The sequence below is a fragment of the Candidimonas humi genome (genome assembly GCF_019166065.1).
Classification (GTDB): Bacteria; Pseudomonadota; Gammaproteobacteria; order Burkholderiales; family Burkholderiaceae_B; genus Candidimonas; species Candidimonas humi.
The window spans coordinates 169,007-280,754 of sequence record NZ_JAHTBN010000002.1 but is presented as its reverse complement, the minus strand read 5'-3'; the positions used below and the strand labels follow the sequence as shown (position 1 = coordinate 280,754).

Genomic DNA, 111,748 nt, shown 5'->3' with positions numbered 1-111,748 from the left:
CCAAGCTGGGCGCGCAGGTGGCGCTGGAGCTGGCACAGCGCGGCGTGCCCTGGATGGCTACACTGACCCTGGCCGGCGTGCTGATTTCCCCGGGCGGCGCGCTGGGCAAATGGGTCGACGACTGGCTGGGCCTGGTGGATCGCTCGGGCGTGGAGGGCTGGGCGCGGGCGACCATGCCCGGCCGCATGGGCGCGGCGCTGTCCGCCGAGGCCATGCTGTGGTGGGCGCGCTACATGGGCTGGGCCCCCGCGGATACGGTCAAGGCGTGCCTGCGCATGCTGCCGCGACTGGCCGAACCTGCGCGCCTGGAAGCCGTGCGCTGTCCGACGCAGGTCATTGTCGCCGTCCAGCCCGAACGGCCCGGCGCGTATGATCAACGGCAGTCGGTGGCGGAAGTGCGCCGGTGGCAAAGCCGCATCCCGGGGTCGGTGCTGGTCGAGCTGCAAGCGGATGCCTATCACATCGCCGCTACGCATCCGGATGATTGTGCGGCCATTACCTTGAACTTCATCGAAAGGATTTCATCATGATGGGTTGGCGCGGCCGTATCGGCTTCCTGGTTCCTCCCGGCAATCCGACTGTCGAGCCCGAGATGGCGCAGTTGGTCCCCAAGGGCGTGTCCCTGCATTTCACGCGCATGGTCGCCCACGGCGAGACCGGCACGCACGCGGGACAGGAAGACCGCAACCGGACCCAGATCGAGCACCTGCCCGAGAACGTGGCGCTGCTCGCCATGGTGAAGCCGGATGTGATCGTCATGGCGCACACAGCCACCAGCTATACCTTGGGCAAAGCGGGCGAGGCCGAGCTGGTCGCGCGCATGGAACAAATGCACGGCATTCCTTTCATCACCGCTTTCGGCAGCGTGCTGGCCGCATTGGCGCATTTGCGCGTCGAGCGCGTGGCCTATGCCACGCCCTACAATGAGCAGACGACGCTGCGGGGCAAGGCCCACCTGGAAGCATATGGCCTGAACGTCGTTTCCCACGGCATCTTGCCCAACGTGACGAACATCTACGACGAAACCCCGGAGCGCGCCTACACGCTGGGCCGGCAGGTGGACCATCCGGATGCCCAGGCCTTGTTCCTGAGCGGCGTGGGCATGCCGACGGTGGGGGCGATCAAGCCTCTGGAATCCGACCTGGGCAAGCCGGTGCTGTCCAGCGCCACCGCCATGATGTGGAACGCATTGCGCATCATAGGCGTGAACAACAGCGCCGAAGATGGCGGCCTATTGCTATCCGGCGCCGCCCCGGGGGCGCCGGGGCGCACTTGATGCCGGCCCGTGCGCGGGCTGCCGATGCATTCGTTTTTCTATCGTGTGGCTGGCCGCGAGCGCGGCCAGCCCGTTTTTTCCCGCGGCGCGAGCCGCTACGAACAGGATACTGGCATGGTGCTCTACATGAATGAATCGGACGTGCGGCAGCTATTGCGCATGCCCGAGGTTATCGAAGAAGTCGAACGCGCGTTTTCGGCCCACGGCCGCGGCAAGGCCTTCGATGTTCCGCGCCGCCGCACGCGGCAGCCGGGCGGGCATCTGCATATTCTCCAGGCGGCCGCCCCCGAGATCAATGCGATAGGCTACAAGGCCTATTACAGCAGGCCCGGCAAACCGCTCAACAGCCACCTGCACATCATGAACTACGAGCAAGGCCACACCGAGGCCATCATCGAATCGGATTGGCTGGGGCGGATACGCACGGGTGCGGCAACCGCGGTGGCGGCGCGTTATCTGGCGCGCAAAGAGTCCCATATCCTGGGCTTGTTCGGCCACGGCCGTCATGCGCGGACGCAGCTCGAGGCGGTCTGCGCGGTACGCGACATCACTGAAGTAAAAGTTTTTGGCCGCAACGCCGAAGGCGTGCGGGCCTTCTGCGACGAAATGTCGCAGCGCGTTTCGGCCGAGCTGCGGCCGGCGCGATCCAGCGAAGAGGCAGTACGTGACTCGGACATCATCGTAACCATGACGCGCGCCTCCGAACCCCTGTTCGACGGCCGTTGGCTGGAACCCGGGCAATTCATCGCGGCGACAGGCTCCAATGCCTTGAACCGGCGCGAGATCGATACCGAAACCGTGAGACGCGCCGATCTCGTCGTGGTGGATTCGCGCGAAGTCGCGCAGGGCGAATCCGGCGACCTGCTGCCCGCTTATGAAAGCGGCCTGATTTATTGGGAGAACCTGGCGGACATGGGCGGGGTCGTCGCCGGCCGCTGGCCCGGCCGCACATCGAACGACCAGATTACCTTGTTCGAGTCGCATGGCATGGCGGTCCAGGATCTTTACGTCGGCGCCGCGCTGTTGAAGCTGGCGCGCGAGCGCGGGGCCGGCCTGTCGCTGCCGATCGGCCCCGCGCAGGATTGATGGCTACAGCCGCGTGCAATCGAGGCCGGCACGGCCGGCCGTAAGGCAAGCACCCGGCGGCATGGCCCAGGTATATGATATATAGCCGTATCGACCCGACTGCCGAGCGGCTCTTTCGCGCTCCCGTGCCGATATTGGATAATTCTGTTTCAATAGATCGCAAGAACCCGATATCACTGGACCCATGCCCGAACAATCTCCCGAACCCCAGGCCGTCGTCGCGCCGGTCACGCGCAGCACGATTTTCATAGTCGCGACGCTCGCGGCAGACGACGATGGCCTCGATACCGTGCGCGCCTGGTGCGCGGACGTTGCCGCGCTCGTGCGTTCCGTCGGCAAGCGCGTGCCCGACGGCAATCTGTCCTGCGTCTGCGGCTTCGGCTCCGGGGCCTGGGATCGCTTGTTCGGCGCGCCGCGTCCCGCGGAGCTGCATCCGTTCCGTGAATTCGGCGCCGGCGACCGCCGCGCCATCGCGACGCCCGGCGACTTGCTGCTGCACATACGCGCCGACCGTATGGATCTTTGCTTCGAGCTCGCCACTTTGCTGGTGGGGCGCCTGGGCGACGCGGTCTCGGTGGTCGACGAAGTGCATGGTTTCCGCTACTTCGACCTGCGCAGCATGGTGGGCTTTGTCGATGGCACCGAGAACCCCGCAGGCCGCGAGGCGCTCGAGTTCACGCTGGTCGACGACGATCCCGAATTCATCAACGGCAGCTACGTCCTCGTGCAGAAGTACCTACACGATATGGCCGGCTGGAATGCGCTGCCGGTCGAAACCCAGGAACGCATCATAGGCCGCACCAAGCTGGCGGACATCGAGCTCGACGAGGCCGTCAAGCCCACGTCCTCGCACAGTTCGCTGACGACGCTCGAAGAAGACGGGCGGGAAATCAAGATCCTGCGCGACAACATGCCTTTCGGCCGCCCCGGGTCGGGCGAATTCGGCACGTATTTCATCGGCTACGCCCGCTCCCCCGCGCCCATCGAGCAGATGCTCGAAAACATGTTCGTGGGCAGGCCTCCGGGCAACTACGACCGGCTGCTCGACTTCAGCCACGCGGTCACGGGCGGGCTGTTCTTCGTGCCCTCGGCCGACCTGCTCGAAGCGCTCGCGGACCGCAGTCCACAGGCTGCCGACGCGGACACCGAAGAGGCGGCCGCGCCGGCCCTCGCGCCTGTCGCTGTCCCCGCTCCGGCCCCGGCGTCACAGGATGGCTCACTGAGTATCGGCTCTCTAAAAGGAACTCCCCAATATGAATAATCTGCATCGAGAACTTGCCCCCGTCTCCAGCGCGGCCTGGCAGCAAATCGAAGAAGAGGTGGCGCGTACCTTCAAGCGTTCCGTTGCCGGCCGGCGCGTGGTCGATGTCGAGGGGCCTGCCGGCGCGGAACTGGCCGCAGTGGGAACTGGGCACAGGCGCGTCGTGGCGGCTCCGCAAAAGGGCATTGATGCCAGGCTGCGCGAGGTGCGGGTGGTGGTCGATCTGACCGTGCCCTTCGAGCTGCAGCGCGAGGCCATCGACGGCGTCGAGCGCGGCGCCAATGATTCGGACTGGCAACCGGCCAAAGACGCCGCCAAAAAGCTTGCCTATGCCGAAGACCAGGCGATCTTCGACGGCTACAAGGCCGCCGGCATCGTCGGGATACGCGAGGGCTCATCGAACAAGGCGCTGGCGCTGCCGGCGAATGTCGGCGACTATCCCGAGGCTATCGGCAATGCGCTCGAGCAACTGCGGCTGGCAGGCGTGGACGGCCCCTATTCGGTCCTGCTGGGCGCCGATGCCTACACCGCGCTGGGCGGCGGAAGCGACGAAGGCTATCCCGTCATCGGACACATCAAGCGCATACTCAACGGCGAGATCATCTGGGCGCCGGCGATCAACGGCGGCTGCGTAGTGTCCACCCGTGGCGGCGACTTCGAACTGCATCTCGGCCAGGACTTGTCGATCGGCTACCAGAGCCATGACGACAAAGTCGTGCGGCTCTATCTCTACGAGAGCCTGACGTTCCTGATGCTGACCGCCGAAGCCTCGGTATCGGTGGTGCCGGGGCGCTGAGCGCCCGCGGCGTTTCGTCCCTGCGCTTTTACGCTTCCTGCCGCGGCGCCGCCGCATGCTGCGCGGCGGCCTTCGGCAGGCGCACGGTGAAGGTGCTGCCCAGGCCGGGCTGGCTGTCGGCTTCGATGGTGCCGCGGTGGCGGGTGATGACGGCCTTGACGAAGGCCAGGCCCAGGCCGGCTCCGGGCGGATTGTCCGGATGGTCCTCGTCCAGGCGCACGAACGGCGTGAACAGCGTCGCCAACTGAGTCCGATCCATGCCTCGGCCGTGGTCCTGCACGGTCAATACCCAATATCCGCTGTGCGTGCCCAGGCGGCACAGCACGCGGCTGTCGGCGGGGCTGTATTTGATGGCGTTGTCCACCAGATTGCCCAGCGCGCGCCCGAGCATTTCGCGGTCGCCTTCCATAGGCGCTTCGGGCTCGTCGTGAACGAACTCGACGCGGCTGCCGCGCTTATGGGCTAGCGCCCAGTATTCGTCGCAGATTTCGCTCAAGAGGTCGACCAGGTCCAGCGGCCTGCGCGCAAGCACCATGGACTCCGCGCGCGCGAGCTGCACGAAACCGTCGACCAGCCGCAGTGTCTTGCGCGAGTATTGGTCGATGCGCGCCAGCAGTTCCGGCTCGGGCAAGGCCGTGCGCGGATTGCGCTGCAGTTCGAGCAGGGCGAGGATCGAGTTCTGCGGCGAGCGCATGTCATGCGACACGAAACGCAAGGTTTCCTCGCGCCGTCTTTGGGCTGCGCGTATCGGTGAAATGTCCACGAGCGTCAGGATCGTGCCGGCGCTCGTGCCGTCGGCGCGGCGTATAGGCAGGCCCTTGAGGAGCATGTCGTGGCTGCCGCCATCCTTGACTTCTATGCCCTGGTGCCACAGGCCCAGGATAGGTGCTCCGTCCGGCGGCCCTTTGGCGCCGGCCTGCCCCAGCAGCAGCGCGATGCGATGCCGCTGGCCCGCCGCCGTGACGATATTGCGCAAGTATTCGTCGGCGCTCGCGCCGTCGGCGGGGCGCGGGTCGCCCAGCCGTTCGGCATAGGCGAGAGCGGCGGCGCTGGCGAAACGCAGCACGCCGTCGGTGTCGAAGATGACGGTGGGGTCCGGCGTCGCGTCCAGGCTGTCGGCGAAGAACTGCCGCAGGTGGCGGACCTGGTCGATGGCGCCGTGCAGTTTGATGACGCGCCCCGGCAGCGACTGGTCGCCGCCGTCTGCGTCGCGTATGAGCGCGTGCTCCCGGAAGGGGCTGCGCTCGCGCTGCAGCTTGGACAGCTCGCGATCGATTTGGCGCAGCGCGGCTTCCTGGCTGCGCCAGCTCCATATGGGGTAGCTGAGCGCAGTTCCTATCAGGCCCGCCGACGGCGCCACCCAGCCATGGGCGAGATACATGTACAGCCAGTCGCCGGCGAAAATTGCCGCCAGTATCGACACCGTGGCAAAGAACGAGCGCCGCGGTGACAGATAGCGCATCAGCAGGCACGCGATCAATACCGGCAGCATCGCCAGCAGCGCAGTCTGCAGCCGCGTGGGAGTGTGTATCCAGGTGTCTTGTATGGTGGCTTGCAGCGCGTTGGCCAATATCTCGACGCCGGACATGCCCTTGCCGCCCGTGCCCAGCGGCGTCGGGAACGCGTCGCCCAGGCCGGTGCTCCAGGCGCCGATCAGCACGTACTTGCCCGCGAACGCCGTCTCGGGCACCGTTCCGTCCAGCACGGCCCGGTAGGAATACATGGTGAAGTGGCCCGGGCCGCCCGCATAAGGTATGAGCCGGGGCGCCAGGGTAGCCGGCGGCGGCAGCCGCGCAAGAACCCGATGTGCGCCTCCCGCCTCGAGCAACGCAAGGACGAAGTGGGGAATGTACTGGCCCGTTCCCAGCTTCTGGCCCAGGGTGATCGAGCGCACCGTTCCGTCGGAATCGGGACGTATATTGATGTAGCCCAGGGCCCGCGCCGCCTGGGCCAGGGCCGGCAGGGGCCTGCGCGCGGACAGCCCGTCCAGCACCAGGGGCATGACGACCCGGCCCTGCGCGCTGATGGCCCGGGCCAGCCGGGCGTCGTCTTCGGGAAAATAGGAATCGGGCGCGTCGAACACGATGTCCATGCCCACCGCGCGCGCGGCGTGCAGCCGATCGAGCAGCCTGGCGTGCACCTGGCGGCGCCAGGGCCAATGCCCGATTTCATCGAGGCTGCCGTCGTCGATGGCGATAATGACGATGTCCGACAGCGCCGGCCGATGGCTGGACGTGGACAGGGCCACGTCGTAGAACACTTGGTTCAGCCGGAACAGGCCGGTGCTGGTCGCGAAATAGCTGAGCAGGAAGGTCAGCATCGCCAGCGCCGCCAGCACCATCTGCCATTCGAAGAATATGCGGCGGTCCAGGCGGTCCCAGAAGCCCGGGCGCGGATGGCGTTGGCGTCCCGCCATGTCAGGCCAGCCTCGCTGGGCCCGAGGTATCAGCGCGGCACGCAGGCCGCGGAACATCCGGCGAGGGCACGGCGCGTGGAAGTCGTTTCACTTCAATAGTCTGTCAGACGGACGTAGCCTCCGAAACCGGTCCTGATGGGCGAGCCGTCGCTGCTGCGCAGCACGCTGGCGCCCTTGAAGCTCTCGCGCGCGTCCAGGCCGCCGATGCCGAGAGCGTCGATGGCGCGTACCACTACATAGTAGGTGCCCGGTCCCGGCGAAGAGAAGCTGATTTCGGGTTTCGTGAATTCCTGGCTGGACACCAGGTCGGCGCCGGCAGCATCGGACGATACCCGCACCAGATATTTGACGGCGCCGGGGACGGCGGGGAACGACAGCGAGCGGCCGCCGAACTGCTTGGGGTCGAGCGGCGGCAGGGCGGGCGCCGGAAGCAGGGGCCGCACGCCGAGCAGCTTGCCTTGCGGGCCGATAGCGGCGCCCTGGCTCTGGTGCAGCGTGGCGTTTTGCGACTGTTGCGAACTGAGGTGGGCGACACCCTTGACCACTTCACTCTGTGCGCCCTGCGGCGAGGCATGCACGCGCAGCACGGTGCCGCGCACGCCGGTGATGCTCAAGGGTGTGCGAACCTCGAAGCGCCCGACGCCCGATCCCTTGGGCGCTACGGAAGATTCCACCGAGCCTTGCTTGACGTGGATGATGGAATCGGTGAGGCCGACGTTCTTGAAGGCCCGCAGACGATTCAGAGTAAGAGAGGAAGACGAGGGCACCGACAGCAGGCTGCCGTCGGTCAACTGCAGCGTGACGAAGCCGCCCGGCCCGGTTACGACGGTCTGGCCTTCGGGCACTCGGGACTGGGCGCTTATCTGCCGCCCGTTCGCGCTGGCTTGCCCGGTGACGTGCACCACGATGGCGTCGGCGGGCACTTCGGGGATGATGGCGAACGGGATGCGCAGTTCTTTGCCTATGGGCAGCGCGGTGGTGTCCTGCACATTGTTCAGGCTCTGCAGGCGCGGCCAGTTGCTGGTCCCGGTGGTGTAGCGCTGCGCCAGGCCGATCAGGGTGTCTCCCGCCATTACCTTGTACAGGAAATCGTCGCCGCTGGCGCCCGCGGCCTGGGCGCGAGCCGCGTTGGGGGCCGAGGCCAGAGCCGCCGCCAGCAGCAGTAACGCGGAAAATCGGGTGAGGCTGAGAAACATGGTTCTGATCGCTTTACTTTATTGTTCGTTGCTTGTTTGCTGCCAGGCCCGGGCGGCCCCTGCCGTCATGGTGATTCGTTGGGATTGGCCACCAGCTCCAGGCGGTAGCCTAGTGCATAAGAGGAAATCAGGCGTACGCCGTTTTCCGGGCGTAGCTGCAATTTCTGGCGGATATTGGACAGGTGCGTGTCCAGGGTGCGGGAGGTGGCCGGAATTTCCCGATTCCAGACCGTGGCACTGAGCACGTCGCGGGAGAACAGCCGTCCCGGATTGCGCAGGAACAGGCGAGCCAGTTCGTATTCTTTGGGGGCCAGTGTGACGACCTGGCCATGCAGGCTGATGCTTGCGGTCGAGGGTTCGACGCTGTAGTCGCCCAGGCTGAACGGCTGGTTGTCGGCCGCTCCGGCATTGTGGCGGCGCAGCAACGCCGCGACGCGCGCCTGCAGTTCGGCACGGCGTATGGGCTTGGTCATGTAGTCGTCGGCGCCGGCCTGCAGGCCGACGACCAAGTCTTCTTCCAGCGTGTGGCTGGTGACGAACAGCACTGGAATCGTATAGCCCAGGTTGCTGCGTACCCAGCGCAGCACGTCCAGCCCCGAGACATCGGGGATTTCCCAGTCGATCAGCAGCAGGTCGAAGGCTGATGATTTTTGCAGCGCGGCAAGCAGGTCGCCGCCGAGGGGGAAAATCGTGCAGGCATGGCCGGCCTCTTCCATGGTCTGGCGTATCAGTTGCGCCTGCGTCGGATCGTCTTCGAGAGATGCTATGTTCATACGGTGATTGCGTGAGCGCCTGGAATCGTTCGGGTCTGGTGCCGGGAAAAAGAGGTTCGCCGAAAGGTTCGCCCGGCGAGAGACTGCAGATGTGGCATATTATCGCCGTGGTGTTGGGGGCTTGGGCCGCGTCTTGCTGCTTGCCTGGGTCCGGTCTTGCGGTCTGCGTGCTGTTCGATACGACTCCAATTTCAAGGTGCAGGCCGATACTTCCATCGCGGTGGGCTCGGGACGTGGCCGCCGCGAAACTCCAGTTAGTTACAAATTATGGGGAGAAGTATCCAGATTGCCCGTGAATTCGAGCATCTTATGTTAAAGAGCGTCGATCTGTCGAGTACTGCGGCTGCCGGCCGGGGGTATTCACTGCCCGGGTTTCCACTCATCGCGGCTTTCGAATGTGATATCTACCGTCCGATTCTGAGGGATCGAGGATCGCCAGAGACCTCTGGCGCCGCCGTCGCGTCGCTAGTGCGATGCTTATTGACCCATATTTGGGCTGCATGGTAGAATAGCCAGCTCACTGAAGGTTTCATGTCTGGAATCTTCAGCCTTTACGCTGCGGCAGAACCCGTAGCGCAAAGAAAACCGCCAAAGAATCGAGAAGCCGTCCGTCAGGGACCAAGCCCGTCAATAAAAAAACGGGCTTGCCGTGTAGGTTGGCTTTTGTGGTTTTCTGGCAAAAGCAAGACCCGCTCTTTTACGTTATTCGTGCTAGGCGGTTTTGCGTAAACCGCCTAAGTCGGCTCAGCCCGGATATTGCCACCCGGGCGCAGGCTGGGCGACTCATTCAATACGTAGGCCGGTACGCGAGTACAGGATGCGTACAGGTCATAGGATGCGTAAAGGTCATGCCAACCATTAGTCAACTCGTGCGCAAGCCGCGCGAAGTCAGCCGCGCCAGCAGCAAGAGCCCCGCGCTCGAAAACTGCCCCCAGCGCCGTGGTGTCTGCACACGCGTATACACCACTACCCCCAAGAAGCCCAACTCGGCCCTGCGTAAGGTCGCCAAGGTGCGTTTGACCAACGGTTTCGAGGTCATTTCGTACATCGGCGGCGAAGGCCACAACCTGCAGGAACACTCGGTCGTGCTGGTGCGCGGCGGTCGTGTCAAGGATCTGCCGGGTGTGCGCTATCACATCGTGCGTGGTTCGCTCGATCTGCAAGGCGTGAAAGACCGCAAGCAGTCGCGTTCCAAGTACGGCGCCAAGCGCCCCAAGAAGGCCTGATTTTCATCGGCTGTTCGCAGCCGCAAAGAGTGCAGCGGCGGGCTGGCGCCCGCTGCGTGTAAGTGGCCATTCCCATGGGTGGCCGTGGCCGTGCAAGCACGGCTCAACTGAACCGTCACAAGGAAGCAAGAAATGCCCCGTCGTCGCGAAGTTCCCAAGCGTGAGATTCTCCCCGATCCCAAGTTCGGCAGTGTCGAACTGGCCAAGTTCATGAACGTCGTCATGTTGTCCGGCAAGAAGGCAGTTGCCGAGCGCATCGTGTATGGCGCGCTGGACCAGGTACAGGCTAAAACCGGCAAAGAGCCTATCGAGGTGTTCAATCTCGCGGTCAACAACATCAAGCCCATCGTCGAAGTGAAGAGCCGCCGCGTCGGCGGCGCCAACTATCAGGTGCCGGTCGAAGTGCGCCCCGTGCGCCGCCTGGCCCTGGCCATGCGCTGGCTGCGCGAAGCCGCCAAGAAGCGTGGCGAGAAGTCGATGGACCTGCGCCTGGCCGGCGAACTCATCGACGCCTCGGAAGGCCGCGGCGCAGCGATGAAGAAACGCGAAGACACGCACAAAATGGCCGAGGCCAACAAGGCCTTCAGTCATTTCCGCTGGTAATCCAAGGATACAAACATGGCTCGCAAGACCCCCATTGAGCGCTATCGCAACATCGGTATTTCTGCGCACATTGATGCAGGGAAGACCACTACCACCGAACGCATTCTGTTCTACACCGGTGTCAACCACAAGATCGGCGAAGTCCACGACGGCGCCGCCACGATGGACTGGATGGAACAAGAGCAGGAACGTGGCATCACCATCACCTCTGCCGCCACCACGGCTTTCTGGCGCGGCATGGGGGGCAATTACCCCGAGCATCGCATCAACATCATCGACACCCCGGGACACGTGGACTTCACCATCGAGGTGGAACGCTCCATGCGTGTGCTCGACGGCGCGTGCATGGTGTATTGCGCCGTGGGCGGCGTGCAGCCGCAGTCCGAGACCGTGTGGCGCCAGGCCAACAAGTACAACGTGCCGCGCCTGGCGTTCGTCAACAAGATGGACCGCACCGGCGCCAACTTCTTCAAGGTCTATGACCAGCTCAAGACCCGCCTGAAGGCCAATCCCGTGCCCATCGTCATTCCTATCGGCGCGGAAGAAACCTTCAAGGGCGTGGTCGACCTCGTCAAAATGAAGGCCATCCTGTGGGACGACGCCAGCCAGGGCACCAAGTTCGAGTACGTCGACATCCCCGCCGACCTGGTCGATTCGGCCAACGAATGGCACGAGAAGCTGGTTGAAACCGCCGCGGAATCGTCCGAAGAACTCATGGACAAGTACCTGGAAACGGGCTCCCTGAGCGAAGACGAACTGAACCAGGCGATACGCGCCCGCACCATCGCCGGCGAAATCCAGCCGATGCTGTGCGGCACTGCGTTCAAGAACAAGGGCGTGCAGCGCATGCTGGACGCGGTCATCGACTACCTGCCCTCGCCCGTGGACATCCCCCCGGTCGAAGGCCAGGACGACGAAGGCAATCCGGTCACCCGCGAAGCCAGCGACGACGCCAAGTTCTCCGCACTGGCGTTCAAGCTGATGAGCGACCCGTTCGTCGGTCAGTTGACCTTCGTGCGCGTGTATTCGGGCGTGCTGCATTCCGGCGACACCGTCTACAACCCGATCAAGAGCAAGAAAGAGCGCATCGGCCGTATCCTGCAGATGCACGCGAACAACCGCGAGGAAATCAAGGAAGTTCTGGCGGGCGACATCGCCGCCGTGGTCGGCCTGAAAGACGTCACCACCGGCGAGACTTTGTGCGATGTCGATTCGCACGTGCTGCTCGAGCGCATGGAATTCCCCGAGCCCGTGATTTCGCAGGCCGTCGAACCCAAGTCCAAGGCCGACCAGGAAAAAATGGGCATCGCCCTGCAGCGCCTGGCCCAGGAAGATCCTTCCTTCCGCGTGCGCAGCGACGAAGAGTCCGGCCAGACCATTATTTCCGGCATGGGCGAATTGCACCTGGAAATCCTGGTCGACCGCATGAAGCGCGAATTCGGCGTGGAAGCCAACGTGGGCAAGCCCCAGGTGGCCTACCGCGAAACCATCCGCAAGACCTGCGACGAAGTCGAAGGCAAGTTCGTCAAGCAGTCGGGCGGCCGCGGCCAGTACGGTCACGTGGTGCTCAAGCTCGAACCCCTGCCCCCGGGCGGCGGCTACGAGTTCGTGGACGCGATCAAGGGCGGCGTGGTGCCGCGCGAGTACATCCCGGCGGTGGACAAGGGCGTGCAGGAAACCCTGTCGGCCGGCGTGGTGGCGGGCTATCCCGTGGTCGACGTCAAGGTGACGCTGTTCTTCGGTTCGTACCACGACGTGGACTCGAACGAAAATGCGTTCCGCATGGCCGCCTCCATGGCGTTCAAGGACGGTATGCGCAAGGCTTCGCCGGTGCTGCTCGAACCCATGATGGCCGTGGAAGTCGAAACGCCCGAAGACTATGCCGGTACCGTGATGGGCGACCTGTCCTCGCGTCGCGGCATGGTGCAAGGCATGGACGACATGGTCGGCGGCGGCAAGATCATCAAGGCCGAAGTTCCTCTGGCCGAGATGTTCGGGTACGCTACCAACCTGCGTTCGCTGACGCAGGGGCGTGCGACCTACACCATGGAATTCAAGCATTACTCCGAAGCACCCAAGAACGTCGCTGATGAAGTCATCAGCGCACGTACCAAGTAAACGAGGTTTCGCCCGCCGCACAGCGCGGGCGGATGAATTTTTTATTTTCCTTGAAAATATTTGACGGGATAAATCATGGCAAAAGGCAAGTTTGAACGGACCAAACCGCACGTGAACGTGGGAACGATAGGTCACGTGGACCACGGCAAAACGACGTTGACGGCGGCGATCACGACGGTGCTGTCGGCGGCCTTCGGAGGCGAAGCCAAGGGCTACGACCAGATAGACGCGGCGCCCGAAGAGCGCGCACGCGGGATCACGATCAACACGGCGCACGTGGAATACGAGACGAAGAACCGTCACTACGCGCACGTGGACTGCCCGGGACACGCGGACTATGTGAAGAACATGATCACGGGTGCGGCGCAGATGGACGGTGCGATCCTGGTGGTGTCGGCGGCCGACGGCCCGATGCCGCAGACGCGCGAACACATACTGCTGAGCCGTCAGGTGGGCGTGCCGTACATCATCGTGTTCCTGAACAAGGCGGACATGGTCGATGACGAAGAGCTGCTGGAGCTGGTGGAAATGGAAGTGCGCGAGCTGCTCTCGAAGTACGACTTCCCGGGCGACGACACGCCGATCGTGAAGGGCTCGGCCAAGCTGGCGCTGGAAGGCGACAAGGGCCCGCTGGGCGAGCAGGCGATCCTGGCGCTGGCCGAGGCGCTGGACACGTACATCCCGACGCCGGAGCGCGCGGTGGATGGCGCGTTCCTGATGCCTGTGGAAGACGTGTTCTCGATCTCGGGCCGCGGCACGGTGGTGACGGGCCGTATCGAGCGCGGCGTGATCAAGGTCGGCGAAGAAATCGAAATCGTCGGGATCAAGGCGACGCAGAAGACGACGTGCACGGGCGTGGAAATGTTCCGCAAGCTGCTGGACCAGGGCCAGGCGGGCGACAACGTCGGGATTCTGCTGCGCGGCACGAAGCGCGAAGACGTGGAGCGCGGCCAGGTGCTGGCCAAGCCGGGTTCGATCAACCCGCACACGGGCTTCACGGCCGAGGTGTACATCCTGTCCAAGGAAGAGGGCGGCCGTCACACGCCGTTCTTCAACGGGTATCGTCCGCAGTTCTACTTCCGCACGACGGACGTGACGGGGACGATCGACCTGCCCAAGGACAAGGAAATGGTGCTGCCCGGGGATAATGTGTCGATGACGGTGAAGCTGATCGCGCCGATCGCCATGGAAGAAGGGCTGCGCTTTGCGATCCGCGAAGGCGGCCGTACCGTCGGCGCCGGCGTCGTTGCAAAAATCCTCGAGTAAGCCACTCGCCCGCCTTCGGCGGGGGCGCTTCGCTCCCGCCGCATTCGTTCTTTAGGAAACACCCATGAAAAACCAGAAAATCCGCATTCGCCTCAAGGCGTTCGATTACAAGCTGATCGACCAGTCGGCCGCCGAGATCGTCGAAACGGCCAAGCGCACGGGCGCCGTCGTCCGTGGCCCGGTGCCGCTGCCGACGCGGATCCGCCGCTACGACGTGCTGCGTTCGCCGCACGTGAACAAGACGTCGCGCGACCAGTTCGAAATGCGCACGCATCAGCGCCTGATGGACATCGTCGATCCTACCGACAAGACCGTGGACGCCCTGATGCGCCTGGATCTGCCGGCCGGTGTGGACGTGGAAATCGCGTTGCAGTAAGCTGTACCTGCAGTCAGCTTTGAAAACGCCATGCTTTCGAGCATGGCGTTTTTGCTTATAGAAGCAGAGAAAAACATCCGCGGGAGGCGGCATGACGCGTATCCTCGCATGCGTGGGTTTGTGGCTGGCGTGCCTGCTGCCGGCCTGCTGCGTCCATGCGCAGGCCGCCGAATGCAATGGCGGGCAGCCCGTGCGCTTTGCGCAGCAGGGCTGGGAAAGCGCCGATTTCACCATGAGCCTGCTGCAGGCAATCCTGCGCAAGGCATACGGCTGCAAGACCGAAACCGTGCCGGGCACGCCGGCGGCCACCGAGACCGCGCTCACGCAGGGCGATCTGCAGGTCATAGCCGAACAATGGTCGGGCCGCTCGGCCATCATCGAAGGCGGCGTCAAGGCCGGCACCGTGCGCATGGTCGGCAATACGCTCGAAGGCGGCGCGCAGCAAGGCTGGTACGTGCCCGACTACGTGGTGCATGGCGATCCGGCGCGCGGCATCCGGGCCCAGGCCCCCGGCCTGGACGACTGGCGCTCGCTCGCGCGCTACGCGGGGCTGTTCACCGACCCCGAAGACCCGGGCAAGGGCCGCTTTCTCAATTGCCCCATAGGCTGGACCTGCGAGCAATTCAATACGCGCTACCTGCACCTGTTCGGGCTCGACCGCTACTACACCAATTTCCGGGCGGGCACCGGCGCGGCGCTGGACTCGGCCATCAGCTCGGCCTACGACCGCGGCAAGCCGATACTGTTCTATTACTGGCAGCCGACGGCGCTGATGGCGAAGTACAAGTTCCACAAGATCGGCATGCCGCCTTTCGACCAGGCATGCTGGGACGCCATGATCAGCGGCAAAGGCAAGCCCTGCCCAACCGATTTCCTGACCGCACGCCTGGCCATCGCCGTCGCGACGCCGTTCGCGCGGCGCAATCCGCAATTGATGGACTTGTTCGCCCATGTGCAGTTCGAGCCGGCCTTGCTGGACATGATGATCTACACCATGAGCAGCAGCCACGAGCCGGGCGAGCAGGCAGCCGACGGTTTCCTGCGCACGCACCGCGACGTATGGCAGTCGTGGATGCCCGCCGAGCGGGCGCGGCGGCTGGATCAGGCGCTGGGCCTGGCGCATGCGGCGCAAGCCCGGCCTGTCGCGGCCGGGGGGCACAAGTCCATTTTTCCGACGTGGTCCTTTGGCGATTACGTGAACCGCCGCTTGACCGCCGCGGTCAAGGATTACGGTGCGGGCTTGCATGCCGCCAGCAACGCCGTCCTGGCGTGGGTGTTGCTGCCCGTGGAGCGATTACTGCTGGGCCTGCCTCCATGGGTGCTGCTGGTGCTTGCCGCCTTGCTGGCCTGGCGGGCCTCCCGCGGCTGGATCTTGCCCCTATGCTGCGCGGCGGGCCTGTATGCCATCGGCGCGCTCGGCCTCTGGACAGAACTGGTGCAGACCTTTTCCCTGGTGCTGGTGGCTACCGTATGCGCCGTCGTGCTGGGCATCCCCGCCGGTATCCTGGCGGCGCGCTACCGTTGGCTGGAGCGGCTGCTGGCTCCGGTGCTGGACATCATGCAGACTCTGCCGAGTTTCGTGTACCTGGTTCCCGTGCTGATGTTGTTCGGGCTGGGCATGGTGCCGGCGCTGTTGGCCACCGTGGTCTATGCGCTGCCGCCCCTGATACGCCTGACTGCCTTGGGTTTGCGCCAGGTGGATGCCGAGATCGTCGAAGCGGCGCAGTCCTTCGGCCTCACGCGCCGGCAGATGCTGCTGCGGGTTATGCTGCCGCTGGCCCGGCCCAGCATCATGGCCGGCATCAATCAGGCGACGATGATGGCGCTGGCCATGGTGGTGGTGGCGTCCATGATCGGCGCGCGCGGCCTGGGCGAGGATGTGCTGGCGGGCATCCAGACGCTGGACGTGGGCAGGGGGCTGCAGGCCGGCCTGGCGATCGTCGTGCTGGCGATAGTGATAGACCGCATTACCCAAGCCTATGGCCGCCCGCGCCGCGGCCGGCGCTCCCCGGGAAAGGAGGGGCGGCATGGCTGAGGCCGCGATCGAGGTGCGCGAGGTATACAAGGTGTTCGGCGGCGGCGCCCGGCAGCCGCGTGCGCTGGCCATGCTGCGGGCCGGCGCCGCCAAGCAGGAAGTGCAGGCCCGGATGGGCTGCCACGTAGGCCTGGCGGGGGTCGATATGGCGCTGCCCGCGGGGCGCATATCCTGCATCATGGGCTTGTCGGGTTCGGGCAAGTCGACGCTGGTGCGCCACCTGAACCGGCTGATCGAGCCGAGCGCCGGGAAAATCCTGATCGGCGGCCGCGACATACTGCGGCTGGATGCGGCGGGCCTGCGGCAATTGCGCCGCCATATCGTCAGCATGGTGTTCCAGGGTTTCGGCCTGATGCCTCATCTCGACGTGCTGGAAAATGTGGCTTTCGGCCTGCGGGCGCGCGGCGACGGCGCCGGCCGGGCGCAGCATGCCGCTCAGGACTGGCTCGAGCGCGTCGGCCTGCAAGGCTACGCGCGCAGCTATCCCGACGAATTGTCGGGCGGCATGCGCCAGCGGGTCGGGCTGGCGCGCGCGCTGGCCATGGATAGCGAGATCGTGCTGATGGACGAACCCTTCTCGGCGCTGGACCCTTTGATCCGCCGCGATCTCCAGGAGCAACTGCAGGGGCTGCAGCGCAGCCTGCGCAAGACCATCGTCTTCGTGACGCACGACATCGACGAGGCCCTGGGCCTGGGCCAGCATATCGTCATCTTGCGCGACGGCCGCGTCGAGCAGGCTGGCACGCCGGACGACATCCGGGACCGGCCGGCCAGCCCTTTCGTGGCGGAATTCATGCGGGCCCGCGGCCCCGGCTGGAGCCCGCCGGCGCCGGGCGCGGACGCGGAGAGATAGTTGTAATATGACAGCTTGTTCAACAAGAATCATGACGGAATGATCGAAAATCTCCATACGGCCCTCAGGAAGCAATCGCGCCTGCCTTTGTCGCTCAAGCTTAAATACGTGTTGAGGGCTCGTCTGGAACGGGGGGAATGGGCGGTTGGCACCCGCATCCCCACCTTGCTCGAGCTGGTGGCCGAATACGGCGTGTCGCGCGCCACCGTGCGCGCCGCGCTCGACGAACTGGAACAAGAAGGCCTGATCCAGCGCACCCGCGGCAAGGGCACCTTCGTCATCGGCGACGCCGCCAAAGAGCACTGGCTGATGCTGCCCACGGACTGGCAGTCGCTGGTGCGGCACATCGAGCAATTGAAAGTGCGCTTCGTGACGCTGGACAGCGGCGTGGGCCCGCTGCCCCTCGAAGTGCCGGAACAGTCGGCGGGGTCCTACTGGTGGACCTTGCGGGTCAACTGGACGGATCACATTCCCTACAGCATCAATACCGTTTACGTGGCAAAGCGCCTGGCCGATCTCAAGAAGGCGGAATTCGAGGCCGAGCCCGTGCTGCCCGTCATGAACCGCTACTTCCGCGAAGAGCTCCATTCCGCCACCCAGGTCCTGACCATACGGGCCGCCGACGCCCTGGCGGCTCGCACCCTGCATCTGGAGATCGGCACGGCGGTGGCCCAGGCATTGCGTGTGGCGCGCAATGCGGACCAGGAGGTCGTCTACGTGGCGCGGGTGCTGTATCCGGCCAAATATCTGTCCGTCGAGACGCGCTTCCATCCGGGCATAGAGCCGGGAACCCTGGCCAATACCCATTGACAAAATTTTTTTGAAGCATAAAGTATCAAAAACCGTACTTTATTATTTTTTTGGCTTTTCCTACGCATGGAGGCGCCGCCCGGAAGGCGGGCCTGCCGTGGATCTGTGGCGAGTCCGGCTCGTCGTAACGGTTTTCCGTCAGAGCTTCTTGATCTGGTTTTGATCCCTTGATTCCGCCGGGCGGCCCGGCATTGCATTGCATGCGGGTCCGGCCCGCAGACTTTTGGAGACGCACTTGAAGATCACCATGCTGGGTACGGGCGCCGCCCTGCCCGACCCCGACCGGGCTCAGTCCTCGATACTTGTCACGCTGGACAATGGCAAGAACTACCTGTTCGATTGCGGCGAAGGCTCCACGCGCCAGATGGTGCGCGCCAACATCAATCCGGCCGACGTGGGCTGGGTGTTCATCAGCCATTTGCACTACGATCACGTATGCGGCCTGCCATTCTTCGTGCTGTCGAGCTGGGTCTTCAATCGCGAAGGCCGCCTGCAGGTATACGGGCCGCGCGGCACGCAAGACTTCGTCGACCATTCGTTCGAGAATGGCGCCTTTCGCGTCGATATCCAGGCGCGTGCCGCCTACGGCGTGCGACAGAAAAACATCGAGGCGGTGCGGCCGGCAGTCACCGAAGTCGCGCCCGGCCTCATCTACCAGGACGAAGACGTGAAGATTTTTGTCGACTTGGTCGAGCACATTCCCAGCGACATCACGGATTGTTTCGGCATACGCCTGGAAGCGGAAGGCAAGGTAGTGGCCTTTAGCGGCGACACCGCGCCCTGCGAAGCCATGGTGCGCCTGGCCAAGGACGCCGATCTGCTGATACACGAGTGCACCTTTCCCGAGTCGTTTCTCGCGCACCGCGCCAAATCGGGGGTGGGCACGTATTCGCACACCAGTCCCCTGGAGCTGGGCAAGATCGCCACGCGCGCCAATGTCCGCGGCCTGGTGGCCACGCATTTCGGCCATTTCGACTCGACCAGCCCGGTGATCAAGCGTGCAGCGGGCAATCACTTGCCCATAGATCTGATGGGCCCCGACCTGATGGACGAGGTCGTGCGCGACCTGCGCAAAAACTACGCGGGTCCGCTACGCCTGGCGCACGATCTGATGCGCATCGACCTGTAGACGCCTGCCGGGCTGGCAGGCCGCGCGGACCGGCCGGAGAGCCGCAGGCTTGGTCGAGCCGGCCCGCCAGGACAGAACTTGAAGGAGAGACAAGATGGGCGTGACGAAATATTTGAGCGTGTGGCTGGCGGTCCTGGGCCTGGGTTCGAGCGCGGCGGCGCAGGCCGCCTACCCGGATCATCCGATCCGCGTCGTGCTGCCGTATTCCGCGGGGGCGGCGGGCGACCTCATATTCAGGCAATTGCAGCCGGGGCTGAACAAGGCGCTGGGCCAGCCTGTGATCCTCGACTACAAGTCCGGCGCGGGCGGCAATATCGGCACCCAGGAGGTGGTGCGCGCGGCGCCCGACGGCTATACGCTGCTGTTCGGCGCGACCAATAATTTCGTCATCAACCAATATCTGTACAAGTTGAGGTTCGATCCGCTAAAGGCGCTGGAGCCGATCGCCAAGGTGGCGGACGTGCCGGCCTTCATCTACTTGAACGCGCAGGTGCCGGCGCACGATTTCGCCGGCTTCAAGGCCTACGCCGAGAAGCATCCGGGGCTCCTGAACTACGGCACGCCCGGGGCCGGAACCACCCCGGCCCTGTCCGGCTGGATGCTGTCCGAAGCCGTGCACGGCAAGATGACGGCAATCACCTATCGCGGCTCCGCGCCCGGCGTGCAGGCCCTGCTGGCCAACCAGATCCAGGTCTACATAGGCGGCTACGGCATCGCCTCGGCCTACCTGCCGCAGGGCAAGCTGCGCGCGCTGGCGGTTGCGCTGCCCAAGCGCTTCGCGGCCTTGCCCGACGTCCCCACCACTGCCGAAGTGGGCATAGGCAATGCGGTCGTCAGCAACTGGTGGGGGCTGGCGGCGCCCAAGGGCACGCCCTCGGCGGTGGTGGACCGCATCCAGCAGGCGCTGCATCAGGTGCTGTCCGACCCGGCCATACAGAAAAAACTCGAATCCCAGGGCTTTCTCGTGAATCTGGGCACGCCGGCGCAGTTCAGGGCCGACCTGCAGAAAGAGGCGCCCTACTGGCAGGATGTGGTGCGCCGCTCCGGCGCGAAGATCAATTGAATTCCGGCAGTCGCCAGCCAAGAGCGGCCGAGAGGGCGCCCGCCATGTTCCATCGCCGCAAGGGGAGCGGGCCGGCGGTAGTCCTGCTGCACGGCTTTGCTTCTTCCTCGTTGTTCTGGTCGGGACTCATGGACAGTCTGCAGGCCGATTTCGACCTGATCGCCCCCGACTGGCCCGGCTTCGGCGCCGCGGGCCGACAGCCGCCCTACCGCCGCCTGCAGGATTTCGCTTCCGGCCTGTTCGGCCTGGCCGATGAGTTGGGGCTTGAGCGCATGCATGTCGTCGGCCATTCCATGAGCGGCTTCGTGGTGCAGGAGCTGCTGTGCCGCCACCCCGACAGGCTGGACCGTGTGGTACTGTACGGCGCGGGCCTGAGCGTGAACCGCGGCCGGCGCTTCGAGACCGTGGCGCAAACCCTGCAAGGGTTGCGGGCCGAGGGCGTCGAAGCCGCCGCCCGCAAGGTGGTGGATTCCTGGTTCGCGGATGCCGAGCGCAGCACCGCCGCCCGGGCCGCCTGCCTGGAAGCCGCGGCGGGAATGAGCGCGGAGGGGGCCGCGGCCGCCATCGAAGCCACGCAGGACGCCGACTACACCGACAAGCTGCGGAGCTGCGCCACGCCGGCCCTGGTGTTGAGCGGCGAGGCCGAGCGCAGCCACCCGCCGGCCAGCGCCCTGGAGCTCTACCGCGCACTGGGCAATGCGCATCTTTGCATATTGCCGCTATGCGGGCATGCGGCCCACCTCGAACGGCCGCTATGGTTCGAGGCGGTGTTGCGGGAATTCCTGGCTGGATAAGGGCTGCCTTCGCGGACCCTGCCGCGGGAGCCGGCGATAGCAGCTGGCGGGGCCTTGCCAACGCTTGGCCATTTATGGTACAGTTGCGAGCTTGGCCATGGTTTTTGGCCGCTATTGGCGCGCGTGGATGCATTGCGCGGCAAGCCTTTAAGGCGCTATGGGCGGGGTTTGTCCATTGCCCGGAGCTGCTCCCGAAGGCTTGCAGCACAGTTTCCACGCACACATCAAAATCGCATGATGGGTTTACCAGGCCTGCTGCCCGAGGCAGGAAGCCTGCAAACCGTGGTTCGCGCAGTTTGGCGCATCATGCTCAATCAGCCCCGACCAATCGCAGTCGGGAATGGAGAAAACGATGTCGAATTCGACACCTACGCCTGCCGCCTTCCGGCTGGGGCTCGTGGGGCGCAAAGTCGGCATGACCCGCATTTTTACCGAGGAAGGTGAATCCATCCCGGTAACCGTGCTGGACGTGTCCAACAATCGCGTTACTCAAGTCAAGTCGCCCGAAGTCGATGGCTATGCCGCCGTGCAGGTGGCCTACGGCAGCCGCCGCGCCACGCGCGTGACCAAGGCGCTGGCAGGGCACTATGCCAAGGCTGGCTCTGAAGCCGGCAGCATCCTCAAGGAATTCCGTCTCGATCCCGCCCGCGCCGCCGAATTCACGGCCGGTTCCGTGGTGGCCGTCGAGAGCGTGTTCGAAGCGGGCCAGAAAGTGGACGTGACGGGCACCACCATCGGCAAGGGCTTTGCCGGCACCATCAAGCGCCACCATTTCGGTTCGCAACGCGCCTCGCACGGCAACTCGCGTTCGCACCGCGTGCCGGGCTCGATCGGCCAGGCGCAAGATCCGGGCCGCATTTTCCCCGGCAAGCGCATGTCCGGCCACCTGGGCGACGCGACCCGCACCGTCCAGAACCTGGACGTCGTGCGTGTCGACGCCGAGCGCGGCCTGCTGCTGGTCAGGGGCGCCGTCCCGGGCCACAAGAACTCCGACGTCGTCGTGCGTCCCGCCGTCAAGGCGCCTGCCAAGAAAGGAGCCTAATCCATGGAACTCAAGCTCCTGAATGACCAGGGCCAGTCCGCAGCGACCGTGGCCGCCGCCGACACCGTTTTCGGCCGCGACTTCAACGAAGCGCTGGTACACCAGATCGTGGTGGCTTTCCAGGCCAATGCCCGCAGCGGCAATCGCGCCCAGAAAGACCGCGCCGAAGTCAAGCACAGCACCAAGAAGCCGTGGCGCCAGAAGGGCACCGGCCGCGCCCGTTCGGGCATGACCTCTTCGCCGATCTGGCGTGGAGGCGGTCGCACGTTCCCCAATTCGCCCGAAGAAAACTTCAGCCAGAAGGTCAACAAGAAGATGTATCGCGCCGGCATACGCGCGATCCTCTCCCAGCTGGTGCGGGAAGACCGCCTGGCCGTGGTCGACACCTTCGCGCTGGATGCCCCCAAGACCAAGCTGGCAGCCGCCAAGCTCAAGGGCATGGGCCTGGAGTCGGTGCTCATCATCACCGACGCTGTCGACGAGAACGTCTATCTCGCCACCCGCAACCTGCCGCATGTCGCCGTAGTCGAACCGCGCTACGCCGATCCGCTGTCGCTGATCCACTACAAGAATGTGCTGATCACCAAGCCGGCCGTCGCTCAACTCGAGGAGATGCTGGGATGAACGCCGAACGACTGATGCAAGTTATCCTGGCTCCGATCGTGACCGAAAAGGCCACGTTCGTCGCTGAAAAAAATCACCAGGTCGCTTTCCGCGTCGCTGCCGACGCCACCAAGCCGGAAATCAAGGCCGCCGTCGAACTGCTGTTCAAGGTGGAAGTGGAATCCGTGCAGGTGCTCAACCGCAAGGGCAAGGAAAAGCGCTTCGGCCGCTATATGGGTCGCCGCCGCAACGAACGCAAGGCCTATGTCTCGCTCAAGGACGGCCAGGAACTCGACTTTACGGAGGTGAACTAAATGGCTCTCGTGAAAGTCAAGCCGACTTCCGCCGGCCGACGCGGCATGGTGAAGGTGGTCAGCCCCAATCTGCACAAGGGCGCACCTCTGGCCTCGCTGGTCGAGAAGCAATCGCGCGGCTCGGGCCGCAACAACAACGGGCACGTCACCGTGCGCCATCGCGGCGGCGGTCACAAGCAGCACTACCGCCTGGTGGACTTCCGTCGCAACAAGGACGGCATCGTGGCCAAGGTCGAGCGTCTCGAATACGACCCGAACCGCAGCGCCCACATTGCACTGCTGTGCTATGCGGACGGCGAACGCCGCTACATCATTGCGCCGCGCGGCCTGGCCGTGGGCGCGACGCTGGTCTCCGGAGTCGAGGCTCCGATCCGCGCCGGCAACACCCTGCCCATCCGCAACATCCCGGTGGGTACCACCCTCCACTGCATCGAGATGCTGCCCGGCAAGGGCGCCCAGCTGGCCCGTTCGGCCGGCGCCTCGGCAGTGCTGCTGGCCCGCGAAGGCACGTATGCCCAGGTGCGGCTGCGCTCGGGTGAAGTGCGCCGCGTGCACATCGACTGCCGCGCCACCATCGGCGAAGTCGGCAACGAAGAGCACAGCTTGCGCCAGATCGGCAAGGCCGGCGCAATGCGCTGGCGCGGCGTGCGTCCCACGGTTCGTGGCGTGGCCATGAACCCGGTCGATCACCCGCATGGCGGCGGCGAAGGCCGCACTGGCGAAGGTCGGGAACCGGTCAGCCCATGGGGTACGCCGGCCAAGGGCTTCAGAACCCGTAGTAACAAGCGCACGGACAATATGATTGTCTCGCGTCGCAAGCGCAAGTAAGGGGCGAACAACATGTCACGTTCGATCAAGAAAGGTCCGTTCGTCGATGCGCATCTGATCAAAAAGGTCGATGCCGCCGTCGAAGGCAAGGACAAGAAGCCGATCAAAACCTGGTCGCGCCGTTCCACCATCCTGCCCGAGTTCATTGGGCTGACGATTGCCGTGCACAACGGCCGCCAGCATGTTCCCGTCTACATCAACGAGAACATGGTCGGCCACAAGCTCGGCGAGTTCGCGCTGACCCGTACGTTCAAGGGCCACGCCGCGGACAAGAAGGCCAAGAGGTAAGCGATGGAAACTACAGCTATCATTCGTGGAGTCCATATTTCGGCGCAGAAGACTCGCCTGGTTGCGGACCTGATCCGCGGCAAGTCGGTGTCGCAGGCCCTGAATATCCTGACTTTCACCCCCAAGAAGGCCGCCGGCATACTCAAGAAGGCGCTCGAGTCGGCAATCGCCAACGCCGAGCACAACGATGCCGCCGATATCGACGAGCTGAAGGTCACCACCATCTACGTGGACAAGGCCCAGTCGATGAAGCGCTTCTCCGCGCGTGCGAAAGGCCGCGGCAACCGTATCGAGAAGCAGACCTGCCACATCGTGGTCAAGGTCGGGGCTTAAGGAGTCGCAATGGGACAGAAAATACACCCGATTGGGTTCCGCCTCGCGGTCAACCGCAACTGGAGCTCGCGCTGGTACGCCAATGACAAGGCCTTCGGCGGCATGCTTGCCGAAGACATCCGCGTACGCGAGTACCTCAAGAAGAAGCTCAAGAGCGCCTCGGTCGGCCGCGTGGTCATCGAGCGCCCCGCCAAGAATGCGCGCATCACCATCTACTCGGCTCGTCCGGGCGTGGTGATCGGCAAGCGCGGCGAGGACATCGAAAGCCTCAAGTCCGATCTGCAGCGCCTGATGGGCGTGCCCGTGCACGTCAACATCGAGGAAATCCGCAAGCCGGAAACCGACGCTCAGCTGATCGCCGACTCGATCGCCCAGCAGCTCGAAAAGCGCATCATGTTCCGCCGCGCCATGAAGCGCGCCATGCAGAACGCGATGCGCCTGGGCGCCCAGGGCATCAAGATCATGAGCTCGGGCCGCTTGAACGGCATCGAAATCGCCCGCACCGAATGGTATCGCGAAGGCCGTGTGCCCCTGCATACCCTGCGTGCCAACATCGATTACGGTACGTCCGAAGCGCAAACCACGTACGGCATCATCGGCATCAAGGTCTGGGTCTACAAGGGCGACATGCTGCCCAACGGCGAAATGCCGCCCGAGACCGCCGCCCCGCGCGATGACGAGCGTCGTCCGCGCCGTGCGCCCCGTGGCGAGCGTCCCGATGGCCGCCGTCCCGGCGGACGCGGCCGCGGTCCTCGCAAGCCGGACGCTGCGCCGGCGCCCGAAGGAGAATAAACATGCTGCAACCGTCACGCAGAAAATATCGCAAAGAGCAAAAGGGCCGCAATACCGGCCTGGCCACGCGCGGCGCCCAGGTGTCGTTCGGCGAATTCGGCCTGAAGGCCACCGGCCGTGGCCGCCTGACCGCGCGCCAGATCGAATCCGCGCGTCGTGCCATCAACCGCCACATCAAACGCGGCGGCCGTATCTGGATCCGCATCTTCCCCGACAAGCCGATTTCGCAGAAGCCTGCCGAAGTCCGTATGGGTAACGGTAAGGGCAATCCGGAATACTGGGTCGCGGAAATCCAACCCGGCAAGGTGCTTTATGAAATGGAAGGCGTGAGCGAAGAGCTCGCGCGCGAGGCGTTCCGCCTGGCCGCCGCCAAGCTGCCGATCTCGACGACCTTCGTGTCGCGTCACATCGGTGCTTAAGGAGATCTCATGAAAGCCAGCGAACTCCGTTCCAAAGACGCCGCCGAGCTCGGCCAAGAGCTCGAAAGCCTGTTGAAGGCGCAATTCAACCTGCGCATGCAGCGTGCCACTCAACAGCTTTCCAACACCAGCCAGCTCGGCAAAGTGCGTCGCGACATCGCGCGCGTGCGCACCCTGATGACTGAGAAGGCAGGGAAGTAACATGAGCGAAACTCAAAACACCCAGCAGGCCAAGCGCCAGCGTACGCTGATCGGCAAGGTCGTCAGCAACAAGATGGACAAGACGGTGGTGGTGCAGGTCGAACGCCGCGTCAAGCATCCGGTGTACGGCAAGATCGTCATGCGCTCCAACAAGTACAAGGCGCACGATGAAACCAACCAGTACAACGAGGGCGATACCGTCGAGATTTCCGAAGGCCGCCCCATCAGCCGCGACAAGTCCTGGACTGTCGTGCGCCTGATCGAGGCTGCCCGGATCATCTGATCCTTGTCGTCTTGCAGTAAGCGAACCCCGGGCTTGTCCCGGGGTTTTTACTTGATGCCTGGCGCGTAAGCGTAAATGGCCGGAACGATAGTGCCTGGGAGCGAGGCTAATCGCTAGCCATCGCCGTTTCCAGTTGCGTGCGAAACGCCTGCATGGCGGGCTGCATTTCTTGGCAGGTTTCATGCAGCAGGCGCCGCAGCAGAGTCACTGCCACGGACTCGCCGCGATCCGTCATCCAGCTCAGCCCTACGTGTAGCGTAAGCTGGGAAATATTCAAGGGCAGCACCTTGAGGGCGCCCTGCGCGACATAGTGCCGCGCCATCTCCGCCGACAGGAATGCCACGCTGTCGCTGTACTGCAAGACGCCGATGTTGGTCAACGTGGAAACCGACTCTACATGCTGGCGCGGCAGCTCGAGGCCGTACTCGGAGAGATAGGCGTCGATGGGGGTACGCAATATTGAGCCTTGCGGCGGCAGCAGCAGCGGATAGCCGGCAATGTCCTGCCTTGCGAAGGCATCGCATTGTGCGAGCGGATGTTCCGGGCGCACCACTGCTACGATGCGGTCGTCATACAGAATCTCGGACGAAAGTTCGATCGGCAGGCCTGCGGGCAGCAGCCCTACCGCCATATCCAGCTCCCCGGCTCGCATGGCTGGCAGCAAGCTCCCCATGGTCCCCTCACGTACCGAGATGGCAACAGCAGGTGTGGTCGATGCCAATCTGCTGATCAGACGCGGGATGAGCTGGATCGAGGCGGCCGGAAGAATGCCGACATGCAAGCGCGTCATGCGTCCTTCGCTCAGATCCAGCAATTCTTCTTTGGCCTGATTGAGGCGGCCAAGGATTTCTCGCGCGTGGCGCAGCAGCACCTGTCCGTGCTCGGTGGGCTCCATCCCGCGTCCGCCGCGATAGAAGAGCGTCGCATTCAAGCCTTGCTCCAGCCCCGTGAGCGTCTTGGAGACGGCGGGCTGCGACACATTCAGGTAAGCCGCCACGCGGCCGACGCTGCGCAAATCGTCCAGCGCCACCAGGAGCTGCAGGTGTCGAAGTTTCAAATGGCCGCGCATGTAGCGATCGGTCAGATTCATCGGGAATTCGCCATCAGGTTTCGTACGTCAGCATGTATTAACCAAGAGGTTATATCGAATCCATTCAAATGTCATTAGGAGTTATGGGACGAAAGGGCCAATAATTTGCTTACCGACGTTATCGGCCTCAGCAGAGCATCCGCTTCCAAGCCTTCCGGGCTTGGCGCCAGAGAGGCCGATTCCAAACAACAGGCCTTTCCAAGGAGAATCCCATGGCCCAGAAAAAGCAACGCTTCATCTCTCCGCACGTCGCGGAGTATCCCCCCGGACACTGGTCCAACTGCCTGCGCGTCGGCGACATGATCTGGCTTTCGGGCTTCACGGCACGAGCCAACGATCTCAAGGAAATCCAGTATCCCGATGACGCCTACAACCAAGCCAAGGTCATCTTCGGCAAGATCAAGCATTGCCTCGAAGCCGCGAGTGCCTCCATGGCTGACGTGGTGAACATGACGATCTTCGTCACGCACATGGCGGACAACCAGGCCATCTGGCGCGCCCGGAAAGAGTTCTTCACTGGCGACTTTCCCTGCTCGACGCTTGTGCAGGTGGCCGGCCTTGCCAATCCGGAAATTCGTCTGGAAATTCAAGTACAGGCATATGCAGGAAGTGGCCAAGCCTGATTCCGATCTCGTTTTTTTCGGAGCAATCCTGGCGCCGGACCGCTCGGAATCCATGCGCCGATCCGAACCAGGGAGAAATTACGATGAAGTTGTTGTCGTTCGTCGCGGCCGGCCGGGTGAGCTATGGGGCGCTGCGCGAGGATGGAGTGGTGGACCTGGGGGCGCGTCTGCCTGGCTTCCCAGACCTGCTCGGCGTGCTACGCGCGCAGGCCCTGGCGCAGGCCGAGGCGGCAGCGCAGACCGCGAGCGTCGATCATGATCTGGCCGACTTGACACTGCTGCCGGTGATCCCCAACCCAGGAAAAATCGTGTGTGCGGGACTGAATTATCTTGCGCACCGGCTGGAGGGCAAGCACAAGCCCGAATCGGCCGTACCTACGCTGTTCTTGCGCCTGCCGCAATCGCAGGTGGGGCACGGCCAGCCCATGGTTTGCCCTGCAGAGTCCGAACAGTTCGACTTTGAAGCCGAGCTAGCGGTAGTCATAGGCCGCGCCGGACGACGCATTCCGGTAGAGCAGGCGTTGTCGCACGTCGCGGGCATGTCTTGCTACAACGACGGGTCCGTGCGTGACTGGCAACTGGCGACGCCGCAATGGACACCCGGCAAGAATTTCCCTGCTACCGGGGCGTTCGGGCCGTGGCTGGTCACCGCCGACGAGCTGCCCCCGGAGAGCGCGTTGAGCCTGGCCTGTCGCCTCAACGGCCGGGAAATGCAGCGCACCACCACCGATTTGATGATGTTTTCGACCGCTGAACTCATTAGTTTCATTTCTACCTTTACCGCGCTCGAGCCTGGCGATGTCATTGTGACGGGTACACCCGGTGGAGTCGGCCTGCGCCGGGATCCTCCGGTATGGATGCGCCATGGCGACGTCGTGGAAGTGGAAATCGAGGGGATCGGCACGTTGCGCAATACAGTCGTCAAGGAAGGACAAGCTCGCTAGGGCCAGTGGCTTCCTGGATCTACCGCCGCTTTGAGCGGCCTGGGCTCGGGCTGGAATGTCCGGCCTGGCAATTCCTACAACGAAGGGGACTTTCATGCATTCCATATCTCGCCGTATCTGGATGGTCCGTGCCGCAGCGTGCGCGGTGTTTTCCGTGGCCTGCGTCTCGGCACCGGCGGCTGCCGCCTACCCCGACCGCCCCGTGAAACTGACGGTTCCCTATCCTGCCGGCGGTACGGCTGATCTCTTGGGGCGCATCCTTGCGCAGCGCCTGTCCCAAGCCTGGGGGCAGCCGGTGATCGTCGAAAACAAGAGCGGGGCAGGTGGGGCGATCGGCGTCGAGACGGTCGCCAAGTCTCGCCCCGATGGCTACAACCTGGTACTGGGTGTAACCGGCGCGCTGACCATTGCGCCGCATTTGCGCAAACTGCCTTACGATCCAGTCAAAGACCTCGCTCCAATCAGCCTGGTAGGCTCTGCTCCCAACTTGTTGGCGGTAACGCCTTCGCTGCCCGTGAAATCGGTGCCCGAGTTGATCGCCTACGCCAAGGCGCATCCAGGGAAAGTCAGCTTCAGCTCCGCGGGGGTGGGCACGTCGGTTCATATCGCCTCGGAACTATTCGCCCATATGGCTGGAATCAAGATACTGCATGTTCCATACAAAGGGGATGCCCCTTCCGTGCAGGCCCTGCTCACCGGAGACGTGTCGATGACGATCGGGAATCTTCCCGTGCTTAAACCGTACGTGAAATCCGGTCAAATAAGGGCCTTGGCGGTGAGCAGCGCCGCGCGCACCGCGGCGGCGCCCGGTGTACCGGCCATTGCCGAGACGCTGCCCGGCTACCAGGTGACCACATGGTTTGGTCTTTTCGCGCCTGCTGGTACGTCCGAGGCCGTATTGCAGAAAATCCAGGCGGGTGTCGCAACCGCGCTGCAATCGCCGGACGTCAAGGCTCAACTGGAGCGCTTGGGCATCGATGCGGTGGGTAGCACGCCAGCGGAGCTGGCCAATTACGTGGCGGCTGAGTCCAAGCGCTTCGGCGAAGTCATCCGCAGCGCGGGGATTCACGTGAACTGAGCCAAGTCCAGGATTTGGTTTTATCCCGAGTCGCGGCGCGGGAAGCCTTTTACCCGGTTGCACGGCGCGCATGGCGTAGAATGGCCTGGCCATTCAATCTCACCATACGCCGGACCGCCATGGAAAAAGCCCAGCGCATCCAGGCCCTGTCGAAGCTGTTGTCCGAGCAGGGCGCCACGCACCTGAACGAGGTGGCGCGGCGCCTGGGCGTGTCGCCGATGACCGTGCGCCGCGATCTCGCGCGGCACGCGGATACTTTCGCCTGCCTGGGGGGTTATGTGGCCTGGGCGCGGCAGGCGGCCTCGGGCTATTTGTTCGAGTCCGAGAAAGACCACTACGCGGCGGCGAAAAAGGCGGCATGCCGCAGCGCCCTGCGCCATGTGCGCGAGCGCGACACGATATTCGTCGATTGCGGCACCACCATGCTGGCGCTGGCGCAACTGATCCCCGACGAGCTGCGCCTGACGGTGATCTGCTATTCCCTGGCCGCGGCGGAGATCCTCAAGCGCAAGCCTAATGTGCGCTTGCTGCTGCTGGGCGGCTGGTACATGTCGTCCTCGGATTCGTTCGGCGGCGAAGAGGCGCTGGCCGCCCTGGCCGACAAGGGGGTGAACACCGCCTTCATCTCGGCCGGCGGCGTCGATCGCGAGTATGGCGTGAGCTGCTGGAACCCGCACGAAAAAGCCGTCAAGCAGCAGGCCATGAAGATGGCGGACCGCAGCTACCTGGTGGCCGACTCGAGCAAGTTCGGCCAGCGCCGGCCGATACGCTTCGCCCGCATCGAATCGTTCGACGCGGTCATCACCGAACACGACAAATAGCGCCTGTCTCCGGGTTTCGGGGGCGCCTTTGTTTGCAGGCAGCATTTCGGGTCGATTGCGCCGGACCGGCCGCGTGCCTTGCCGGCTACGCGTGCTACGCCGTGTCGTGTCTATCAGCCGCGTTTCGCATACGCGTGTGCGGCCGATGCGGAGACGGAGTCAGTCGCGGATGATGGCGTTGCCCTCGGCAGGCAGCACTACCTGCACGGCCTGGCCTTCGGCGAGCCGGGCGGACGCCCCCGCGCCATAGGCGACCGCATGCAGCGTGGCCGTGCCGGCCTGCACCTGATATTCGGTCTTTTCGCCCAGGAAGGTGCGCGAGATCACGCTGGCCGAACCCGGGCCGCCGCCCGGTGCGAGCGATATCTGCTCGGGGCGCACCACGACCCGGACGGCGTCGCCCGCGCGCACTTCGGGCGCGGCCTGCAGGCATTGCAGCGTCTGGTCCAGCACGCGCACTTGCGCGCCGCGCGCGTCGGCCTGCAGTACCTGCCCAGGCAGCAGGTTGGACTTGCCGATGAAATTGGCCATGAAGGCATTGCAGGGGCGCGCGTACAGGGCCTCGGCGGTGTCGATCTGCACCACCGAGCCGTGGTTCATGACCGCGATGCGGTCCGAGATGGCCATGGCCTCTTCCTGGTCGTGCGTGACATACACGGTGGTGATGCCCAGGCGCTTCTGCAGTTCGCGGATTTCGCCGCGCATCTGGCCGCGCAGCTTGGCGTCCAGGTTCGACAGCGGTTCGTCGAACATCAGGATGCGCGGCTGGAACACGATGGCGCGCGCCAGTGCGATGCGCTGCTGCTCGCCGCCCGAAAGCTGGTGCGGCTGCTGGGTGCCGTAGCCGCCCAGGCCCACCAGGTCGAGCACTTGTTCCACTGCGGAACGGATCTCGGCTTCGGGCCGGCCCTGCACCCGCAGGCCGTAGGCCACGTTCTCGAACACCGACAGGTGCGGGAATATCGCGTAGTTCTGGAACACGAAGCCGATATTGCGTTCATTGGCGCGCAGCCGCGTGACGTCGTGGTCGCCGATGAAGATGGACCCTTCGGTGGGGTGCTCGAAGCCGGCGATCATGCGCAGCGTCGTGGTCTTGCCGCAGCCCGAGGGGCCCAGCAGCGTGAGCAGTTCGCCGGGCGCCACGGAGATATCGACGTTGTCGACCGCGGCGATGCGCCCCTTGACGTTGTGGTCGAAGCGCTTGACGATGCCTTCCAGGCGGATGGGCACGGGTTGAGGGGTGGGGATGCTTGCCATCTTTCGGGTATATCCTCGTTGCGTGGGGAGCGGCGGCCCGCGGCGCGGGCGCCGGGCGTGCCGGGCCGGCTCAGCCTCCCAGGATGTTCTCGATGCGCCCGCCCTGTTGCGTGCGCAGGCTGGCCAGCGCTCGCGCAACCAGCATCAGCACTACATATACCACGACGACCACCAGCACCGAAAAGGCCGCGGCCGGCCCCAGCGCGAGTTCCGTCATGTTTTCCAGGATGCGCACGGTGATCAGGTTCCAGCTGATGGATATCAGGAAGATGGTGGCGCTGATCGCGGTCATGGAACGGATGAACATCACGCCCAGCCCGGTGAAGAACGCCGGCATGACCAGCGGCAAGGTGATGCGCCGGAAGGTGCGGCTGCTGCTTGCGCCCAGGCTTTCCGAGGCTTCTTCGAGGCTGGGGTCTATCTGGTGCAGCAGCGCCACGGTGGCGCGTATGCCGGTGGGACTGTAGCGGAAAATATAGCAGGCGATCAGGATGAACGCGGTGCCGGTGAGTTCGACCGGCGGGTCGTTGAAGGCCAGCAGGTAGGCGATCCCGATGATGGTGCCGGGCAGGGCGTAGTTGAGCATGGTCGTGACTTCCAGCACGTGCCTGCCGACGAACTTGCGGCGCGCGACCAGGTAGCCGACCAGCATGCCGTACAGCCCGCCCAGCGGAGTGGCGATGGCGGCGATGATCAGCGTGTCGACGATGACCTCGCGGCCGTCGGTGAATATGGTGTGGTAGTTGGCCAGCGTGAACGTGGAGTTGGCGCCGAAGGCCATCACCAGCGAGGCATACAGCAGCAGCAGGTAGAAATAGAGAATCATCGCCGTGAGGCAGGTGCACAGCGTTATCAACAGCCGCCTGACGGCGGGCGCCACGATTTCGACGTCGCTGCGCTGCGTGGCCTTGCCGCCGACCGTGACGTAGCTGCGGCCGGCCAGCCAATGGCGCTGCACGAAATACACAACCGCCGCCGGCAGCAGCAAGAGCACCGCGAGCAGCGCCCCGCCCTGCAGGTCGAACTGGCCGGTGATCTGCAGGTACGCCTCGGTGGGCAGCACCGGGAACTGGTTGCCGGCCAGGATCAGCGGCGTGGCGAAATCGGCCAGCGACGCGGCGAACAGCAGCAGGAAGGCGTTGAGCAGGCCCGGCATGGCCAGCGGCAGCGTCATGCTGCGGAACACCCGCCAGCGCGAGGCGCCCATGCTGAACGCGGCGTTTTCCATGCTGGGGTCTATGGCCGCCAGGATGGGGCGCAGCGTCAGGTAGGACACCGGGAAGTAGGTGATGATCTCGGCCGCTGCGGTGCTGGTGAAGCCATAGGCGCTATAGCGGCTGATGCCCAGCAGGTCGTAGGTGATGAGGCCGCGCGAGCCGAAGGAAAACAGTATGGCGATGGAGATCGTGAACGGCGGCGAGATCAGCGGCAGCAGGTTGATGGTGTCGATGACGCGCGTCCAGCGCGGCGACAGCCCGCAGCGGCCGGCCACCAGCGCGTAGACGAAGCCCAGCAAGGTGCCGCCCACGCCCACCACCGCGGCCAGCAGCAGGCTGTTGCCGAACGCATGCACGTTGTCGGGGTTGCCCAGCACCTTGAGCAGCGGCTGCAGCGAGAACGTGCCGCTGTCGGTGGTGAAGGCGCGCAGGAACAGGCGCAGCAGCGGATACAGCACGAAGAAGGCGAGCAGTATCCAGAGCACCGCCAGGATGGAAGAGAAGAACGGGTCGCGGGCGGCGGATTTCGCGGAATGGGAGGGCATGGTCTTCCCGGGAAGCGTGGCGTGGCATGTGAGCCGGGCCGGGCGTATGCCGCCGCGGCCCGGCGGGCGCGCCGTTCAGGCGGCGTCCGTTACTTGGCGTTGAGCACCTCGTCGACCCATTTCTGTACGATGCGCTTGCGGTTCGCGCCGGCATATTTGTCGTCGATCTGGATGATGTGCGCCGTGGACAGGATCTTGGCCAGGCCGGGCTCGGTCTTGACCTGCGGGTTGGCCGGCACGAAATTGATCTTGTTCGGCGCCAGCAGCGACTGCATCTTGGCGCTGGTCGCCCAGTCCACCAGCTTCTTGGCGGCATCCAGGTGCTTGGCGCCCTTGACGATGGCGATGCCCTCGGCCGCCGCCCCGATGCCTTCCTTGGGGAAGCTGATGGTCACGTCATAGCCCTTGTCGCGGGTTTCCAGCGCGTCCACGATGAAGAAGATGCCGCCGCCGGCCTGGCCCAGGCCTATCGGTATAGTGCCGCCGCCGCCGCTCTTGGTGTAGGTCTGCACGTTCTGGCGCAGTTTCTTCAGGTATGCGAAGGTCTTGTTTTCGTCGCGATGGTTGACTTCCAGCACCGAGAAGATGCGCGTGACAGCCGTGCCGGATGTGCGCGCGTCGGCCATCTGCAGCATGTTCTTGTAGGCCGGATTGAGCAGGTCGTCCCACGAAGCAGGGGGCTGCAAGTGATTGTCCTTGAGGAACTTGGTGTTGGTCATGAAGACCAGCGGATCGTCGGCGATCGCGGTCCAGTAGCCGCCGGGGCTCTTGAAGCGGTCCGGCAGGACCTTGGTCGAAGGCGGACGATAGACCTGGAACACGCCGTTCTCGACGCCCGCGGCAAAGGTTTCTATCGGGCCGCCGAACAACACGTCGATCTTGGGATTGTTCTTCTCGGCGATGATGCGCGCCAGGGCCTCGCCCGAGGAAAAGCGCAGGAAGTTGACCTTGATGCCGGTTTCTTGCGTGAAGGCCTTGAACATCGGCTTGGCGTAGGGCTCGGGCCAGATGCTGTAGACGTTCAGGGTTTCGGCGGCGCGTGCCGTGGCCGGCCCGGTCAGGCCGGCCGCCAGGGCCACGGCCGTGGCGCCCAGGCCGAGCGCGAATCTGTGCAGCAGTTTCATCGATGTCTCCTTGGTTTTTTTCCAGCTTCGGTTCCGGGCCGCGGACACTGCGGCCGTCGCGCCGGCCTGTGCGGCACGGCCTCGAAGGCTCGCGCCGGGCCAGCGTACTATACGCCAGCCGTTTGCCGCGTGTGTTAGAAGATTAACATCATTTGTTAGAATAATTACATGCAGGCAGGCGGATTTTCATTGCCGTTTTCGGCCCCGCCTTCCTGGCTTCCCGGTTTCGAAATTCAATCCTCCCGGCGCGTGGCTTGCCGCCACGCCGAAGGGCCGCACAGCAGCGAGGCTCGTCTCATGGAATCCACCGCGGCCAGCGTGGCCGACCCGGCCCCGGCGCCGGGCCGCAATCCCGGAATGCCGCTGGACCTGTCCTGGGTCGAAAGCCTGCAGGTCAATCGCAGCGCGGCCGAGCGCCGTGTGGCCAGCCTGTCGGGGCGCCGTTCCGTAAAAAAGGATGCGCAGGCGGCCTGGCTGCTGAAGGCGCTGACCTGTATCGACCTGACCGCCCTGAGCGGCGACGACACCCCCGGACGAGTCGAGCGGCTGTGCCACAAGGCGCGCGCGCCGGTGCGCGCCGAGCTGCTGGAAGCGCTGGGCATGGCCGATGCCGGCATACGGGTCGCCGCGGTTTGCGTCTATCACCGGTATGTGCATACCGCCTTGCGCGCGCTGGGCGGAGGCTCGGCGCGCGGGCCGGCCGGCCCCGCCCCGGACGGCTCCGTTGGCCGCGGCGCGGCTTCGGGCGGCGGCGCCTCTCATGGCGCCGTCATTCCCGTGGCGGCGGTGTCGACGGGCTTTCCGGCGGGGCTGTCGGCCTGGGAAACCCATCTCGACGAAATCGCGGCTTCCGTGGCCGCGGGGGCGAGCGAGATCGATATCGTCATCACGCGCGAGCATGTGCTCACGGGAAACTGGCCGGCCCTCTACGAAGAAATGCAGGCTTATCGCCGCGCCTGCGGGCCGGCGCACGTCAAGGCCATTCTCGCCACCGGCGACATCCGCACCTTGCGCAAGGTGGCCATGGCCTCGCTGGTATGCATGATGGCCGGCGCCGACTTCATCAAGACTTCGACCGGCAAGGAAAGCGTCAATGCCACCCCCGAGGCCATGCTGGTCATGCTGCGCATGATCCGGGAATATTTCGACCGCAGCGGCGTGCGGGTGGGAATCAAGCCGGCGGGCGGGATTTCCACCGCGCGGCATGCGCTGGACTACCTGGTGCTGGTCAAGGAAGAGCTGGGCCGGCGCTGGCTGGAGCCGGACCTGCTGCGCCTGGGCGCATCGAGCCTGCTGGCCGATATCGAGCGCCAGCTCGAGCATCACGTGACCGGCAGGTATTCCGCCTTCCATCGCCATCCCTTGGGCTGAGACTATGAGCGTCGCCGATTATTTTTCTTCCATGGATTATGGTCCCGCCACGGAAAGCGATGCCCCCGCGCGCGCCTGGCTGGCCGCGCACGCCGCCAGGCTGGGGCATTTCATAGACGGCCGCCATGCGGCGCCGGTCCAGGGGCAGTGGTTCGAAACCCGCGAGCCCGCCAGCGGCGCGCTGCTGGCCAGCGTGGCGCAAGGTTCGGCCGACGATGTCGACGCGGCGGTGCAGGCGGCGCGGCGCGCCCAGCCGCACTGGCTGGCCCTGGGCGGACACGGCCGCGCGCGCCACCTGTACGCGCTGGCGCGCATGCTGCAGAAGCACAGCCGCCTCTACGCGGTGCTCGAGGCGCTGGACAACGGCAAGCCGCTGCGCGAGACGCGCGACCTGGACATCCCCTTGGCCGCGCGTCATTTCCTGTATCACGCGGGCTGGGCGCAATTGCAGGACAGCGAGTTCCGTGACTACGAGCCGCAGGGCGTGGTGGGGCAGATCATTCCCTGGAATTTTCCGCTCTTGATGCTGGCCTGGAAGATCGCGCCGGCGCTGGCCATGGGCAATTGCGTGGTGCTCAAGCCTGCCGAATTCACGCCGTTGACTGCCTTGCTGTTCGCCGAGCTGGCGGCGCGGGCCGGCTTGCCGCCGGGCGTGCTGAACGTGGTGGCCGGCGACGGCGCCACGGGCGCGGCGCTGGTCGAGCACGCGGGCGTGGACAAGATCGCCTTTACTGGATCCACCGAAGTGGGGCGCGCGATCCGCAGCCGCACGGCGGGCAGCGGCAAGGCGCTGACGCTGGAGCTGGGCGGCAAGTCGCCGTTCATCGTGTTCGAGAATGCCGACCTGGACGCCGCGGTCGAGGGCGTGGTCGATGCGATCTGGTTCAACCAGGGCGAGGTGTGCTGCGCGGGCTCGCGCCTGCTGGTGCAGGAAGGCGTCGCCGACGATTTCATACGCCGGCTGAAGCGGCGCATGGAATCGCTGCGCCTGGGAGATCCCCTGGACAAGACCATAGACATGGGCGCCATCGTCGACCCGTCGCAGTTGGCGCGCATCGCCGGGCTGGTCGAGGCCGGCCGGGCCGAGGGCGCACAGATATGGCAGGCCCCGGGCGTGCCCGCCGGCGGCTGCTTCTACCCGCCCACGCTGGTCACCGGCGTGTCTACAGCTTCGGTCCTGATGCGGGAGGAAATCTTCGGACCGGTGCTGGCGGCGATGAGCTTTCGCAACAAGGACGAAGCCGTGGAGCTGGCCAACAATACCCGCTATGGCCTGGCCGCCAGCGTCTGGACGGAGAACATCAGCCTGGCCCTGGAGGTGGCGCCGGCGCTGGCCGCCGGAGTGGTCTGGATCAACGCGACCAATCTGTTCGATGCCGCGGCCGGTTTCGGCGGCTATCGCGAATCGGGCTACGGCCGCGAAGGAGGGCGCGAAGGGCTGTACGAATATTTGAAGCTGCGGGCCTGGTCGAGGCTGCGGGTGCGCGCGCCGCAGGATGGCCCATCCGCTGCGGGTGCGCCGGCTGTTGCGCCCTTGCCCGGGGCCGGTGGGACACCCGGCGCCGACCGGGCAGACAGCGACGCGGCCGATACCGGCCCCGGCCATGCCTGGGCCGTGCCGCCCATAGACCGCACGCCCAAGCTCTATATCGGCGGCAAGCAGGTGCGTCCCGACGCTGGCGGCACGCTGTCCGTGCCGGACGCGCGCGGCGGGCTGGCGGGCGAGGTGGCGGCGGGCAATCGCAAGGATATCCGCAATGCCGTGGCGGCCGCGCGCCGGGCGGCGGCATGGAGCCGCGCCACGGGGCATGCGCGGTCGCAGGTGCTGTATTTCGTGGCCGAGAACCTGGCTCAGCGCCGCGACGAGTTCGCCGATCGCCTGGCCGCGGTGGCCGGTACGCCCTTGGCCGCGGCCCTGGACGAGGTCGAGCGCAGCCTCGCGCGCCTGTTTTTCCACGCGGCCTGGGCCGATAAATTCGATGGCGCGGTGCATGCGCCGCCCATGCGCGCCGCCGTGCTGGCGATGCACGAGCCCCTGGGGGTGGTGGGCATAGTCTGCCCCGACGAGCAGCCGCTGCTGTCGATGGTGTCGCTGCTGGCGCCGGTGATCGCGATGGGCAATCGTGCCGTGGTGGTGCCGGGGCGCGTCAATCCGCTGGCGGCTACGGACCTCTACCAGGTGTTCGAGACTTCCGATGTGCCCGGCGGTGTGGTCAATATCGTCACCGGCGAACGCGCCGGGCTGGCGGCCTGCCTGGCCGCGCACGACGATGTGGACGCGGTCTGGAGCTTCGGCTGTGCCGCCACAGCCCGCGAGGTCGAGGCGCTGTCGGTCGGCAATCTGAAGCGTACGTTCGTGGACCATGGCCGCTGCGTGGACTGGAGCGACGACGCGGTGGCGCAGGATCCGCTGTTCCTGCGCCAGGCCGTGCAGGTGAAGAACGTCTGGATTCCCTACGGGGACTGATAGCGGCGGGGCCGGTGCAAGCCCTGCGGCGTCCCGAGCGGGGGACGAGATAAACCTGGCGGCCGCCGGAACCCTGCTCCGGCCTGCCGGTCCGCCGCGGCCTCGGGCGCTGAGGATTAACCCCTATTCCATCCCCGCCTGAGCGGGCGCCGCGTGCCGTGTCGCGGGCAGCATGGCGCCGCCATGCGCCAGGTATATTTTTTAGCGTATATATAATAAGAATATTTCATTTTTAAACATATATCTTCGGCAACACAATAAGAGACGCGGATTTTCTTGCCTCGCCCTGCCGGGCGAGCATGCTTGCAATTCAGACGCCGCCGGCGCGATGCGCCAGGCCGCGCGGGAGAGACTTCATGGCCAAAGTGGCGAGCAACCAAGCCGAGCGCGATGCCTATTACCGGCGCATCGACACCAAGAACATGACTCCTCTGTGGGAGTCGCTGCACAACCTGGTGCCCAAAGAGCCCCGCACGCCCTGTGTGCCGGCCATATGGAAGTACGCCGAGCTGCGCGCCGATCTCATGGAATCCGGCGGCCTGATCAGCGCCGAAGAAGCGGTGCGGCGCGTGCTGGTGCTGGAAAACCCGGCGCTGCGCGGCAGTTCCAGCATCACCCAGAGCCTGTACGCGGGCCTGCAGCTCATCCTGCCGGGCGAGATCGCCCCCAGCCACCGCCATGTGCAATCGGCCTTGCGCTTCATCGTCGAAGGCCAGGGCGCCTATACCGCGGTGAACGGCGAACGCACCACGATGCGGCCGGGCGACTTCATCATTACACCGTCCTGGACCTGGCACGACCACGGCAACGCCGGCGCCGCCGAGGGCGGCGAACCGGTGGTGTGGCTGGACGGCCTGGACATCCCGTTCATCCGCTTCATGGACGCGGGCTTTGCCGAAACCTATCCCGAGGCGGTGCAGCCCGTAGAGCGCCCCGAAGGCGACAGCTTCGCGCGCTTCGGCTACAACATGGTGCCGGTGCGCCATGAGGTGGGCAGCAAGACTTCGCCGATCTTCAACTATCCCTACGACCGCACGCGCGAGGCGCTCGACCGCCTGTACCGCCACGGCGAGCTCGATGCCTGGGACGGCGTCAAGCTGCGCTATGTCAATCCGGCCACCGGCGGCTACGCCATGCCGACCATGGCGACCTTCATGCAGTTCCTGCCCGCGGGCTTCGGCGGCAAGGCCTATCGCAGCACCGATGCCACCGTCTATGCGGTGGTCGAAGGCGGCGGCTCGGCCGAGATCGGCGCGGAACGTTTCGATTTCGCGCCGCACGATGTGTTCGTGGCGCCGTCGTGGCTGCCCGTGCGCCTGAACGCCGCGCAGGACACCGTGCTGTTCAGTTATTCCGATCGCCCCGTCCAGGCCGCGCTCGGCCTGCTGCGCGAAGAGCGCATGGCCTGAGGGCCAGGCAGCTCGACCCGGGCGGCCGGGGGCATGCCGCGAAGCCGGCGGGCGCTTACGCCGCCGTCGATGGCCCTGTAGTTCGCTGTGTTCGTTCAATTCAATAAAAACCAGGAGACATGATGTTCATAGTGCTACGTATCCTCGCGGCCATGCTGCTGGCCGCCGCCAGCTCCGTGAGTTTCGGCGCGAGCTGGCCCGACAGGCCCATCACGCTGATCGTGCCGTTCACGCCCGCCACGGGAATCGATCTGATAGCCCGGCAGTTGTCCGCATCCTTGCCCAAGAGACTGGGGCAGTCGGTGGTGGTAGAGAACATCCCGGGGGCGAGCGGCAACATCGGCACCGAGAAAGTGGCGCGGGCCAAGCCCGACGGCTATACGTTTCTCGTCACGGTAAGCACGCTGGTGATGAATCGCAGCCTGTACAAGCTGCCTTACGATCCGGTCCAGGCCTTCGAGCCGGTCGGCCAGACTTCCTGGGGCACGCTGGTGCTGGTGACCGGCCCCAAGAATCCCGTGCATGATGTCGCGGGCCTGGTGGCGGCTGCCAAGGCCCAGCCCGGCAAGCTGACCTACGGCTCTCCCGGCGTGGGCACGCCGCATCACCTGGCCATGGCGCTGCTGGACGGCCTGACCGGAATCAAGATGCTGCACGTGCCCTACAAAGGCACCGCCGGCGCCGTGCAGGACATGCTGGGGGGCAGGCTCGACTATATGTTCCTGCCCATCCATGTGGCCCTGCCGCAGATCAAGGCGGGCAAGCTCAAGGCGGTAGCGGTGGGCAGCCCGAAGCGCGCAGCGCAATTGCCCGACATCCCGACGCTGGGAGAGGCGGGCCTGAAGGGCGCCAATGTCGATATGTGGTATGGCGTGCTTGCCCCCAAGGGCACGCCCAAGCCCATCATTGCCAGCTTGAACAAGGCAGTCAACGAGGTGCTGGCGGCCCCGTCCACCGCCGTTGCCTTCGAATCCCAGGGTATGGTGCCCGCGCCTTCCACCCCCGAGCAGTTCGGCGAACTGATCGCCAAGGACGACAAGCGCTGGGCCGAAGTCATCAAGAAGGCCGGGATCACCGCCAACTGATCGACGATCGATTCATTCATTCATCCGGAAACCGAACATGCAGCTTTACAGCTTCTTCAACAGTTCCACTTCCTATCGCGTGCGCATCGCGCTGGCGCTCAAGCAGCTGCCCTACGACTACCTGCCGGTGAACATCCGCGAGCAACAGCATCGCGAGGCCGGCTATGTGGCCAAGAATCCGAGCGCGGGTGTGCCGCTGCTGGTGGACGACGATGGCTTCAACCTGAGCCAGTCGCTGGCCATCATCGACTATCTCGACGCCAGGCATCCGCAGCCGCGCCTGATTCCGCAAGAGCCGCGGCTGCGCGCGCGTGCGCTCGAGATCGCCAACCTGATCGGCTGCGACATGCATCCGGTGAACAACCTCAAGGTCTTGCGCTACCTGGTCGGCAAGCTGGGTGTCAGCGAAGAACAGAAAAACGCCTGGTACGCGCATTGGATAGACGAAGGCTTGCGCTCGCTCGAGGCGCTGCTGGCGCAGGCCGGCTCGGGGCCTTTCTGCCTGGGGGGCGAACCGACGGTGGCCGACTGCTGCCTGGTGCCGCAAGTGGCCAATGCCTTGCGCATGGGCTGCGATATCGGCGCCTACGAGCGTGTGCGGGCCGTGCACGAGCATTGCAATACCTTGCCGGCATTCCAGCAGGCGGCGCCCGCGCGGCAACCCGATTTCAAGGCCTGAGACCATGAGTTCCGACACCAGGAATGCCGCCGGAATGCCGCTGGAGCCCGCCACCGAGGGCGCCGCGCTGCGCGAATTCACCGACCCCGCGTATGTCCCGCTGTGCGCCTCGCTGGGCGAGGTCCGGCGCAATATCGACAGGCTCGACCGCGAGATCGTGCGCCTGATCGCCGAGCGCGCGATGTATGTGAAGGACGCCGCGCGCTTCAAGCGCGACGCCTTCCAGGTCAGCGCGCCGGCACGCCAGGCCGAGGTCTATGCCAAGGCGGCGGCGCTGGCGCGCGAGCATAATCGAGGTTTCGAAAACCTCGACCAGGTGGTCGGGCACACGTACCGGGCCATGGTTGCCGCGTTCATCCAGAACGAGCAACTCTATTTCGACAACATGATTCCCGCAGGAGACAAACATGATCAAGACCATGGATAAATGGAAGGCCGCCGTGCGCGGCGCGCTGCTGGTGTCGGCGCTGGCGCTGCTGCCGGCGGCCGGCCAGGCTGCCGCCTGGCCCGAGCACTCGCTGACGCTTGTCGTGCCTTTCGGCGCGGGCTCGAGCCCCGACCTGATGGCGCGCATCGTCGCCGAGAAGACCGGCAAGATTCTCGGGCAGGCCATCGTGGTGCAGAACAAGCCGGGCGCGGGCGGCGACCTGGGCACGGCCACCATCGCACACGCCAAGCCCGACGGCTATACCTTCGGCGCATCCATCACGGGGCCCATGGTGAACAACACGGTGCTGTATTCGCACCTGCCTTACGATCCGCGCAAAGACCTGGTGCCGCTTACCCAGGCGGTGGACCAGCCCGACGTGCTGGTGGTGCCGGCCAAGTCCGGCATCAAGACTATCCAGGACCTGATGAAGGACATCAAGGACCATCCCGGCAAGCTGAATTTCTCGTCGACCGGCACCGGCTCGGTGTCGCAACTGGCGGTCGAGCTGCTGCTGCAGAAAATCGGCGGCAAGGCCACGCACGTGCCCTATACCTCTTCGCCCAAGGCCTTGAACGCGCTGCTGTCCGGCGATGCGCAATTCGCCGCGCTGCCGCCGATTGCGGTGATGGGCATGGTCAAGGACGGCAGGCTGCGCGCGCTGGCGGTGACGTCCGAGAAGCGTTCCGGCGCCCTGCCGGATATTCCGACGATGGCCGAGGTCGGCGTGCAGGGCATCGTGGGTTCGGCCTGGGTGGGCTTCGTGGCGCCCGCAGGGGTGCCGGCCGAGGTGCAGAAGAAATTGTCGGATGCGCTGATCCAGGCCCTGCACGATCCGCAAGTCGACAAGAGGCTCAGGGCGCTGTACATGGACCCCGTGGGCAGCACGCCGGCCGAATTCGGCAAGTACATGGATGACGAGCTGGCACGCTGGAAGCCGCTGATCCAGCAATTGCACATCAAGATGGATTGAGGCCGCGGCCGGCACGCGCCGGCCATTGCGGCATGAGCAGGTTCTGGCGGTCGCCGCGCGGGCGTTTGCGCCGCGCCAGGCGCGCCGGGCCCGGTTTCCGGCCGCGGCGGATGGCCGGCCTGCAAGGGTTGCGATGCACGGGCGGCCACGGCAAACGAGGAGTTCTGAATGGAATATGTACAAGAGCCGGCCAGGCGCGTGCCCGTTTACGGCGAGTACGACGTCGCGGTACTGGGTGGAGGCCCCGCCGGCATCCTGGCGGCGGCGACCGCTGCCAGGCAGGGCGCGCGCGTACTCTTGATAGAGCGCTACGGTTTCCTGGGCGGCATGGGCAGCGCGGCCGGCGTGTCCAATTTCTGCGGGCTGCATGCCAACGTCCATGGCGAGATCCGGCAGGTGGTGCACGGCACCACCGACGAATTGCTGGATCGCATGCGCCGGCTCGACGGCCTGAATGATCCGCACCTGATCTTCGGCAAGATCCACGCGCAAGCTTACGACATCGCCGCCTTCAAGTGCGCGGCCGACGAACTGGTGCGCGACAGCGGCGCCCATGTCCTGTTCCACGCCCTGGCCGCGGGAGCGGCCATGGACGGCCAGGGTGCGGTGCAGGCCTTGTTCCTGGAGACCAAGTCGGGGCGTGTCGCCGTGCGTGCCAGCCGCTACATCGATTGCTCGGGCGACGCCGATCTTGCCAACTGGGCCGGCATTCCCTACGAAAAGGGCACGGGACACGGGCAGATGCTTTATCCCACGCTGATGTTCAAGGTGGGCAATGTCGATGCCGAGCGGGCGGGCGAGGCCTGGAAGCGCATCCCCGAACTGATGGACGCGGCCGAGGCCGCCGGCGAATTCCATTTTCCGCGGCGCGGCGCCATTGTGCGCCCGCAAAAGCACGCCTACGAATGGCGCGTCAACGTGACGCAGCTCACCCAGGCGGACGGCAGCGCCGCCGACGGCACCGATGCCGGCTCGCTGGCCGCGGCCGAGCTCGAGGGGCGCAAGCAGGTGGTCGACTACCTGCGCTTTCTGCGCGCCAAGGTGCCGGGCTTCGAGAACGCCTATGTGCTGGACATCGCCCCGCAGCTCGGCATCCGCGAGACGCGCCGTATCCGCGGCGAATATTGCCTGACCAAGGACGACGTCCTGAACTGCGCCGATTTCGACGACAGCATCGGCGTCAACGGCTGGCCGCTGGAACTGCACGTGGCCGGCGATGTGCACTGGATGTGGCCGCCCATACCCGAGTCGCGCGGCTACAACCAGTTGCCGCTGCGCATGATCGTGCCGTGCCGCGAATCCGGCGTGGACAATGTGCTGGTGGCCGGGCGCTGCGCGTCCATGAGCCACGAAGGGCAGTCGGCCGCGCGCGTCAGCGGCAGCTGCTTCGTCATGGGCGAGGCGGCCGGTGTGCTGGCCGCCATGAGCGTCGAGCGCGGCGCGGGCATGCGCTCGATTCCGGCCGCGGAACTGCAGGCCGTGCTGCGCGGCAATGGCGTGTTTCTCGGCCAGGATCCGGCCGCCGCCGGCGGCCGGACTGATTGAATACAGGTATTGAAGACATCATGAAAAAAACCGTACAGAAAGCCGTCATCGTAGGCGGCGGCATAGGCGGCCTGGCGGCCGCGCTGGCGCTGACGCGCCAAGGCATCGAAGTCCAGTTGCTGGAGCAGGCCGCGCATATCGGCGAGATCGGCGCGGGCATCCAGCTCGGCCCCAACGCCTTCGCGGCGCTGGACGCCCTGGGCGTGGGCGAGGTGGCGCGCGGCCGCGCGGTCTTCACCGACCACATCATCATGATGGATGCCATCGATGCCCAGGAAGTCGTGCGCATCGAGACCGGCGAGGCGTTTCGCCGCTGCTTCGGCGGCCCCTACGCGGTGATACATCGCGCCGACATCCATTTGTCCATACTCGAGGCGGTGCAAGAGAATCCGCTGATCCAGTTCCGCACTTCCACTCACGTGCAGGACGTGCATATCGGCGACAAAGGCGTCGATGTGGTGGACACCGCCGGCAATGTCTACAAGGCCGACGCGGTGATCGGCTGCGATGGCGTCAAGTCTGTGGTGCGCGAGCAAACCATAGGCGGCACGCACCGCGTGACCGGCCATGTGGTCTATCGCGCGGTCGTGGAGCGCGCCAATATGCCCGAGGACCTGCGCGTCAATGCGCCCATGCTGTGGGCCGGCCCGCGCTGCCACCTGGTGCATTACCCGCTGCGCGGCGGCCAGCAATACAACCTGGTGGTCACCTTCCACAGCCGCGAGCAGGAAGAATGGGGCGTGCGCGACGGCAGCAAGGAAGAAGTGCTGTCGTATTTCGCCGGCATCCATCCGCGCCCGCGCCAGATGCTGGATCGCCCCACTTCCTGGAGGCGCTGGGCCACCGCCGACCGCGAGCCCGTCGAATCCTGGGGCGAAGGCCGTGCCACGCTGCTGGGCGATGCGGCCCATCCCATGACCCAGTACATGGCGCAAGGCGCCTGCATGGCGCTGGAAGACGCGGTGACGCTGGGCGAGGCCGTGGCGCGCTGCGGCGGCGATTTCGCCGCGGCGTTCCGCCTGTACGAATCGGTACGCATACCGCGCACGGCGCGCGTAGTCTGGTCGACCCGGGAAATGGGGCGCATCTATCACGCCCAGGGCGTCGAGCGCCTGGTCCGCAACCAGCTCTGGAAGGGCAAGCCGCAGCAGCATTTCTACACCGCACTGGAATGGCTGTACGGCTGGCGCCGCGAGAACTGCCTGGCCGATGCCTGAGGCGGCCCCGGCAGGGGGCCTGCAGGGCGGCGGCGTGTAAGGCCCAGGATGGCATTATTTTATAAAATTTGTATATTATCGAAAATTCAATAGAATAGAGGCTCGCATACGCGCATGCGCACATACCCCGCGGCTGGCGCGGCGTCGCGCAAGCGCTCGGGAAGTCGCCCGGGCCGCAGGGCCGTATCGCGCACATAACATATACATCCAAGCAGGACGACCACGGAGATCCACAAATGAAACACATCAGGCAACTCGGGCTGGGCCTGGCCCTTACGGCCGTCACCGCTTTCGGCCACGCACAGGAACCGGTCAAGATCGGATTCATCGGCACGCTCTCCACTCCTGCCGGCTACATCGGCGAAGATCAGCGCGATGCCTTCAATCTGGCCATCAAGGAAGAGGGCGGCAAGCTGGGCGGCGTGCCGGTCCAGCTCGATGTGGAGGACGACGGCCTGAAGCCCGGCACCGGCAAGCAGATTGCCGAGAAAATGCTGCACGGCGGCGTGCAGTTGTTCACCGGCATCAATTTCTCGAACGTGCTGGAGGCGGTGGTGCCCACGGTGCTGCGCGCCAATGCCTTTTATGTCAGCCTGAATGCCGGCCCGTCCAATTTCGCGGGCAAGGCTTGCAACAAGAACTTCTTCAGCGTGGCCATGCAGAACGACTCGTTCAGCGACACCGCGGGCATGGCCGCCAACGAACTGGGCGTCAAGAAGGTCGTCATCATGGCGCCGAACTACCAGGCGGGACGCGACGCACTCACGGGCTTCAAGCGCGCCTACAAGGGCAAGATCGCGGCCGAGATCTACACCAAGCTCGACCAGACCGACTTCTCAGTGGAACTGGCGCGCATCCGTTCCCTGGCACCGGACGGCATCTTCGAATTCATGCCCGGCGGCGCCGGCATCAATTTCGCCAAGCAGTTCGCCAATTCGGGCCTGAACAAATCCATCAAGATGGTCACCCCGATCTATTCCATGGACGACCGCATGCTGGCGGCGGCCGGCAAGGCCGGCGAAGGCTATTACCTGAGCTCGCCCTGGAGCGCCGACTTCGACAATGCGGCCAACAAGAAATTCATGGCCGACTTCCAGAAGGAATACAAGCGCGTGCCCACGGTCTACGCGGCCCAGGCCTACGATACCGCCGTGCTGATAGGCACCGCCCTCAAGGCGGTGGGTGGCGACGTCAAGGGCAAGCCGGATGCCTTCCGCGCGGCGCTGCGCAAGGCGGATTTCGCCAGCGTGCGCGGCTCGTTCAAGTTCGGCTCTAACCAGTATCCGATCCTGAACTGGTACCTGTTGCGCGTCGAGGCCGACAGCAGCGGCAAGCTGATCTACAAAGACATCGGCACCATCGTCAAGGACCACGGCGACAGCTATGCTGCGCTGTGCAAGATGTAGGCGGCCGCGCAGGCCCGGGCCCCGCAATCAGGATCCTATCCCATGTACATGCTGATCGAGCAGATCATGAACGGCCTGCAATACGGGGCGCTGCTGTTCTTGCTGTCGGCTGGGCTGACGCTGATTTTCGGCATCATGAACGTCGTCAACCTGGCGCACGGCTCTTTCTACATGGTGGGTGCCTTCTGCGCCGCCTCGGCGCTGGCCACCACGGGCTCGTTCTTCCTGGCCGTGCTGGCGGCGATCGTCGGCGCGGGCCTGTATGGGCTGGTAGTCGAAAGACTGGTCATCAGCCGCCTGTACCAGCGCGATCACCTCGACCAGGTGCTGGCGACGCTGGGCCTAATCTTCTTCACCAATGCGCTGGTGACGCTGCTGTTCGGCCGCAGCCCGCCGACGGTCACCACGCCGGCCTTCCTGGCGGGCTCGGTGCCCATACTGCCGGGCCTGCAATACCCGGTCATGCGGCTGGCCTTCATCGCCGTGGGCGCCCTGGTGGCCGTGGGCCTGTGGCTGCTGATTTCCCGCACCCGGGTCGGCATGCTGGTGCGCGCCGGGGCCGATGACAGCGACATGGTCGATGCGCTGGGGGTGAACATCCGACGCCTGTTCATGCTGGTGTTCGGCCTGGGGGCGCTGCTGTGCGGCTTTGCCGGCGTGATGGCGGCGCCGCTGCTGGCCGTGGAGATCGGCATGGGCGAAAAGGTGCTGATCACCACCTTCGTGGTGATCGTCGTCGGCGGCATAGGCTCGGTGCGCGGCGCGCTGGTCGGTTCGCTGCTGGTGGGCATGACCGATGCGCTGGGGCGCGCCTACATCCCGATCTGGATGTCGCAGTTGCTGCCGCCGGAATATGCCGACTCGATCAGTTCCAGCCTGGTTTCGGCCAGCATCTACATTCTCATGGCCATCGTGCTGCTGCTCAAGCCACGCGGCCTGGTACCGGCGCGGCGATGAAATCCATGAATAGAAAGTCTTTGGTGGTGGCGCTGATCTTTGCCGTGCTGCTGTGCATGCCGCCGATTGCGCATGGGGTGGGCAACAGCTTCCTGATCAATCTGGTGACGCAGTTCGTCATATACGCCATCGCGGCGGTCAGCCTCGACCTGGTGCTGGGCTACGGCGCCATGGTCAGCTTCGGGCATGCCGCTTTTTTCGGATTGGGCGGCTATGTGGTGGCGATCGTGGCTTTCCACATGGACCAGGGCCAGACGATATTCGGCTGGGGCGGCTCGGAATCGGCCCTGGTGATCTGGCCGCTGGCCATGGCGGTGGCGGCCGTGGCGGGCCTGGTCATGGGCTTCCTGTCGCTGCGCACCAGCGGCATACAGTTCATCATGATCACGCTGGCGTTCGCGCAGATGCTGTATTTCGTGCTGATAGGGCTGGTGGTCTATGGCGGCGACGATGGCTTGTCGGTGACCGCGCGCAATGTGCTGCCGGGGCTGGACCTGGGCAACGCCACCGTCTTCTATTACGTGTGCCTGGCGCTGATGGCGGCCTGGGTATGGCTGTGCCGGCGCATCGTGGGCTCGCCCTTCGGCATGACGCTGCGCGGCTTCAAGCAGAACGAGCGGCGCAGCGTCAACCTGGGCTACGCGCCGCTGCGCTACCGCCTGTCGGCCTTCGTCATCTCGGCGGCGGGCACCGGGCTGGCGGGCGCGCTCTGGGCCAATTACGCGCTGTACGCCAGCCCCGACATGGCGGCCTGGACCAAGTCGGGCGAGCTCATGGCCATGATCGTGCTGGGCGGCATGGGCACGATATTCGGCCCGATACTCGGCGCGGCCGTGTACCTGGGGCTGGAGCAGGCGCTGACCGCCTGGACGGAAAACTGGCTGCTGTTCCTGGGGCCGATACTGATCCTGGTGGTGCTGTTCAGCAAGCGCGGCATATTCGGCTGGCTTGCGGGGAGCGCAAGCCATGACTGATGCCTTGCATGTGTCCGGCGCCGTGCAGCCGGAGCCCAAGCTCGAGGTGCGCGACCTGTGCAAGTCTTTCGGCGCGCTCAGGGCCACGCAGGGCGCCAGCCTGAGCATCCTGCCGGGCGAACTGCACGCGCTGATCGGCCCGAACGGCGCCGGCAAGACCACCCTGATTTCCCAGCTCAGCGGCGAAATCATGCCCGATTCCGGCCAGGTGCTGCTCGACGGCCGCGACATCACGCGCCTGCCCGCGCACAAGCGCGCGGCCGCGGGGCTGGCGCGCTCGTTCCAGATCAGCCAGCTCTATCCCGAGTTCACGGTCGAGGACAATGTCGCCATGGCGGTGCAGGCGCATGCGCCGCAGCGCTACAGCCTGTGGCGCCGCGCGCGCCGCGATCCCGCCTTGCGCGAGCCGGCGCGCGCGGCGCTGGCCCGCGTCGGCCTGCAGGACCGCGCCGCGGTGCGGGTCTCGGACCTGGCGCATGGCGAAAAACGCCAGCTGGAACTGGCGATCGCGCTCTCGCTGGACGCTTCCGTGCTGCTGCTGGACGAGCCCATGGCCGGCCTGGGGGCGGAAGAGTCGCTGCGCATGAAGGACATACTCATGGACCTCAAGGGCCGCTATGCCATGCTGCTGGTCGAGCACGACATGGACATCGTGTTCGCGCTGGCCGACCGCGTGACCGTGCTGGTCTACGGCAAGCCGATCTTCACCGGCACGCCGGCCGAAGTGCGCGAGCACGAGGACGTGCGCGATGCGTATCTGGGGAGAGAATAATGCTGCAAGCGCAAGGCCTGGAATCGGGCTACGGCAATAGCAAGGTGCTGTTCGGCCTGGACCTGGAAATCGCATCGCACAGCGTGGTGTCGCTGCTGGGGCGCAATGGCATGGGCAAGACCACTACGGTCAAGACGCTGATGGGTATGCTGCCGGTGCAAGCCGGCTCGGTGCGGCTGGACGGCCAGGAGATCAACGGCCTGCGCCCGCATCGTATTGCGCGCCTGGGCCTGGGCCTGGTGCCGGAGGGGCGGCGCATTTTCGGCTCGCTGTCGGTGCTGGAGAACCTGGTGGCCACCTCGCGCAACGAGCGCAAGGGACTATGGAACCTGGAACGTGTGTTCGGGCTGTTTCCGCGGCTGCGCGAGCGGCGCGCGCAGTCGGCGCGCACGCTGTCGGGCGGCGAACAGCAGATGCTGGCGATAGGGCGCGCGCTGCTGACGAATCCGCGCCTGCTGATCCTGGACGAGGCCACCGAGGGCCTGGCGCCGGTGATCCGGCACGAGATCTGGGCCTGCCTGAATCAGCTCAAGACTGAAGGCCAGACTATTTTGCTGATCGACAAGAACCTGAAGGAAATGCAGCATCTCGTGGACCGGCATTACATGATCGAGAAGGGCCGCGTGATGTGGCACGGCGGCTCGCAGGAATTGCTGGCGCAACCGGGGCTGGTGGATCGCTACCTGGGCGTGTAAGGCGTCATTGCGGACGTCGGTGCGCAGCGTCCGCCCAGCGGTGCGGTCTCAAGAAGCAAGAGTGCACGGTATGGGTGGCTGGGCAGCCGGGTGCGGGCACCGACAATGGGTGTGAGTAGTTTTCTCAAGTGACTGCTGCATACCCGGTCGATCCGAAAGCGGATTCGAAAAGCCGCCGTCGTATTCAAAAACCGGAAGCGAACTCGGACCCTGCGTTGCTCAATTAGGGAGCCAGTTTCGTCACGCCGGCCTTGGCGGCGGACACTCCCCGTAATCCTTCAATATGCAGGCTCCACGCCGGTTCTGGCTGATCAGTTCCTACTTCACACTGGGCCGATATTAGGGTCGCCGCCAGCCCGTGACGCAGCCGCATGTGTGAGCAGACTGCCGCAGAGCCTAAGTTCTATTTTTCCAATACCCCTTCCGCCATTTCAATAGGCTGCATCCTGACTCGTTCCTATACTTTCTCGGACGCCACTCTTGGCGAACGTTTACAAGGGAATGTCGATTTATGAATGCAAGTTCCATTAACGACCTGCTGCGGGTTGGGCCCGGAACGCCCATGGGAAATTTCATGCGCCGCTACTGGCTGCCGGCCGCATTGTCCAGCGAAGTGCAGGCCGATGGCGCTCCCGTCAGGATCATGATTTTGGGGGAAAAGCTCATTGCTTTTCGCGACAGCGCGGGTCGCGTTGGAATCCTTGACCATCGCTGTCCGCACCGGTGCGCCTCGCTCTTCATGGGGCGCAACGAAGAAAACGGTATTCGTTGCGTCTATCACGGATGGAAGTTCGACGTCGATGGCAATTGCCTTGATATGCCCAATGTGCCCGAACGACAGGATTTCAGGGCCAAGGTGCATGCAAAAGCCTATAAGGCGGCTGAACGCAATGGCCTGATTTGGGTATACATGGGTGAAGATCAGGATAGTCCGCCGGAATTGCCGCACATAGAAGCCAATCTGATCGCAAACAGCAAAATCTGGTGTTTGCAGCGCCAATGTAACTGGCTCCAGGCTTTGGAGGGCGACATCGACACTAGCCACGTGGGCTTTCTTCATGTCGGTGCGCTGACGCCCGAAGATCTGCCCGAGGATTCTCCTCTCCGTCCGACCGTCCATAACCGCTCGCCGGAATACAAGGTGCGCACCACGGATTGGGGCGCCATGTACGGGGCCTACCGTGAATCCGAGGATGGGCGCATGTCTTGGCGCGTTGCGCACTTCCTGTTCCCGTTCTGGACCATGACGCCGAACATACTGTTCGCCACGCGTGCCATCGCCCGGGCCTGGGTGCCCATGGACGACACCCACGTGATGCTCTTCGATATCACCGGTGGTGTCGATGAGGGCAATCCTTTCTTTACGACCAAGTTGAAGAATGGAGAGCCCATGTACCAGAAGATCCGGCGCAAGCCCAACGGCACGGGCTGGTTCGACCGGTGGTTGCCGATCGATGGCGAACATAATGACTGGGGAATGGATCGCCAGGCGCAGCGCGACATGATCCACTACACGGGCATCGACAACCCATCGATGCAAGATCAATCGATCACTGAAAGTATGGGGCCGATTACCGACCATTCTTTCGAACACCTGGCGCCCACGGATCAGATGATTGCAATCGTGCGCCGGCAGCTGGCGCAGGCTCTGGATAAATTCAGAGGGAGCCAAGCCGCAGCTCCGTGTGCACCGGACACTTATTTCGGCGCCCGCTCCGGCTCGTTCTGGGTGGACGATCCGCAAACACCTCTTGCCGACGCTTACCAGGCGGAATTGCAAAGAGCCACTCGCTGGCAGCCAGATAGCCAGCCTCGAGTCTAAATACCGAAACTCCCATCGCCTGCCCTGCCGGATGGAGGGCGCATGGCCCGCCATCATTTTCTAATCATCATTTCTTAGTAGGGATAACACAATGTCTGCACCTTTCGGCAGTTCTCTATCCGGCAGGGTCGCCTTGGTTACCGGTGCCGCGCGTGGCATCGGAGAGGCTATTGCTCGCGAGCTGCATCAAAATGGCGCCAAGGTCGCCGTTACTGATGTTGACGAGCACGGAGCCCAAGCCGTCGCAGCGAGCTTGGATGCGAGCGGTGATTCGACCATGGGCTTTGCGCTCGATGTGCGCAAAAAGGAAGACTTTGAATCGGCGTTGGAGCGCGTTACCCGCCAATGGTCAACTCTGGATATCGTCGTGAACAATGCCGGGTACGCCAAGCGAACTCCGACAGATCAAATCGCCCCGGACGAGTTCGACGAGATCATCGCCATCAACCTGAGGAGCGTCTTCTTCAGTTGCCAGGTTTTCTCCACCCATATGAAAGAAAAAGGGCATGGGCGCATCATCAATATCACTTCCCTAGCCTCCCACAACGGCGGCACGGTTGCGTCGCCGCACTACTCGGCAGCCAAGGGCGGGGCTACTACCCTCACGCGCTATTTCGCCCGTCAGTTGGCCGGTACCGGTGTCACGGTCAATGCCGTCTCGCCTGGCCCGGTTGCCAGCGCCAAAGAGCGGCTGAAAAACATGCTCGAAGACATCAAGCGCCAGGTTCCCGTTGGGCGGATAGCAGACACCTCTGAAATTGCGGCCGCCGTATCCTTGCTGGCCTCTGACCGCGCTGGCTATATCGTCGGAGCCACGATTGACGTGAACGGCGGCCTGTACATGCGATAGCGCCGAGGCGATTTTCGTGCCGAAGAGCCCCGGCTCGCGCCACACCCCTTGACTCGGCCCATGACGTCTCCATGCCGCCTGAATGTCCAAGCGACAACCGGGCGGAAGGCCGCTGACGTCCCGTGGACAGATCATGGCCATTGACGAAGTAAGGTCAATGGATCTACCATTGAATTTCTTATTACATCAATATATCGGAGATGAGAATGCTCTATACGCGTTGCGCCACCCTGGCCGCGAGCCTGCTTGCTTGTCTGAGTGCGCTGGCTACATCCTGTGCTTCGGCTCAAGACTCTTTCCCATCCAAGCCTATACGTATAGTGGTGCCTTATGCGGCTGGCGGCAGCACGGACCAACTGGCTCGGGCGATCCAGCAGCCTATGGAGAAGTTTCTCAAGCAGCCGGTCATCGTAGAAAATAAAGTAGGGGCCGGCGGCGCCATTGGAACGGAATCCGTTGTCAGATCCGCGCCCGATGGATACACCTTGGTCTTTGGCAATTCGGGGCCCAACGCCATTCTGCCCTTGCTGCGCAAGACACCCTATGACCCAGTGAAGGATCTGCGACCCATATCGATCGTGGCCGTTACTCCCTTGATTTTGGCTGTCACGGCAAACAACCCTGCCAAGAACCTGAAGGATTTCCTGGCGCTGGCCAAGCAGTCGGGATCGTCCTGGAATTTCGGGTCGGTCGGAAACGGTTCGTTGTCTCACCTCACGGGTGAATATTTCAACAGCATGGCCGGCCTCAATCTTCTGCACATCCCTTTCAATGGCGGGGCACCCTTGATGATTGCGCTCGCAGGGGGGCAGTTGCAGGCGGCCTTTATCACCGGCTTGGACGGGATGGCCATGGCTCAAGCGGGCAAGGTGCGCTATCTGGCCGTGACGTCGCCTTCGCGCACAAAGATATTTCCCAAGTTGCCTGCGATCGCCGAGCAGGTTCCGGGCTTTCGCAGCATAGCGTGGTTTGGCGTGCTGGCGCCGAAAGGCGTGCCGGACAAGATCGCCGAGAAGCTGCATGAAGCCGTGGTGTATGCCGTGGGGCGTCCAGAGGTCGAGAAGATGTTCGCCGCGCGGCAAGTCGAGGCCCATAGCAGTTCGCCGCAGGAACTCGAGCAGACGATTCACGACGAGATGAAGCAATGGGGCGCGGTGGCCAAACATTCCAATATCCACCTCGACTGATGCATCAAGAAACAGGTGCGCGGCGGGGGCCCTTGTCGGGTTTGCGCGTGATTGAATTTTCAGGCCTGGGGCCCGCGCCTTTCGCTTGCATGTTGTTGGCCGATATGGGAGCGGATGTCGTGTCGGTGGATCGGCCGGGCGCTCGCATCGGAGATCCTTTGCGGATTATCAATCGGGGGCGCGCGGTAATTCATGCCGATCTGAAGTCCACGGCGGATCGCGAAAATATCTTGACGCTGATAGCCCAGGCCGATGTCTTGGTGGAAGGATTCCGCCCAGGCGTTATGGAGAGGCTGGGTCTGGGGCCCGAAGTGGCGATGTCTGTCAATCCGGCGCTTGTATATGGGCGCATGACGGGGTGGGGGCAGGAAGGAATATTGGCCGGCACGGCCGGGCATGACATCAATTACGTTGCTCTGACGGGTGCTTTGGCGGCCATTGGGACGCCAGAGCGGCCTGTCGTGCCGTTGAACCTGCTGGGCGATTACGCCGGCGGAAGCCTGCACCTGGCGCTTGGGATCGTGGCGGCGGTTTACGAAGCACGTTTTTCGGGGGAGGGCCAAGTCGTGGACGCGGCAATCACTGATGGCGTGATTCAATTGATGGCGCTGTTCTTGGCAGAGCAGCAGCGAGGGCGGTTTTCCGAGCATCGGGAGAGCAACATGCTCGACGGTGGGGCGCCCTGGTATAGCGTCTATCCCACTTCCGACGGACGCCATGTGGCCGTTGGCGCTATCGAGCCGAAGTTTTATGCCATTTTCATCGAGCGGCTTGGGCTGGATCAAGCGTGGCGGGAAGCTCAACACGATGTGGCGCGCTGGCCGCAATTGCGTGCCGCGATCGGTGCCGCAATCGGTTCGCGAACCAGGGACGAATGCGAAGTGTTGTTTGCAGGGTCGGATGCCTGCGTTACCCCTGTACTCACCCTGAGTGAAGCGATGCAGCATCCGCACAACGCTTACCGAGGCAACTTCGTGAATCTTAACGGAGCGATGCAGCCCGCGCCGGCGCCCCGATTCTCGCGTGCCCCGGCGCCGTCGGCCTCGCCGCCCGCGATCGGGCCCGTGTCGCCTGAGAGCGTATTGCAGCGTTGGAAAAGCCGAAAAGCGCGCTTGGCCGATGATGTCAGAAGAGAACCGAACCTATGAGCGAGCGTACCTTGCGGGGTAGGGTGGCTGTCGTCGGAATTGGCGAGACCGCTTATTACAAGCATGGCCAATCTCCTGATCCGGAGTTCAAGCTTGCATTGCAAGCCATTCTCGCGGCATGCGCTGATGCGGGTATCAGCGCAAAGCAGATTGACGGCTTTTCGTCATATGGCGATGACCGTAGCGACGCGGTTCGGCTCGCGACCGCGCTTGGGCTTGCGCGATTGAGAGCCTCCATCATGCAGTGGGGCGGCGGTGGCGGAGGTTGTTGTGCGGCGGTGGCCAATGGCGCGGCTGCCATTGTGACAGGACAGGCGGACTGCGTCGTGGTGTTCCGATCGCTCGCGCAAGGCCAGCACGGGCGCTACGGCCAAAATTCTGACTCGGGAGCAATCTCGGGCGAAAGATCTTATCTGGTGCCATATGGCGTGATTTCCCCGCCGCAGCGCTTTGCCATGCGTGTAATGCGCTACATGTATGAGCACGGTATCCGCCAGGATGCCCTGCGTGCGATCGCGCTGGCCTCCTATCATCATGCGCAGAGCAATCCGCGCGCCGTGATGTACGGCAAACCGCTGAGCGAGCAGCGCTATGACGAATCGCGCTGGATTGTCGAGCCATTCCATCTTTTTGATTGCTGCATGGAGAACGATGGAGCCGCGGCATTGATTCTGATGGATGCGGAGCGAGCCGAAGATCTGAAGCAAAAGCCGGTATATCTGTTGGGCGCCGCCTCGGGTGCCAGCGCCCGGTTTGGCGCCTATGCCCATAACTCCCCTGTATATGCCTCGGCCGATTTCACCACGATTGCAGAAGACCTTTATCGCATGGCCAAGCTCACCCCATCGGACGTAGGGTCCGTCCAAAGCTACGAAAACTTCACGGGAGGCGTGGTAATGGCTCTTGCCGAGCATGGCTTTTTCCCGCCGGACAGGGCAAATGAATTCCTCACATTGGAGAATCTTCGCGCTTCGACCGGATGCTTGCCATTGAATACAAGCGGAGGGAATCTTGCGGAATGCTATATGCATGGCTTCGAGTTGATTCTGGAAGCCGTCCGGCAGGTGCGCGGAACCTCGCTGAACCAGGCTGCGAGAAACGATGTAGCTCTGGTGATAGGAGGGCCCATGGTTGCCCCGGCCAGTGACTTGCTCCTTGGCTCAAAGGCGGTTCTTTAAGCTGGAGAGATTATCGTGACCTACTACCTGCCGAAAGGGTTGCCTGCTCCCGTCGCCGAGCTCGACGGTGTATCCGCTCAATTCTGGAGCGGTCTTTGTGAAGAAAAATTATACGTGCAGCGTTGTGCTCGGTGTGGAACCTGGCAGTTCGGGCCCGAGTGCATTTGTCACAACTGCCATGAGTTTGACCCGCCTTGGGTTGAAGTGACTGCCGCAGGCGTGATCTACAGCTGGGAGCGCATTTGGCATCCAGTCCATCCCGCATTGAAGGCACGCTGCCCCTACATCGCCGTGTTGGTCGAGTTGCCCCATGCGGGCAACATCCGGCTTGTGGGGAACCTGCTGGGCGATCCGATGCAGGCTGTCGCCATCGGCGCCCACGTGTCGGGCCGCTACGAGCATCACGGGGATGCTCAGGTGCCTTACACGCTTCTGCAGTGGCAGCTCGATTGATCTTGTTGCGCCTGATCCGCCAACCTCACGTCCAGTAAACGCTCTCGGATTGATCGCGCCCATCTAGACAGCCTCTCAATGTCTGTGCTAAATTAACTCAATGTTTGAACCATTGAAAGGTTAGTGGAAATGCTGAAACACGAAGACAATGAACTGCTCGTGCGTGTCGGCCCGAAGACCGCCATGGGCGAATTGATGCGGCTGTACTGGCTCCCCTTCCTGCTTTCTAAAGATGTTCCAGCAAATGGGCAGCCTTATCGCGTCCGCCTGCTAGGCGAGGATCTGGTGGCGTTCCGGGACAACGAAGGCCGCGTAGGTTTGGTTGATCAAGCCTGTCCTCACCGCGGCGCGCCACTGGTCTTCGCGCGCAACGAGGACGGCGGCTTGCGCTGCATCTACCACGGCTGGAAGTTCTCGGTGAATGGCCGATGCCAGGATATGCCCGCCGAGCCGGGTAATACGCCCATGCTCAACCGTGTGTGCGTCAAGGCATACCCCGTGCGCGAGCGCAATGGCGTTCTGTGGACATACATGGGCCCGGACGAGACTCCTCCTGAATTGCCGGGAATGGAGTGGAACATGGTGCCGATCGAAAATGTCCACGTATCCATGCGCATCCAGGAGTGCAATTGGCTTCAGGCGCTGGAAGGCGAGATCGATTCCGCACACGCGGCCCTTCTGCACGGACGGGTAGATTCCGGCGGCAGTATCGATCAATGGAAACAGGCGGCCGACCTGGCACCCAAGTTCGAGGTAGTCCAGCATGACGCCGGCTTGCATATTGCGGCCCGCCGCAAGCTAGACGAGGACAAGAGCTACGTACGGGTCAATCAGTTTCTCATGCCTTTCTGGACGCTGGTTCCTCCGTTCTCCCAATACCCCGAGTTGAGCGGCCATGCCTGGGTTCCAATCGACGATGAGCATACGCTGTGCATCATGTTCTCGTATCACCCGGCACAGCCGCTCTACGAAAAAACGCGCAACTTGTTCGAGGCTGGCCACAATGGCAGGGAAACGGGACACGCTTCCGTTAATTCGTTCGAGCCGAAACCCATTACCTATCCGTATTACAACTACTGGAGCAAGTACAACCGGGAGAACGCCTACGGCTACTCCCCGGACTTGGCCAAAAAATACAACGCGGGCATGCCGGGCCTATGGCTTCAGGATGCAGCCTGTCAGTCGGGGGTCTCGCCCATATATGATCGCAGCAAAGAAAATCTGGGTGTGAGTGACAGTGGCGTAGCTCGAACTCGGCGCATGCTGCTGGCGGCGGTCAAGCAGCTCGCGGCGGAAGGTGTGCGCCCACCGTCCGCCGGCCAACAACAGAAATACCTGGTTCGTGCTATTTCGATCACGATTCCCAAAGATGGCGACTGGGTGGTCGAGGGCAGCGAGTTCATGCGCGCGGAGCCTGGCAAGAACTTCGGCTACACGCCATAAGGGGCTGAACGATCATGAGTGCCACCGACAAAATTTCCCTGTCTCAACGTGCACAGGAGTTTCCTGCCTACAGGCCGAGGCCTGCCGCTGCGCCAGTTGCGCTGGAGGGAATCCGAGTCGTTGATTTCACCCACTTCATCGCGGGGCCTCTTGCCACTATGTTTCTGGCCGACATGGGTGCCGATGTCGTCAAGATCGAGGCTCCAGAGCGCGGCGACGAGCTGCGCTATTATCCACCCGCAGTGCCTGGCCTGGAGGCGCAGGGAGGTCCCTTCCTGTGGAGCAATCGGAACAAGCGCAGTGTGGCCCTGGATCTGAAGTCGCCTGCCGGTATAGAGGTTGCCCTCGATCTGATCGCCGGCGCCGATGTAGTGGTCGAAAATTTCTCGACGGGAGTCATGAAGCGCTTGGGGCTCGACTACGAAACCTGCCGTGCGCTCAATCCGAAGTTGGTCTACTGCTCGGTCTCGGCCTATGGGCGGGAAGGCCCATTTTCGGATCGTTTAGGTTTTGACCCAGTCGTTCAGGCCGAAAGCGGCTTTGTCTCCATGAACGGCTATTCCGACCGGATGGGGGTGCGCGCCTCTGCTGCGGTGATGGACATCAGTACTGCGATGATGGTGTCCAACGCCATCCTGGGCGCGCTCTTTTCGCGGGAGCGCCAAGGGGAAGGGCAGTTTGTCGAGGTTGCATTATTCGATACCGGTATGCTGATGACAGGCTGGGCGACCATGCAGCATCTGGTTTCGGGCAAAGAGCCGCAGCGCCATGGCAATACCAGCTCGGATACCTGTCCTTCGGGCGTGTTCGAGGCGTCGGATACTTCCTTCTATATCAACTGCGGGAACGACAAGATCTTCCAGCGATTGGTCGGACAGGTGCTCGAGCGCGAAGATCTCGCCAATGATGAAAGCCTTAAGGGGCGCAATGACCGGATCGCGCGGCGCGATTTCCTTTTCGATGAGTTGGGCAAGGAGTTTCGCCGGCAGCCGTGGCTGCACTGGCAGGCACGTATGAGGCGGGCGCAGATTCCCTGTGGCGAGGTGCGAACCGTGGGTCAGGCCATGCGTTCCGCCGAAGCCCAGGCGCGGAACCTTATCACCCACATTCCACATCCTGACTTGGGGCAAATCCCCAACATTGCCTCGCCCATCCGCTATGCACGCACTCCAGTGGTGGATCCCACCCCGGCGCCGGCAATCGGCCAGCATACGGGCGAAGTCCTGCAAGAGGTGCTTGGCTGGGCGCCCGAGAAGGTTGATCGAATGGCCCGGTCGGGCGCCTTCGGCGCGCGTATACCCGCTACGACTGACGAAAGCGGCTCGCCGATTCAATGATCGCGATCCGATTGCCCGGTCGGTTTGTGTCTATGGGCGCTCGATACTCAGTCGGGCGTTTGGCCGGCTGTCGAGCGAGCACTCCATTGGGCCATGTACTTTGTTTGAAGGCGTACCAAGGCCTTGGTCATCTCGGCGGCGGCCGCCGCCGCGTCCCGGGCGCGCAGATGCTTGATGAAGCGCCGGCGAGAAGGAAGGATGAAAGTGTTGTCGCTGGGGCCGATCTGTGCAATGAACTGGGCAAAGACTTCAACGATGCCTTCCATTGTTATCACCAGAATGGGATTGCGAGTTGCCCGGGCCAGGATGATATGGAATTCCCGGTTGTGCCGGGCGCGCTCGTCGAAGTCAGCCGCTTTCGACGCTGCGTCGATATTGGCCTCCAGGGCCGCGAAGTCTTCTTCTGTCGCCCTGTCGCTGGCGACGCGCACCACCACGTCGCTGAGCCATACACGCGCCTCGGTCAGTTCCGCAGGAGTGATGGCGCCGAGGTGGTACAGATCGCGCATTCCGTTGACAATCACCCCCGAGCTGCCAGGGCGAACAAAAGCGCCACCTGTAGCGCCCTTGCGCATTTCTATGATGCCCGCATGCTCGAGCGCGCGCAGCGCCTCGCGCAGGGTATTGCGGCTTACGCGCAGCCGCGCGGACAGATCGCGTTCCGATGGCAGGCGGTCTCCAGGTTTGAGCGCGCCCGCCGCGATCATTTCCCTTACCTGCGAGGCAATCTCGTCAACAGCCCGCGCAGGTGCGATTGCGGAAAATTCCATGGCTAAAACAAAAGCTATATTGGTTCGATCATTCTACCAGAAACCCATACCCGCGAGGCAGGCTCATACCCAGGGCGCTTCGATCATCGGCTTGCGGCTAGCCGTCTCGCCGACACCCATCAAGGCAAAGCTCAAAAGATCGAGGAAGCGCCGCTGCGCATTCGTCGGGTGCCAGCTTTGGCGCATTGTGACCCCGATCGTGGGCATGCTGCCTTCCAGGGGGAGCCCGATGCGGGCAAGCAGCCCGTTGCGAATCTGCAGGGCTACCTGGTCGGGCATTGCCAACGTCAGCATGTCGCTGCTGGTGAGCAGCCGGCCGATAATCATGATTGAGCCGCATTCGACTGGCGTTTCAGGGCGCTTTCCGGGAAAGAGCCGCTCCCATTCCGCGCGCAGCGGCGAGGTCTCGGGAGCGATGATCCATGGATAAGAGACAAGCGTTTTATGGGATGGGTTGCCCTTGCCGGCTAGCGCATGTTGATGTCCGGCGACGATTATCGGCGCCTCGGTATAAAGCGATGAGCATTCAAGATCGGGAACCCCGGCCGCGGGCAGTTCGCCAACAATGAAGTCGATCATGCCGTCACGCAGAGATTCGACCAGATCGCCCCAGTCTCCTTCCAGCACGCGAAAGCTGGCAGGATACTTCTCTGCCATCATGAGAGATATCGCCTCCGGCACCAGGAATGCTCGTGCCAGCGGCGTGGTGCCAATCGAAATCACCGGGTTTTGCGGATCCAGGCCCAGCTCGGACAAGGCGGCTTGCAGTTCTTTGACCGCCAGCCGGCAGCTGCGCGCAAAGCGGCGCCCCAGAAATGTCATGTGCACGCCTCGGCCCCGGCGCTCTACGAGCTTGCGGCCCAAGGCATCCTCGAGTTCGTGCACCGCGCGGTGCACGGCCGTCTGCGACAGGCCCAGATCGGTGCTGGTCGCCGCAAAGCTCCCGGCCTTCGACAACCCAAGGAAAGCACGTAGCTGTGTCATCGTCAGCCGGCGATCGGGCTCGAAATCGGCGCCTGCGATCAGCCGGCTGCCAGCGGCCAGGTGGCGCATGCTCGCGGCGGCTCGTTCGAGCACGAGACTCCCTGCCGGCGTGGGTTCGATGCCGTCGGGACGGCGCTCGAACAGCACCTCGCCGAGCTGGCTCTCCAGCTTGAGGATCCCCTGGGTCAGCGCAGGCTGGCTCAGGCCGATCGCCATTGCGGCGGCGCTGATGCTCCCATGCTCGTGAACCGCGATCAGCCCGCGAATATGTCGCAAATTCAGTTGAAAGACGCTGGTCATTTCATTTTGCATTTTGGCGGTCTCGCGATGTGGCTGATCCACGCATCAAGCCTAACGATAGCAGGGAAAAAGCAATATATGCCATGCACTGGGTTGAAACTTCCGATTATTGAATGGCTGCGGGTCGCTTTGAATCCCGTTGGCGCCCGTCGAAACCTAAGATCTATTGCATCGATACACTGCCTCGCGATGCGCCAAATGTATCTAGTGCCCAGGCCCCTTCGAGAAAACGAGGTCGCCCGGTTTCCTGAAACACCCATGGCCGGCGCGGCCGCGCAGATTAACGATTTGCGTGTTGCGGACCAGGCCTGGCAGATGCGATTGCGCAAGGCCGCTCAGTGAACGATAGCGCTATAGGAGTAATGCAATGCAAGTAAGAATTCGATCCGTATGCTGGGAGGCCGACCATATCCTGGGGTTTCGCCTGGAGCCGCTACGTGAGGAGTCGCTGCCGGCATTCACTGCGGGCGCCCATATCGAGGTCGACCTGAAGCCCGGCTTGAAACGCAGCTATTCCCTGCTCAACTCTCCTTCGCAAAGAGATGTATACGAAATCGGGGTACAGCTCGACCCCGAGAGCAGGGGCGGATCGCAGCACATCCACGAGTATTGGCGGCCTGGGCAGGTCATTGAAATTTCGGAACCGAGAAACCTGTTCCCGCTAAAGGAAGACGCCGGCCATACCATACTGATAGCCGGCGGCATCGGCATTACGCCTATGCTGTCGATGCTGTGCAAGCTGCAAAGCCTGGGGCGATCGTGGGAGCTGCACTATGCCGTGCGCAGCCGCAACCGCGCTGCATTCCTGGACAGGCTGGAGGGTTTGGCGAATGTGCGTCTCACGATCGATGACGAACCATCTACCCCGCGCCTCGATCTAAAAAGCCTCATAGCTGCAGCGTCGTCTGACGCACACGTCTATTGTTGTGGCCCTTCGGGACTGCTTGCGGCGTTTCGCGAGCACGGTGGGCATCTGGGCGAGCGCATGCACTTCGAGTATTTCGCTTCGGATGCCAAGGCCGCTTGTGATGGCGGGTACGAGCTGCGGCTTCAACGCAGCGGGAAAGTCATTCAGGTTGCGGCGGGCGAAACCATGCTGGACGCACTGTTGGGTGCCGGCGTCGATGTTGGGTTCGCTTGCATGGAAGGTATATGCGGCAGCTGCCGTACATCCGTCCTCGATGGAGTGCCCGATCACCGGGATCAATTCCTCACTCAAGAGGAAAGAGACGCCAACGATTCCGTCATGGTGTGCTGCTCGGGCGCGCGAACCCCATCGCTTACGCTGGATATCTAGGGCCGGTTCGCTGGAACACTACTGGAATTGCCCGGTTTTACTGCTGCAGTGCATTCGCATCCCCCAGCGATTCTTCGATCATGCGCGCAGTGCGGGCATAGTGCTGCGCCAGCAGCTCGCAGGCCTGGGCGGCATCGCGTTCCAGCGTGGCGGCGACGATTTCGTGGTGCTCGCGCGATACGTCGCGCGGCGTTGCCGACTTGGGCAGGTTCAGCAGCATGGGCCTGCGGTAGCGTTCGGTCTGCACGTACAAGGTCATCGAGAAATCCAGCAGCCAGCGCGAATCGCAGGCGTCGATCAATGCGCGATGCAGGGCCAGGTGGCGCTGTTCGACCAGGTCGTGGTGCGCCTGGAGTTCTTCGGCCGCCACCTTCTTGCCGGTGGCGCGATCCAGAGCGTGCAGGGCGGCGACGATGCGGGCTTCCCAGTCGTCCGGGCCCGCGGCGATGGAGCGCCGCAGGGCTTCGCAGTCGATCAGGGTGCGGGCGTTGATGGCGTCCCACATTTCCTTGGGCGACAGCGGCGACACCCGGAAGCCCTTGAGCGCGAAGGCGTCGACCAAGCGTTCGCTCTGCAGGCGGTTCAGGGCCTCGCGCAGGGGCGAGAAACTGAGGTGGTATCGCTGCTTGAGGAATTCCAGGCGCAAGGGCTGGCCGGGCGCGAGCGCGCCGGCCATGATGTCCTTTTTCAGGTTCAGGTAGGCCTGTTCGGCCAGCGTGACGGATTTCTCGCCGGGTGCCTGGTTCGGATTGGTGGACGCGCTCATGGTATGGATATGCTTCAGACCGCGACGACCGGATGCCGCAGCGTGCCTATGCCCTCGACGCAGGCTTCGACCACGTCGCCGGGCCAGAGCCATTCCTGCGGGTTGCGCCCCGCGCCGACGCCCGAGGGGGTGCCGGTGGCGATGATATCACCGGGCTCCAGCGCCATGCCGGCGCTGATGTCGGTGATCAGGTGCGCGACGTTGAAGAGCATGTGGCGGGTGTTCGATTTCTGCTTGATTTCGCCGTTGACCTTGAGCCAGAGATCCAGCACCTGCGGGTCGGGGATTTCGTCGGCGGTGACGATGCAGGGCCCGAATGGGGCATAGGTGTCCAGGCCCTTGGAATAGATCCATTGGCCGGCGCGGCGGCAGTCGCGCGCGCTCATGTCGAGCATCAGGCTGTAGCCGAACACGTGCGACAGGGCGTCTTCTTCGTCGATGCGTTTGGCGCGTGTGCCGATGACGGCGGCCAGTTCCACTTCCCAGTCGAGCTGCTGGGTGATCTTGGCGTCGTGCTCGATGGCATCGCTCGGCCCGATGACGCTGGTGGGCGGCTTGGTGAAGATGATGGGCTGCTTGGGCAGATCGGCCGAGGTGTCGAGCGAGCGGCTCGATTCTTCCACGTGTTCGACGTAGTTCAGCCCGATGCCGAAGATGTTCTTGCGCGGCCGTGGAATGGGCGCCAGCAGCCGCACATTGGCCTGCGGCACGGCCGTGCCTATGGGCCAGCGGCCGCGGTGCTCGTCCAGCAGCACGGTGGCGGTCTGCACAGCGCCCGGCCCCAGGTCTATGAATGACAGCATGTCGCCGGGCAGCGCCACCTGCACGGCGGCGCCGAGACGCTCCAGGTCGACGACCAGGCCGTCGACGATGGCGCCCAGGCGGGCGCGGTCTTGTATGTGGGAGCGGTAGGTGACTAGGCGCATGGATGGTTTCCTGTTTTGGGTTGAATCCCGCTCGATGCTTTGCGGGGCCGGATTGATGAAAGAGGCTTGCGTACGAAATCGCTGCGGGCGTCTTGCGCACGGATGCGCGGCGATCCCAAGGCCGCTGGCGAGGGCCGGGCCGGCGCGGCGCTCAAGCCGCCTGGCGTCCGCCGTTCTCGGCCAGCGCCTGTTCGCGATACAGGCCCAGGGCCTTCATGACGGGCAGGTCGTTGAAGCAGAACAGGCAGGCGTCCTCGCTGGCGCTGGCATTGGCATGCTCGTGGAACATCCACGAGGGCACGCAGAAGATGTCGCGCTCGCGCCAGTCGAAGCGTTGGCCGTTGATGACGGACCAGCCCTGGCCCTTGGCCACTTGGTAGATGAAGCTGCCGGTGTGGCGGTGCGCCTTGGTGTGTTCGCCGGGGCGCAGCATTTGCATGCTGGCGCCTATGGTCTGCATGACCGGGCCGCCGGTCAGCGGGTTGACGTAATCCATGATGACGCCGTCGTAGGGCGAACCGTCGGTGACGCGGGCGTAGCGCGACAGGGCCTCGTAGGTGGGTTCCCATTGGTACTTGAAGAGCGGCGAGTAGCCCTTGTCCCAGGTGTGGCCGACGGGATGCAGGGCGGTGGCGCCCCAGATCGCCGTGCTGTCGCCCACCGGATGCGTGACGGCCTGCTGCAGGTCGGGGTGGACCACGTAGAAGTTGGCCTCGAGCGCATTCATCAGGGGGATGTCCAGCCCGTCCTGCCAGATGCAGGGCGTGCCCTCGGCGCTGACGCCGTGTTCGTGCCAGGTGCCGTTGGGCGTCAGCACGAAGTCGTTGGCGCCCAGCGTCATCTTGTGGCCGTCGACGATGGTGTAGGCCCCCTGGCCTTCCATGATGAAGCGCAGCGCGCTGGCCGAATGGGCGTGCGCCGAGGCCAGCTCGCCGGGACGCATGGTCTGCAGCCCCGAATACAGCCAGCCGACGGCGGCGGCCACGTCCTTGCGGCCGGGATTGTTCAGGTAGATGACGCGCCGGCCGGCCTTTTCGGGCGACACCAGTTCGGCCGAACGCAGCACATGGGCGCGCAGGTCCTGGTAGCGCCAGAGCACCGGCACCGAGCTGGATTGCGGCTGCCAGGGCTCGATCTTGTTGGCGACGGTCCATAGCGCGCCGGCCCGCAGGTTTTCGAGTTGGTCGTAGTAGGCCAGCAGTTCCGGCGTATCCTCGACATTGGCGCGCCCGGCGACGTCTTCTCGGTAATTGGCTCTGGCGGCTCGACTCATGATGGCCTCGCGTAGGTGTGTGGCGTAGGTTTTTTATAAAAAAATAATTATTTTCGATAATTATATAAGCAAGTCTTCCGCCATACCAGGCCGCCGCGCAGCAAAGCGGGCATTTCACGAGCTATAAAACCGGCATTTCTCTTTGCTCCCGACGGGCCGCGCATGGGCATGCCCTAGCCTACCGGCCGATTCCTGCGACGGCCGCGCGTACATATGATGAAATGCATACTGCCTCGGGCCGCCTGGCGGCCTTCAACGTTACGCGGACCCCATGGACTGGACTCATCGCATACGCTTGCGCAACTTGAAGATCATTCTCAGCCTGGCCCAGACGCGCAATCTGAGCCATTCGGCCGCCATGCTGAACACCACTCAGCCCGGCCTGTCCAAGTGGCTCAAGGATCTCGAGGAAGACATAGGCCTGCCGCTGTTCGAACGCCACGCCCGGGGACTGCGCCTGACGCCCCATGGCGAGATGCTGGTGGCCCACGCCCGGCGCATCGACGCGCAGCTCGACCGGGCCGCCTCCGACATGCAGGCCCAGCGCGAGGGCGGCGGCGGCAGGCTGGTGATCGGGGCCTCGGGCGCGGCGGCTTCGGAGACCGCGCCGCGCGCGGTGCTGGCGCTGCTCGAGGAAATGCCGCAGTTGCACGTCGATTTCATCGAAGGGACCATAGACAGGCTGCTCAACCAGCTCAGCCAGGGCGATCTCGACATTGTGCTGGGCCGCAGCATCACCGAGCGCTATGACGAATCCAGCGTGTGCGCCGAAGTGCTGTATGTCGAACCCATAGATCTGGTGGCGCGCGCCGGACATCCCCTGTTCGAGCGCGAGTCGCTGGACTGGGACGAGGTGCGCTCCTACCGTTGGGTGGTGTGGCCGCGCGGCACCCCGATACGCAATGCCATGGACCAGGCGCTGGCGGCGGTGCGCCAGGAACCGCCGCCCGATTACGTGGTGTCGAATTCGGTGACGGCCAACATCACCATGTTGAACAACAGCGACATGATAGGCACGGCCTCGCGCCGCGCGACCCGCATGCTGGGGCGGCTGCAGTTGCTGCGCACGCTGCCCATCGAATTCCCGGGCTTCGGCTCGGTGTCGATGTACTGGCGCAGGGACGAGCTATACCCGCAGGCGGTCGAGGCGGCGCTGGCCTGCATACGCCGCATTGCCCGCGACTACGAGGCATAGGGCCCGTACCGTCCGGCCGGGATCGATTTCGGGTCGCCGCCCGGCGCGCAGGCGGAGGGGCGTGGCTGGCGTCTCTTGCGGCCCGGCGGGGTTCCGGGGGCGCCGCGGCGCCCCCGCCATGCCTCGCGGCGGAGAGGCCGCGTTATTCGGGCTTCATGCCCGATTCGTGGATGATCTTCGACCAGCGCGCGCCGTCTTCCTTGATGAAGCGGGCGAACTGTTCCGGCGAGTCGCCGATGGGCGTCACGCCTTCGTTGGCCAGGGTCTTGACCATGCCGGGGGAATGCACGGCCTGCACCAGCGCCTTGTTGAGTTTGGCGATAATGGCCTTGGGCGTCTTGGCCGGCGCGAGCACCCCGTACCATACCGTGGCCGAGTAGCCTGGCAGCACGCTGGCGATGGAAGGCAGCTTGGGAAGGGCCGCCAAGTGGCCGGGCGTGGTGAAGGCGACCGCCTTGAGTTGTCCGCCCTTGACGTAGGGCAGGCCGGAAATGACGTCGGCGAAGGTCATGGTCACCTGCCCGCCCATGACGGCCGCGATGGCCGGCCCCGTGCCCCGGTACGGCACGTGCAGCATGTCGACCCCGGCCATGATCTTGAGCATTTGCGCCGACAGGTGCGCGGTGCCCCCGACCCCCGATGACGAGAACGTCAGCTTGCCTGGGTTGGCCTTGGCGGCCGCGATGATCTGCTGGATGGTGTTGTAGGGCGAGGACGGCTTGACCAGCAGGATCGCAGGGATATTGGCAATGAGCGAGATCGGCGCCAGATCCTTGGCCGGGTCGTAGCTGAGTTTCTTCAGCAGGTAGGGCGCGACCACTATGGGCGAAGAGGACGCCAGGATCAGGGTATAGCCGTCGGGGGGCGAGTTCACCAGCACCTCGGTGCCGGTTACGCCGCCGGCGCCGGGCTTGTTTTCCACGACCACCGATTGCCCTATCGCCTTGGACAGGTATTGGGCGACCAGGCGCGCCATGATGTCCACGCCGCCGCCCGGGGCGTAAGGAGCGATGAGGCGGATCGGCCTGCTCGGGTAGGTGTCGGCCCGCGGCGAGCCGAACGGGGCCAATGCCAAAGCGGCGCAAATTCCCAGACAACCAAGCCATTTCATGAGTATCTCCGCAGAAGGACTACATCTGGACATGGGGCGTCGGGCTACGTAGGGCGCAGTGCGGCGCTGTGCCATGGCATCGGTGATAATGGTATTCCATAGTATTCCAACGCATGGCAAAATGATTGTAAGTTAAGTACGGCGAGCCCGTAAAGATTTGTGATCGGGAATTTGCACGGCTAGGCGCAAACGCAAGGAGAGCAGTGTGCTTTTGATCGACAACGAGGTGGTGGAGCGTGTCCTGGACATGCGCGATTGCATTGCCGTCCAGGAGACGGCATTCGCGGGGCTGTTGACGGGCGCGGCCATAGGCCGGCCGCGGATCGACACGTACGTCCCCTGCGACTGGGATGACGGCTATTACCGCTACGGTTCGGTGGAAGGGACCAGCGACGGCATCCTCGCGGTGCGGCTGAAGTCCGACATCCTGGTATGGCCGCGGGCCGGCGAGAAAGCGGGAAGCGAGCAGAAATTCTGCACGCAGCCGGGCACTTATTGCGGCCTGGTGTTCCTGTTCAGCACCGGCAATGGCGAGCCGCTCGCGCTCATGAACGACGGCCACCTGCAGCACATGCGCGTGGGCGGGGCCGCCGGCATCGGCACGCGCCTGCTGTCGCGGCAAGCGTCGCGCGAGCTGTGCATCATCGGTTCGGGCGGCATGGCCCGCACCTTCTTCGACGCCATTACCGCCGTGCGCGACATCCGGCGCGTGCGGGTATACAGCCGCAGCCCTGCCAACCGCTTGCGCTTTGCGCAAGAAATGAGCGAGCGCTCGGGCATCGAGGTCGTGCCCATGGATACGGCCCGCGAGGCCGTGCGCGGCGCGGACATCGTCGCGACCTGCACCGACAGCATGACCCCGGTCCTCGAGGCCGAGTGGCTGGAGCCCGGCATGCATGTGGTGGCGCTGGCGCCGCGCGAGCTCAGCGCCGCGGTGGTGGACCGCTTCGACGTAAAAATACAGCAGGGCCGGGAAGTGCTGCCCATGCCGGAAACCGAGCGCTTCAGGAAGGGCATCTCGGGCAGCCCGGGCGCCTACGTGGCGGGCACGCAGCAAGAGCAGGAACGCCTGCCCAAGCCCAAGCAGCAGCGCATTCGCACCGAGGACTGGCCGATCTACACCGACGTGATTTCCGGGCAGGCTCCCGGCCGCGTCAACGACGAGCAGATCACCTTCTACTACACCGTGGGCAACTGGGGCGTGCAGTTTTCCGCGGTGGGCGGCCTGGTGTACCGCAAGGCCCGCGAGCTGGGCCTGGGCCGGGAATTGCCGCAGGAGTGGTTCCTGCAGGACATCCGCAACTGAAGCGCGGGCGGCCGGCTGCGCCGGGCCGCCGTTCGCCGCCTCAGTCGGCGGTGATGTGCGCCTGCTCGATCACGGCCTGCCATTGCTTGGCTGTCGCGCTCAGCGTCTGCTCGGCCTGTTCGGGCGTGCCGATCGTGGGCTGGATGTCCAGGTTCTTGAGCTTGGCCAGCACGTCCGGGTCCTGCAGGAATTTGTTCAAGAGCCCGTTCCAGCGCACGATGATGTCCTTGGGCGTGTTTTTCGGCGCCATCAGCACGAAGCCGAATTGCATGTCGAAGTTCTGCATGCCGGGCAGGCCCGATTCCGCGATGGTGGGCACTTCGGGCAGCAACGGATCGCGCGTCTTGCCCGAGACCGCCAGGGCGACCAGCTTGTGCGCGCGGATGTTCGGCACCATGTTCGAAACGGACAGGAAGCCGCTGTCCACCTGGCCGGCGAGCAGCGCATTGACGGCGGGGGCATTGCCCTTATAGGGTATGTGCGTCATCTGCGTGTGCGCCCCGAGGCGGAAGGCTTCCATCGCCAGGTGCCCGGGCGAAGCGGCGCCGGCCGAGGCGTAGCTCAGGTGCTGCTTGCCCGCCATCGCCACGAACTGCTTCAGGTCGGTCGGCCCCAGGCCGGTGCGCGTGACCAGCCCCAGGTTGAACGAACCGCAGCGGCCGATGGTGGACAGCGTGGTGCGCGGATCGAAATGGTTGTTCTTGTAGACGAAGGGGTTGACGGTGACCAGGGTGTCGACGGCGATCAGCAAGGTGTAGCCGTCGGGCTTGGCGCGTGCCACATATTCGCCGCCGATGGTGCCCGATGCGCCGGGCTTGTTTTCGACGATCACCGTCTGGTGCAGTTCGCCGCCGGCCTTGGCGGCCAGCAGGCGCGCCACCATGTCCAGCGGGCCGCCGGCGGTGAAGTTGACGACCAGGGAAATGGGGCGGTCGGGATAGGCGGCCTGTGCATTGGCGCCCAGGCACAGGACGATCGCGCCCAGCCCGCAGGCCAGGGGTCGCTTGATCGATCGGTTCAACATAGTGGTCTCCTTTGGTGATGGTGCGGCGGCCTCGCGGGCCGCCGTGTTCGTGGCGATCAGGCGATCGCGGTCGGGTTGGGGCTGGTGTCGGTGTGGTCGATCATGGCCAGGGCAAGCGCCTCCAGCAGGGCCGACTTGCGCGCGGCATGCGCGGGCGCATCCCACAGATTGACGAGCTCCATCGGATCTTCCTGCAGGTCGTAGAGTTCGCCGAAGGCGCCCTTCTCGTACAGGCTCAGGCGGTGCCTGCCGTCGACCAGGGTGCGCATGCGCACGCGAGTGTCCAGGCCGAACATGACGCGCTGGCCTTCTTCCTCGATCAGCAGGTGATCGCGCAGGGAACTGCGGCGATTGTCCATGAGCGGCAGCAGCGATTGCCCCTGTATGCCGTTATAGGGCAGGACGCCGCTGCGTTCCAGGACGGTGGCTGCGACGTCTATGGTCGAGGCCAGCGCGTCCTGGTTGTGGCGGGCCTGCGGGTTTGCCGGGTCCATCCAGATGAACGGCGTGCGTATCAGGCTGCGGTAGTGAATGGGGCCTTTCCAGAGCAACTGGTGGTCGCCCAGGTAGTCGCCGTGGTCGCTCATGAAGATGACCACCGTATCGTCGGCCAGGCCCTGGTCGCGCAGTTCGGCCATCACTTCGCCGATGACGTGGTCGATGTGGCTGATCGAGCCGTAGTTCAGCGCGATGGCCTCGCGCGCCTCGCGTTCGGTACAGGAAAACAGCGCGGGCGTGTTCTTCACCGCCGCGGCCCGGTCGCGCTGTTCGTAGAGCCAGGCCACGTGCGCCGGCGGCGTGTGCGCCTGGCTGGCGTGGAACGAGGCGGGCAGGTCGACTTCTTCGGGCCGGTACATGCCCCAGTATTTGCCGTGGGGAGTAAAGGGATGGTGCGGGTCGGGGAACGAGCACTGGATGAAGAAGGGCTGCTCTCCTTGCGCATATTCGCGGATCAGCTCGCGCGTCTTCATGCCGATGTAGCCATTGGTGGACAGCTCTTCCGGCACCCGCGTGCGCCAGGCCTGGCGGAACCGGCTCAGCTCGTATTCCGGCGTGGGGATGGCTTGTTCTGGGCCCGCCGACCGGGCGGCTTCGGGATGATTTTCCTCGAGCCAGCGCCAGTAATGGCCCTGGACCTGGTCGCCATGGTCGACCGTCAGCGCCACGCGGGAGAATCCGTAGAACGGGAGCTCCATGTCGTGGTCCGGGTCGTTGCGCCAGAAGGGCGCCCATTCCTGGTCGTAGTTGCCGCCCTGGGGATGGCGCGCCTCGCCCTCGGTCCTGGGGTCTTGCGGGCGCGGCCATTTCGCGGCGATGCCCGTCATGTTCTGCAAGTGCGATTTGCCCACCAGCGCGGTGCGGTAGCCGTGATCCCGGAGCTTCTCGACGAAGGTCGTGGCCTGCAGCGAGAGCGGAATGCCGTTGTGGCGCGCCCCGTGCACCGAGGGCATGCGGCCGGTCATCAGCGAAGAGCGGTTCGGCATGCAGATGGGCGTGGCCACATTGAAGTTCTCCGCCTTCCAGCCGCGCGCGGCCAGCGCGTCCAGGTTGGGGGTGCGCAGGACGGGGTTGCCGTAGGCCCCCAGGTGGTCGGCTTTGTGCTGGTCGGTGATGAACAGCAGGAAATTCGGGCGTTTCGTGGTCATGGCTGGTTCCTTGAGGCGCGCGTGGCGGTTCGGCCCGTCTGCGCGGCCCATTTCCGGCGAACGTCCTGGCGCTTGGCCCCCGGAATGCCGGGCGCTTTTCGCCGCCCGGTGCATGCTTGCCGGCTTTTGCCGCGGCTGGCGCCTCGGGACCGGGGCGCGAGGCTTGCGGCGGGCGCGACCCACGGTATGGTGCGGCGCCGAAACTATTATCGGCAAGTAATGTATAAATGAATAATGAAAATAAATTGTCGATGCATGTGATTTGGTTATGGCTGGGTGGCGCCGGCAGGCGGCGCGGCCGGCCGATGTGTCGATTCACCCGGCCAGGAGGCAATCGTGGACTGGAGCTACAAGATCAGGCTCAAGAACCTGCAGATGCTGGTGCGCTTGTGCGAAGTGCCCAATGTCAGCCAGGTGGCGCAGGAATTCAATATCACCCAGCCGGCGCTGTCGAAGTGGTTGCGCGATTTCGAGGCCCATCTGGAGGCGCCGCTGTTCGAGCGGCATGCGCGTGGCCTGGAACCGCTGCCGCTGGCCCTGGAGCTGGCGCGGCAGGCGCGGGCCATCGTGGGGCGCCTGGATCGGGCGCGCGCGGTGGTCCAGTACATGAAGGGGCCGGTGCGCCGGCAGATCGCGGTCGGCGTCTCGCCCATGGCCGCGATCGCCCTGCTGCCGGGCGCGCTGCGCGAATTCCACGGGCGGCACCCCGAGGTCTTCGTGCGCGTGCGCGAAGACACGGTGGATCATCTCGCTTTGCGGCTGCATAGCGGAGAACTGGACGTGCTGGTCGGGCGCCTGGAAGAAGAGCCCACGCCGGAAGTGGGCCGCGAGAAGCTGTGCGATACGCCGCTGTGCCTGGCGATGTGCCGTACGCACCCGCTGGCGCGCGAGCCGGATGCCCCGTGGGAGCGGACCCTGGAATATCCTTGGGTGGTGCCGCCACCGGGCAGCCCGTTCCGGCGCCTGGTAGACCTGGCCCTGGAGGCCATGAACCAGGGCAAGCCCAATTTCCTGATCGAATCGGCCTATATCCATACCAGCGCCAGGCTGCTGGAAGGCACAGACCTGATCGCCCCCATGTCGCGCGCCACGGCCTGGGGCGTGCAGGGGTCGGGGGCGCTGGCGATGCGCGAGCTGCCCATAAGCTACCAGGGCTCGGTCGACCTGGTGTGGCGCACGGAAGACCAGGACGACGAGCTGATACTGGATTTCATGGAATGCGCCCGCCGCCAGGCGGCGTGCATGGAGGTGTAGGGCACGGCGGAGCGCCCCGCACGCCCCGTCGCAACGGGGCATGAGGGAAGTTAGGGGTGTAAGGGGAATAAAAGGCGGGAGACGCGGGCCGCAAAAAAGCGCGCCCGAAAAGCGCGCTCGCCGAGGGGCCTGGCACGGCCCGGCCGGCACACACAAGCGCAAGCCGGCCTCGGTGCAAGGCCGGCCCGCCAGGGGCTTCAGACGTGCGTCACGAACTTGGTGACGAGATAGCCGTCGAAGGTTTCCGCGCCGCCTTCGCTGCCGATGCCGCTGTCCTTGATGCCGCCGAAGGGCGTCTCGGGCAGGGCGCTGCCGAAGTGGTTGATGTTGACCATGCCCGCCTCGATGCCGTTGGACACCTTGGTGGCCGTCTGCAGCGAGGTGGTGAACACATACGACGACAGGCCGAAGGGCAGCGAGTTGGCCTTGCGGATGACGTCGTCGGTGTCGGAAAAGCGGGCGATGGGCGCGATCGGGCCGAAGGGCTCTTCGGTCATCAGCATGGAATCGTCCGGCAGGTCGGTGACCACCGTGGGGGCGAAGAAGTGGCCGATGCGCTCCAGCGCCTCGCCGCCCAGCACTACCTTGCCGCCGCGCTCGACCGCGTTCTCGACGAACTTGGCCATGGTGGGCACGCGCCGCTCGTGCGCCAGCGGGCCCATCTGGGTCTCGGGGTCGAGGCCGTCGCCGATTTTCACGCCCTTGAGGGTGTTGACGAAGCTGTCCAGGAAGCGGTCGTAGACCTTTTCATGCACATAGAAGCGGGTGGGCGAGACGCACACCTGGCCAGCGTTGCGCACCTTGAAGCGGGCCAGGTGCTTGGCGGCGCGGTCGATGTCGGCGTCCGGGAACACCAGCACGGGGGAATGGCCGCCCAGTTCCATGGTGACGCGCTTCATATGGGCGCCGGCCAGGGATGCCAGATGCTTGCCCACCGGTACGGAGCCGGTGAACGACACCTTGCGCACGATCGGCGAGCGGATCAGGTATTCGGAGATCTCGGACGGCACGCCCCAGACGATGTTCAGCACCCCCGGGGGCAGGCCGGCGTCATGGAACAGGCGGGCGATGGCCACCACGGCGCTGGGCGAGTCTTCGGGGCCCTTGAGGATGACGGTGCAGCCGGCGCCGACGGCGGCGCAAATCTTGCGGATCGCCTGGTTGTAGGGGAAGTTCCAGGGGGTGAAGGCGGCGCACACGCCGATGGGCTCGCGCAGCACCATTTGCCGCACTTCGGGGCTGCGCGGCAGGATGACGCGGCCATAGATGCGGCGGCATTCTTCGGCGTGCCAGTCGGCATGGTCGGAGCAGGCCATCACTTCGCCCACGGCTTCGGCCAGGGGCTTGCCCTGGTCCAGCGTCATGTTGCGGCCGATCTCCTGGGCGCGCTCGCGGGTCAGCGCGCCGACCTTGCGCAGGATTTCGGAGCGCAGCATGGGCGAGCTGTGGCGCCAAGTTTCGAAGGCGCGCTGGGCCGCGGCCAGTGCACGGTCGAGGTCGGCGGTGGTGGCGTGGGGCAGCTGGCCGAGCACTTCCAGCGTGGACGGGTTGGTTACCGGCTGGGTCTTGCGCCCGTCGCCGGCCAGGAACTCACCGTCTATATATAAGGCCAGTGTTTCGTACATATGCGTGTCCTCGTGAGTGAATGCGATGAAAAGCGGATGCCTGGGAATCTCGGATGCCGGAAAGCGGGCGGGAGCCGCGCCGGGCTCGCCCGGCCATTGCACCGCGCAGGCCTGCCGCGGGCGTCATGGCGCCGTGGCGGGCCCTGAGGGCGGTTCGGCCGATAAACGGAAACTGTACACCATCCGGTGTGCTTCATGTCGAGAGGCGGCGGCGGGTGGCGCAGCCGGCATATGGACCGAGGCGGCCCGGGCTGCAAGCCGCGCGCAGCCTATAAGCCCCTGCTCGCAAAGCCGCGACAGGGGCGCCCGGACTTTTCCGGGCCCGCCGCCATCCGGCCCATCGCGCACGCGCTTCCTCTTTTCGGGTATTTCCGGCTGCCCGGGCGCGGAAAGCGCAACATCCCTGCGCAATTCGCCATGCCACGCTTGCCATGGGCTGTCAAATAGGCTAGAATCACGTTCTTGCCTGGCAGAAGCTATGGGCCGGGCGACATGGGTCGGGGCGTTTTCGAGCGCTTTGGCCAGAAACCTACATGGCAAGATTTCAACCCAGGGTTGCGGTTTTAAGGCGGGGCTTCACAACGGGGCTTACCGGTTTATAGCCAGACCTGACGGGACCAAAACTGGTTGCGCGGCTTCGGCCAATGGTTGGTGGGCGGCGCAGCTAAGTTGGAACAGGAAAAATCATGATCCAAATGCAGACCACGCTAGACGTGGCCGACAACACGGGTGCGCGTTCCATCATGTGCATCAAGGTGTTGGGCGGCTCGAAGCGCCGTTATGCCGGCATCGGTGACATCATCAAAGTCAGTGTCAAGGATGCCGCTCCCCGTGGGCGCGTCAAGAAAGGCGAAATATACAACGCAGTGGTGGTTCGCACCGCCAAGGGCGTGCGCCGCAAGGACGGCTCGCTCATCCGATTCGGCGGCAATGCTGCCGTGCTGCTCAACGCCAAGCTGGAGCCCATCGGCACCCGCATCTTCGGACCCGTGACGCGCGAACTGCGTACGGAAAAATTCATGAAGATCGTGTCCCTGGCCCCCGAAGTGCTGTAAGGAGCGAACCATGGAAAAAATCCGTAAGGGCGACGAGGTCATCGTATTGACCGGTCGCGACAAGAAGCGCCGCGGCACCGTCCTGCAGCGCGTCGATGCCGATCACGTGCTGGTCGAAGGCATCAACGTCGTCAAGAAGCACGTCAAGCCCAATCCCATGGCGGGCAGCCAGGGGGGTATCGTCGACAAGACTTTGCCGATCCACATCTCGAATGTGGCGATCTTCAATCCCGAGACCGGCGCCGCCGATCGCGTCGGGGTCAAGGAAGTCGACGGCCGCAAAGTCCGTGTATTCCGTTCCAGCGGCGCCGTGGTCGGCGCCAAGGCGTAAGGGGCGAACAGCATGGCTCGTTTACAAGAGTTCTACCGCAACAAGGTAATGGCCGACCTGCAGGCCAAGTTCGGCTACAAGAGCGTGATGGAAGTTCCTCGCATCACCAAGATCACCCTGAACATGGGTGTGTCCGAAGCCGTCGCCGACAAGAAAGTCATCGAGCACGCCGTGTCCGACCTGACCAAGATTTCTGGCCAGAAGCCGGTGGTCACCAAGACGCGCAAGGCCATCGCGGGCTTCAAGATCCGCGAAGACTATCCCATCGGCTGCATGGTCACCCTGCGTGGCCAGCGCATGTACGAATTCCTCGATCGCCTGGTCGCCGTGGCGCTGCCGCGCGTGCGCGATTTCCGGGGGATCTCGGGCCGGGCCTTCGACGGCCGCGGCAACTACAACATCGGGGTCAAGGAACAGATCATTTTCCCCGAAATCGAATATGACAAGATCGACGCGCTGCGTGGCATGAACATCAGCATCACCACCACCGCGAAGACCGACGAAGAAGCCAAGGCGCTGTTGACGGCCTTCAGCTTCCCGTTCCGTAACTAAGGGGCGATGACGTGGCCAAACTCTCACTCATCAATCGCGACATCAAGCGCGCCAAGCTGGCTGAAAAATTCGCTGCCAAGCGTGCCGCGCTCAAGGCCGTCATCGACGACCAGTCCAAGACCGACGAAGAGCGCTACCAGGCTCGCCTGCAACTGCAGCAACTGCCGCGCAACGCCAACCCGACCCGCCAGCGTAACCGCTGCGTGGTCACCGGCCGCTCCCGCGGTGTTTACAGCAAGTTCGGGCTGACCCGCCACAAATTGCGCGAAATGGCGATGCGCGGCGAAGTGCCGGGCATGACCAAGGCCAGCTGGTAGGAGAAACATACATGAGCATGAGCGATCCCATCGCCGACATGTTGACCCGCGTGCGCAATGCGCAACAGGTCAACAAGACCTCGGTCACCATGCCCTCCTCCAAGCTCAAGGTGGCCATTGCCGCCGTGCTGAAGGACGAAGGCTATATCGAAAGCTTCCAGATCACCGGCGAGAAGGCCAAGCCTGTGCTGGAGATTTCCCTGAAATACTACGCTGGCCGTCCGGTCATCGAGCGTATAGAGCGCGTATCGCGCCCCGGGCTGCGCATCTACAAGGGTCGCGCGTCCATTCCCCAGGTCATGAACGGCCTGGGCGTGGCGATCGTCTCGACCTCGCGCGGTGTCATGACCGATCGCAAGGCGCGCGCCACGGGCGTGGGCGGCGAAGTGCTGTGCTACGTGGCATAAGGAGAATCACATGTCACGCATAGCAAAATATCCCGTCGCCGTGCCGAAAGGCGTGGAAGCGACCATCAGCGCCGGCCAGATTTCGGTCAAGGGCCCGCTGGGCACGCTGACCCAGAGCCTGACGGGCGACGTCGTCGTCCGCCAGGAAGACGGCCAGCTCACCTTTGTCGTGGCCAACGAAAGCCGCCACGCCAAGGCCATGTCGGGTACCGTACGCGCCCTGGTGGCCAATATGGTGACCGGCGTCAGCAAAGGTTTCGAACGCAAGCTGAGCCTCGTAGGCGTGGGTTTCCGCGCCCAGGTTCAGGGCGATGCGCTGAAACTGCAGCTTGGCTATTCCCACGACATCCTGCACAAGATGCCTGCCGGCATCAAGATCGAGTGCCCGACGCAGACGGAAATCATCGTCAAGGGCTCCGACAAGCAGGTGGTCGGACAGGTGGCGGCAGAGATCCGCGCCTATCGCGAACCCGAACCCTACAAGGGCAAGGGCGTGCGGTATGCGGACGAGCATGTCGTCATCAAGGAAACCAAGAAGAAGTAAGCGCGCAGGCAAGGACGAATCATGGACAAGAAAACTTCCCGTTTGCGTCGTGCGGTTACGACCCGTCGGAAAATCCACGAGCTGCGCGTACACCGCCTCTCGATTTTCCGCTCGAACCTGCACATATACGCCAACATCATCTCGCCGGAAGGCGATCGCGTGCTGGTCAGCGCCTCGACGCTCGAGCCCGAGGTCCGCAAGGAACTGGCGAGCCAGAAGGTTGGCGGCGGCAACGTGGCCGCGGCCGGCATCGTGGGCAAGCGCGTGGCCGAGAAGGCCAAGGCCGCCGGCATCGAGCTGGTCGCCTTCGACCGCTCCGGCTTCCGTTACCATGGCCGTGTCAAGGCGCTGGCCGATGCCGCGCGCGAAGCCGGCCTGAAATTCTAAGCAAGGGACTGTCAAATGGCTAAAGCACAAGGCAAGCACAACGCCGAGCAAGAGCGCGATGACGGCTTGCGCGAAAAGATGATCGCGGTCAACCGCGTCAGCAAGGTGGTCAAGGGTGGCCGTACGATGAGCTTCGCCGCCCTGACCGTAGTGGGCGATGGCGACGGCCGCATCGGCATGGGCAAGGGCAAGGCCCGCGAAGTGCCCGTGGCGGTCCAGAAGGCCATGGAACAGGCGCGTCGCGGCCTGGTCAAGGTCGCCCTGAAGAACGGCACGCTGCATCACACCGTGGTGGGCAAGCACGGCGCCTCGACGGTGCTGATCTCGCCCGCCGCCGAAGGTACCGGCGTGATCGCCGGCGGCCCGATGCGCGCCATCTTCGATGTCATGGGTGTGCGCAACGTCGTGGCCAAGAGCCTCGGCTCGAGCAACCCGTACAACATGGTGCGCGCCACGCTCAATGGCCTGCGCGCCTGCTCGACGCCGGCCGAAGTGGCCGCCAAGCGCGGCAAGACGGTCGAAGAGATACTGGGGTAAGTCATGGCACAGAAGCAAATCAAGGTCACCCTCGTGCGCTCCGTCATCGGCACCAAGGAATCCCATCGCGCCACCGTGCGCGGTCTGGGCCTGGGCCGCGTGAACAGCAGCCGCGTCCTGGTCGATACGCCCGAAGTGCGAGGCATGATCCGCAAGGTCGACTATCTGGTCACCGTGTCGGAAGTCTGAAGGAATCGCGATGTCAGAAACTCAACTCAACACGCTCAAGCCCGCTGAAGGCAGCAAGCATGCCAAGCGCCGCGTGGGCCGTGGCATAGGCTCCGGCCTGGGCAAGACTGCGGGTCGTGGCCACAAGGGCCAGAAGTCCCGTGCCGGCGGTTTCCACAAGGTCGGCTTCGAAGGCGGCCAGATGCCGCTGCAGCGTCGCCTGCCCAAGCGCGGCTTCACGCCGCTGGGCCAGCACCTGTACGCCGAAGTCCGTCTGTCCGACCTGCAACGCCTGTCCGCCGACGAAGTCGACGTGCAAGTACTGAAGCAGGCCGGCGTGGTCGGACAGGCTGTCCGCTATGCCAAGGTCATCAAGTCCGGCGAGTTGTCGCGCAAGGTCGTCCTGCGCGGCTTGACCGCCACGGCGGGCGCACGCGCGGCCATCGAAGCCGCCGGCGGCTCCCTGGCCTGAACAAGGGGTTACGGTGGCTAAAGCTCAGGCACAGAGTAAACCGGGCGCACGCTACGCCGACCTAAAACGTCGCGTGGTGTTCCTGGTGCTCGCCCTGGTCGTCTACCGCCTGGGAACGCACATCCCGGTGCCGGGCATCAATCCCGATGCCCTGTCCGACCTGTTCCAGCACAACCAGAGCGGCATACTCGGCCTGTTCAACATGTTCTCGGGCGGAGCGCTGGCGCGCTTCTCGGTTTTCGCCCTGGGGATCATGCCGTACATCTCTGCGTCGATCATCATGCAGCTGATGTCGGTGGTCGTGCCGTCGCTGGAAGCAATCAAGAAGGAAGGCCAGTCCGGCCAGCGCAAGATCACGCAGTACACGCGCTACGGTACGGTGTTCCTGGCCTTGATCCAGGCCGTGGGTATCTCGGTTGCGCTGGAATCCCAGCCCGGCCTGGTGATCGATCCCGGCATGATGTTCCGCTTCACCACCGTGGTCACCCTGCTCACGGGTACGATGTTCGTCATGTGGCTGGGCGAGCAGATCACCGAGCGCGGCTTGGGCAACGGCATCTCGATCCTGATTTTCGCGGGTATCGTCGCCGGCCTGCCGGGCGCGCTTGCGGGCTTGCTCGACCTGGTGCGCACGGATGCCATGTCGGTGCTGTCGGTGCTGTTCATTGCCGCCCTGGTCGTGGCCGTCACGTACTTCGTCGTCTTCGTCGAACGTGGCCAGCGCCGCATCACGGTCAACTATGCCAAGCGCCAGGTGGGCAACAAGATCTACGGCGGGCAGAGCTCGCACCTGCCCCTGAAGCTGAACATGTCGGGCGTGATTCCGCCGATCTTCGCGTCGTCGATCATCCTGCTGCCGGCAACGGTGACCAGCTGGTTCTCGAACAACCCGCACATGCGCTGGCTGGGAGACCTGGCCGCCGCGCTGTCGCCGCGCCAGCCCTTGTACGTAACGTTGTATATCGCTCTGATCATCTTCTTCTGCTTCTTCTATACCGCGCTGGTGTTCAACAGCCGCGAGACGGCAGACAACCTGAAGAAGAGCGGGGCCTTCGTGCCGGGCATCCGCCCGGGCGAGCAGACCTCGCGCTACATAGACAAGATCCTGATGCGTCTGACGCTGGCCGGTGCCATCTACGTCGCGGTCGTGTGCTTGCTGCCGGAATTCATGCAGATGCGCTGGAACGTGCCGTTCTACTTCGGTGGCACATCGCTGCTGATCATCGTGGTGGTTACCATGGATTTCATGGCCCAGGCGCAGGCCTACATGATGTCCCAGCAATATGACTCGCTGCTCAAGAAGGCCAACTTCAAGGGCGCGGGCCTGCCAATGCGGTAAGAGGCACAATGGCAAAAGACGACGTTATACAAATGCAAGGCGAGGTGATAGAAAACCTCCCCAATGCGACTTTTCGCGTCAAGCTCGAGAACGGCCACGTGGTGCTGGGCCACATATCAGGCAAGATGCGCATGCATTACATCCGGATCCTGCCGGGTGACAAGGTCACAGTGGAGCTCACGCCCTATGACCTGTCGCGAGCCAGGATTGTGTTCCGCTCCAAATGAGCGGCCGGCTACAGAGAACTAGGAGTCAACCATGAAGGTAATGGCATCGGTAAAGCGGATCTGCCGCAACTGCAAGATCATCAAACGTCACGGCGTGGTGCGTGTCATCTGCACCGACCCCCGCCACAAGCAGCGTCAAGGCTAAGCGCCGAAACGCAACGGATTTAACGAGGAACAGTCATGGCCCGTATTGCTGGCATCAATATTCCGCCGCATCAACACGCCGAAATCGGACTTACCGCCATCTTTGGCATCGGACGTACCCGCGCTCGCAAGATTTGCGAAGCATCGGGCGTCGAATGCTCCAAGAAGGTCAAGGACCTGACCGACGCCGAGCTCGAGCGCATCCGCGAGCACGTGGGCGTCTTCACGGTTGAAGGCGATCTGCGTCGCGAAGTGCAACTGTCGATCAAGCGACTGATCGACCTGGGAACCTACCGCGGCATGCGCCACAAGCGCGGCCTGCCCGTGCGCGGCCAGCGCACCCGTACCAACGCCCGCACCCGCAAGGGGCCGCGTCGCGCTGCTGCCTCCCTGAAGAAATAATCGAGGAATAGAAGATGGCGAAAGCTTCCACCAGCGGCGCTACTCGCGTCCGCAAGAAAGTCAAGAAAAGCGTTTCGGACGGCATTGCGCACGTCCACGCTTCGTTCAACAACACGATCATCACCATTACCGACCGCCAGGGCAATGCCTTGTCGTGGGCTACGTCGGGCGGTGCCGGTTTCAAGGGCTCGCGCAAGTCGACTCCGTTCGCCGCACAGGTTGCGGCCGAGTCGGCCGGCCGTGTGGCCCAGGAATACGGCATCAAGACGCTCGAGGTCCGCATCAAGGGCCCCGGCCCCGGCCGCGAATCGTCCGTGCGTGCGCTCAATGCCTTGGGAATCAAGATTTCCAGCATCTCCGACATCACGCCGGTGCCGCATAACGGCTGCCGTCCGCCCAAGCGTCGTCGCATCTAAGGGGAAGCATCTTGGCACGTTATATTGGACCTAAATGCAAGCTCTCGCGCCGCGAGGGCACCGACCTGTTCCTGAAGAGCTCGCGCCGCTCGCTGGACTCGAAGTGCAAGCTCGAATCCAAGCCCGGCCAGCATGGCCGCACTTCGGGCGCCCGTACTTCCGACTACGGCCTGCAACTGCGTGAAAAGCAAAAGCTCAAGCGCATGTACGGCGTGCTCGAGAAGCAGTTCCGCAAGTACTTCGAAGAAGCCGAGCGCCGCCGTGGCAACACCGGCGAAACCCTGATCCAGTTGCTCGAATCGCGCCTGGACAACGTGGTGTATCGCATGGGCTTCGGTTCGACCCGCGCCGAAGCGCGCCAGCTGGTGAACCACCGCGCCATCGAACTGAACGGCAAGACCGCCGACATCGCCTCCATCATCGTCAAGTCCGGCGATGTGGTGTCGATCCGCGAGAAAGCCAAGGCCCAGTCCCGCATCCGCGAATCGCTCGACCTGGCTTCCGGCCAAGGCCTGCCGCAGTGGGTCGAAGTCGACTCCAGCAAGATGACCGGCACCTTCAAGCAGGCTCCCGACCGCGCCGACGTGGCGCGCGACGTCAACGAATCGATGGTCGTCGAACTGTATTCCCGCTGATAGCGGGCGTGCAGCCGCAGTATCCCGCGACCGGCCCACTTTCTCTGTTCTGCAGGAAAGTGGGCTTGGTGCTCTCTGTTTCGAGCACAAGCACCGCCCCGCAAGGGCGCTCGCGATAGTTTCCGCCGGCATTCCGGCTTTTGTCCGTCAGCCTTATCGGTGTAACGAGCCGAGGGTATTGAAAAGGAACATACATGTCGTCTCAAGGTTTTCTGAAACCCCGCTCCATTGAAGTGACCCCCGTGGGCAAGAACCACGCCAAGGTCGTGATGGAACCGTTCGAACGCGGCTACGGCCACACGCTGGGCAATGCGCTGCGCCGCATCCTGCTGTCGTCCATGACGGGCTACGCGCCCACCGAAGTCCAGATGACGGGCGTGGTGCACGAATACTCGACCATCGCCGGCGTGCGCGAAGACGTGGTCGACATCCTGCTGAACCTGAAGGGCGTGGTGTTCAAGCTGCACAACCGCGAAGAAGTCACCCTGGTGCTGCGCAAGCAAGGCGCCGGCGTGGTGGTGGCCGGCGACATCGAGCTGCCGCACGACGTAGAGATCATCAATCCCGACCATGTCATCGCCACGCTGACCGATGCCGGCAAGCTGGAAATGCAGATCAAGGTCGAGCAGGGCCGCGGCTACGTGCCGGGCAATGTGCGCGCGCTGACCGATGACCGCACGCACACCATCGGCCGCATCGTGCTCGACGCCTCGTACAGCCCGGTGCGCCGCGTCAGCTACGCCGTCGAGAGCGCCCGCGTCGAGCAGCGCACCGACCTGGACAAGCTGGTCCTGGACATCTCCACCAACGGCGTGATCTCGCCCGAGGAAGCGGTGCGCCAGTCGGCCCGCATCCTGATGGACCAGATCTCGGTGTTCGCCGCCCTCGAAGGCGCGGGCGATTCGTACGAAGCCCCGGCCCGCGGCACGCCGCAGATCGATCCGGTGCTGCTGCGTCCGGTCGACGACCTGGAACTCACCGTGCGTTCGGCCAACTGCCTGAAGGCCGAGAACATCTACTACATCGGCGACCTGATCCAGCGCACCGAGAACGAGCTGCTCAAGACGCCGAACCTGGGCCGCAAGTCCCTGAACGAAATCAAGGAAGTCCTGGCTGCACGTGGCTTGACCTTGGGCATGAAGCTCGAGAACTGGCCGCCGCTGGGCCTGGAACGTCCCTGAGTTTTTACCGCGGAACGCCGCTAGCGGTGTTCCGCGCCATGAGCCCGCTGAAACGCCAATGTGTCAGCGGACAAGTCCCGGACCGCGGCGCTGTTGCCGATAGAAGAGCCGGATAACCGGCGGGTTTTCCGCCACATAGATTCAAAGGAAATACATCATGCGTCACCGTAGCGGCCTGCGTAAACTGAATCGCACCAGCAGCCATCGTCTCGCCATGTTCCGCAACATGGCCGTGTCCCTGCTGACCCACGAAGCCATCAAGACCACGCTGCCCAAGGCCAAGGAATTGCGCCGCGTCGTCGAGCCCCTGATCACTCTGGGCAAGGAACCGACCCTGGCCAACAAGCGCCTGGCTTTCGCCCGCCTGCGCGACCGCGACGCCGTGGTCAAGCTGTTCGCCGAAATCGGCCCGCGCTACAAAGAGCGCAACGGCGGCTACACCCGCGTGCTGAAGATGGGCTTCCGCCAAGGCGACAATGCGCCCATGGCCTTCATGGAACTGGTTGATCGTCCCCAGGACGAAGAGGCCGGCGACGCCGAATAAGCGCCTGCCCGGCGCGTCGCCCGGACCCTGCGTCCCGGCGCGGCAATGGCGGCCTCAAGCCGCCGTCGATGAATCCCCGCTGGTTTGCTCCCGCGGGGATTTTTCTATTCCGGCATTGTGGCGATCCGGGCCATGGCGCGGGAAAGATGCGCGGGGCTCCGATAAAATGAAGCATTCCCGGTGGATTCCTGGCCTGGCGCCCTGCACAGCGCGGCGGCCCGCCGCACCGGGCCTTGATCGCCCACCACACCACTAGAGGCTCGCCGCATGGCCGATCCGATCGACTCCGATCCCAGCTCCGGGCAGCAGGGCCGCGGCGCCGCGATATTGCGCATGGCCGGTGACGAGCGCGCGCAAGAGGCGGTGCTGGTGCTGTCGAGCGTGCCCGACGCGCTGCTGGCCAAGCGCATCGCGCACGTGCTCATCGAAGAGCGGCTGGCGGCCTGCGTGAACCTCGGCGCCCCGGGCCTGTCGATGTACATGTGGCAGGACACGCTGGAAGGAACCGAGGAAATCCCGCTGGTGGCCAAGACCACGCGAGAGCGCCTGCAGGCGCTTGCCGACCGTCTCTGGCAACTGCACCCCTACGAGGTTCCGGAAATCCTCGTGGTGCCGGTCCTGGGCGGCCTGGCGGGTTATATGGACTGGATGCGGGAACAGGTCGCGGCGCCGCCGCGGCATAAAGAATGAATACTCGGGAAAACAAAGTGATTGCATACGTCAAAGCGGGATCCTTGCGGGCCCGCGCCGCTGTCGCCGCGGCTTGCGCGGCGCTGGCCTGCTTGTTGCTGCTGGGCGCGGGTGCGGCGCATGCCGCGGATTTCCTCGAGCCCGAGCAGGCGTTTGCATTCTCCGCGGCCATGGCCGGCCCGGCGGAAATCGACGTGCATTACAAGATAGCGCCCAAGTACTACATGTACCGCGAGCGCTTCGAGTTCGCACTGAGCCCCGATTCCGGCCGCCTGGGCAAGCCGTCCTTTCCTCCCGGCATCATCGAGTACGACCCGACCTTCGACAAGAAGCTCGAGATCTATCACGATGGGGTGACCATACGGCTGCCGATCCAGCCCGGCGCCGCGGGTCCGTTGAAGCTGGAGGTCACCGGCCAGGGCTGCGCCGAGGCCGGCCTGTGCTATTCGCCCATGACGACCGAGGTGGTGCTCACGCCCGTGGCGGGCGGATACAAGGCCTCGGGGCCCGGCGTGCGCAGCTCCGTGCCCGGGCAGCCGGCGGCTGCGGCGCCGGCGGGGCAGGGCCCTGCGGCCGGCGCAGGCGCCGCGGCGAATTCCGGGGCAGCCTCTACCGCTGCGTCCTCTTCGGTGCTGGACATGAGCGACACGGGCTTCGCCTCGTATCTCGCCGGCGCCGGCTGGGGCCGCATCGTCGCGCTGTGCCTGCTGCTCGGGCTGCTGTTGTCGTTCACGCCCTGCGTGCTGCCGATGGTGCCCATATTGCTGGCGATCGTCGCGGGCGATGCCGGCCGCACCTCCGCCGCCGGCGCGCGCTCGCGCTGGCGCGGCCTGTCGCTGGCCGCCTCGTACGTGCTGGGCATGTCCGTGGTGTACACCGCGCTGGGCGTGGCCGCCGGCCTGATCGGTGCGAGCCTGGCCGTGTGGCTGCAGACGCCCTGGGTGCTGGCGCTGTTCGCAGTGCTGCTGGCCTTGCTGGCGCTGGCCATGTTCGATGTCTACACGCTGCAGGCGCCCAGCGGCATGCAGAGCGCGCTCAATGACCGGGTCTCGCGCATACCGGGCGGCCGCTACGGCGGGGCGCTGCTCATGGGGATGGTGTCGGCGCTGATCGTCGGGCCGTGCGTGGCGGCGCCGCTGGCGGGGGTGCTGCTGTTCATCTCGCAGACGGGCAATCTGGTGCTGGGCGGCCTGGCGCTGTTCGCGCTGGCCTGGGGCGAGGGCTTGCTGCTGCTGTTGGTCGGGGCCTCGTCCGGGGCCTTGCTGCCGCGCGCCGGCGCCTGGATGGAGGGCGTCAAGCACTTATTCGGCTGGCTGCTGCTGGCGACCGCGTGGTGGATGCTGGATTCGGTCGTGCCGCCGTGGGCCTCGATGCTGGGCTGGGCCTTCCTGGCCGGCTTTGCCGCGGTGATGCTGGGGGCGTTCGAGGCTTTGCCCGCCGGGCCCGGCCTGGGTGCATTCCTGCGCAAGACGCTGGGGCTGCTGGCGGCGCTCTGGGCGGCGCTATTGCTGGTCGGCGCCGCCACGGGTGGCGGCAGTCTCTTGCAGCCGCTGGCCGGATGGCGTGCGGGCGCCGTTGCCGGCGCTCCCGGGGTCGCGCTGGCCGGCGCATCGACATCGGGCGCCTCCGGCTCGGCCGGACTGAATCCCGGTGCCACGGAAGCGATACGTTCCCGATTCCAGCGCGTGCATTCGGTGCAGGAGCTGGACGCGGCGCTGGCCCAGGCGGGCCGGCCGGTGATGCTGGATTTCTATGCCGACTGGTGCGTGTCGTGCCTGGAAATGGAGAAGTTCACGTTCAGCGATCCCGCCGTGGCCGGCAAGATGTCGCAACTGCTATTGCTGCAGGCGGATGTCACCAAGAACACGCCCGAAGACCGCGCGCTGCTCAAGCGCTTCCATCTGTTCGGGCCGCCGGGCATTTTGTTCTTCGACGCGCAGGGCAAGCCGCTGCCGAATGCCCGCGTCATCGGATTCCAGAACGCGGCGCAGTTCGGCGCGGTACTGGATGGGGTGCTGGCGGGTGAGAAGCGCTGATTCTCTCCAGGGCGTTGATTCTCGCCGGGCGTTGATCTTGTCGATCCTTAAGCGGATCGTGGTGGTGCTGAGAGAGGCTGTGGTGGTGGCGGAGCGTTATTGGTTCTTTAGCCGCCTGGGACCCCGTAGGAGTCCGAAGCGCAGGCGAGTCTGCCGAGCATCGGAACTCCGCAGGGCAGCCCCGGCGGATTAAGAATGAATACGGCGCATGAATAAAGAACAGGCGCCTACAAGAACAAGCGCCTACGGCCCGAGCGCCGGCTGGTTCGCGGCCCGGGAGCATACGCCGGCGCTTTCGCGCCGACAGCCTCTATGCCTGTTCTTTCAACAGCTTCGCCGCCTCGATGGCGAAGTAGGTCAGGATGCCGTCGCCTCCGGCGCGCTTGAAGGCCAGCAGCGATTCCATCATCACCTTGTCGTGGTCGAGCCAGCCGTTGGCGGCCGCGGCCTTGAGCATCGCGTATTCGCCGCTGACCTGGTAGGCATAGGTGGGCACGCCGAAAGCGTTCTTGACCTCGCGCAGCACATCCAGGTAGGGCATGCCCGGCTTGACCATCACCATGTCGGCGCCTTCGCGCAGGTCGGCCGCGACTTCGCGCAGGGCTTCGTTGCGATTGCCGGGGTCCATCTGGTAGGTGAACTTGTTCGACTTGCCCAGATTGGTGGCCGAGCCCACGGCGTCGCGGAAGGGGCCGTAGAAGGCGCTGGCGTATTTGGCCGAGTAGGCCATGATGCGCGTGTAGATATGCTGGCGCGCTTCGAGCGCCTGGCGGATGACGCCTATACGGCCGTCCATCATGTCGCTGGGCGCCACGATGTCGACGCCGGCCGCGGCCTGCACCAGCGCCTGGCGGGTCAGGATCTCGACCGTGGGCTCGTTCAGCACGTAGCCGTCGGCATCGATGACGCCGTCCTGGCCGTGGCTGGTGTAGGGGTCCAGGGCTATGTCGGTCAGCACGCCCAGTTCGGGGAAGCGCCGTTTCAGTTCGGCGACGACGCGCGGGATGAGGCCGTCCGGGTTGGCCGCCTCGATGCCGTCCGGCGTCTTGAGCGCCGGGTCGATGACGGGGAAGAGCGCCATGACGGGGATGCCCAGCGCGACGCATTCTTCGGCCACGGCCAGCAGCGTGTCGGGCGAGTAGCGCACGACGCCCGGCATGGATGGCACGGGCTCGCGCACGCCCTGGCCTTCGATGACGAAGACGGGGTAGATCAGGTCGGCGGTGGTCAGCACATTCTCGCGCACCAGGCGGCGCGAGAATTCATCGCGGCGGTTGCGCCGTGGCCGGGCGGCGGGAAAATCGGCGGAAACGATAAAAGAGGTCATGGCACTACCTTAGGGGAAATCCAGTTTTCGATATAGGCGCCGGCTTCTTCGAGCCCGATCCGGTGCGTGGCCGAAAACGGCACGGTATACAGCGCGCCGATGGCGGCAAGTTGCTTGCGCACGGCGGTCACGGCCTTGATGCGCTGGCCGTAGGGGAACTTGTCGGCCTTGGTCAGCAGCGCCAGCACGGGGCGCCCCGTGGGGGCGATCCAGTCGGCCAGGCGCTGGTCCAGGGGGGTGACGCCGCGCCGTATGTCGATCAGCAGCACGATGCCGGCCAGCGAACTGCGTTCGCGCAGATAGCCGCCCAGGATATCTGCCCATTGTTCGTGGGTATTGCGGGCCACGGAGGCGTAGCCGTAGCCCGGCAGGTCGACCAGGAAGCCGAGCGCCTGGTCGGGATCGATGGGGTCGGGGATGCCGAACAGGTTGATCAGGCGCGTGCGCCCCGGCGTCTTGCTGGAGAAGGCCAGGCGCTTCTGGTTGGTGAGTACATTGATGGCCGAGGACTTGCCGGCATTGGAACGCCCGACGAAGCAGACTTCGGCCACCGTCGGCGCCGGCAATTGATCCAGGCGGGCCGCCGAGACGGTGAAACGGGCGCGGTGCAAAATGGACACGGAAGCTCTCGGGTCGGTTAATCCAGGCGCTATTGTATAATCGCAGGTTTGAAACAGTTGGTGTCTCTACTGGCGGCAGGGTTTTGCGCCGGGAATTTGCCTGTACTGTCTATATTATCTTGGTGGCGTTTACCGCCCGGATCGAATCGCGATCGTCGAGGTCTTTTCATGAAGCGTGTGCTTTCCAGTATGTTGGTTGCCAGCGGCTTGCTGCTGGGCTCGTCCCTGGTTTCCATCGGTCATGCGCAAGGCGCCGCCAAGCCCGACGCGGCCAAGGGCGAGCAGCTCTATACCCATGGCGATACGGCCCGCAGCATCATTGCCTGTATCTCCTGTCACGGAGCCGCCGGCAACAGCACGATTCCCGCCAATCCGAACCTGGCGGCCCAGCCTCACGAATACCTGGCCAAGCAACTGGGCGACTTCCGTCCCAAGAACGCCAAGACCCCGCCGCTGCGCCGCGGCGACAAGGGCGCCAACACGGTCATGACCAATTTCGCGTCCGCGCTGACCCCGGCCGACGTGCAAAACATCGCCTACTACCTGTCGCAGCAGAAGCTCGATCCCAAGACGGCCGCCACGGCGACCCATAAAGATACCGTGGCCCTGGGCCAGGATATCTGGCGCGGCGGCCTGCCCGACCGCAACGTGCCTGCCTGCGCGGGCTGCCACTCGGCCAATGGCGCCGGCATGCCGGCGGAATTCCCCCGCCTGTCCGGCCAGCATCCCGAGTACATCGCAGAACAGCTCAAGCTGTTCCGCAGCGGCGACCGCGCCAACAGCGACATCATGCATGACATCGCCGACCGCATGTCGGACGCCGATATCGCAGCTGTGGCGGATTACGCCGCGGGCTTGCGCTAGTAGGGTATTGAGCCGAGTCCGGCTGATGGGGCGGGATCCCCGGGCTGGACACCGGAAATAAAAAAAGGGGGGAGCTGTCGCCGGCGGCCCCCTTTTTTCTTGGCGCGGCGTCTCGCCCGTTTGTCCGGCGGAAACAGGCCGGACGGTCCGAGCCGGCGCGGCACGGCAGTATTTTTTGCGAATCGAAATGAGCCAGACCTATTCCTTGCGCCGTTGGGGCGCGGATTTCTTCGAACTGCTGGGTTCGATGCGTTTTGCGGTGAGCCTGCTGGTGTTCATTTGCGTGGCCAGCCTGATCGGCACGGTGCTGCAGCAGAACCAGGCGCCGGGCAGCTACATCGACCAGTTTGGCCCCTTCTGGTTTGCGGTTTTTGACAAGTTCTCGATCTGGCACGTCTACAATAGTTGGTGGTTCCTGCTGATCATGGCGTTCCTGGTGGTTTCCACCAGCATCTGCCTGATACGCAACTCGCCCAAGATGATGCGCGATGCGAGTTCGTTCCGGGAATACATACGCGGCAGCAGCCTGCGCTCTTTCCACCACCGGGTCGAGAGCGCCTCGACGCTGGCCCCGGCCGAAAACCAGAAGCGCGTGCAGCAGTGGCTGACGGGGCAGGGGTACAAGTTCAAGGTGCGCCAGGACGGCGACAGCGTGCTGATCGCAGCCAAAAAAGGAAGCGCCAACCGCTATGGCTATATCTTCGCCCATGCCGCAATCGTCGTCATCTGTATCGGCGGGCTGCTCGACAGCGAGCTGCCGATCCGGGCGCAGGTATGGCTGGGCAAGACGCCCATCACGCAGAACATGCTGATTTCACAGGTGCCCGCATCGGGCCGCTTGCCGGCCGCCAATCTCAGCTTCCGCGCCAATATGCTGGTGCCCGAAGGTGGGGAAAGCAGCAATGGCATCGTCAGCGTCAACAATGGCGTGCTGGTGCAGCCCCTGCCGTTCGCGCTCACGCTCAAGAAATTTTCGGTCGATTACTACTCGACCGGCATGCCCAGCAATTTCAAGAGCGATGTCGAGGTCACCGACCTGGCCACGGGCAAGAAATTCGACCGCACGATCAAGGTCAACGAGCCGCTGCACTATCGGGGCGTCACGGTCTACCAGTCCAGTTTCGACGACGGCGGCAGCAAGCTGCAGATGGTGGGGTATCCGCTGGCCGGGCCGAGCGACAAGCCGTTTGCCCTGGACGGGACGGTGGGCAAGTCCGCCGAGATCACCATGGGCAGCGGCCCGAAGGCCGGCAAGCTGGAGGTCGACCTGTCGGGCCTGCGCACCATCAATGTGGAAAACCTGTCGGGCAATGTGGCCCCGCAGCCCAAGCCTATCCTGGCCGAGGTGGCGGCCGTGACCGGCAGCGCCGCGCCGGCGCAGAACAAGAACCTGCATAATGTCGGCCCCAGCGTGCAATATCGCATCATCGGCCGCGACGGGCAGGCGCACGAGTTCAATAATTACATGTTGCCGATCAAGCTCGACGGCAATTCGGTGTTCCTGGCCGGGGTGCGCGACAGTTCGAACCAGAATTACCGTTATTTGCGCATACCCGCGGACGCCGACAATTCGGTGGCCGACTTCATGCGCCTGCGCGCCGCGCTGTATGATCCGGTGTTGCGGGCGGAGGCGGCGGGGCGGTTTGCCGCGCGCAACGCCAATTCCGCCATGCAGCAGCCCTTGTTGCAGAAGGCTGCCGAAGGCGCGATGGAAGCCTTTGCCCAGGGCGGGTTCGACGCTATCGTGCAGAAGGTGCCGCCCGACCAGCGCGAGAAGGTGCTGGGTTTTGCGGTGCCCATGGTGCAATTGAATCTTACCGAGCTGCGTGACGTCGAGCGCGAGAAGGCAGGGCTGCCTCCCATCCAGCACATGGGGCCGGCGGGCCAGGCCGCCAATAGCTGGATCCAGCTGGCCTTGCTGGCGATGGCGAATCTGCCCGATTATCCGGCACCGGTGTTTCTTTCGCTCAAGAGTTTCGACCATGTGCAGGCCAGCGTGTTCCAGGTGGCGCGCAGCCCCGGCAAGAATGCGGTATACCTGGGTTGCGTCCTGCTGGTGCTGGGCGTATTTTCGATGTTCTATATCCGCGATCGCCGGATCTGGGTATGGGTCAAGCCGCAAGGCCACGGCAGCGAGTTGCTGGCTGCCATGACTTCTCAACGGCGCACGCTCGATTTCCAGCATGAGTTCGAGCGTTTCAAGGACGCGATCAAGCGCCTGTCCACGTAAAGAGGTTTCTCTATGTCCGACACTACCATCATCAAGCCAGGCATTCCCATGTGGGAAGATGCCATGACGGCCAGCGGCGATTCGCGCGGCCATCGCGGCCGGCCGAATTGGTCCGATATCGTGTTTTTCCTGGTGCTGGCCGGGGGCGCGGCGTATGCGCTGCTGAATTTCAGCGCCGACATGGATTACTACGAGAAGTTGATCCTGTGCGGCGCGGTGGTGGTGTGCACTTGGCTGGGCTGGCTTTGGCGGCCTATGCGCACGCTGATGATCTTCAGCGGGCTGAGTGCATTGTTCGCCATCTGGCTGTACAGCAATGGCGGCGGGCTGGGGCAGGGCGACATCACGCGCTCGGAACATGTGTTTTTCCTGAAATATCTGCTGTCGTCGCAGTCGGCGATATTGTGGATGTGCGCCTTGTTCGTGCTGGCGATGATCTGCTACTGGATCGGGTTTTTCAGCACGACGGCGGCCTGGCTGGGCACGGCGCTGACGTGGTCGGCGGTGTACGCGGGCCTGACGGGCATGCTGGTGCGCTGGCGCGAAGGGCATCTGCTGGGGCCGGGCATAGGCCATGTGCCGGTCAGCAATCTGTATGAAGTGTTCGTGTTGTTCTGTCTGTTCACGGCACTGTTCTATTTGTACTACGAGCGTCGTTATGCCACGCGGGCGCTGGGCGGCTTCGTGCTGCTGGTGATCAGTTCGGCGGTGGTATTTTTGCTGTGGTATTCGTTCACGCGCGATGCGTATGCGATTCAGCCGCTGGTGCCTGCGCTCAAGAGCTGGTGGATGAAGCTGCATGTGCCGGCCAATTTCATAGGCTACAGTTCGTTCTCCTTGTCGGCGATGGTGGGTTTCGCCTACTTGATCAAGGAACACGGGCAGACGGTGTCACGTGCGAAGCTGGTGCCGGTGTTCGTGCTGGGTGCGGTGCTGTGCGCGGAACCGATGGTGTTCGGCACGAAAGAGGTGTCGATGACCTGGATGCTGTATTTCGGGCTGGCGGCGATCATCGTGGCGGGGATATTGGCGATGCGCAAGCCGATTGCGGCCAAGCTGCCGCCGCTCGAGATCCTGGACGACATCATGTATCGGGCGATTGCGGTCGGTTTTGCGTTTTTCACGGTGGCGACGATTCTGGGCGCGCTGTGGGCGGCCGATGCGTGGGGTACTTATTGGCAGTGGGACCCGAAGGAAACCTGGGCGCTGATTGTCTGGCTGAATTATGCGGCGTGGCTGCACATGCGTTTGATGAAGGGCCTGCGCGGCACGATGGCGGCGTACTGGGCGCTGGGCGGCCTGCTGGTCACGAGCTTCGCGTTCCTGGGCGTGAATATGTTCCTGGCGGGGCTGCACTCGTACGGGTCGCTGTAGTGCGGATGTGACGTCTTCTTGTTGTGATAAGGGCCCCTTTTGGGGCCCTTTTACTTGAGGTTTGCCGCTAGCTTTGTTTGCGTCGATTGTATGCGTCGCCGGGCTGGTTCTTGAGACGCGGCCTGGAATGGGGCATCTCCCTGCGGTTCGATACCCCACTCACCTCCGGGAGATGCCCCATTCCCTCCGCTCGAGTCGTAGACGGTTGAGAGAGTCGGGCGAGGGGCGGAGTTCTTCTCGAGGCAATACCGATTGCTTGCTTTTGTATGCGTCGCCGGGGCTGGTTCTTTAGGCGCGGCCTAGAACGGGGTACCTCCTTCCGGTTCGATGACCCACTCACCTCCAGGAGGCACCCCGTTCTCTCCACTCGTTTTGTAGGCGGTTGGAAGAGCGGCGGCGTGCTTGGAGGTCTTCTTACCAGGGCAGTGCCGATTCGCCGGCGTAGAGGCTTTCTACGGTTTCGCGCGGGCGCAGGACGTGGTAGCGGTCGCCGTCGACCATGATTTCGGCGGCGCGCGGGCGGGTGTTGTATTGGCTGGACATCACGAAGCCGTAGGCGCCCGCGGACATGATGGCGAGCAGGTCGCCCTGGCGGATGGCCAGGCGGCGGTCGCGCGCCAGCCAGTCGCCGCTTTCGCAGATGGGGCCGACGATGTCGTAGGTCTGGGCCGGGTCGCCGTCGCGCGGCTGTACCGGTTCGACGCCGTGCCAGGCGTCGTACAGGGTGGGGCGCAGCAGGTCGTTCATGGCTGCGTCGACGATGGCGAAGTTGCGGGCCTCGCCGTGCTTCAGGTATTCCACCCGGGTCAGCAGCACTCCGGCGTTGCCCACCATCGAACGGCCGGGTTCCAGCACCAATTGCAGATGGCCCAGGCCTTGCGCGTCCAGGCGGTCGAATACCTGGTCCAGCAGGGCCTTGGGCGGCAGCGGGGTTTCGTCCTTGTAGCGTATGCCCAGGCCGCCGCCGAGGTCGAGGTGCTTGATGTGTATGCCTTGCTCGGCCAGGCTGGCGATGAGGACCAGCAGTTTGTCGAGCGCGTCCAGGTAGGGGCCGGTCTCGGTGATCTGCGAGCCGATGTGGCAGTCGGCCCCCACCACTTCTATGCCGGGCAGGGCGGCGGCCTGGCGGTATACCCGCGGGGCGATGTCGATGGCGATGCCGAATTTGTTCTGCTTCAGGCCGGTGGAGATATAGGGATGGGTCTGGGCATCGACGTCGGGGTTGACGCGCAGCGACACGGCGGCCACGCGGCCCTCGGCCTGCGCCACTTGCGACAGGCGCTGCAGTTCGGCTTCCGATTCGACGTTGAAGCATTTGACGCCGGCCCGCAGCGCGGCCTGCATTTCTGCGGCTTGTTTGCCGACGCCGGAAAACACGATCTTGCCGGGGTCTCCGCCTATGGCCAGGACGCGGGCCAGTTCGCCACCTGAGACGATGTCGAAGCCGGCGCCGAGGTTCTTGAATTCGTTCAGGACCCCGAGGTTGGAGTTGGCCTTCATGCCGTAGCAGACGAGGACGTTGCGGCCTTCGGCGGCGGTCCGGTAGGCTGCCCAGGCTTCGCGCAATGCGCGGCGCGAGTAGACGTAGAGCGGGGTGCCGAATTCCTGTGCCAGCCGGGAAAGCGGGACGTCTTCGGCGTACAGCTCGTTGCCGCGGTAGGCGAATTGGGGGGCGACGGTCATGATGGGGCTGGCGTGACGGATGTAAGGAAAGTAGGTGCTGCGAAAAAGTGGCGATGGTACGGCCTGGGCCGGTCTACGATGCTTGGCCGCGGCGCCGGGCGCCGGGCTTGGTGCCCGGGGCGCGATGGCCGCACAGTGTAATGCAAGCCGCGGCACGGGCGGCCGGGCCGGCGGCTTATTTGACGGGTTGGCTGGCGGCAGGCGTGGCGGTATTGTCGCCCGTGCTGCTTTTTTCGGCCGGCAGTTGCACGCTTTGGGGCGGCTTGGTCAGGGACGCGTCGGGGGCGGGCGGCCGGGGCATGTACAGGGGGCCTTTGTAGCCGCAGCCGGCCAATAGCGCCAGCAGGAACAGGCCGGCTGCGATACGGGGCGTATGACGGGCTCGCGCCGGTCCGGAAGACGCTTGCATGAGGTGACTCCAAATGGACAGAATGGGTTCGCCGGGCGGGAGCCCGGCTTCGAACCTTAGAATTGTACTTTTTGCGTCTGGGCCGCGCCCTGGTCGCTCGGGGCCGCCTGGCCCTGCAGGTGGTTCAACAGATTGTTGATGCCGTCGTCGGGGTTGGTGCCGGGTGCGCCGGGGGCGGCGCCGTTGCTGCCGGGCGCCGGGCTAGTGTCCATGCCCGGCAGGGCGGGCAGCCCGACGCGGGCGATGGCCTGCCCGGGCGGGAATTCCGAGAAGTAGTAGTCGCCGTCGATCTTGCTCAGGCCCGAAGGCATGGGCCCGGGCGGGGTCTGCGGCTGGCCTTTCAGGGCGAAGCGCATGAAGTCCAGCCATATGGGCAGGGCCGCACCGCCGCCGGTCTCGCGCGAGCCCAGCGAACGCGGCTGGTCGTAGCCCATCCAGGCGATGCCCACGAGGTGCGGGGTGAAGCCGGCGAACCAGGCGTCGTGGGATTCGTTGGTGGTGCCGGTCTTGCCGCCGATGTCGTCGCGGTGCAGTTCGCGGTGCACGCGCGCGCCGGTGCCGTAGGTGGCGACGCCGCGCAGCATGTCGTCCATGACGTAGACCGTGCGCGGGTCGATGACGCGTGCGGCGGCGTCGCCGGCCACGGTGGGCTTGGCCTGCATGATGGTCTTGCCGCTGCTGTCGGTGACGTGATCGATCAGGTATGGGGGCACCCGGTAGCCGCCGTTGGCGAAGACCGAGTAGGCGCCGGCCATCTGCAAAGGCGTGACGCTGCCGGCGCCCAGCGCCAGCGGCAGCACTGCGGGCTGGCGGGCGCGGTCGAAGCCGAAGCGGGTGATGTAGTCTTGCACGTACTTGGGCCCCACCGCCTGCATGATGCGTATGGAGACCATGTTCATGGACTTGTACAGGCCCTCGCGCATGGTGAGCATGGGGTTGTATTCATTGCCGTAGTTCTTCGGCGTCCAGGGCTTGGAGCCGGTCTGCGCGGCGGTGAGCGAGAAGGGCTCGTTGGAAATCTGCGTGGCCGGGGTCAGGCCGCGTTCCAGCGCCGAGGCGTACAGGAAGGGCTTGAAGCTGGAGCCCGGCTGGCGCCAGGCCTGGGTCACGCGATTGAACTTGCCCTGGTCGAAGTCGAAGCCGCCGACCATAGCCTGGATGGCGCCGTCTTCGGGCCTGACGGCCACGAAGGCCGCCTGCACGGCGGGCATGTTGATGACTTCCCAGTAGTCGCCGTTCTTGTGGATATAGACCACCGAACCGCGCTGGATGCGCACCTTCTTGCTGGCGTTCTTGACCAGGCCGCGCGCCACCACGCGCAGGGCCCGCTTGTCGGTGATGTCGATGATTTCCTGCGAGCTGCGGGCCACCGTGATCTTGGTGGGCGAAGCCGACAGCACCAGGCCCATCAGCAGGTTGCCGCTGTCGGCGTATTTGTCCTGCAGGTCGTCGAGGATGGAATCGAGCTTGGCGGAGTCTTTCTCGACGCCGGCGGGCAGGTCTATGGTTTCTTCTGGCCCGGGGTAGGGCGAGCGGCGCGTGTAGTCGAGCACGCCGTCGCGCACGGCCTTGTAGGCCTGTTCCTGGTCCTGCGAGTTGACGGTGGTGTAGACGTTGAAGCCGCGCGAGTAGATGTCGTCCTGGTAGATGTTGTACATCAGCTGGCGCGCCAGCTCGGCCACGTAGTCGCCATGGATGGAGTAGCTGCCGTTCTGCGTGCCGGCCGACGATCTCAACTGGATGGGCTGCGCCATGGCCTGCTTGTATTCGTCGTCGGTCAGGTAGCCCAGGGCCTTCATGCGGCCCAGCACGTAGGCCTGGCGGATCTTGGCGCGCTTGAAGTTGGCGATGGGGTTGAAGCGCGAGGGCGCCTTGGGTATGCCGGCCAGCATGGCCGCTTCGGCGGGGGTGATCTCGGACAGCGGCTTGCCGAAATAAGTGCGGCAGGCGGCGGCGAAGCCATAGGCCCGGTGGCCGAGGTAGATCTGGTTCATGTACAGATCGAGGATCTGGTCTTTGGTAAGCGTGGACTCGATCTTGAAGGTGAGCAGCAGTTCGTAGAACTTGCGGGTGTAGGTCTTTTCCGAGGACAGGTAGAAATTGCGTGCAACCTGCATCGTGATGGTGCTGGCGCCCTGTGCCTTGGACATGTGCGTGATGTTGGCCAGCATGGCGCGCGCCACGCCCGACCAGTCGATGCCGCCGTGCTGGTAGAAGCGGTCGTCTTCGGCCGACAGGATGGCGGACTTCATGACGTCGGGGATTTCGTTGAAGCGCAGCACATTGCGCCGCTCTTCGCCGAACTCGCCGATCAGGACCTTGTCGGCGGTGTAGATGCGCAAGGGTATGCGCGGCCGATAGTCCGTCATGGCATGAAGGTCGGGCAGGTTCGGCCAGGCCAGTGCCAGCGCCAGCGTGCCCAGGAGTACGCCGCACAGCCCGAGCCCCGCGAAAAAGACCACTGCCTTCAAAAAGAAGCGCCCGATCCAGGAAGAGGGGCCGGACCGGGATTTATTGGGGGAGGTAGAAGAACTCATTACGGGCGATTTTAAGTCCAACGGGGGCGAGACCCGTGTTTACGCTTCGGCTTAATGTAACCGAATGCTGCGGCATGGCCGTCCGCCTCGGGTTTGCAAGTGGGATAATACACAAATGAATAACTCTTTATACGGGGGCGCCATGCCGGCGCAATCCACGGAAGCGGCTGCGGCGCCGGCGCCGCGGAAGGCTGCGAATACGCTATGCGGCGACCGTCCGATCTTTCTCGTCGGCATGATGGGGGCCGGCAAGACGACCATAGGCCGGCAGCTCGCCAAGCAATTGGGTCGAGAATTCCTCGACCTCGACCACGAGCTCGAGGCGCGCTGCGGCGTGCGGGTGTCGCTGATTTTCGACATCGAGGGCGAAGAAGGGTTCCGTCGCCGCGAATCGGCCCTGTTGCAAGAATGCGCGCAGCGCAACGACATTATCATCGCCACCGGGGGCGGCGCCGTGCTGGCCGAGGCCAATCGCCGTTGCCTGCGCGACCACGGCCTGGTCATATATTTGCGCGCCAAGGGTGACGAATTGTACCGCCGCGTGGCGCGCGACCGCGGCCGCCCCTTGCTGCAGACCGTCGATCCGCGCGGGCGCATCGCCGAACTCCTGGCCCAGCGCGAGCCCTTGTATGAAGAGGTGGCCAACCTGGTGTTCGAAACGGGGCTCATGCCCGTTCCCCAGGTGGTACAGTCGCTGATTCCGATGCTGCAGAAACACGAGACCGCATGATTACCACCGTAGATGTCGACACCCCGGGGGGCAGCTATCCGATCCACATAGGGTCCGGCCGCCTGGACCATCTGGCGCACAGTATTCCGCAGGACGCCACGGCGATCGCCGTCGTCACCAATTCCACGGTGGCCGCGCTCTACGCGCAGCGCGTGCAGGCCGCACTCGAGCAGACCGGCAAGCGCCTGGTACGCATCGAGCTGCCCGACGGCGAGTCCTACAAGGACTGGCAGACGCTGAACCTGATCTACGACGCGCTGCTGCGCAACCGGCTCGACCGGCGCGCCGTGCTGGTGGCGCTGGGCGGCGGCGTGGTCGGCGACATCTGCGGCTTTGCCGCGGCCACGTACATGCGCGGCATACGTTTCGTGCAGGTGCCTACTACCTTGCTCGCGCAGGTCGATTCCTCGGTGGGGGGCAAGACCGCCGTCAACCACCCCCTGGGCAAGAACATGATCGGCGCGTTCTACCAGCCGATCGCCGTCGAGATCGACATCGACGTGCTGGCCACGCTGCCGCAGCGCGAGATCTCCGCGGGCCTGGCCGAAGTCATCAAGTACGGCCTGATCATCGACGCCGATTTCTTCGCCTGGTGCGAACGCAATGTGGACGCCTTGCAACGGCTGGAACCGGCGGCACTCGCCTACGCCATCCAGCGCTCGTGCGAACTCAAGGCCTGGGTGGTGTCGCAGGACGAGCGCGAATCGGGGCTGCGCGCCATTCTCAATTTCGGCCATACCTTCGGCCACGCCATCGAGTCCGGCCTGGGCTACGGCCGGTGGCTGCACGGCGAGGCGGTGGGCTGCGGCATGGTGCAGGCCGCCGAACTCTCGCAGGCCTGCCTCGGCCTGGACAGCGCCAGTGTCGAGCGCGTGCGCGCCCTGGTGCAGGCCATAGGCTGCCCGGTACAAGCGCCCGATCTGGGCACCCAGCGCTGGATCGATCTCATGCAGGTGGACAAAAAGACCGAAGGCGGCACGCTGCGTTTCGTGCTGCTGCCTGAGATCGGCAGGGCGGTGTTCCAGCCGGCGCCCGAGGCTGCCTTGCAGGCGGTCCTGGAACGCGCCGCCGCGCATCCCGCCTGACTGACGGGCCGGCGAAAATGGCGCTCGCCGTCTATGCCTGCGACCCGGCGCATACGCGCGGGCGCCTGCACGCCGAGGCGCCGCCGGCCGGCCGCAGCCAGTTCCAGCGCGACCGCGACCGTATCGTCCATTGCAATGCCTTCCGTTTGCTGGAATACAAGACGCAGGTCTTCATCAATCACGAGGGCGACCTGTTCCGCACGCGGCTCACGCACAGCATCGAGGTGGCACAGATCGCCCGCAGCCTGGCGCGCAACCTGGATCTGAACGAAGATCTCACCGAGGCCATTGCCCTGGCGCACGACCTGGGGCATACGCCCTTCGGCCATGCCGGGCAGGACGAGCTGAACAAATGCCTGCGCGAGCTGGCCCCCGAAGTCGGCGGCTTCGAGCACAATCTGCAGAGCCTGAGGGTGGTCGATGAGCTCGAAGAGCGCTACGCCGAGTTCAATGGCCTGAATCTGTGCTTCGAGACGCGCGAGGGCATACTCAAGCACTGCTCGGCGCGCCATGCGCGCCTGCTGGGCGACGTGGGCGCGCGTTTCCTGGACGGCACCCAGCCTTCGCTGGAGGCGCAGATCGCCAACCTGGCCGACGAGATCGCCTATAACAACCACGACATCGACGATGGGCTGCGCTCGGGGCTGATCGGCATCCAGCAACTGCAGATGCTGGAAATCTTCGCCACGCACCATGCGGCGGTGCTGCGTGCGTATCCGCGCGTCGACAGCCGCCGCGCGGTGTCCGAGACCATACGGGCCATGATCAATACGCTGGTGCTGGACCTGACCGAAACCACGCTGGCCAATATCGGGCGGCATGGGCCGGACAGCGTCGACGCCGTCCGGCGCTGCCCGCCCCTGGCCTCGTTCTCGGCGTCCATGCGCCGCCAGGCCGATGCGCTCAAGAGTTTCCTGATGGACAACCTGTATCGCCATTACCGCGTCATGCGCATGACGAACAAGGCGCGGCGCATCGTGCGCGAACTGTTCGTGGCCTTCCTGAACGAGCCGCGGCTACTGCCGCCCGATCATCGGCGCGATGGCGAGGTGGCGCAGGCACGCGCCATCGCCGACTACATTGCGGGCATGACGGATCGCTACGCCATCAGGGAACACGAGCAGTTGTTCCGTATGTAGACGCGCGCGCCGGCGCGCCGGCCCCCGTGGGCGCAGCCGTCCGGCCTATCAGCAAGGCGCTGATGGCCGAGACCACGCCCGCGAAGATCACGTACGCCACGATGTACCAGGGTTGCCCGTTGTTCGCCTTGAGCAGGGCCGTGGCGATCATGGGCGTGATCCCCGAGGCGAAGATGCCCGAGAACTGGTAGACGAACGAGATCCCCGTGTAGCGCACCTTGGTGTCGAACAGCTCGCAGAACAGCGCCGCCTCGGGGCCGTAGATCGAGGCGTAGAGTATGCCGAAGGGGATCACGATGGACAGCCATACCGCCATGATGTGGCCGGAATAATTGTGCATGATCCAGAACGCCGGCAGTGCCGAGAATCCGGTGATGAGCGAGCCCCAGAAGTAGGTGCGTACGCGGCCCACCTTGTCCGAGATGTGGCCGAACAGCGGGATGAAGAAGCACATCACCACTGCCGCCGCCATCACGCCGACCAGGGCCTCGGTACGGTTGATCTTCACCGTGTTGGCCAGGTAGGCGATTGCGAATACGGCGAAGACATTGAAGAAGACGCCGTCGATGTAGCGCGCGCCCATGCCCTTGAGGATATTGCCGGGGTAGCGCCTGAGCATGTCCATGAAGGGAACCCGGACCTCGGCATTGGCCGCCTTGATCTTGGCGAACTCGGGCGTTTCCTGCACCACCAGGCGTATGTAGATGCCGATTATCACCAGCAAGGCAGAGAGCCCGAACGCGATGCGCCAGCCCCAGGCGAGGAACGCCTCGTTGCTGAGCAGGCCGGAAAGCAGCGCCACCACGCCCGAGGCCAGGCACAGGCCGATCGACAGGCCGATCTGCGGTATCGAGGCATACAGGCCGTGGCGCCCCGGCTTGGCGTACTCATAGGTCATGAGCACCGAGCCGCCCCATTCCCCGCCCAGCCCCAGGCCCTGCACGATGCGGCACAGCAGCAGCAGGATGGGCGCCCAGATGCCGATCGAATCGTACGAGGGAATCAGGGCGATCAGGAATGTGGCCACGCCCATCAGTATCAGCGTGAAGATCAGCATGCTCTTGCGGCCTATGCGGTCTCCGAAGTGACCGAAGATGACGCCGCCCACCGGCCGCGCCACGAAGCCCACGGCGAAAGTGGCGTATGCCAGCAGCGTGCTGACCAGCGGATCGTGGCCGGGAAAGTACAGCTTGTTGAAGACGACGCCGGCGATGATGCCGTACAGGAAGAAGTCGTACCATTCGATCGTCGTTCCGACCAGCGACGAGGCGACGACCTTGCCGATGAGATGCCTGTGAGGGTCATCGCGTTGATTCGTAGTGTCCATGTATTTGTCCCCTATGCCTTTGGCAATGACTGCGATGTCGGGCTGGGCCCGGTTCGGCCAACCCCGCCGCGGCGCGGACGGGGCTGGAGTGAGTGCAGCGGCGGCGCGCCCTCGCGGGGCAGGGCCTTTCTTGTTTGTGCATGCCCGGCCGCAGACGCTGCGGCCGGGCCGGTATTCATGTATTCCGCCCGGTGGCGTCCTGCAGGATGAAATCCGCAGCGCGTTCCGCGACCATGACCACGGGCACATTGGTGTTGCCGGAAACCAGCGTAGGCATGATTGATGCGTCGACCACGCGCAGGCCGTCGATGCCGTGCACTTTCAGGCGGGCGTCGACGACCGCGCCGGGATCGGATGCCGGGCCCATCCTGGCGGTGCCCGATGGGTGGAAGATGGTCGCCCCGTATTCGCGGCAGAAATGCAGGATTTCGTCGTCGCTGCGCACGTCCGGGCCGGGCCGGTATTCGCGTTCCATCAGTTGGCTCAGCGGCGCGGCGGCGGCCAGCCTGCGCGCGTACTTCACGGCAGCTACCGCGGTGCGCCGATCCAGCTCGGCCGAGAGGTAATTGGGCTGCATGGACGGGGCCTCGAACGGGTCCGCCGAACGGATCCTGATCTCGCCGCGCGATTCGGGCCGCAATTGGCAGACGGAATACGTGCAGCCGGAAAACGGGTGGACGTCGCCGCCGGCCATGTCGGCCGATAGCGTGCCGAAATGGAATTGAATATCGGGCGTGGCGCTTTCCGGCATGGCGCGGCAGAACACCGCCCCCTGGTTGATGCCTATGGCCAGGGGGCCGCCTCGGAACAGCAGCCATTGCAAGCCGATGCGCGCCTGGCCCCAGAGGCTGCGCAACTGGTCATTGGTAGTGATGGGCTTGTTGACCTCGTAGATCAGGCGTATTTGCAGATGGTCCTGCAGGTTCTTGCCCACGCCGGACATGTCCTTGACCACGGGGATGCCGTGTTCGGCCAGCAGTTCGGCGGGCCCCAGGCCCGAGAGCTGCAGCAACTGCGGCGACTGGATCGCCCCGGCCGACAGGATCACTTCCCGATTGGCCGCCAGGGTGCGCTGCGTGCCGCCCTTGCGGTAGCGCACGCCGGTGGCGCGCTTGCCCTGCATGGTCACCGCCATGACCTGGGCGTCGGTCTCGATGCGCAGCTTGGGGCGCCCGCGGGCAGGGTCCAGGTACGCCACGGCGGTCGAGCAGCGTTTGCCGTTGCGAGTGGTGAGCTGGTAGTAGCCCACGCCTTCCAGGTCGCCGGTGTTGAAGTCCTGCAGCCTGCGCAGGCCCAGCGTATCGCCGGCGCGGATCAGCGCCTCGACCAGCGGGTGCGGGGTCTTGATGGACGAGGCGTTCAAGGGCCCTTGCGTGCCGCGGGTGGGGCCGGGGCCCAGGTCATTGTTTTCCAGCTTGCGAAAGTACGGCAGGCAGTCGTCCCAGCCCCAGCCGGGGTTGCCCTGCCCGGCCCAGCGATCGTAGTCCTGCTTCTGGCCGCGGATATAGATCAGGCCGTTGATCGAGCTGGAGCCGCCCAGCGTGCGGCCGCGCGGCCAATAGATCTTGCGCCCCAGCATATTGGGGTCCGGATCCGTATAGAAGCCCCAGTTCAGCGTCTTGTGGAACATCGTCTTGCCGTAGCCGATGGGGATGTGGATCCAGATATTGCGGTCCGGCGGCCCGGCCTCCAGGAGGCACACGGAATATTTGCCGTTCTCGCTGAGGCGATTTGCCAGGACGCAGCCGGCCGATCCGCCGCCGACGATGATGTAGTCCACCTTGTCCGCCATGATGTCTCCTGCCTACGCGCCCGGGCGCGGCCGGGAACCTGGCAGCCGCGCGCGATATCTCTCTATGTGTATTTATTGGAACTATTCATCTCATGTTTATTGATTTTTGAGTGGGCCACAAGCTAGAATCTGCGGGAATTTCACTGGCGGAACAGAAAGTTTCGCCAGTGTTTCATTAGTGGAGGATTGCGGCCGCCCACATGCCCGCCGGGCATGCGGCCCACTCCTTTTCCAGGGCTTTTTTGCGGTCTTGCGGCATCTCTTCCGGAGCGCGGACAGGTCTTGGTGCGAGCGAACAGGCACAGTCACGCCATGTCCAACCCGGTCAGCCGCTATCTGCGGGTTCCCTATCTGCTGGAGCAACTGGCGTGCGCGCAGCATCCCCAGACCCTGGCGCAGCTTGCGCAGCGGCTGGACCTGCCCAAGACCACCCTGATGCGCACGCTGCAGTCGCTGGTGGAGTCGGGCCTGGTGGTCCAAGCGCCCAATGAACGGGGCTACGTGCTGGGGCCGCGCGCCACCCAGCTCGCCCTGGCCACCTTGCGCACGCCGCATTTCTCGCGCTCTTCGCGTGCCATACTCATGCAACTGGTGCGGGAGCTGGGCGAGACCTGCAACCTGACCGCCCTGGAGGGCGACGAGATCCGCTACCTGGAACGCGTCGAGACTTCGCAGTTGCTGCGCCTGAAAATGGACGTGGGTATCCATGTGCCGTTGCATTGCACGGCCAGCGGCAAGCTGATGCTGGCCAGCATGGAGCCGGCGCACCGCGCCCAGGTGCTGGACCGCATCCGGCTCGAGCGCCACACGCCGCGCACGCTGACCGGTCGCGCCCAGCTCGAGGCCGAACTCGACGGCATCCGCCGGCGCGGCCTGGGCATGGATCGCGAGGAATTCGTGCTGGGCATGGTGGCCGTGGCCGTGCCGGTGCTGGACGCCCGGGGCAGGGTCATCGCCGCGGTGGCCTGCCACGGCCCCACGGCACGTACGTCCATGGATTTCCTGCTGGAATCGGTGCCGGTACTGAAGCAGGCGGCCATCGACATGGGCCGCGCCCTGGGGGATGAGACGGTGCTGTGGTAGGCCGCAAGTGGTGCCGGCCGGGCGGCCGGTGTCAGGCCACGGGCGCCGCGTCCAGGATGGCCTTCAGGTAGTGCCCCGTGTGGCTGGCGGGATTGGCGGCGATGTCTTCGGGCGTGCCCTGCGCCACGATGCGTCCGCCGCCGTCGCCGCCTTCCGGCCCCATGTCCACCACCCAGTCGGCCGTCTTGATGACGTCCAGGTTGTGCTCGATGATGACCACGGTGTTGCCGGCGTCCACCAGCCGGCGCAGCACGTCCAGCAGCATGGCGATATCGTGGAAGTGCAGCCCGGTAGTGGGCTCGTCCAGGATATACAGGGTGCGTCCGGTGCTGCGCTTGGACAGTTCCTGCGACAGTTTGACGCGCTGCGCCTCGCCACCGGACAGCGTGGTGGCGCTCTGGCCCAGGCGCACATAGGACAGGCCCACGTCCATCAGGGTATTGAGCTTGCGCGCCACGGTGGGCACGGCCTCGAAGTACTGCAGCGCCTGTTCCACGGTCATGTCCAGCACTTCGCTGATGGTGCGCCCGCGGTAGCGGATTTCCAGGGTCTCGCGGTTGTAGCGCCGGCCGCCGCAGACATCGCAGGGCACGTACATGTCGGGCAGGAAGTGCATCTCGACCTTGACTACGCCGTCGCCCTGGCAGGCCTCGCAGCGCCCGCCCTTGACGTTGAACGAGAAGCGTCCGGGGTCGTAGCCGCGGGTGCGCGACTCGGGCACGCCGGCGAACAGCTCGCGGATCGGCGTGAACATGCCGGTATAGGTGGCCGGGTTACTGCGCGGCGTGCGCCCTATGGGGCTCTGGTCGACGTTGATGATCTTGTCGTAGTGCGACAGGCCTTCCAGCGATTCGTAGGGTGCCGGTTCGGCCTGGGCCCGGTGCAACTGGCGGGCGACTGCGGCGACCAGCGTGTCGTTGATCAGCGTCGACTTGCCCGAACCCGAGACGCCGGTGATGCACACCAGGCGCCCGGCAGGCAGCGCCAGGTCGACCGACTTGAGGTTGTTGCCGGTGCAGCCCTTCAGCCGCAGCCACGGCAGCTCGTCATTCACAGGGCGGCGCGCCGGTACGCCGATGCGCCGCGCGCCGCTCAGATACTGGCCGGTGAGCGATTCGGGATTCTCGATCAGCGCCTGCGGCGTGCCGCTGGCGACCACGCAGCCGCCATGCTCGCCGGCGCCGGGACCCATGTCGAGCACGAAATCGGCCGAACGGATCATGTCCTCGTCGTGCTCGACCACGATGACGCTATTGCCCAGGTCGCGCAGGTGGCGCAGGGTGTCGATCAGGCGGTCGTTGTCGCGCTGGTGCAGCCCGATGGACGGTTCGTCCAGCACGTACATCACGCCGGTCAGCCCCGAGCCGATCTGGCTGGCCAGCCGGATGCGCTGGGCCTCGCCGCCGGAAATCGTGTCGGCGCTGCGGTCCAGCGACAAGTAGCTCAGGCCCACGTTGTTCAGGAATTCCAGGCGCGCCTTGATCTCGCGCACGATGCGCTCGGCGATTTCTTTCTTGGCGCCGCTCAGTTCCAGGGCCTCGAACCAGTCCAGGCAGGCCGACAGCGGCATGGCCTCGACCTCGAAGATGGCGCGGCCGCGCCGTTCGCCGGCGCCGGGCTCGTCGCCGATCAGCACATTGCGCGCCTCGGGGCGCAGGCGCGAGCCGCCGCAGGCCGGGCACGTCTTGACGTGGCGCAGCTTGCCGAGCTCTTCGCGCACCGCATTGGAGTCGGTTTCGCGCCAGCGCCGTTCCAGGTTGGGGATGATCCCCTCGAAGACGTGCTTCTTGATCGTGGAGCGGCCCTTCTCGTTCAGGTACAGGAAGGGGATTTCTTCCTTGCCGGAGCCGTACAGCACATGCTGCTGCACTTCTGGCGCCAGGTCTTCGAAGGGGGTGTCGATATCGAAGCCGTAATGCGCCGCCAGGCTGGTGAGCAGCGTGTGGGTGAAGGCGTTGCGGCGGTCCCAGCCGTGGATCGCGCCGCTCGCCAGGCTCAGTTCGGGAAAAGCCACCACCCGCTTGGGGTCGAAGAATTCCACGTGCCCCAGGCCGTCGCAGGTGGGGCACGCCCCTACCGGATTATTGAAGCTGAACAGGCGCGGTTCCAGCTCGGTGAGGCTGCGGTGGCACAGCGGACAGGCGTAGCGGCTGGAGAAGGCCTGCTCTTCGCCGGTATCCATGTTCAGCGCCACCGCGCGGCCTTCGGCCAGGCCCAGGGCGGTTTCGAAGCTTTCGGCCAGGCGCTGCTGGCTTTCGGGGCGCACGCGCAGGCGGTCTATGACCACATCGATGTCGTGCTTTTCGGTTTTCTTCAAGGGCCCGAGCTGGTCCAGGGCCATCATTTCGCCGTCGACCCGCACGCGCACATAGCCCTGCGACTGCAGTTCCGCGCACTGTTCCTCGAAGCTGCCCTTGCGCGAACGCGCCAGCGGCGCCAGGATGGCCAGGCGTGTATCGGGAGCCCAGGCCAGCACCTTGTCCACCATCTGGCTGACGTTCTGGGCCTGCAGCGGCAGGCCGTGTTCGGGACAATAGGGCGTGCCCACACGCGCATACAGCAGGCGCAGGTAGTCGTGGATTTCGGTAATCGTGCCCACCGTCGAGCGCGGGTTGTGCCCCGCCGACTTCTGCTCGATGGAGATCGCCGGCGACAGCCCCTCTATCAGGTCCACGTCGGGCTTGTCCATCAATTGCAGGAACTGGCGCGCGTAGGCCGACAGGCTCTCGACATAGCGCCGCTGCCCCTCTGCGTACAGCGTGTCGAAGGCAAGCGAAGACTTGCCGGAGCCCGACAAGCCCGTCACCACCACCAGCTTGCGCCGCGGCAGGTCGACGGAGATATTTTTCAGGTTGTGCGTGCGGGCACCACGGATGCGAATCGCGTCCATCAATCTTTCAGGTAATCCAAAGGCTAACTTGTTACTATAGCGCGCAGGCCCGATCTTTGCTCCCGGCCCTGTCGACCCCCAGGCCAGCCCCTGGCAGGGGAACCCGATCACGGGCGGCAGGTCTGATCCCGAAGGCGCCTGTATCGGTATGCAATGACAAGACACAGGCGTTGCTTCGCCTTGCCGTACTGCTTGTGCCGTATGCGGCCTACGGCCGCGCGCAGGGCCTCCTTGTATTGCAATCCCGTACGTAACGGACCGCAGGCCCGCGCCGTACCTCTCGTTTTCAGAAAGAGTCCCCCTTTATGACTCACCATACCGCCCATCCCGGACGATCCGAACGCGCCCGCCTCAAGCTCACGCCCACCGAGCGGCGCGCCAGCGTCATGCTGGCCCTGCTGTTCGCCTGCCGCATGCTAGGCCTGTTCCTGCTGACCCCGGTATTCGCCGTGGCGGCCCATACCATTCCCGGCGGCAACGATGCCGCCCGGGTCGGCCTGGCGCTGGGCGCCTATGGCCTGACCCAGGCTTTCCTGCAGGTGCCCCTGGGCATGGCCTCCGACCGCTACGGCCGCCGCCCCGTGATCGCCGCGGGCATGCTGCTGTTCATCGTCGGCGGGGTGATGTGCGCCCTGGCCCCGAATATCGACTGGATCATCGCCGGCCGCGTGGTCCAAGGCCTGGGGGCGATCTCGGCCGCCATCACCGCCTGGGTGGCCGACGCCACCCGCCCCGAAGTGCGTACGCGCGCCATGGCCATGGTGGGCGGCTCCATCGGCATATCCTTTGCCGCCTCCCTGGTGCTTTCGCCCTTGCTGGTGGGCGAATTCGGCTTGTCCGGGTTGTTCTGGGCCATCAGCCTGCTGGGCTTCGTCTGCCTGATGATCGCCTGCTTCGTCGTGCCGGCCGTGCCCCAGATCAAGTCGCCCATCGTGCAGGCGCGCCCGCGCGACGTGCTGCGCCACGCCGACCTGCTGCGCCTGAATTTCGGCGTGTTCTGCCTGCACTTCGTGCTGATGTCCATCTTCGTGGTGGCGCCCGGGCTGCTGGCCCGCCTGGGCGGCTACGACTCGGCGCATTTGTGGGAAGTCTATCTGCCGGTCATCCTGATGTCGTTCGTGCTGATGGTGCCGGCGGTGTTCTACGCCGAGACCCGGCATGCGCACAAGCTGGCGCTGGAAGTCTCCGTGGCCGGCCTGGCGGTGGTGCTGGCCCTGATGCCGCTGGCCAGCCACATGTTCCTGACCCTGGTGGTGATGTTCATCGGCTTTTTCATCGCCTTCAACATCCTGGAGGCGCTGCAGCCTTCCCTGGTTTCGCGCGTGGCGCCGCCCGAATTCAAGGGCTTGGCCCTGGGCTTCTACAACACCGCCCAGGCGCTGGGCGTGTTTGCCGGCGCGGCCATCGGCGGGCTCATGGCGTCCTTCGGCGACGCTTCGAAGGTGTTCCTGGTCGGCGCGGCCCTGAGCTTCGTCTGGTTCCTCGTCGCCCGGGGCTTCAAGTCGCATTCCTCGCATGGCTGAAGCGGGAGCGGCGGAAGCGGGACGGCTGAAAGTGTGCGGTTGAAACGGGACGACTGAAACGGCGGGCGGCGGAATATCCTGGGGTTCGCTACTCGCTAGGATTTGGGCGGCGGCCCGGCCCGCGCCGCCCATCGCGTCTGCCTCGCGGCGCAGCCGCGGCGAATGTCCCGAACCGTGGCTGCCCGCCGCTCGTGCGCCGGTCGCGCAGGCCGCCAGGCTCGGATCGTCCATCCGGACTACCACTTGTAGCGTTAGCCGCCCTATCGGATCGCCCCGATTTCGTCGATAATAGACCCTATACGAAACTATTTACGGTAGAGATACGCCATGGCATCGGTCAACAAAGTCATCATCGTCGGCAACCTGGGGCGCGACCCCGAAGTCCGCTACAGCCCCGACGGCGCGGCAATCTGCAACGTGTCCATTGCCACCACATCGCAATGGAAAGACAAGGCCACCGGCGAGCGTCGGGAAGAAACCGAATGGCACCGGGTCGTGTTCTATAACCGCCTGGCGGAAATCGCCGGCGAATACCTCAAGAAGGGCCGCTCGGTCTACGTAGAAGGCCGCCTCAAGACCCGCAAGTGGCAAGACAAGGAAACCGGCGCCGACCGCTACAGCACCGACATCGTCGCCGACCAGATGCAAATGCTCGGCAGCCGCGAAGGCGAAGGCATGGGTTCGTCGGGCGGCGGCGGCTTCAGCAATTCCGCTCCTCCGCCCCAGCAGCAACGCGCCCCGCGTCCAGCCCAGTCCCAAGGCCAGCGTCCGGCCGCGCCGCAGTCTGCCCCGGCCAACCTGGCCGACATGGATGACGATATTCCGTTCTAGAATCTGGACGCACGCTTGGATGTAGGGCGGCTATTGGATATAGCGGAGCCAGTTCGAGAAGCCGCCTGTGACCGCAACTTGTGCGTCGCCCGTGCCCGGCGCTTGCGTGCCCAGATCACCAGACCGGTCATGCTCAGCGTCGCAACAAAAATCCCCATGAGCGACATCA

At 64.5% G+C, this 111,748-nt stretch carries 110 protein-coding genes and 1 pseudogene (2 of these 111 cut by a window edge); 86 read left to right on the top strand and 25 right to left on the bottom strand.

Features of this window, described 5'->3' with window-relative positions; all coding sequences use genetic code 11:
* The 5 genes from KVP10_RS04750 to KVP10_RS04730 all read left to right on the top strand — a co-directional run.
* Positions 1-530: the 3' portion of an alpha/beta fold hydrolase gene (locus KVP10_RS04750; protein WP_217963321.1), read on the top strand. Its footprint begins 340 nt before the window's first position; the window shows 530 of its 870 coding nt (coding positions 341-870); its start codon lies beyond the left edge, outside the window; the stop codon is at positions 528-530.
* Positions 527-1,276 carry a maleate cis-trans isomerase family protein gene (locus KVP10_RS04745; RefSeq protein WP_217963320.1) on the top strand — a complete coding sequence of 250 codons (750 nt, stop codon included), beginning with the start codon at positions 527-529 and terminating at the stop codon, positions 1,274-1,276. Before KVP10_RS04750 ends, KVP10_RS04745 begins: the two co-directional genes overlap by 4 nt.
* Before the next feature lie 114 nt (positions 1,277-1,390).
* Complete coding sequence (locus KVP10_RS04740; protein WP_217963319.1) at positions 1,391-2,362, top strand: ornithine cyclodeaminase family protein; 972 nt, start codon at positions 1,391-1,393, stop codon at positions 2,360-2,362.
* A 184-nt stretch (positions 2,363-2,546) separates the two neighbouring features.
* The gene (locus KVP10_RS04735) at positions 2,547-3,623 is read left to right on the top strand and encodes a Dyp-type peroxidase (RefSeq protein WP_217963318.1); all 1,077 of its coding nucleotides are present in this window, start codon (positions 2,547-2,549) and stop codon (positions 3,621-3,623) included.
* Positions 3,616-4,419, top strand: coding sequence for a family 1 encapsulin nanocompartment shell protein (locus KVP10_RS04730; RefSeq protein ID WP_217963317.1), 804 nt, complete (start codon positions 3,616-3,618; stop codon positions 4,417-4,419). The genes KVP10_RS04735 and KVP10_RS04730 overlap by 8 nt, the downstream gene beginning before the upstream one ends.
* A gap of 28 nt (positions 4,420-4,447) precedes the next feature.
* Here KVP10_RS04730 and KVP10_RS04725 read toward each other — a convergent pair whose 3' ends face one another.
* The 3 genes from KVP10_RS04725 to KVP10_RS04715 form a co-directional block, all read right to left on the bottom strand.
* Positions 4,448-6,835: a CHASE2 domain-containing protein gene (locus KVP10_RS04725; protein ID WP_217963316.1), complete on the bottom strand. Its 2,388-nt coding sequence runs from the start codon at positions 6,833-6,835 to the stop codon at positions 4,448-4,450.
* A gap of 92 nt (positions 6,836-6,927) precedes the next feature.
* Positions 6,928-8,031 carry a FecR family protein gene (locus tag KVP10_RS04720; RefSeq protein WP_217963315.1) on the bottom strand — a complete coding sequence of 368 codons (1,104 nt, stop codon included), beginning with the start codon at positions 8,029-8,031 and terminating at the stop codon, positions 6,928-6,930.
* A 65-nt stretch (positions 8,032-8,096) separates the two neighbouring features.
* A complete protein-coding gene (locus KVP10_RS04715; RefSeq protein WP_217963314.1) occupies positions 8,097-8,804 on the bottom strand; it encodes a response regulator transcription factor in 708 nt (235 codons plus the stop codon).
* Between the two features lie 848 nt (positions 8,805-9,652).
* Here KVP10_RS04715 and rpsL point away from each other — a divergent pair.
* The 21 genes from rpsL (at position 9,653) to rpsQ (ending at position 26,180) form a co-directional block, all read left to right on the top strand.
* Positions 9,653-10,030 (top strand): 30S ribosomal protein S12, encoded by a 378-nt coding sequence (gene rpsL, locus KVP10_RS04710; protein WP_088602190.1) that lies wholly within the window; start codon positions 9,653-9,655, stop codon positions 10,028-10,030.
* A 132-nt stretch (positions 10,031-10,162) separates the two neighbouring features.
* A complete protein-coding gene (rpsG, locus tag KVP10_RS04705; RefSeq protein WP_088602189.1) occupies positions 10,163-10,633 on the top strand; it encodes a 30S ribosomal protein S7 in 471 nt (156 codons plus the stop codon).
* A gap of 15 nt (positions 10,634-10,648) precedes the next feature.
* Complete coding sequence (gene fusA, locus KVP10_RS04700; RefSeq protein ID WP_217963313.1) at positions 10,649-12,751, top strand: elongation factor G; 2,103 nt, start codon at positions 10,649-10,651, stop codon at positions 12,749-12,751.
* 75 nt (positions 12,752-12,826) lie between these two features.
* On the top strand, positions 12,827-14,017 hold the full coding sequence (gene tuf, locus KVP10_RS04695; protein WP_217963312.1) for an elongation factor Tu: 1,191 nt from the start codon (positions 12,827-12,829) through the stop codon (positions 14,015-14,017).
* 64 nt (positions 14,018-14,081) lie between these two features.
* Positions 14,082-14,393 carry a 30S ribosomal protein S10 gene (rpsJ, locus tag KVP10_RS04690; RefSeq protein WP_013743964.1) on the top strand — a complete coding sequence of 104 codons (312 nt, stop codon included), beginning with the start codon at positions 14,082-14,084 and terminating at the stop codon, positions 14,391-14,393.
* Between the two features lie 91 nt (positions 14,394-14,484).
* On the top strand, positions 14,485-16,428 hold the full coding sequence (locus tag KVP10_RS21560; RefSeq protein ID WP_217963311.1) for a glycine betaine ABC transporter substrate-binding protein: 1,944 nt from the start codon (positions 14,485-14,487) through the stop codon (positions 16,426-16,428).
* A complete protein-coding gene (locus tag KVP10_RS04680) occupies positions 16,421-17,281 on the top strand; it encodes an ATP-binding cassette domain-containing protein (protein ID WP_217963309.1) in 861 nt (286 codons plus the stop codon). Before KVP10_RS21560 ends, KVP10_RS04680 begins: the two co-directional genes overlap by 8 nt.
* A gap of 39 nt (positions 17,282-17,320) precedes the next feature.
* Positions 17,321-18,091, top strand: coding sequence for a GntR family transcriptional regulator (locus tag KVP10_RS04675; RefSeq protein ID WP_217963307.1), 771 nt, complete (start codon positions 17,321-17,323; stop codon positions 18,089-18,091).
* A 235-nt stretch (positions 18,092-18,326) separates the two neighbouring features.
* Entirely contained in the window at positions 18,327-19,220 is an 894-nt protein-coding gene (locus KVP10_RS04670) for an MBL fold metallo-hydrolase (protein ID WP_246600333.1), read from the top strand.
* Between the two features lie 94 nt (positions 19,221-19,314).
* Complete coding sequence (locus KVP10_RS04665) at positions 19,315-20,283, top strand: Bug family tripartite tricarboxylate transporter substrate binding protein (RefSeq protein WP_217963306.1); 969 nt, start codon at positions 19,315-19,317, stop codon at positions 20,281-20,283.
* Between the two features lie 44 nt (positions 20,284-20,327).
* Complete coding sequence (locus tag KVP10_RS04660; RefSeq protein WP_217963304.1) at positions 20,328-21,077, top strand: alpha/beta fold hydrolase; 750 nt, start codon at positions 20,328-20,330, stop codon at positions 21,075-21,077.
* 352 nt (positions 21,078-21,429) lie between these two features.
* Positions 21,430-22,119 carry a 50S ribosomal protein L3 gene (gene rplC / locus KVP10_RS04655; protein WP_217963303.1) on the top strand — a complete coding sequence of 230 codons (690 nt, stop codon included), beginning with the start codon at positions 21,430-21,432 and terminating at the stop codon, positions 22,117-22,119.
* 3 nt (positions 22,120-22,122) lie between these two features.
* Complete coding sequence (gene rplD / locus KVP10_RS04650) at positions 22,123-22,743, top strand: 50S ribosomal protein L4 (protein WP_217963302.1); 621 nt, start codon at positions 22,123-22,125, stop codon at positions 22,741-22,743.
* Positions 22,740-23,036, top strand: coding sequence for a 50S ribosomal protein L23 (gene rplW / locus KVP10_RS04645; protein ID WP_217963301.1), 297 nt, complete (start codon positions 22,740-22,742; stop codon positions 23,034-23,036). The genes rplD and rplW overlap by 4 nt, the downstream gene beginning before the upstream one ends.
* On the top strand, positions 23,037-23,864 hold the full coding sequence (rplB, locus tag KVP10_RS04640) for a 50S ribosomal protein L2 (RefSeq protein ID WP_217963300.1): 828 nt from the start codon (positions 23,037-23,039) through the stop codon (positions 23,862-23,864).
* 12 nt (positions 23,865-23,876) lie between these two features.
* The gene (gene rpsS / locus KVP10_RS04635; RefSeq protein WP_132585649.1) at positions 23,877-24,152 is read left to right on the top strand and encodes a 30S ribosomal protein S19; all 276 of its coding nucleotides are present in this window, start codon (positions 23,877-23,879) and stop codon (positions 24,150-24,152) included.
* Positions 24,153-24,155: 3 nt separating this feature from the next.
* The gene (rplV, locus tag KVP10_RS04630) at positions 24,156-24,485 is read left to right on the top strand and encodes a 50S ribosomal protein L22 (protein WP_088602177.1); all 330 of its coding nucleotides are present in this window, start codon (positions 24,156-24,158) and stop codon (positions 24,483-24,485) included.
* A 9-nt stretch (positions 24,486-24,494) separates the two neighbouring features.
* On the top strand, positions 24,495-25,277 hold the full coding sequence (gene rpsC, locus KVP10_RS04625) for a 30S ribosomal protein S3 (RefSeq protein WP_217963299.1): 783 nt from the start codon (positions 24,495-24,497) through the stop codon (positions 25,275-25,277).
* A gap of 2 nt (positions 25,278-25,279) precedes the next feature.
* Positions 25,280-25,696 carry a 50S ribosomal protein L16 gene (rplP, locus tag KVP10_RS04620; RefSeq protein WP_217963298.1) on the top strand — a complete coding sequence of 139 codons (417 nt, stop codon included), beginning with the start codon at positions 25,280-25,282 and terminating at the stop codon, positions 25,694-25,696.
* Positions 25,697-25,705: 9 nt separating this feature from the next.
* The gene (gene rpmC / locus KVP10_RS04615) at positions 25,706-25,897 is read left to right on the top strand and encodes a 50S ribosomal protein L29 (protein WP_217963297.1); all 192 of its coding nucleotides are present in this window, start codon (positions 25,706-25,708) and stop codon (positions 25,895-25,897) included.
* Between the two features lies 1 nt (position 25,898).
* Positions 25,899-26,180, top strand: a complete 282-nt coding sequence (gene rpsQ / locus KVP10_RS04610) for a 30S ribosomal protein S17 (RefSeq protein ID WP_217963296.1) — start codon at positions 25,899-25,901, stop codon at positions 26,178-26,180.
* 106 nt (positions 26,181-26,286) lie between these two features.
* Here rpsQ and KVP10_RS04605 read toward each other — a convergent pair whose 3' ends face one another.
* The gene (locus KVP10_RS04605; protein WP_217963295.1) at positions 26,287-27,270 is read right to left on the bottom strand and encodes a LysR substrate-binding domain-containing protein; all 984 of its coding nucleotides are present in this window, start codon (positions 27,268-27,270) and stop codon (positions 26,287-26,289) included.
* A gap of 212 nt (positions 27,271-27,482) precedes the next feature.
* Here KVP10_RS04605 and KVP10_RS04600 point away from each other — a divergent pair, with 212 nt between their 5' ends.
* From KVP10_RS04600 to KVP10_RS04585, 4 genes are all read left to right on the top strand, one after another.
* On the top strand, positions 27,483-27,893 hold the full coding sequence (locus KVP10_RS04600; protein ID WP_217963294.1) for a RidA family protein: 411 nt from the start codon (positions 27,483-27,485) through the stop codon (positions 27,891-27,893).
* Between the two features lie 83 nt (positions 27,894-27,976).
* Complete coding sequence (locus KVP10_RS04595; RefSeq protein WP_217963293.1) at positions 27,977-28,837, top strand: fumarylacetoacetate hydrolase family protein; 861 nt, start codon at positions 27,977-27,979, stop codon at positions 28,835-28,837.
* A 94-nt stretch (positions 28,838-28,931) separates the two neighbouring features.
* Positions 28,932-29,915 carry a Bug family tripartite tricarboxylate transporter substrate binding protein gene (locus tag KVP10_RS04590; RefSeq protein ID WP_217963292.1) on the top strand — a complete coding sequence of 328 codons (984 nt, stop codon included), beginning with the start codon at positions 28,932-28,934 and terminating at the stop codon, positions 29,913-29,915.
* Between the two features lie 80 nt (positions 29,916-29,995).
* Positions 29,996-30,736, top strand: coding sequence for a DeoR/GlpR family DNA-binding transcription regulator (locus tag KVP10_RS04585; protein WP_343218687.1), 741 nt, complete (start codon positions 29,996-29,998; stop codon positions 30,734-30,736).
* Positions 30,737-30,895: 159 nt separating this feature from the next.
* Here the strand turns inward: KVP10_RS04585 and KVP10_RS04580 are convergent, their stop codons facing one another.
* The 3 genes from KVP10_RS04580 to KVP10_RS04570 form a co-directional block, all read right to left on the bottom strand.
* Positions 30,896-31,993: an ABC transporter ATP-binding protein gene (locus KVP10_RS04580; RefSeq protein WP_217963291.1), complete on the bottom strand. Its 1,098-nt coding sequence runs from the start codon at positions 31,991-31,993 to the stop codon at positions 30,896-30,898.
* Between the two features lie 70 nt (positions 31,994-32,063).
* Positions 32,064-33,755, bottom strand: coding sequence for an ABC transporter permease (locus KVP10_RS04575; protein WP_246600332.1), 1,692 nt, complete (start codon positions 33,753-33,755; stop codon positions 32,064-32,066).
* Positions 33,756-33,844: 89 nt separating this feature from the next.
* Positions 33,845-34,879: an ABC transporter substrate-binding protein gene (locus tag KVP10_RS04570; protein WP_217963290.1), complete on the bottom strand. Its 1,035-nt coding sequence runs from the start codon at positions 34,877-34,879 to the stop codon at positions 33,845-33,847.
* Between the two features lie 297 nt (positions 34,880-35,176).
* Between KVP10_RS04570 and deoC the strand changes: the two genes are divergently transcribed.
* The 23 genes and pseudogenes from deoC to KVP10_RS04460 all read left to right on the top strand — a co-directional run bounded on the left by deoC (position 35,177) and on the right by KVP10_RS04460 (position 60,274).
* Positions 35,177-36,250, top strand: a complete 1,074-nt coding sequence (deoC, locus tag KVP10_RS04565; RefSeq protein ID WP_217963289.1) for a 2-deoxyribose-5-phosphate aldolase — start codon at positions 35,177-35,179, stop codon at positions 36,248-36,250.
* A gap of 4 nt (positions 36,251-36,254) precedes the next feature.
* Complete coding sequence (locus KVP10_RS04560; protein WP_217963288.1) at positions 36,255-38,717, top strand: aldehyde dehydrogenase family protein; 2,463 nt, start codon at positions 36,255-36,257, stop codon at positions 38,715-38,717.
* A gap of 356 nt (positions 38,718-39,073) precedes the next feature.
* On the top strand, positions 39,074-40,126 hold the full coding sequence (gene gtdA / locus KVP10_RS04555; protein WP_217963287.1) for a gentisate 1,2-dioxygenase: 1,053 nt from the start codon (positions 39,074-39,076) through the stop codon (positions 40,124-40,126).
* Between the two features lie 122 nt (positions 40,127-40,248).
* Entirely contained in the window at positions 40,249-41,211 is a 963-nt protein-coding gene (locus KVP10_RS04550) for a Bug family tripartite tricarboxylate transporter substrate binding protein (protein ID WP_217963787.1), read from the top strand.
* Positions 41,212-41,248: 37 nt separating this feature from the next.
* Positions 41,249-41,890: a maleylacetoacetate isomerase gene (gene maiA / locus KVP10_RS04545; protein ID WP_217963286.1), complete on the top strand. Its 642-nt coding sequence runs from the start codon at positions 41,249-41,251 to the stop codon at positions 41,888-41,890.
* Positions 41,891-41,894: 4 nt separating this feature from the next.
* Entirely contained in the window at positions 41,895-42,317 is a 423-nt protein-coding gene (locus KVP10_RS04540; protein WP_376810944.1) for a chorismate mutase, read from the top strand.
* On the top strand, positions 42,298-43,290 hold the full coding sequence (locus tag KVP10_RS04535) for a Bug family tripartite tricarboxylate transporter substrate binding protein (RefSeq protein WP_217963285.1): 993 nt from the start codon (positions 42,298-42,300) through the stop codon (positions 43,288-43,290). The genes KVP10_RS04540 and KVP10_RS04535 overlap by 20 nt, the downstream gene beginning before the upstream one ends.
* A 168-nt stretch (positions 43,291-43,458) precedes the next feature.
* Positions 43,459-44,835, top strand: coding sequence for an FAD-dependent oxidoreductase (locus tag KVP10_RS04530; protein WP_217963284.1), 1,377 nt, complete (start codon positions 43,459-43,461; stop codon positions 44,833-44,835).
* 20 nt (positions 44,836-44,855) lie between these two features.
* Positions 44,856-46,052 (top strand): 3-hydroxybenzoate 6-monooxygenase, encoded by a 1,197-nt coding sequence (locus KVP10_RS04525; RefSeq protein WP_217963283.1) that lies wholly within the window; start codon positions 44,856-44,858, stop codon positions 46,050-46,052.
* A 236-nt stretch (positions 46,053-46,288) separates the two neighbouring features.
* Entirely contained in the window at positions 46,289-47,458 is a 1,170-nt protein-coding gene (locus KVP10_RS04520; RefSeq protein ID WP_217963282.1) for an ABC transporter substrate-binding protein, read from the top strand.
* A gap of 42 nt (positions 47,459-47,500) precedes the next feature.
* A complete protein-coding gene (locus KVP10_RS04515) occupies positions 47,501-48,415 on the top strand; it encodes a branched-chain amino acid ABC transporter permease (RefSeq protein WP_217963281.1) in 915 nt (304 codons plus the stop codon).
* A 5-nt stretch (positions 48,416-48,420) separates the two neighbouring features.
* Complete coding sequence (locus KVP10_RS04510) at positions 48,421-49,389, top strand: branched-chain amino acid ABC transporter permease (RefSeq protein ID WP_217963280.1); 969 nt, start codon at positions 48,421-48,423, stop codon at positions 49,387-49,389.
* 97 nt (positions 49,390-49,486) lie between these two features.
* A pseudogene (locus tag KVP10_RS21555) lies at positions 49,487-49,933 on the top strand (ATP-binding cassette domain-containing protein); the annotation flags it as partial.
* A gap of 6 nt (positions 49,934-49,939) precedes the next feature.
* Positions 49,940-50,161, top strand: a complete 222-nt coding sequence (locus KVP10_RS21550; protein ID WP_425514643.1) for an ABC transporter ATP-binding protein C-terminal domain-containing protein — start codon at positions 49,940-49,942, stop codon at positions 50,159-50,161.
* Positions 50,161-50,856, top strand: a complete 696-nt coding sequence (locus KVP10_RS04500) for an ABC transporter ATP-binding protein (protein ID WP_217963278.1) — start codon at positions 50,161-50,163, stop codon at positions 50,854-50,856. The genes KVP10_RS21550 and KVP10_RS04500 overlap by 1 nt, the downstream gene beginning before the upstream one ends.
* Positions 50,857-51,367: 511 nt before the next feature.
* On the top strand, positions 51,368-52,678 hold the full coding sequence (locus tag KVP10_RS04495) for a Rieske 2Fe-2S domain-containing protein (protein ID WP_217963277.1): 1,311 nt from the start codon (positions 51,368-51,370) through the stop codon (positions 52,676-52,678).
* Between the two features lie 91 nt (positions 52,679-52,769).
* A complete protein-coding gene (locus KVP10_RS04490) occupies positions 52,770-53,528 on the top strand; it encodes an SDR family NAD(P)-dependent oxidoreductase (RefSeq protein WP_217963276.1) in 759 nt (252 codons plus the stop codon).
* A gap of 200 nt (positions 53,529-53,728) precedes the next feature.
* On the top strand, positions 53,729-54,715 hold the full coding sequence (locus KVP10_RS04485; protein WP_343218685.1) for a Bug family tripartite tricarboxylate transporter substrate binding protein: 987 nt from the start codon (positions 53,729-53,731) through the stop codon (positions 54,713-54,715).
* The gene (locus KVP10_RS04480; protein WP_425514641.1) at positions 54,673-55,863 is read left to right on the top strand and encodes a CaiB/BaiF CoA transferase family protein; all 1,191 of its coding nucleotides are present in this window, start codon (positions 54,673-54,675) and stop codon (positions 55,861-55,863) included. Before KVP10_RS04485 ends, KVP10_RS04480 begins: the two co-directional genes overlap by 43 nt.
* The gene (locus KVP10_RS04475; RefSeq protein WP_217963273.1) at positions 55,860-57,041 is read left to right on the top strand and encodes a thiolase C-terminal domain-containing protein; all 1,182 of its coding nucleotides are present in this window, start codon (positions 55,860-55,862) and stop codon (positions 57,039-57,041) included. Before KVP10_RS04480 ends, KVP10_RS04475 begins: the two co-directional genes overlap by 4 nt.
* A 15-nt stretch (positions 57,042-57,056) precedes the next feature.
* Positions 57,057-57,494: a Zn-ribbon domain-containing OB-fold protein gene (locus KVP10_RS04470; RefSeq protein WP_343218684.1), complete on the top strand. Its 438-nt coding sequence runs from the start codon at positions 57,057-57,059 to the stop codon at positions 57,492-57,494.
* A 129-nt stretch (positions 57,495-57,623) separates the two neighbouring features.
* The gene (locus tag KVP10_RS04465) at positions 57,624-58,937 is read left to right on the top strand and encodes a Rieske 2Fe-2S domain-containing protein (protein WP_217963272.1); all 1,314 of its coding nucleotides are present in this window, start codon (positions 57,624-57,626) and stop codon (positions 58,935-58,937) included.
* Positions 58,938-58,951: 14 nt separating this feature from the next.
* Positions 58,952-60,274, top strand: a complete 1,323-nt coding sequence (locus tag KVP10_RS04460; RefSeq protein ID WP_217963271.1) for a CaiB/BaiF CoA transferase family protein — start codon at positions 58,952-58,954, stop codon at positions 60,272-60,274.
* Between the two features lie 47 nt (positions 60,275-60,321).
* Here KVP10_RS04460 and KVP10_RS04455 read toward each other — a convergent pair whose 3' ends face one another.
* Positions 60,322-61,044 carry a FadR/GntR family transcriptional regulator gene (locus tag KVP10_RS04455; RefSeq protein WP_217963270.1) on the bottom strand — a complete coding sequence of 241 codons (723 nt, stop codon included), beginning with the start codon at positions 61,042-61,044 and terminating at the stop codon, positions 60,322-60,324.
* 63 nt (positions 61,045-61,107) lie between these two features.
* Positions 61,108-62,328 (bottom strand): LysR family transcriptional regulator, encoded by a 1,221-nt coding sequence (locus KVP10_RS04450; RefSeq protein ID WP_217963269.1) that lies wholly within the window; start codon positions 62,326-62,328, stop codon positions 61,108-61,110.
* Positions 62,329-62,695: 367 nt separating this feature from the next.
* Here KVP10_RS04450 and KVP10_RS04445 point away from each other — a divergent pair, with 367 nt between their 5' ends.
* A complete protein-coding gene (locus KVP10_RS04445) occupies positions 62,696-63,625 on the top strand; it encodes a PDR/VanB family oxidoreductase (protein WP_217963268.1) in 930 nt (309 codons plus the stop codon).
* Between the two features lie 37 nt (positions 63,626-63,662).
* On the opposite strand, the gene KVP10_RS04440 is transcribed toward KVP10_RS04445, so the two are convergent.
* The 3 genes from KVP10_RS04440 to KVP10_RS04430 all read right to left on the bottom strand — a co-directional run bounded on the left by KVP10_RS04440 (position 63,663) and on the right by KVP10_RS04430 (position 66,590).
* A complete protein-coding gene (locus KVP10_RS04440) occupies positions 63,663-64,391 on the bottom strand; it encodes a GntR family transcriptional regulator (protein WP_217963267.1) in 729 nt (242 codons plus the stop codon).
* A 14-nt stretch (positions 64,392-64,405) separates the two neighbouring features.
* Positions 64,406-65,317 carry a fumarylacetoacetate hydrolase family protein gene (locus KVP10_RS04435; RefSeq protein ID WP_217963266.1) on the bottom strand — a complete coding sequence of 304 codons (912 nt, stop codon included), beginning with the start codon at positions 65,315-65,317 and terminating at the stop codon, positions 64,406-64,408.
* Between the two features lie 151 nt (positions 65,318-65,468).
* Entirely contained in the window at positions 65,469-66,590 is a 1,122-nt protein-coding gene (locus KVP10_RS04430; RefSeq protein ID WP_217963265.1) for a cupin domain-containing protein, read from the bottom strand.
* A 271-nt stretch (positions 66,591-66,861) separates the two neighbouring features.
* Between KVP10_RS04430 and KVP10_RS04425 the strand changes: the two genes are divergently transcribed.
* Positions 66,862-67,785 carry a LysR family transcriptional regulator gene (locus tag KVP10_RS04425; protein WP_217963264.1) on the top strand — a complete coding sequence of 308 codons (924 nt, stop codon included), beginning with the start codon at positions 66,862-66,864 and terminating at the stop codon, positions 67,783-67,785.
* Positions 67,786-67,927: 142 nt separating this feature from the next.
* On the opposite strand, the gene KVP10_RS04420 is transcribed toward KVP10_RS04425, so the two are convergent.
* A complete protein-coding gene (locus tag KVP10_RS04420; RefSeq protein WP_217963263.1) occupies positions 67,928-68,896 on the bottom strand; it encodes a Bug family tripartite tricarboxylate transporter substrate binding protein in 969 nt (322 codons plus the stop codon).
* Positions 68,897-69,101: 205 nt separating this feature from the next.
* Between KVP10_RS04420 and KVP10_RS04415 the strand changes: the two genes are divergently transcribed.
* Positions 69,102-70,202, top strand: a complete 1,101-nt coding sequence (locus KVP10_RS04415) for an ornithine cyclodeaminase family protein (protein WP_217963262.1) — start codon at positions 69,102-69,104, stop codon at positions 70,200-70,202.
* A gap of 40 nt (positions 70,203-70,242) precedes the next feature.
* On the opposite strand, the gene KVP10_RS04410 is transcribed toward KVP10_RS04415, so the two are convergent.
* Together KVP10_RS04410 and KVP10_RS04405 are read right to left on the bottom strand one after the other, a co-directional pair.
* Positions 70,243-71,226, bottom strand: a complete 984-nt coding sequence (locus KVP10_RS04410) for a Bug family tripartite tricarboxylate transporter substrate binding protein (RefSeq protein ID WP_217963261.1) — start codon at positions 71,224-71,226, stop codon at positions 70,243-70,245.
* A 56-nt stretch (positions 71,227-71,282) separates the two neighbouring features.
* The gene (locus KVP10_RS04405) at positions 71,283-72,872 is read right to left on the bottom strand and encodes a sulfatase family protein (protein WP_217963260.1); all 1,590 of its coding nucleotides are present in this window, start codon (positions 72,870-72,872) and stop codon (positions 71,283-71,285) included.
* Between the two features lie 336 nt (positions 72,873-73,208).
* On the opposite strand from KVP10_RS04405, the gene KVP10_RS04400 reads away from it, so the two are divergent.
* On the top strand, positions 73,209-74,126 hold the full coding sequence (locus KVP10_RS04400; protein ID WP_217963259.1) for a LysR family transcriptional regulator: 918 nt from the start codon (positions 73,209-73,211) through the stop codon (positions 74,124-74,126).
* Between the two features lie 197 nt (positions 74,127-74,323).
* On the opposite strand, the gene KVP10_RS04395 is transcribed toward KVP10_RS04400, so the two are convergent.
* Positions 74,324-75,751 (bottom strand): NAD-dependent succinate-semialdehyde dehydrogenase, encoded by a 1,428-nt coding sequence (locus tag KVP10_RS04395; RefSeq protein ID WP_217963258.1) that lies wholly within the window; start codon positions 75,749-75,751, stop codon positions 74,324-74,326.
* Positions 75,752-76,437: 686 nt separating this feature from the next.
* Here KVP10_RS04395 and rplN point away from each other — a divergent pair.
* From rplN to dsbD, 20 genes are all read left to right on the top strand, one after another.
* Positions 76,438-76,806: a 50S ribosomal protein L14 gene (gene rplN, locus KVP10_RS04390; protein ID WP_088602145.1), complete on the top strand. Its 369-nt coding sequence runs from the start codon at positions 76,438-76,440 to the stop codon at positions 76,804-76,806.
* 10 nt (positions 76,807-76,816) lie between these two features.
* Positions 76,817-77,137: a 50S ribosomal protein L24 gene (rplX, locus tag KVP10_RS04385; protein WP_217963257.1), complete on the top strand. Its 321-nt coding sequence runs from the start codon at positions 76,817-76,819 to the stop codon at positions 77,135-77,137.
* 12 nt (positions 77,138-77,149) lie between these two features.
* Positions 77,150-77,689: a 50S ribosomal protein L5 gene (rplE, locus tag KVP10_RS04380; RefSeq protein WP_217963256.1), complete on the top strand. Its 540-nt coding sequence runs from the start codon at positions 77,150-77,152 to the stop codon at positions 77,687-77,689.
* A gap of 11 nt (positions 77,690-77,700) precedes the next feature.
* On the top strand, positions 77,701-78,006 hold the full coding sequence (gene rpsN / locus KVP10_RS04375) for a 30S ribosomal protein S14 (RefSeq protein WP_217963255.1): 306 nt from the start codon (positions 77,701-77,703) through the stop codon (positions 78,004-78,006).
* 11 nt (positions 78,007-78,017) lie between these two features.
* The gene (rpsH, locus tag KVP10_RS04370; RefSeq protein ID WP_217963254.1) at positions 78,018-78,413 is read left to right on the top strand and encodes a 30S ribosomal protein S8; all 396 of its coding nucleotides are present in this window, start codon (positions 78,018-78,020) and stop codon (positions 78,411-78,413) included.
* A 10-nt stretch (positions 78,414-78,423) separates the two neighbouring features.
* A complete protein-coding gene (gene rplF / locus KVP10_RS04365; protein WP_217963253.1) occupies positions 78,424-78,957 on the top strand; it encodes a 50S ribosomal protein L6 in 534 nt (177 codons plus the stop codon).
* Positions 78,958-78,978: 21 nt separating this feature from the next.
* On the top strand, positions 78,979-79,344 hold the full coding sequence (gene rplR / locus KVP10_RS04360) for a 50S ribosomal protein L18 (RefSeq protein WP_217963252.1): 366 nt from the start codon (positions 78,979-78,981) through the stop codon (positions 79,342-79,344).
* Positions 79,345-79,359: 15 nt separating this feature from the next.
* Positions 79,360-79,881, top strand: a complete 522-nt coding sequence (gene rpsE, locus KVP10_RS04355) for a 30S ribosomal protein S5 (protein WP_217963251.1) — start codon at positions 79,360-79,362, stop codon at positions 79,879-79,881.
* A gap of 3 nt (positions 79,882-79,884) precedes the next feature.
* Entirely contained in the window at positions 79,885-80,070 is a 186-nt protein-coding gene (gene rpmD, locus KVP10_RS04350) for a 50S ribosomal protein L30 (RefSeq protein ID WP_217963250.1), read from the top strand.
* A 10-nt stretch (positions 80,071-80,080) separates the two neighbouring features.
* Entirely contained in the window at positions 80,081-80,521 is a 441-nt protein-coding gene (gene rplO, locus KVP10_RS04345; protein WP_088602136.1) for a 50S ribosomal protein L15, read from the top strand.
* Positions 80,522-80,534: 13 nt separating this feature from the next.
* Positions 80,535-81,860: a preprotein translocase subunit SecY gene (gene secY, locus KVP10_RS04340; RefSeq protein WP_217963249.1), complete on the top strand. Its 1,326-nt coding sequence runs from the start codon at positions 80,535-80,537 to the stop codon at positions 81,858-81,860.
* Between the two features lie 8 nt (positions 81,861-81,868).
* Positions 81,869-82,087: a translation initiation factor IF-1 gene (gene infA, locus KVP10_RS04335; protein WP_068375372.1), complete on the top strand. Its 219-nt coding sequence runs from the start codon at positions 81,869-81,871 to the stop codon at positions 82,085-82,087.
* A 31-nt stretch (positions 82,088-82,118) separates the two neighbouring features.
* Entirely contained in the window at positions 82,119-82,232 is a 114-nt protein-coding gene (gene rpmJ / locus KVP10_RS04330; protein WP_003805360.1) for a 50S ribosomal protein L36, read from the top strand.
* 35 nt (positions 82,233-82,267) lie between these two features.
* Positions 82,268-82,633, top strand: a complete 366-nt coding sequence (rpsM, locus tag KVP10_RS04325; RefSeq protein WP_088602133.1) for a 30S ribosomal protein S13 — start codon at positions 82,268-82,270, stop codon at positions 82,631-82,633.
* A 14-nt stretch (positions 82,634-82,647) separates the two neighbouring features.
* Positions 82,648-83,049 carry a 30S ribosomal protein S11 gene (rpsK, locus tag KVP10_RS04320; RefSeq protein WP_217963248.1) on the top strand — a complete coding sequence of 134 codons (402 nt, stop codon included), beginning with the start codon at positions 82,648-82,650 and terminating at the stop codon, positions 83,047-83,049.
* Positions 83,050-83,060: 11 nt separating this feature from the next.
* Positions 83,061-83,684, top strand: coding sequence for a 30S ribosomal protein S4 (gene rpsD, locus KVP10_RS04315; protein WP_217963247.1), 624 nt, complete (start codon positions 83,061-83,063; stop codon positions 83,682-83,684).
* A gap of 194 nt (positions 83,685-83,878) precedes the next feature.
* A complete protein-coding gene (locus KVP10_RS04310; RefSeq protein WP_217963246.1) occupies positions 83,879-84,865 on the top strand; it encodes a DNA-directed RNA polymerase subunit alpha in 987 nt (328 codons plus the stop codon).
* A 157-nt stretch (positions 84,866-85,022) separates the two neighbouring features.
* Entirely contained in the window at positions 85,023-85,409 is a 387-nt protein-coding gene (gene rplQ, locus KVP10_RS04305; RefSeq protein WP_217963245.1) for a 50S ribosomal protein L17, read from the top strand.
* Positions 85,410-85,742: 333 nt separating this feature from the next.
* Positions 85,743-86,099, top strand: a complete 357-nt coding sequence (gene cutA, locus KVP10_RS04300; protein WP_217963784.1) for a divalent-cation tolerance protein CutA — start codon at positions 85,743-85,745, stop codon at positions 86,097-86,099.
* 17 nt (positions 86,100-86,116) lie between these two features.
* Positions 86,117-88,135 carry a protein-disulfide reductase DsbD gene (gene dsbD / locus KVP10_RS04295; RefSeq protein WP_376810945.1) on the top strand — a complete coding sequence of 673 codons (2,019 nt, stop codon included), beginning with the start codon at positions 86,117-86,119 and terminating at the stop codon, positions 88,133-88,135.
* Positions 88,136-88,445: 310 nt separating this feature from the next.
* On the opposite strand, the gene hemB is transcribed toward dsbD, so the two are convergent.
* Positions 88,446-89,462, bottom strand: coding sequence for a porphobilinogen synthase (hemB, locus tag KVP10_RS04290; protein WP_217963243.1), 1,017 nt, complete (start codon positions 89,460-89,462; stop codon positions 88,446-88,448).
* The gene (yihA, locus tag KVP10_RS04285) at positions 89,459-90,082 is read right to left on the bottom strand and encodes a ribosome biogenesis GTP-binding protein YihA/YsxC (protein WP_217963242.1); all 624 of its coding nucleotides are present in this window, start codon (positions 90,080-90,082) and stop codon (positions 89,459-89,461) included. The genes hemB and yihA overlap by 4 nt, the downstream gene beginning before the upstream one ends.
* A gap of 168 nt (positions 90,083-90,250) precedes the next feature.
* Between yihA and KVP10_RS04280 the strand changes: the two genes are divergently transcribed.
* The 3 genes from KVP10_RS04280 (at position 90,251) to ccsB (ending at position 94,550) form a co-directional block, all read left to right on the top strand.
* Positions 90,251-90,946, top strand: a complete 696-nt coding sequence (locus tag KVP10_RS04280; protein ID WP_217963241.1) for a c-type cytochrome — start codon at positions 90,251-90,253, stop codon at positions 90,944-90,946.
* Positions 90,947-91,133: 187 nt separating this feature from the next.
* Positions 91,134-93,176 carry a cytochrome c biogenesis protein ResB gene (locus tag KVP10_RS04275; RefSeq protein ID WP_246600329.1) on the top strand — a complete coding sequence of 681 codons (2,043 nt, stop codon included), beginning with the start codon at positions 91,134-91,136 and terminating at the stop codon, positions 93,174-93,176.
* A gap of 12 nt (positions 93,177-93,188) precedes the next feature.
* Positions 93,189-94,550 carry a c-type cytochrome biogenesis protein CcsB gene (gene ccsB, locus KVP10_RS04270; RefSeq protein WP_217963240.1) on the top strand — a complete coding sequence of 454 codons (1,362 nt, stop codon included), beginning with the start codon at positions 93,189-93,191 and terminating at the stop codon, positions 94,548-94,550.
* Positions 94,551-94,964: 414 nt separating this feature from the next.
* Here the strand turns inward: ccsB and lysA are convergent, their stop codons facing one another.
* The 3 genes from lysA to KVP10_RS04255 all read right to left on the bottom strand — a co-directional run bounded on the left by lysA (position 94,965) and on the right by KVP10_RS04255 (position 99,179).
* On the bottom strand, positions 94,965-96,233 hold the full coding sequence (gene lysA / locus KVP10_RS04265) for a diaminopimelate decarboxylase (RefSeq protein ID WP_217963239.1): 1,269 nt from the start codon (positions 96,231-96,233) through the stop codon (positions 94,965-94,967).
* Between the two features lie 175 nt (positions 96,234-96,408).
* The gene (lptM, locus tag KVP10_RS04260) at positions 96,409-96,642 is read right to left on the bottom strand and encodes an LPS translocon maturation chaperone LptM (protein WP_217963238.1); all 234 of its coding nucleotides are present in this window, start codon (positions 96,640-96,642) and stop codon (positions 96,409-96,411) included.
* Positions 96,643-96,698: 56 nt separating this feature from the next.
* Complete coding sequence (locus KVP10_RS04255; protein ID WP_217963237.1) at positions 96,699-99,179, bottom strand: penicillin-binding protein 1A; 2,481 nt, start codon at positions 99,177-99,179, stop codon at positions 96,699-96,701.
* Between the two features lie 115 nt (positions 99,180-99,294).
* On the opposite strand from KVP10_RS04255, the gene KVP10_RS04250 reads away from it, so the two are divergent.
* From KVP10_RS04250 to KVP10_RS04240, 3 genes are read left to right on the top strand one after another with little or no spacing between them, the layout of a single operon-like run.
* Positions 99,295-99,909, top strand: coding sequence for a shikimate kinase (locus tag KVP10_RS04250; protein ID WP_217963236.1), 615 nt, complete (start codon positions 99,295-99,297; stop codon positions 99,907-99,909).
* Positions 99,906-100,994: a 3-dehydroquinate synthase gene (aroB, locus tag KVP10_RS04245; protein ID WP_246600328.1), complete on the top strand. Its 1,089-nt coding sequence runs from the start codon at positions 99,906-99,908 to the stop codon at positions 100,992-100,994. Before KVP10_RS04250 ends, aroB begins: the two co-directional genes overlap by 4 nt.
* Before the next feature lie 17 nt (positions 100,995-101,011).
* Positions 101,012-102,133, top strand: coding sequence for a deoxyguanosinetriphosphate triphosphohydrolase (locus KVP10_RS04240; RefSeq protein WP_217963235.1), 1,122 nt, complete (start codon positions 101,012-101,014; stop codon positions 102,131-102,133).
* Here KVP10_RS04240 and KVP10_RS04235 read toward each other — a convergent pair.
* Together KVP10_RS04235 and KVP10_RS04230 are read right to left on the bottom strand one after the other, a co-directional pair.
* Positions 102,102-103,460: an MFS transporter gene (locus KVP10_RS04235; RefSeq protein ID WP_217963234.1), complete on the bottom strand. Its 1,359-nt coding sequence runs from the start codon at positions 103,458-103,460 to the stop codon at positions 102,102-102,104. The two genes, KVP10_RS04240 and KVP10_RS04235, sit on opposite strands and share 32 nt — an antisense overlap.
* Positions 103,461-103,635: 175 nt before the next feature.
* The gene (locus tag KVP10_RS04230; protein ID WP_217963233.1) at positions 103,636-105,252 is read right to left on the bottom strand and encodes a GMC family oxidoreductase; all 1,617 of its coding nucleotides are present in this window, start codon (positions 105,250-105,252) and stop codon (positions 103,636-103,638) included.
* A gap of 312 nt (positions 105,253-105,564) precedes the next feature.
* Between KVP10_RS04230 and KVP10_RS04225 the strand changes: the two genes are divergently transcribed.
* Positions 105,565-106,335 (top strand): IclR family transcriptional regulator, encoded by a 771-nt coding sequence (locus KVP10_RS04225; RefSeq protein WP_217963232.1) that lies wholly within the window; start codon positions 105,565-105,567, stop codon positions 106,333-106,335.
* Between the two features lie 31 nt (positions 106,336-106,366).
* Here KVP10_RS04225 and uvrA read toward each other — a convergent pair whose 3' ends face one another.
* The gene (gene uvrA / locus KVP10_RS04220) at positions 106,367-109,225 is read right to left on the bottom strand and encodes an excinuclease ABC subunit UvrA (protein ID WP_217963231.1); all 2,859 of its coding nucleotides are present in this window, start codon (positions 109,223-109,225) and stop codon (positions 106,367-106,369) included.
* Positions 109,226-109,530: 305 nt separating this feature from the next.
* Here uvrA and KVP10_RS04215 point away from each other — a divergent pair, with 305 nt between their 5' ends.
* Together KVP10_RS04215 and ssb are read left to right on the top strand one after the other, a co-directional pair.
* Complete coding sequence (locus KVP10_RS04215) at positions 109,531-110,748, top strand: MFS transporter (RefSeq protein ID WP_217963230.1); 1,218 nt, start codon at positions 109,531-109,533, stop codon at positions 110,746-110,748.
* A 327-nt stretch (positions 110,749-111,075) separates the two neighbouring features.
* Positions 111,076-111,579: a single-stranded DNA-binding protein gene (gene ssb / locus KVP10_RS04210; RefSeq protein ID WP_217963229.1), complete on the top strand. Its 504-nt coding sequence runs from the start codon at positions 111,076-111,078 to the stop codon at positions 111,577-111,579.
* On the opposite strand, the gene KVP10_RS04205 is transcribed toward ssb, so the two are convergent.
* A protein-coding gene (locus tag KVP10_RS04205) for a PepSY-associated TM helix domain-containing protein (RefSeq protein ID WP_376810952.1) crosses the window boundary here: on the bottom strand, positions 111,576-111,748 show its end. It continues 1,090 nt past the right edge of the window; 173 of the gene's 1,263 nt are visible here — the last part of the coding sequence; its start codon lies beyond the right edge, outside the window — the gene reads right to left on this strand; it ends in the stop codon at positions 111,576-111,578. The genes ssb and KVP10_RS04205 overlap by 4 nt on opposite strands.

Excerpts from the sequence above, each read along its gene's own strand:
- KVP10_RS04745 (WP_217963320.1), top strand. The coding sequence starts at position 527 with ATGATGGGTTGGCGCGGCCGTATCGGCTTCCTGGTTCCTCCCGGCAAT.
- KVP10_RS04740 (WP_217963319.1), top strand. The coding sequence starts at position 1,391 with ATGGTGCTCTACATGAATGAATCGGACGTGCGGCAGCTATTGCGCATG.
- KVP10_RS04735 (WP_217963318.1), top strand. The coding sequence starts at position 2,547 with ATGCCCGAACAATCTCCCGAACCCCAGGCCGTCGTCGCGCCGGTCACG.
- KVP10_RS04730 (WP_217963317.1), top strand. The coding sequence starts at position 3,616 with ATGAATAATCTGCATCGAGAACTTGCCCCCGTCTCCAGCGCGGCCTGG.
- KVP10_RS04725 (WP_217963316.1), bottom strand. The coding sequence starts at position 6,835 with ATGGCGGGACGCCAACGCCATCCGCGCCCGGGCTTCTGGGACCGCCTG.
- KVP10_RS04720 (WP_217963315.1), bottom strand. The coding sequence starts at position 8,031 with ATGTTTCTCAGCCTCACCCGATTTTCCGCGTTACTGCTGCTGGCGGCG.
- KVP10_RS04715 (WP_217963314.1), bottom strand. The coding sequence starts at position 8,804 with ATGAACATAGCATCTCTCGAAGACGATCCGACGCAGGCGCAACTGATA.
- rpsL (WP_088602190.1), top strand. The coding sequence starts at position 9,653 with ATGCCAACCATTAGTCAACTCGTGCGCAAGCCGCGCGAAGTCAGCCGC.
- rpsG (WP_088602189.1), top strand. The coding sequence starts at position 10,163 with ATGCCCCGTCGTCGCGAAGTTCCCAAGCGTGAGATTCTCCCCGATCCC.
- fusA (WP_217963313.1), top strand. The coding sequence starts at position 10,649 with ATGGCTCGCAAGACCCCCATTGAGCGCTATCGCAACATCGGTATTTCT.
- tuf (WP_217963312.1), top strand. The coding sequence starts at position 12,827 with ATGGCAAAAGGCAAGTTTGAACGGACCAAACCGCACGTGAACGTGGGA.
- rpsJ (WP_013743964.1), top strand. The coding sequence starts at position 14,082 with ATGAAAAACCAGAAAATCCGCATTCGCCTCAAGGCGTTCGATTACAAG.
- KVP10_RS21560 (WP_217963311.1), top strand. The coding sequence starts at position 14,485 with ATGACGCGTATCCTCGCATGCGTGGGTTTGTGGCTGGCGTGCCTGCTG.
- KVP10_RS04680 (WP_217963309.1), top strand. The coding sequence starts at position 16,421 with ATGGCTGAGGCCGCGATCGAGGTGCGCGAGGTATACAAGGTGTTCGGC.
- KVP10_RS04675 (WP_217963307.1), top strand. The coding sequence starts at position 17,321 with ATGATCGAAAATCTCCATACGGCCCTCAGGAAGCAATCGCGCCTGCCT.
- KVP10_RS04665 (WP_217963306.1), top strand. The coding sequence starts at position 19,315 with ATGGGCGTGACGAAATATTTGAGCGTGTGGCTGGCGGTCCTGGGCCTG.
- KVP10_RS04660 (WP_217963304.1), top strand. The coding sequence starts at position 20,328 with ATGTTCCATCGCCGCAAGGGGAGCGGGCCGGCGGTAGTCCTGCTGCAC.
- rplC (WP_217963303.1), top strand. The coding sequence starts at position 21,430 with ATGTCGAATTCGACACCTACGCCTGCCGCCTTCCGGCTGGGGCTCGTG.
- rplD (WP_217963302.1), top strand. The coding sequence starts at position 22,123 with ATGGAACTCAAGCTCCTGAATGACCAGGGCCAGTCCGCAGCGACCGTG.
- rplW (WP_217963301.1), top strand. The coding sequence starts at position 22,740 with ATGAACGCCGAACGACTGATGCAAGTTATCCTGGCTCCGATCGTGACC.
- rplB (WP_217963300.1), top strand. The coding sequence starts at position 23,037 with ATGGCTCTCGTGAAAGTCAAGCCGACTTCCGCCGGCCGACGCGGCATG.
- rpsS (WP_132585649.1), top strand. The coding sequence starts at position 23,877 with ATGTCACGTTCGATCAAGAAAGGTCCGTTCGTCGATGCGCATCTGATC.
- rplV (WP_088602177.1), top strand. The coding sequence starts at position 24,156 with ATGGAAACTACAGCTATCATTCGTGGAGTCCATATTTCGGCGCAGAAG.
- rpsC (WP_217963299.1), top strand. The coding sequence starts at position 24,495 with ATGGGACAGAAAATACACCCGATTGGGTTCCGCCTCGCGGTCAACCGC.
- rplP (WP_217963298.1), top strand. The coding sequence starts at position 25,280 with ATGCTGCAACCGTCACGCAGAAAATATCGCAAAGAGCAAAAGGGCCGC.
- rpmC (WP_217963297.1), top strand. The coding sequence starts at position 25,706 with ATGAAAGCCAGCGAACTCCGTTCCAAAGACGCCGCCGAGCTCGGCCAA.
- rpsQ (WP_217963296.1), top strand. The coding sequence starts at position 25,899 with ATGAGCGAAACTCAAAACACCCAGCAGGCCAAGCGCCAGCGTACGCTG.
- KVP10_RS04605 (WP_217963295.1), bottom strand. The coding sequence starts at position 27,270 with ATGAATCTGACCGATCGCTACATGCGCGGCCATTTGAAACTTCGACAC.
- KVP10_RS04600 (WP_217963294.1), top strand. The coding sequence starts at position 27,483 with ATGGCCCAGAAAAAGCAACGCTTCATCTCTCCGCACGTCGCGGAGTAT.
- KVP10_RS04595 (WP_217963293.1), top strand. The coding sequence starts at position 27,977 with ATGAAGTTGTTGTCGTTCGTCGCGGCCGGCCGGGTGAGCTATGGGGCG.
- KVP10_RS04590 (WP_217963292.1), top strand. The coding sequence starts at position 28,932 with ATGCATTCCATATCTCGCCGTATCTGGATGGTCCGTGCCGCAGCGTGC.
- KVP10_RS04585 (WP_343218687.1), top strand. The coding sequence starts at position 29,996 with ATGGCCTGGCCATTCAATCTCACCATACGCCGGACCGCCATGGAAAAA.
- KVP10_RS04580 (WP_217963291.1), bottom strand. The coding sequence starts at position 31,993 with ATGGCAAGCATCCCCACCCCTCAACCCGTGCCCATCCGCCTGGAAGGC.
- KVP10_RS04575 (WP_246600332.1), bottom strand. The coding sequence starts at position 33,755 with ATGCCCTCCCATTCCGCGAAATCCGCCGCCCGCGACCCGTTCTTCTCT.
- KVP10_RS04570 (WP_217963290.1), bottom strand. The coding sequence starts at position 34,879 with ATGAAACTGCTGCACAGATTCGCGCTCGGCCTGGGCGCCACGGCCGTG.
- deoC (WP_217963289.1), top strand. The coding sequence starts at position 35,177 with ATGGAATCCACCGCGGCCAGCGTGGCCGACCCGGCCCCGGCGCCGGGC.
- KVP10_RS04560 (WP_217963288.1), top strand. The coding sequence starts at position 36,255 with ATGAGCGTCGCCGATTATTTTTCTTCCATGGATTATGGTCCCGCCACG.
- gtdA (WP_217963287.1), top strand. The coding sequence starts at position 39,074 with ATGGCCAAAGTGGCGAGCAACCAAGCCGAGCGCGATGCCTATTACCGG.
- KVP10_RS04550 (WP_217963787.1), top strand. The coding sequence starts at position 40,249 with ATGTTCATAGTGCTACGTATCCTCGCGGCCATGCTGCTGGCCGCCGCC.
- maiA (WP_217963286.1), top strand. The coding sequence starts at position 41,249 with ATGCAGCTTTACAGCTTCTTCAACAGTTCCACTTCCTATCGCGTGCGC.
- KVP10_RS04540 (WP_376810944.1), top strand. The coding sequence starts at position 41,895 with ATGAGTTCCGACACCAGGAATGCCGCCGGAATGCCGCTGGAGCCCGCC.
- KVP10_RS04535 (WP_217963285.1), top strand. The coding sequence starts at position 42,298 with ATGATCAAGACCATGGATAAATGGAAGGCCGCCGTGCGCGGCGCGCTG.
- KVP10_RS04530 (WP_217963284.1), top strand. The coding sequence starts at position 43,459 with ATGGAATATGTACAAGAGCCGGCCAGGCGCGTGCCCGTTTACGGCGAG.
- KVP10_RS04525 (WP_217963283.1), top strand. The coding sequence starts at position 44,856 with ATGAAAAAAACCGTACAGAAAGCCGTCATCGTAGGCGGCGGCATAGGC.
- KVP10_RS04520 (WP_217963282.1), top strand. The coding sequence starts at position 46,289 with ATGAAACACATCAGGCAACTCGGGCTGGGCCTGGCCCTTACGGCCGTC.
- KVP10_RS04515 (WP_217963281.1), top strand. The coding sequence starts at position 47,501 with ATGTACATGCTGATCGAGCAGATCATGAACGGCCTGCAATACGGGGCG.
- KVP10_RS04510 (WP_217963280.1), top strand. The coding sequence starts at position 48,421 with ATGAATAGAAAGTCTTTGGTGGTGGCGCTGATCTTTGCCGTGCTGCTG.
- KVP10_RS21550 (WP_425514643.1), top strand. The coding sequence starts at position 49,940 with ATGGCCGGCCTGGGGGCGGAAGAGTCGCTGCGCATGAAGGACATACTC.
- KVP10_RS04500 (WP_217963278.1), top strand. The coding sequence starts at position 50,161 with ATGCTGCAAGCGCAAGGCCTGGAATCGGGCTACGGCAATAGCAAGGTG.
- KVP10_RS04495 (WP_217963277.1), top strand. The coding sequence starts at position 51,368 with ATGAATGCAAGTTCCATTAACGACCTGCTGCGGGTTGGGCCCGGAACG.
- KVP10_RS04490 (WP_217963276.1), top strand. The coding sequence starts at position 52,770 with ATGTCTGCACCTTTCGGCAGTTCTCTATCCGGCAGGGTCGCCTTGGTT.
- KVP10_RS04485 (WP_343218685.1), top strand. The coding sequence starts at position 53,729 with ATGAGAATGCTCTATACGCGTTGCGCCACCCTGGCCGCGAGCCTGCTT.
- KVP10_RS04480 (WP_425514641.1), top strand. The coding sequence starts at position 54,673 with ATGGGGCGCGGTGGCCAAACATTCCAATATCCACCTCGACTGATGCAT.
- KVP10_RS04475 (WP_217963273.1), top strand. The coding sequence starts at position 55,860 with ATGAGCGAGCGTACCTTGCGGGGTAGGGTGGCTGTCGTCGGAATTGGC.
- KVP10_RS04465 (WP_217963272.1), top strand. The coding sequence starts at position 57,624 with ATGCTGAAACACGAAGACAATGAACTGCTCGTGCGTGTCGGCCCGAAG.
- KVP10_RS04460 (WP_217963271.1), top strand. The coding sequence starts at position 58,952 with ATGAGTGCCACCGACAAAATTTCCCTGTCTCAACGTGCACAGGAGTTT.
- KVP10_RS04455 (WP_217963270.1), bottom strand. The coding sequence starts at position 61,044 with ATGGAATTTTCCGCAATCGCACCTGCGCGGGCTGTTGACGAGATTGCC.
- KVP10_RS04450 (WP_217963269.1), bottom strand. The coding sequence starts at position 62,328 with ATGACCAGCGTCTTTCAACTGAATTTGCGACATATTCGCGGGCTGATC.
- KVP10_RS04445 (WP_217963268.1), top strand. The coding sequence starts at position 62,696 with ATGCAAGTAAGAATTCGATCCGTATGCTGGGAGGCCGACCATATCCTG.
- KVP10_RS04440 (WP_217963267.1), bottom strand. The coding sequence starts at position 64,391 with ATGAGCGCGTCCACCAATCCGAACCAGGCACCCGGCGAGAAATCCGTC.
- KVP10_RS04435 (WP_217963266.1), bottom strand. The coding sequence starts at position 65,317 with ATGCGCCTAGTCACCTACCGCTCCCACATACAAGACCGCGCCCGCCTG.
- KVP10_RS04430 (WP_217963265.1), bottom strand. The coding sequence starts at position 66,590 with ATGAGTCGAGCCGCCAGAGCCAATTACCGAGAAGACGTCGCCGGGCGC.
- KVP10_RS04425 (WP_217963264.1), top strand. The coding sequence starts at position 66,862 with ATGGACTGGACTCATCGCATACGCTTGCGCAACTTGAAGATCATTCTC.
- KVP10_RS04420 (WP_217963263.1), bottom strand. The coding sequence starts at position 68,896 with ATGAAATGGCTTGGTTGTCTGGGAATTTGCGCCGCTTTGGCATTGGCC.
- KVP10_RS04410 (WP_217963261.1), bottom strand. The coding sequence starts at position 71,226 with ATGTTGAACCGATCGATCAAGCGACCCCTGGCCTGCGGGCTGGGCGCG.
- KVP10_RS04405 (WP_217963260.1), bottom strand. The coding sequence starts at position 72,872 with ATGACCACGAAACGCCCGAATTTCCTGCTGTTCATCACCGACCAGCAC.
- KVP10_RS04395 (WP_217963258.1), bottom strand. The coding sequence starts at position 75,751 with ATGTACGAAACACTGGCCTTATATATAGACGGTGAGTTCCTGGCCGGC.
- rplN (WP_088602145.1), top strand. The coding sequence starts at position 76,438 with ATGATCCAAATGCAGACCACGCTAGACGTGGCCGACAACACGGGTGCG.
- rplX (WP_217963257.1), top strand. The coding sequence starts at position 76,817 with ATGGAAAAAATCCGTAAGGGCGACGAGGTCATCGTATTGACCGGTCGC.
- rplE (WP_217963256.1), top strand. The coding sequence starts at position 77,150 with ATGGCTCGTTTACAAGAGTTCTACCGCAACAAGGTAATGGCCGACCTG.
- rpsH (WP_217963254.1), top strand. The coding sequence starts at position 78,018 with ATGAGCATGAGCGATCCCATCGCCGACATGTTGACCCGCGTGCGCAAT.
- rplF (WP_217963253.1), top strand. The coding sequence starts at position 78,424 with ATGTCACGCATAGCAAAATATCCCGTCGCCGTGCCGAAAGGCGTGGAA.
- rplR (WP_217963252.1), top strand. The coding sequence starts at position 78,979 with ATGGACAAGAAAACTTCCCGTTTGCGTCGTGCGGTTACGACCCGTCGG.
- rpsE (WP_217963251.1), top strand. The coding sequence starts at position 79,360 with ATGGCTAAAGCACAAGGCAAGCACAACGCCGAGCAAGAGCGCGATGAC.
- rpmD (WP_217963250.1), top strand. The coding sequence starts at position 79,885 with ATGGCACAGAAGCAAATCAAGGTCACCCTCGTGCGCTCCGTCATCGGC.
- rplO (WP_088602136.1), top strand. The coding sequence starts at position 80,081 with ATGTCAGAAACTCAACTCAACACGCTCAAGCCCGCTGAAGGCAGCAAG.
- infA (WP_068375372.1), top strand. The coding sequence starts at position 81,869 with ATGGCAAAAGACGACGTTATACAAATGCAAGGCGAGGTGATAGAAAAC.
- rpmJ (WP_003805360.1), top strand. The coding sequence starts at position 82,119 with ATGAAGGTAATGGCATCGGTAAAGCGGATCTGCCGCAACTGCAAGATC.
- rpsM (WP_088602133.1), top strand. The coding sequence starts at position 82,268 with ATGGCCCGTATTGCTGGCATCAATATTCCGCCGCATCAACACGCCGAA.
- rpsK (WP_217963248.1), top strand. The coding sequence starts at position 82,648 with ATGGCGAAAGCTTCCACCAGCGGCGCTACTCGCGTCCGCAAGAAAGTC.
- KVP10_RS04310 (WP_217963246.1), top strand. The coding sequence starts at position 83,879 with ATGTCGTCTCAAGGTTTTCTGAAACCCCGCTCCATTGAAGTGACCCCC.
- rplQ (WP_217963245.1), top strand. The coding sequence starts at position 85,023 with ATGCGTCACCGTAGCGGCCTGCGTAAACTGAATCGCACCAGCAGCCAT.
- cutA (WP_217963784.1), top strand. The coding sequence starts at position 85,743 with ATGGCCGGTGACGAGCGCGCGCAAGAGGCGGTGCTGGTGCTGTCGAGC.
- hemB (WP_217963243.1), bottom strand. The coding sequence starts at position 89,462 with ATGACCTCTTTTATCGTTTCCGCCGATTTTCCCGCCGCCCGGCCACGG.
- KVP10_RS04280 (WP_217963241.1), top strand. The coding sequence starts at position 90,251 with ATGAAGCGTGTGCTTTCCAGTATGTTGGTTGCCAGCGGCTTGCTGCTG.
- KVP10_RS04275 (WP_246600329.1), top strand. The coding sequence starts at position 91,134 with ATGAGCCAGACCTATTCCTTGCGCCGTTGGGGCGCGGATTTCTTCGAA.
- ccsB (WP_217963240.1), top strand. The coding sequence starts at position 93,189 with ATGTCCGACACTACCATCATCAAGCCAGGCATTCCCATGTGGGAAGAT.
- lysA (WP_217963239.1), bottom strand. The coding sequence starts at position 96,233 with ATGACCGTCGCCCCCCAATTCGCCTACCGCGGCAACGAGCTGTACGCC.
- lptM (WP_217963238.1), bottom strand. The coding sequence starts at position 96,642 with ATGCAAGCGTCTTCCGGACCGGCGCGAGCCCGTCATACGCCCCGTATC.
- KVP10_RS04255 (WP_217963237.1), bottom strand. The coding sequence starts at position 99,179 with ATGAGTTCTTCTACCTCCCCCAATAAATCCCGGTCCGGCCCCTCTTCC.
- KVP10_RS04250 (WP_217963236.1), top strand. The coding sequence starts at position 99,295 with ATGAATAACTCTTTATACGGGGGCGCCATGCCGGCGCAATCCACGGAA.
- aroB (WP_246600328.1), top strand. The coding sequence starts at position 99,906 with ATGATTACCACCGTAGATGTCGACACCCCGGGGGGCAGCTATCCGATC.
- KVP10_RS04240 (WP_217963235.1), top strand. The coding sequence starts at position 101,012 with ATGGCGCTCGCCGTCTATGCCTGCGACCCGGCGCATACGCGCGGGCGC.
- KVP10_RS04235 (WP_217963234.1), bottom strand. The coding sequence starts at position 103,460 with ATGGACACTACGAATCAACGCGATGACCCTCACAGGCATCTCATCGGC.
- KVP10_RS04230 (WP_217963233.1), bottom strand. The coding sequence starts at position 105,252 with ATGGCGGACAAGGTGGACTACATCATCGTCGGCGGCGGATCGGCCGGC.
- KVP10_RS04225 (WP_217963232.1), top strand. The coding sequence starts at position 105,565 with ATGTCCAACCCGGTCAGCCGCTATCTGCGGGTTCCCTATCTGCTGGAG.
- uvrA (WP_217963231.1), bottom strand. The coding sequence starts at position 109,225 with ATGGACGCGATTCGCATCCGTGGTGCCCGCACGCACAACCTGAAAAAT.
- KVP10_RS04215 (WP_217963230.1), top strand. The coding sequence starts at position 109,531 with ATGACTCACCATACCGCCCATCCCGGACGATCCGAACGCGCCCGCCTC.
- ssb (WP_217963229.1), top strand. The coding sequence starts at position 111,076 with ATGGCATCGGTCAACAAAGTCATCATCGTCGGCAACCTGGGGCGCGAC.